114 protein-coding genes, 1 tRNA gene and 1 pseudogene (1 of these 116 only partly in view) are annotated in these 109,888 nt (G+C 63.8%); 56 read left to right on the forward strand and 60 right to left on the reverse strand.

The window, feature by feature from the left end; genetic code table 11:
* Positions 1-1,119: the 3' portion of a PHA/PHB synthase family protein gene (locus ACVNHC_RS13565; protein WP_050472773.1), read on the forward strand. It extends 705 nt beyond the left edge of the window; only the last 1,119 of its 1,824 coding nucleotides appear in the window; the start codon falls outside the window, past its left edge; its stop codon occupies positions 1,117-1,119.
* 27 nt (positions 1,120-1,146) lie between these two features.
* Positions 1,147-1,815: a DUF6653 family protein gene (locus tag ACVNHC_RS13570; RefSeq protein ID WP_457167569.1), complete on the forward strand. Its 669-nt coding sequence runs from the start codon at positions 1,147-1,149 to the stop codon at positions 1,813-1,815.
* 415 nt (positions 1,816-2,230) lie between these two features.
* On the opposite strand, the gene speB is transcribed toward ACVNHC_RS13570, so the two are convergent.
* The 3 genes from speB to ACVNHC_RS13585 form a co-directional block, all read right to left on the reverse strand.
* Complete coding sequence (gene speB, locus ACVNHC_RS13575) at positions 2,231-3,190, reverse strand: agmatinase (RefSeq protein ID WP_457167570.1); 960 nt, start codon at positions 3,188-3,190, stop codon at positions 2,231-2,233.
* A gap of 123 nt (positions 3,191-3,313) precedes the next feature.
* Positions 3,314-3,622, reverse strand: a complete 309-nt coding sequence (locus ACVNHC_RS13580) for an addiction module antidote protein (protein ID WP_094461907.1) — start codon at positions 3,620-3,622, stop codon at positions 3,314-3,316.
* Positions 3,597-3,920: a type II toxin-antitoxin system RelE/ParE family toxin gene (locus tag ACVNHC_RS13585; protein WP_457167571.1), complete on the reverse strand. Its 324-nt coding sequence runs from the start codon at positions 3,918-3,920 to the stop codon at positions 3,597-3,599. The genes ACVNHC_RS13580 and ACVNHC_RS13585 overlap by 26 nt, the downstream gene beginning before the upstream one ends.
* Before the next feature lie 159 nt (positions 3,921-4,079).
* Here ACVNHC_RS13585 and guaD point away from each other — a divergent pair, with 159 nt between their 5' ends.
* Positions 4,080-5,387, forward strand: a complete 1,308-nt coding sequence (gene guaD, locus ACVNHC_RS13590) for a guanine deaminase (protein WP_457167572.1) — start codon at positions 4,080-4,082, stop codon at positions 5,385-5,387.
* A gap of 2 nt (positions 5,388-5,389) precedes the next feature.
* On the opposite strand, the gene ACVNHC_RS13595 is transcribed toward guaD, so the two are convergent.
* The 6 genes and pseudogenes from ACVNHC_RS13595 to ACVNHC_RS13620 form a co-directional block, all read right to left on the reverse strand.
* Positions 5,390-6,325, reverse strand: a complete 936-nt coding sequence (locus tag ACVNHC_RS13595; RefSeq protein ID WP_457167726.1) for a hypothetical protein — start codon at positions 6,323-6,325, stop codon at positions 5,390-5,392.
* A gap of 81 nt (positions 6,326-6,406) precedes the next feature.
* Positions 6,407-6,571 (reverse strand): annotated as a pseudogene (locus ACVNHC_RS13600) (DUF4236 domain-containing protein); the annotation flags it as partial.
* Positions 6,552-7,436, reverse strand: coding sequence for an ion transporter (locus ACVNHC_RS13605; RefSeq protein ID WP_457167573.1), 885 nt, complete (start codon positions 7,434-7,436; stop codon positions 6,552-6,554). The gene ACVNHC_RS13605 and the pseudogene ACVNHC_RS13600, both read right to left, overlap by 20 nt.
* Positions 7,437-8,101: 665 nt before the next feature.
* The gene (rpsI, locus tag ACVNHC_RS13610; RefSeq protein ID WP_019966502.1) at positions 8,102-8,575 is read right to left on the reverse strand and encodes a 30S ribosomal protein S9; all 474 of its coding nucleotides are present in this window, start codon (positions 8,573-8,575) and stop codon (positions 8,102-8,104) included.
* Positions 8,576-8,577: 2 nt separating this feature from the next.
* The gene (gene rplM / locus ACVNHC_RS13615) at positions 8,578-9,042 is read right to left on the reverse strand and encodes a 50S ribosomal protein L13 (protein ID WP_019966501.1); all 465 of its coding nucleotides are present in this window, start codon (positions 9,040-9,042) and stop codon (positions 8,578-8,580) included.
* A gap of 205 nt (positions 9,043-9,247) precedes the next feature.
* Positions 9,248-9,682, reverse strand: a complete 435-nt coding sequence (locus ACVNHC_RS13620; RefSeq protein ID WP_457167574.1) for a PaaI family thioesterase — start codon at positions 9,680-9,682, stop codon at positions 9,248-9,250.
* Between the two features lie 123 nt (positions 9,683-9,805).
* On the opposite strand from ACVNHC_RS13620, the gene ACVNHC_RS13625 reads away from it, so the two are divergent.
* The 3 genes from ACVNHC_RS13625 to ACVNHC_RS13635 all read left to right on the forward strand — a co-directional run bounded on the left by ACVNHC_RS13625 (position 9,806) and on the right by ACVNHC_RS13635 (position 11,490).
* A complete protein-coding gene (locus ACVNHC_RS13625) occupies positions 9,806-10,135 on the forward strand; it encodes a DUF3088 domain-containing protein (RefSeq protein ID WP_457167575.1) in 330 nt (109 codons plus the stop codon).
* Positions 10,136-10,228: 93 nt separating this feature from the next.
* Positions 10,229-11,053 carry an enoyl-CoA hydratase gene (locus ACVNHC_RS13630; RefSeq protein WP_457167576.1) on the forward strand — a complete coding sequence of 275 codons (825 nt, stop codon included), beginning with the start codon at positions 10,229-10,231 and terminating at the stop codon, positions 11,051-11,053.
* The gene (locus tag ACVNHC_RS13635; RefSeq protein ID WP_094461913.1) at positions 11,050-11,490 is read left to right on the forward strand and encodes a CoA-binding protein; all 441 of its coding nucleotides are present in this window, start codon (positions 11,050-11,052) and stop codon (positions 11,488-11,490) included. The genes ACVNHC_RS13630 and ACVNHC_RS13635 overlap by 4 nt, the downstream gene beginning before the upstream one ends.
* A 54-nt stretch (positions 11,491-11,544) precedes the next feature.
* On the opposite strand, the gene ACVNHC_RS13640 is transcribed toward ACVNHC_RS13635, so the two are convergent.
* Both ACVNHC_RS13640 and ACVNHC_RS13645 read right to left on the reverse strand, forming a co-directional pair.
* Positions 11,545-11,976, reverse strand: a complete 432-nt coding sequence (locus ACVNHC_RS13640) for a CBS domain-containing protein (RefSeq protein ID WP_050472764.1) — start codon at positions 11,974-11,976, stop codon at positions 11,545-11,547.
* Between the two features lie 135 nt (positions 11,977-12,111).
* Positions 12,112-12,888 (reverse strand): rhomboid family intramembrane serine protease, encoded by a 777-nt coding sequence (locus ACVNHC_RS13645; protein WP_208982653.1) that lies wholly within the window; start codon positions 12,886-12,888, stop codon positions 12,112-12,114.
* 454 nt (positions 12,889-13,342) lie between these two features.
* Between ACVNHC_RS13645 and ACVNHC_RS13650 the strand changes: the two genes are divergently transcribed.
* From ACVNHC_RS13650 to ACVNHC_RS13660, 3 genes are all read left to right on the forward strand, one after another.
* Complete coding sequence (locus ACVNHC_RS13650) at positions 13,343-13,987, forward strand: PAS domain-containing protein (RefSeq protein ID WP_050472762.1); 645 nt, start codon at positions 13,343-13,345, stop codon at positions 13,985-13,987.
* A gap of 97 nt (positions 13,988-14,084) precedes the next feature.
* A complete protein-coding gene (locus ACVNHC_RS13655) occupies positions 14,085-14,741 on the forward strand; it encodes a PilZ domain-containing protein (RefSeq protein ID WP_050472761.1) in 657 nt (218 codons plus the stop codon).
* A gap of 534 nt (positions 14,742-15,275) precedes the next feature.
* The gene (locus ACVNHC_RS13660; RefSeq protein ID WP_058899545.1) at positions 15,276-15,890 is read left to right on the forward strand and encodes a transglutaminase-like cysteine peptidase; all 615 of its coding nucleotides are present in this window, start codon (positions 15,276-15,278) and stop codon (positions 15,888-15,890) included.
* A gap of 175 nt (positions 15,891-16,065) precedes the next feature.
* On the opposite strand, the gene ACVNHC_RS13665 is transcribed toward ACVNHC_RS13660, so the two are convergent.
* The 3 genes from ACVNHC_RS13665 to ACVNHC_RS13675 all read right to left on the reverse strand — a co-directional run bounded on the left by ACVNHC_RS13665 (position 16,066) and on the right by ACVNHC_RS13675 (position 17,175).
* Positions 16,066-16,593 carry a gamma carbonic anhydrase family protein gene (locus ACVNHC_RS13665; RefSeq protein ID WP_457167577.1) on the reverse strand — a complete coding sequence of 176 codons (528 nt, stop codon included), beginning with the start codon at positions 16,591-16,593 and terminating at the stop codon, positions 16,066-16,068.
* A gap of 28 nt (positions 16,594-16,621) precedes the next feature.
* Positions 16,622-16,951, reverse strand: coding sequence for a DUF6949 family protein (locus tag ACVNHC_RS13670; RefSeq protein WP_082205917.1), 330 nt, complete (start codon positions 16,949-16,951; stop codon positions 16,622-16,624).
* An 89-nt stretch (positions 16,952-17,040) separates the two neighbouring features.
* A complete protein-coding gene (locus ACVNHC_RS13675) occupies positions 17,041-17,175 on the reverse strand; it encodes a hypothetical protein (RefSeq protein WP_282097384.1) in 135 nt (44 codons plus the stop codon).
* On the opposite strand from ACVNHC_RS13675, the gene ACVNHC_RS13680 reads away from it, so the two are divergent.
* Complete coding sequence (locus ACVNHC_RS13680; RefSeq protein WP_094461917.1) at positions 17,174-17,887, forward strand: hypothetical protein; 714 nt, start codon at positions 17,174-17,176, stop codon at positions 17,885-17,887. The two genes, ACVNHC_RS13675 and ACVNHC_RS13680, sit on opposite strands and share 2 nt — an antisense overlap.
* Positions 17,888-18,029: 142 nt before the next feature.
* Here ACVNHC_RS13680 and ACVNHC_RS13685 read toward each other — a convergent pair whose 3' ends face one another.
* Together ACVNHC_RS13685 and cysE are read right to left on the reverse strand one after the other, a co-directional pair.
* Positions 18,030-18,254 (reverse strand): DUF3126 family protein, encoded by a 225-nt coding sequence (locus tag ACVNHC_RS13685; RefSeq protein WP_050472757.1) that lies wholly within the window; start codon positions 18,252-18,254, stop codon positions 18,030-18,032.
* A 117-nt stretch (positions 18,255-18,371) separates the two neighbouring features.
* Entirely contained in the window at positions 18,372-19,205 is an 834-nt protein-coding gene (gene cysE, locus ACVNHC_RS13690; RefSeq protein ID WP_050472756.1) for a serine O-acetyltransferase, read from the reverse strand.
* Positions 19,206-19,368: 163 nt separating this feature from the next.
* Here cysE and ACVNHC_RS13695 point away from each other — a divergent pair, with 163 nt between their 5' ends.
* Entirely contained in the window at positions 19,369-20,172 is an 804-nt protein-coding gene (locus tag ACVNHC_RS13695) for an enoyl-CoA hydratase (RefSeq protein WP_457167578.1), read from the forward strand.
* Positions 20,173-20,278: 106 nt separating this feature from the next.
* Here ACVNHC_RS13695 and ACVNHC_RS13700 read toward each other — a convergent pair whose 3' ends face one another.
* Together ACVNHC_RS13700 and ACVNHC_RS13705 are read right to left on the reverse strand one after the other, a co-directional pair.
* A complete protein-coding gene (locus ACVNHC_RS13700) occupies positions 20,279-21,166 on the reverse strand; it encodes an alpha/beta fold hydrolase (RefSeq protein ID WP_457167579.1) in 888 nt (295 codons plus the stop codon).
* A complete protein-coding gene (locus ACVNHC_RS13705) occupies positions 21,163-21,915 on the reverse strand; it encodes an alpha/beta fold hydrolase (RefSeq protein WP_457167580.1) in 753 nt (250 codons plus the stop codon). Before ACVNHC_RS13705 ends, ACVNHC_RS13700 begins: the two co-directional genes overlap by 4 nt.
* Before the next feature lie 228 nt (positions 21,916-22,143).
* Between ACVNHC_RS13705 and ACVNHC_RS13710 the strand changes: the two genes are divergently transcribed.
* From ACVNHC_RS13710 to ACVNHC_RS13735, 6 genes are all read left to right on the forward strand, one after another.
* Positions 22,144-22,389 carry a zinc-finger domain-containing protein gene (locus ACVNHC_RS13710; protein ID WP_122520328.1) on the forward strand — a complete coding sequence of 82 codons (246 nt, stop codon included), beginning with the start codon at positions 22,144-22,146 and terminating at the stop codon, positions 22,387-22,389.
* Between the two features lie 81 nt (positions 22,390-22,470).
* On the forward strand, positions 22,471-23,661 hold the full coding sequence (locus ACVNHC_RS13715) for an FAD-dependent monooxygenase (RefSeq protein WP_457167581.1): 1,191 nt from the start codon (positions 22,471-22,473) through the stop codon (positions 23,659-23,661).
* Between the two features lie 98 nt (positions 23,662-23,759).
* Complete coding sequence (locus ACVNHC_RS13720) at positions 23,760-24,509, forward strand: competence/damage-inducible protein A (protein WP_094461921.1); 750 nt, start codon at positions 23,760-23,762, stop codon at positions 24,507-24,509.
* A 16-nt stretch (positions 24,510-24,525) separates the two neighbouring features.
* A complete protein-coding gene (gene gpt, locus ACVNHC_RS13725; RefSeq protein ID WP_019966479.1) occupies positions 24,526-25,035 on the forward strand; it encodes a xanthine phosphoribosyltransferase in 510 nt (169 codons plus the stop codon).
* A 167-nt stretch (positions 25,036-25,202) separates the two neighbouring features.
* Positions 25,203-25,610: a hypothetical protein gene (locus ACVNHC_RS13730; protein WP_457167582.1), complete on the forward strand. Its 408-nt coding sequence runs from the start codon at positions 25,203-25,205 to the stop codon at positions 25,608-25,610.
* A 108-nt stretch (positions 25,611-25,718) separates the two neighbouring features.
* Positions 25,719-26,465, forward strand: coding sequence for a L,D-transpeptidase (locus ACVNHC_RS13735; protein ID WP_457167583.1), 747 nt, complete (start codon positions 25,719-25,721; stop codon positions 26,463-26,465).
* Between the two features lie 128 nt (positions 26,466-26,593).
* On the opposite strand, the gene sfsA is transcribed toward ACVNHC_RS13735, so the two are convergent.
* From sfsA to ACVNHC_RS13750, 3 genes are all read right to left on the reverse strand, one after another.
* The gene (gene sfsA / locus ACVNHC_RS13740) at positions 26,594-27,295 is read right to left on the reverse strand and encodes a DNA/RNA nuclease SfsA (protein ID WP_457167584.1); all 702 of its coding nucleotides are present in this window, start codon (positions 27,293-27,295) and stop codon (positions 26,594-26,596) included.
* Between the two features lie 10 nt (positions 27,296-27,305).
* Complete coding sequence (locus ACVNHC_RS13745) at positions 27,306-28,754, reverse strand: TrkH family potassium uptake protein (protein ID WP_247647826.1); 1,449 nt, start codon at positions 28,752-28,754, stop codon at positions 27,306-27,308.
* 204 nt (positions 28,755-28,958) lie between these two features.
* Positions 28,959-30,176, reverse strand: coding sequence for a pilus assembly protein TadG-related protein (locus ACVNHC_RS13750; RefSeq protein WP_457167585.1), 1,218 nt, complete (start codon positions 30,174-30,176; stop codon positions 28,959-28,961).
* A 635-nt stretch (positions 30,177-30,811) separates the two neighbouring features.
* On the opposite strand from ACVNHC_RS13750, the gene ACVNHC_RS13755 reads away from it, so the two are divergent.
* The 6 genes from ACVNHC_RS13755 (at position 30,812) to ACVNHC_RS13780 (ending at position 35,066) form a co-directional block, all read left to right on the forward strand.
* Positions 30,812-31,918 (forward strand): methionine ABC transporter ATP-binding protein, encoded by a 1,107-nt coding sequence (locus tag ACVNHC_RS13755; protein WP_457167712.1) that lies wholly within the window; start codon positions 30,812-30,814, stop codon positions 31,916-31,918.
* Positions 31,908-32,585 carry a methionine ABC transporter permease gene (locus ACVNHC_RS13760; protein WP_019966460.1) on the forward strand — a complete coding sequence of 226 codons (678 nt, stop codon included), beginning with the start codon at positions 31,908-31,910 and terminating at the stop codon, positions 32,583-32,585. Before ACVNHC_RS13755 ends, ACVNHC_RS13760 begins: the two co-directional genes overlap by 11 nt.
* Positions 32,586-32,623: 38 nt before the next feature.
* Complete coding sequence (locus tag ACVNHC_RS13765) at positions 32,624-33,421, forward strand: MetQ/NlpA family ABC transporter substrate-binding protein (protein WP_050472735.1); 798 nt, start codon at positions 32,624-32,626, stop codon at positions 33,419-33,421.
* A gap of 926 nt (positions 33,422-34,347) precedes the next feature.
* Positions 34,348-34,518 carry a hypothetical protein gene (locus tag ACVNHC_RS13770; RefSeq protein ID WP_457167586.1) on the forward strand — a complete coding sequence of 57 codons (171 nt, stop codon included), beginning with the start codon at positions 34,348-34,350 and terminating at the stop codon, positions 34,516-34,518.
* A gap of 127 nt (positions 34,519-34,645) precedes the next feature.
* Complete coding sequence (locus ACVNHC_RS13775) at positions 34,646-34,792, forward strand: hypothetical protein (protein ID WP_457167587.1); 147 nt, start codon at positions 34,646-34,648, stop codon at positions 34,790-34,792.
* Between the two features lie 127 nt (positions 34,793-34,919).
* Positions 34,920-35,066 carry a hypothetical protein gene (locus ACVNHC_RS13780; RefSeq protein WP_457167587.1) on the forward strand — a complete coding sequence of 49 codons (147 nt, stop codon included), beginning with the start codon at positions 34,920-34,922 and terminating at the stop codon, positions 35,064-35,066.
* A 180-nt stretch (positions 35,067-35,246) separates the two neighbouring features.
* On the opposite strand, the gene ACVNHC_RS13785 is transcribed toward ACVNHC_RS13780, so the two are convergent.
* The 7 genes from ACVNHC_RS13785 to ACVNHC_RS13815 all read right to left on the reverse strand — a co-directional run bounded on the left by ACVNHC_RS13785 (position 35,247) and on the right by ACVNHC_RS13815 (position 42,729).
* The gene (locus ACVNHC_RS13785) at positions 35,247-36,356 is read right to left on the reverse strand and encodes an NAD(P)/FAD-dependent oxidoreductase (protein WP_457167588.1); all 1,110 of its coding nucleotides are present in this window, start codon (positions 36,354-36,356) and stop codon (positions 35,247-35,249) included.
* Between the two features lie 90 nt (positions 36,357-36,446).
* The gene (locus ACVNHC_RS13790) at positions 36,447-38,183 is read right to left on the reverse strand and encodes an SLC13 family permease (protein ID WP_457167589.1); all 1,737 of its coding nucleotides are present in this window, start codon (positions 38,181-38,183) and stop codon (positions 36,447-36,449) included.
* A gap of 126 nt (positions 38,184-38,309) precedes the next feature.
* The gene (locus tag ACVNHC_RS13795) at positions 38,310-39,422 is read right to left on the reverse strand and encodes a sulfate/molybdate ABC transporter ATP-binding protein (RefSeq protein ID WP_457167590.1); all 1,113 of its coding nucleotides are present in this window, start codon (positions 39,420-39,422) and stop codon (positions 38,310-38,312) included.
* 13 nt (positions 39,423-39,435) lie between these two features.
* A complete protein-coding gene (gene cysW, locus ACVNHC_RS13800; RefSeq protein WP_050472731.1) occupies positions 39,436-40,305 on the reverse strand; it encodes a sulfate ABC transporter permease subunit CysW in 870 nt (289 codons plus the stop codon).
* Complete coding sequence (cysT, locus tag ACVNHC_RS13805; RefSeq protein ID WP_058899530.1) at positions 40,292-41,149, reverse strand: sulfate ABC transporter permease subunit CysT; 858 nt, start codon at positions 41,147-41,149, stop codon at positions 40,292-40,294. The genes cysW and cysT overlap by 14 nt, the downstream gene beginning before the upstream one ends.
* Positions 41,150-41,155: 6 nt before the next feature.
* Positions 41,156-42,178, reverse strand: a complete 1,023-nt coding sequence (locus tag ACVNHC_RS13810) for a sulfate ABC transporter substrate-binding protein (protein WP_457167591.1) — start codon at positions 42,176-42,178, stop codon at positions 41,156-41,158.
* A gap of 98 nt (positions 42,179-42,276) precedes the next feature.
* The gene (locus ACVNHC_RS13815) at positions 42,277-42,729 is read right to left on the reverse strand and encodes an RrF2 family transcriptional regulator (RefSeq protein ID WP_058900761.1); all 453 of its coding nucleotides are present in this window, start codon (positions 42,727-42,729) and stop codon (positions 42,277-42,279) included.
* Between the two features lie 251 nt (positions 42,730-42,980).
* Between ACVNHC_RS13815 and ACVNHC_RS13820 the strand changes: the two genes are divergently transcribed.
* The 10 genes from ACVNHC_RS13820 to ACVNHC_RS13865 all read left to right on the forward strand — a co-directional run bounded on the left by ACVNHC_RS13820 (position 42,981) and on the right by ACVNHC_RS13865 (position 51,447).
* Entirely contained in the window at positions 42,981-43,451 is a 471-nt protein-coding gene (locus ACVNHC_RS13820; RefSeq protein ID WP_019966450.1) for an Lrp/AsnC family transcriptional regulator, read from the forward strand.
* A 127-nt stretch (positions 43,452-43,578) separates the two neighbouring features.
* On the forward strand, positions 43,579-44,199 hold the full coding sequence (locus tag ACVNHC_RS13825; protein ID WP_457167592.1) for an RBBP9/YdeN family alpha/beta hydrolase: 621 nt from the start codon (positions 43,579-43,581) through the stop codon (positions 44,197-44,199).
* On the forward strand, positions 44,196-44,480 hold the full coding sequence (locus tag ACVNHC_RS13830; protein ID WP_457167593.1) for a hypothetical protein: 285 nt from the start codon (positions 44,196-44,198) through the stop codon (positions 44,478-44,480). The genes ACVNHC_RS13825 and ACVNHC_RS13830 overlap by 4 nt, the downstream gene beginning before the upstream one ends.
* Positions 44,481-44,647: 167 nt before the next feature.
* On the forward strand, positions 44,648-45,106 hold the full coding sequence (locus ACVNHC_RS13835; protein WP_019966447.1) for an RrF2 family transcriptional regulator: 459 nt from the start codon (positions 44,648-44,650) through the stop codon (positions 45,104-45,106).
* A gap of 49 nt (positions 45,107-45,155) precedes the next feature.
* A complete protein-coding gene (locus ACVNHC_RS13840; RefSeq protein ID WP_457167594.1) occupies positions 45,156-46,538 on the forward strand; it encodes an FAD/NAD(P)-binding protein in 1,383 nt (460 codons plus the stop codon).
* Positions 46,539-46,642: 104 nt separating this feature from the next.
* Positions 46,643-47,206 carry an NAD(P)H-dependent oxidoreductase gene (locus tag ACVNHC_RS13845; RefSeq protein ID WP_457167595.1) on the forward strand — a complete coding sequence of 188 codons (564 nt, stop codon included), beginning with the start codon at positions 46,643-46,645 and terminating at the stop codon, positions 47,204-47,206.
* Positions 47,207-47,271: 65 nt separating this feature from the next.
* Positions 47,272-48,249, forward strand: coding sequence for an aliphatic sulfonate ABC transporter substrate-binding protein (locus ACVNHC_RS13850; protein WP_058899523.1), 978 nt, complete (start codon positions 47,272-47,274; stop codon positions 48,247-48,249).
* A gap of 32 nt (positions 48,250-48,281) precedes the next feature.
* Positions 48,282-49,457 carry an FMNH2-dependent alkanesulfonate monooxygenase gene (ssuD, locus tag ACVNHC_RS13855; RefSeq protein WP_457167596.1) on the forward strand — a complete coding sequence of 392 codons (1,176 nt, stop codon included), beginning with the start codon at positions 48,282-48,284 and terminating at the stop codon, positions 49,455-49,457.
* Positions 49,458-49,646: 189 nt separating this feature from the next.
* On the forward strand, positions 49,647-50,501 hold the full coding sequence (locus ACVNHC_RS13860; protein WP_457167597.1) for an ABC transporter permease subunit: 855 nt from the start codon (positions 49,647-49,649) through the stop codon (positions 50,499-50,501).
* Positions 50,488-51,447: an ABC transporter ATP-binding protein gene (locus ACVNHC_RS13865; RefSeq protein ID WP_457167598.1), complete on the forward strand. Its 960-nt coding sequence runs from the start codon at positions 50,488-50,490 to the stop codon at positions 51,445-51,447. The genes ACVNHC_RS13860 and ACVNHC_RS13865 overlap by 14 nt, the downstream gene beginning before the upstream one ends.
* A 118-nt stretch (positions 51,448-51,565) precedes the next feature.
* Here ACVNHC_RS13865 and ACVNHC_RS13870 read toward each other — a convergent pair whose 3' ends face one another.
* The 7 genes from ACVNHC_RS13870 to ACVNHC_RS13900 all read right to left on the reverse strand — a co-directional run bounded on the left by ACVNHC_RS13870 (position 51,566) and on the right by ACVNHC_RS13900 (position 58,042).
* Positions 51,566-52,630, reverse strand: a complete 1,065-nt coding sequence (locus tag ACVNHC_RS13870; RefSeq protein ID WP_457167599.1) for an ABC transporter ATP-binding protein — start codon at positions 52,628-52,630, stop codon at positions 51,566-51,568.
* 11 nt (positions 52,631-52,641) lie between these two features.
* On the reverse strand, positions 52,642-53,475 hold the full coding sequence (locus tag ACVNHC_RS13875) for a carbohydrate ABC transporter permease (RefSeq protein ID WP_019966439.1): 834 nt from the start codon (positions 53,473-53,475) through the stop codon (positions 52,642-52,644).
* A 3-nt stretch (positions 53,476-53,478) separates the two neighbouring features.
* On the reverse strand, positions 53,479-54,402 hold the full coding sequence (locus ACVNHC_RS13880) for a carbohydrate ABC transporter permease (RefSeq protein WP_026356113.1): 924 nt from the start codon (positions 54,400-54,402) through the stop codon (positions 53,479-53,481).
* 86 nt (positions 54,403-54,488) lie between these two features.
* Complete coding sequence (locus tag ACVNHC_RS13885) at positions 54,489-55,748, reverse strand: ABC transporter substrate-binding protein (RefSeq protein WP_457167714.1); 1,260 nt, start codon at positions 55,746-55,748, stop codon at positions 54,489-54,491.
* A 36-nt stretch (positions 55,749-55,784) separates the two neighbouring features.
* Complete coding sequence (locus tag ACVNHC_RS13890) at positions 55,785-56,957, reverse strand: PLP-dependent transferase (RefSeq protein WP_457167600.1); 1,173 nt, start codon at positions 56,955-56,957, stop codon at positions 55,785-55,787.
* On the reverse strand, positions 56,954-57,679 hold the full coding sequence (locus ACVNHC_RS13895; protein WP_457167601.1) for a FadR/GntR family transcriptional regulator: 726 nt from the start codon (positions 57,677-57,679) through the stop codon (positions 56,954-56,956). Before ACVNHC_RS13895 ends, ACVNHC_RS13890 begins: the two co-directional genes overlap by 4 nt.
* A gap of 275 nt (positions 57,680-57,954) precedes the next feature.
* Positions 57,955-58,042: transfer RNA gene (locus ACVNHC_RS13900), tRNA-Leu, on the reverse strand.
* Positions 58,043-58,535: 493 nt separating this feature from the next.
* Here ACVNHC_RS13900 and map point away from each other — a divergent pair.
* Together map and radC are read left to right on the forward strand one after the other, a co-directional pair.
* Positions 58,536-59,369, forward strand: a complete 834-nt coding sequence (gene map, locus ACVNHC_RS13905) for a type I methionyl aminopeptidase (protein ID WP_058899516.1) — start codon at positions 58,536-58,538, stop codon at positions 59,367-59,369.
* Between the two features lie 73 nt (positions 59,370-59,442).
* The gene (gene radC, locus ACVNHC_RS13910) at positions 59,443-60,180 is read left to right on the forward strand and encodes a RadC family protein (RefSeq protein WP_050472708.1); all 738 of its coding nucleotides are present in this window, start codon (positions 59,443-59,445) and stop codon (positions 60,178-60,180) included.
* 6 nt (positions 60,181-60,186) lie between these two features.
* Here radC and ACVNHC_RS13915 read toward each other — a convergent pair whose 3' ends face one another.
* Positions 60,187-61,059 (reverse strand): hypothetical protein, encoded by an 873-nt coding sequence (locus ACVNHC_RS13915; protein WP_457167602.1) that lies wholly within the window; start codon positions 61,057-61,059, stop codon positions 60,187-60,189.
* 376 nt (positions 61,060-61,435) lie between these two features.
* Here ACVNHC_RS13915 and ACVNHC_RS13920 point away from each other — a divergent pair, with 376 nt between their 5' ends.
* The gene (locus ACVNHC_RS13920; RefSeq protein WP_457167716.1) at positions 61,436-63,637 is read left to right on the forward strand and encodes a putative bifunctional diguanylate cyclase/phosphodiesterase; all 2,202 of its coding nucleotides are present in this window, start codon (positions 61,436-61,438) and stop codon (positions 63,635-63,637) included.
* 12 nt (positions 63,638-63,649) lie between these two features.
* On the opposite strand, the gene cueR is transcribed toward ACVNHC_RS13920, so the two are convergent.
* The 3 genes from cueR to ppdK are packed head-to-tail and all read right to left on the reverse strand — an operon-like array spanning position 63,650 to position 67,682.
* Positions 63,650-64,051 (reverse strand): Cu(I)-responsive transcriptional regulator, encoded by a 402-nt coding sequence (gene cueR / locus ACVNHC_RS13925; protein WP_457167603.1) that lies wholly within the window; start codon positions 64,049-64,051, stop codon positions 63,650-63,652.
* 1 nt (position 64,052) lies between these two features.
* A complete protein-coding gene (locus ACVNHC_RS13930) occupies positions 64,053-65,015 on the reverse strand; it encodes an ArgK/MeaB family GTPase (protein ID WP_457167604.1) in 963 nt (320 codons plus the stop codon).
* Between the two features lie 3 nt (positions 65,016-65,018).
* The gene (gene ppdK, locus ACVNHC_RS13935) at positions 65,019-67,682 is read right to left on the reverse strand and encodes a pyruvate, phosphate dikinase (protein ID WP_058899504.1); all 2,664 of its coding nucleotides are present in this window, start codon (positions 67,680-67,682) and stop codon (positions 65,019-65,021) included.
* A gap of 355 nt (positions 67,683-68,037) precedes the next feature.
* Between ppdK and ACVNHC_RS13940 the strand changes: the two genes are divergently transcribed.
* The 7 genes from ACVNHC_RS13940 (at position 68,038) to ACVNHC_RS13970 (ending at position 75,667) form a co-directional block, all read left to right on the forward strand.
* Entirely contained in the window at positions 68,038-69,831 is a 1,794-nt protein-coding gene (locus ACVNHC_RS13940; RefSeq protein WP_457167605.1) for a tetratricopeptide repeat protein, read from the forward strand.
* A gap of 7 nt (positions 69,832-69,838) precedes the next feature.
* Positions 69,839-70,750 (forward strand): 4-(cytidine 5'-diphospho)-2-C-methyl-D-erythritol kinase, encoded by a 912-nt coding sequence (locus ACVNHC_RS13945; RefSeq protein ID WP_457167606.1) that lies wholly within the window; start codon positions 69,839-69,841, stop codon positions 70,748-70,750.
* 210 nt (positions 70,751-70,960) lie between these two features.
* The gene (locus ACVNHC_RS13950; RefSeq protein ID WP_457167607.1) at positions 70,961-72,046 is read left to right on the forward strand and encodes an ABC transporter substrate-binding protein; all 1,086 of its coding nucleotides are present in this window, start codon (positions 70,961-70,963) and stop codon (positions 72,044-72,046) included.
* 1 nt (position 72,047) lies between these two features.
* A complete protein-coding gene (locus tag ACVNHC_RS13955) occupies positions 72,048-73,100 on the forward strand; it encodes a FecCD family ABC transporter permease (RefSeq protein ID WP_050472699.1) in 1,053 nt (350 codons plus the stop codon).
* Positions 73,097-73,855, forward strand: a complete 759-nt coding sequence (locus ACVNHC_RS13960) for an ABC transporter ATP-binding protein (protein ID WP_186415001.1) — start codon at positions 73,097-73,099, stop codon at positions 73,853-73,855. The genes ACVNHC_RS13955 and ACVNHC_RS13960 overlap by 4 nt, the downstream gene beginning before the upstream one ends.
* On the forward strand, positions 73,852-75,165 hold the full coding sequence (locus ACVNHC_RS13965) for a hypothetical protein (RefSeq protein ID WP_457167608.1): 1,314 nt from the start codon (positions 73,852-73,854) through the stop codon (positions 75,163-75,165). The genes ACVNHC_RS13960 and ACVNHC_RS13965 overlap by 4 nt, the downstream gene beginning before the upstream one ends.
* Positions 75,158-75,667, forward strand: coding sequence for a hypothetical protein (locus tag ACVNHC_RS13970; RefSeq protein ID WP_050472697.1), 510 nt, complete (start codon positions 75,158-75,160; stop codon positions 75,665-75,667). Before ACVNHC_RS13965 ends, ACVNHC_RS13970 begins: the two co-directional genes overlap by 8 nt.
* Positions 75,668-75,761: 94 nt before the next feature.
* Here ACVNHC_RS13970 and ACVNHC_RS13975 read toward each other — a convergent pair whose 3' ends face one another.
* Positions 75,762-76,697, reverse strand: a complete 936-nt coding sequence (locus ACVNHC_RS13975; RefSeq protein ID WP_457167718.1) for a polyprenyl synthetase family protein — start codon at positions 76,695-76,697, stop codon at positions 75,762-75,764.
* A 247-nt stretch (positions 76,698-76,944) separates the two neighbouring features.
* On the opposite strand from ACVNHC_RS13975, the gene ACVNHC_RS13980 reads away from it, so the two are divergent.
* From ACVNHC_RS13980 to ACVNHC_RS13990, 3 genes are all read left to right on the forward strand, one after another.
* On the forward strand, positions 76,945-77,178 hold the full coding sequence (locus ACVNHC_RS13980; RefSeq protein ID WP_050472695.1) for a putative signal transducing protein: 234 nt from the start codon (positions 76,945-76,947) through the stop codon (positions 77,176-77,178).
* Position 77,179: 1 nt separating this feature from the next.
* Entirely contained in the window at positions 77,180-78,028 is an 849-nt protein-coding gene (locus tag ACVNHC_RS13985; RefSeq protein ID WP_457167609.1) for a tRNA1(Val) (adenine(37)-N6)-methyltransferase, read from the forward strand.
* 145 nt (positions 78,029-78,173) lie between these two features.
* The gene (locus ACVNHC_RS13990; RefSeq protein WP_122520359.1) at positions 78,174-78,506 is read left to right on the forward strand and encodes an NHLP leader peptide family natural product precursor; all 333 of its coding nucleotides are present in this window, start codon (positions 78,174-78,176) and stop codon (positions 78,504-78,506) included.
* 86 nt (positions 78,507-78,592) lie between these two features.
* Here ACVNHC_RS13990 and ACVNHC_RS13995 read toward each other — a convergent pair whose 3' ends face one another.
* Positions 78,593-78,865: an usg protein gene (locus tag ACVNHC_RS13995; protein ID WP_019966612.1), complete on the reverse strand. Its 273-nt coding sequence runs from the start codon at positions 78,863-78,865 to the stop codon at positions 78,593-78,595.
* A gap of 111 nt (positions 78,866-78,976) precedes the next feature.
* On the reverse strand, positions 78,977-79,360 hold the full coding sequence (locus tag ACVNHC_RS14000; RefSeq protein ID WP_457167610.1) for a c-type cytochrome: 384 nt from the start codon (positions 79,358-79,360) through the stop codon (positions 78,977-78,979).
* Positions 79,361-79,625: 265 nt separating this feature from the next.
* On the opposite strand from ACVNHC_RS14000, the gene ACVNHC_RS14005 reads away from it, so the two are divergent.
* From ACVNHC_RS14005 to ACVNHC_RS14020, 4 genes are all read left to right on the forward strand, one after another.
* Entirely contained in the window at positions 79,626-80,573 is a 948-nt protein-coding gene (locus tag ACVNHC_RS14005) for an AAA family ATPase (RefSeq protein ID WP_457167611.1), read from the forward strand.
* A 10-nt stretch (positions 80,574-80,583) separates the two neighbouring features.
* Positions 80,584-81,837, forward strand: coding sequence for a vWA domain-containing protein (locus tag ACVNHC_RS14010; protein ID WP_457167612.1), 1,254 nt, complete (start codon positions 80,584-80,586; stop codon positions 81,835-81,837).
* Positions 81,837-82,643 (forward strand): AraC family transcriptional regulator, encoded by an 807-nt coding sequence (locus ACVNHC_RS14015; RefSeq protein WP_457167613.1) that lies wholly within the window; start codon positions 81,837-81,839, stop codon positions 82,641-82,643. Before ACVNHC_RS14010 ends, ACVNHC_RS14015 begins: the two co-directional genes overlap by 1 nt.
* Positions 82,644-82,735: 92 nt before the next feature.
* Positions 82,736-83,137, forward strand: a complete 402-nt coding sequence (locus ACVNHC_RS14020; RefSeq protein WP_058899492.1) for a DUF2000 domain-containing protein — start codon at positions 82,736-82,738, stop codon at positions 83,135-83,137.
* A gap of 7 nt (positions 83,138-83,144) precedes the next feature.
* Here the strand turns inward: ACVNHC_RS14020 and ACVNHC_RS14025 are convergent, their stop codons facing one another.
* Both ACVNHC_RS14025 and ACVNHC_RS14030 read right to left on the reverse strand, forming a co-directional pair.
* A complete protein-coding gene (locus ACVNHC_RS14025) occupies positions 83,145-83,678 on the reverse strand; it encodes a L,D-transpeptidase (RefSeq protein ID WP_457167614.1) in 534 nt (177 codons plus the stop codon).
* 127 nt (positions 83,679-83,805) lie between these two features.
* On the reverse strand, positions 83,806-84,900 hold the full coding sequence (locus ACVNHC_RS14030; protein ID WP_457167615.1) for a branched-chain amino acid ABC transporter substrate-binding protein: 1,095 nt from the start codon (positions 84,898-84,900) through the stop codon (positions 83,806-83,808).
* Between the two features lie 233 nt (positions 84,901-85,133).
* Between ACVNHC_RS14030 and ACVNHC_RS14035 the strand changes: the two genes are divergently transcribed.
* Positions 85,134-85,766, forward strand: coding sequence for a glutathione S-transferase family protein (locus ACVNHC_RS14035; protein ID WP_457167616.1), 633 nt, complete (start codon positions 85,134-85,136; stop codon positions 85,764-85,766).
* Positions 85,767-85,782: 16 nt separating this feature from the next.
* Positions 85,783-86,784, forward strand: a complete 1,002-nt coding sequence (locus ACVNHC_RS14040) for a P1 family peptidase (protein ID WP_457167617.1) — start codon at positions 85,783-85,785, stop codon at positions 86,782-86,784.
* A gap of 21 nt (positions 86,785-86,805) precedes the next feature.
* Here ACVNHC_RS14040 and ACVNHC_RS14045 read toward each other — a convergent pair whose 3' ends face one another.
* From ACVNHC_RS14045 to ACVNHC_RS14115, 15 genes are all read right to left on the reverse strand, one after another.
* Positions 86,806-88,899 carry a putative bifunctional diguanylate cyclase/phosphodiesterase gene (locus tag ACVNHC_RS14045; RefSeq protein WP_457167618.1) on the reverse strand — a complete coding sequence of 698 codons (2,094 nt, stop codon included), beginning with the start codon at positions 88,897-88,899 and terminating at the stop codon, positions 86,806-86,808.
* 180 nt (positions 88,900-89,079) lie between these two features.
* Positions 89,080-90,732: a Na/Pi cotransporter family protein gene (locus ACVNHC_RS14050; RefSeq protein WP_457167619.1), complete on the reverse strand. Its 1,653-nt coding sequence runs from the start codon at positions 90,730-90,732 to the stop codon at positions 89,080-89,082.
* Between the two features lie 192 nt (positions 90,733-90,924).
* A complete protein-coding gene (gene phnE, locus ACVNHC_RS14055) occupies positions 90,925-91,725 on the reverse strand; it encodes a phosphonate ABC transporter, permease protein PhnE (protein ID WP_050472682.1) in 801 nt (266 codons plus the stop codon).
* Complete coding sequence (phnE, locus tag ACVNHC_RS14060; protein ID WP_050472681.1) at positions 91,722-92,522, reverse strand: phosphonate ABC transporter, permease protein PhnE; 801 nt, start codon at positions 92,520-92,522, stop codon at positions 91,722-91,724. The genes phnE (ACVNHC_RS14055) and phnE (ACVNHC_RS14060) overlap by 4 nt, the downstream gene beginning before the upstream one ends.
* A 17-nt stretch (positions 92,523-92,539) precedes the next feature.
* Entirely contained in the window at positions 92,540-93,367 is an 828-nt protein-coding gene (gene phnC / locus ACVNHC_RS14065; protein ID WP_050472680.1) for a phosphonate ABC transporter ATP-binding protein, read from the reverse strand.
* Positions 93,368-93,431: 64 nt separating this feature from the next.
* Positions 93,432-94,376 (reverse strand): phosphate/phosphite/phosphonate ABC transporter substrate-binding protein, encoded by a 945-nt coding sequence (phnD, locus tag ACVNHC_RS14070; RefSeq protein ID WP_050472679.1) that lies wholly within the window; start codon positions 94,374-94,376, stop codon positions 93,432-93,434.
* Between the two features lie 243 nt (positions 94,377-94,619).
* The gene (locus ACVNHC_RS14075) at positions 94,620-95,531 is read right to left on the reverse strand and encodes a Pnap_2097 family protein (protein WP_457167620.1); all 912 of its coding nucleotides are present in this window, start codon (positions 95,529-95,531) and stop codon (positions 94,620-94,622) included.
* On the reverse strand, positions 95,528-96,823 hold the full coding sequence (locus ACVNHC_RS14080; protein WP_457167621.1) for an MSMEG_0569 family flavin-dependent oxidoreductase: 1,296 nt from the start codon (positions 96,821-96,823) through the stop codon (positions 95,528-95,530). The genes ACVNHC_RS14075 and ACVNHC_RS14080 overlap by 4 nt, the downstream gene beginning before the upstream one ends.
* 11 nt (positions 96,824-96,834) lie before the next feature.
* A complete protein-coding gene (locus tag ACVNHC_RS14085; RefSeq protein ID WP_058899485.1) occupies positions 96,835-97,119 on the reverse strand; it encodes an MSMEG_0570 family nitrogen starvation response protein in 285 nt (94 codons plus the stop codon).
* A complete protein-coding gene (locus ACVNHC_RS14090) occupies positions 97,112-98,281 on the reverse strand; it encodes an MSMEG_0565 family glycosyltransferase (protein ID WP_457167622.1) in 1,170 nt (389 codons plus the stop codon). Before ACVNHC_RS14090 ends, ACVNHC_RS14085 begins: the two co-directional genes overlap by 8 nt.
* The gene (locus tag ACVNHC_RS14095; RefSeq protein ID WP_457167719.1) at positions 98,278-99,252 is read right to left on the reverse strand and encodes a sll0787 family AIR synthase-like protein; all 975 of its coding nucleotides are present in this window, start codon (positions 99,250-99,252) and stop codon (positions 98,278-98,280) included. The genes ACVNHC_RS14090 and ACVNHC_RS14095 overlap by 4 nt, the downstream gene beginning before the upstream one ends.
* Before the next feature lie 2 nt (positions 99,253-99,254).
* Entirely contained in the window at positions 99,255-99,797 is a 543-nt protein-coding gene (locus ACVNHC_RS14100; RefSeq protein WP_457167623.1) for an MSMEG_0567/Sll0786 family nitrogen starvation N-acetyltransferase, read from the reverse strand.
* Complete coding sequence (locus ACVNHC_RS14105; RefSeq protein WP_457167720.1) at positions 99,794-100,909, reverse strand: MSMEG_0568 family radical SAM protein; 1,116 nt, start codon at positions 100,907-100,909, stop codon at positions 99,794-99,796. The genes ACVNHC_RS14100 and ACVNHC_RS14105 overlap by 4 nt, the downstream gene beginning before the upstream one ends.
* Positions 100,839-101,903 carry a Nit6803 family nitrilase gene (locus ACVNHC_RS14110; RefSeq protein WP_457167624.1) on the reverse strand — a complete coding sequence of 355 codons (1,065 nt, stop codon included), beginning with the start codon at positions 101,901-101,903 and terminating at the stop codon, positions 100,839-100,841. The genes ACVNHC_RS14105 and ACVNHC_RS14110 overlap by 71 nt, the downstream gene beginning before the upstream one ends.
* A gap of 112 nt (positions 101,904-102,015) precedes the next feature.
* Positions 102,016-102,498, reverse strand: a complete 483-nt coding sequence (locus tag ACVNHC_RS14115; protein WP_050472672.1) for an MSMEG_0572/Sll0783 family nitrogen starvation response protein — start codon at positions 102,496-102,498, stop codon at positions 102,016-102,018.
* An 11-nt stretch (positions 102,499-102,509) separates the two neighbouring features.
* On the opposite strand from ACVNHC_RS14115, the gene ACVNHC_RS14120 reads away from it, so the two are divergent.
* Positions 102,510-102,914 carry a hypothetical protein gene (locus ACVNHC_RS14120; RefSeq protein WP_457167625.1) on the forward strand — a complete coding sequence of 135 codons (405 nt, stop codon included), beginning with the start codon at positions 102,510-102,512 and terminating at the stop codon, positions 102,912-102,914.
* Positions 102,911-104,314 carry an aminotransferase-like domain-containing protein gene (locus tag ACVNHC_RS14125; protein WP_050472876.1) on the forward strand — a complete coding sequence of 468 codons (1,404 nt, stop codon included), beginning with the start codon at positions 102,911-102,913 and terminating at the stop codon, positions 104,312-104,314. Before ACVNHC_RS14120 ends, ACVNHC_RS14125 begins: the two co-directional genes overlap by 4 nt.
* A 68-nt stretch (positions 104,315-104,382) precedes the next feature.
* Here ACVNHC_RS14125 and ACVNHC_RS14130 read toward each other — a convergent pair whose 3' ends face one another.
* Positions 104,383-107,859 carry an indolepyruvate ferredoxin oxidoreductase family protein gene (locus ACVNHC_RS14130; RefSeq protein WP_457167626.1) on the reverse strand — a complete coding sequence of 1,159 codons (3,477 nt, stop codon included), beginning with the start codon at positions 107,857-107,859 and terminating at the stop codon, positions 104,383-104,385.
* A 152-nt stretch (positions 107,860-108,011) separates the two neighbouring features.
* Between ACVNHC_RS14130 and ACVNHC_RS14135 the strand changes: the two genes are divergently transcribed.
* Together ACVNHC_RS14135 and ACVNHC_RS14140 are read left to right on the forward strand one after the other, a co-directional pair.
* Positions 108,012-108,491, forward strand: a complete 480-nt coding sequence (locus ACVNHC_RS14135) for an Lrp/AsnC family transcriptional regulator (RefSeq protein ID WP_019966625.1) — start codon at positions 108,012-108,014, stop codon at positions 108,489-108,491.
* Between the two features lie 421 nt (positions 108,492-108,912).
* Positions 108,913-109,743, forward strand: coding sequence for a phage tail protein (locus ACVNHC_RS14140; RefSeq protein ID WP_058899480.1), 831 nt, complete (start codon positions 108,913-108,915; stop codon positions 109,741-109,743).
* Positions 109,744-109,888 lie beyond the last annotated feature (145 nt).

Raw genomic sequence — 109,888 nt, forward strand, 5'->3', positions numbered from 1 at the left:
CTCACGCCGGGCAAGGTCATCGCCCGCAATGACGTATGCGAGGTGATCCAGTACGATCCAGCCACGGAAACCGTGCTGAAGCGCCCGCTGCTGATCGTGCCGCCCTGGATCAACAAGTTCTACATTCTCGATCTGACGCCGGAGAAGTCCTACATCAAATGGGCGGTGGATCAGGGCCACACGGTCTTTGTCATCTCCTGGATCAACCCGGATGAGCATCAGGCGCAGAAGAGCTTCGAGCATTACATGCGCGAAGGCATTCTGAGCACGCTGGACGTGATCGCCAAGACCACGAAGGAAACCAAGGTCAACGCCATCGGCTATTGCGTCGGCGGCACGCTGCTGGCCGTGACGCTGGCCTATATGGCCGCCACCGGTGATGACCGTATCGCTTCGGCCACCTTCTTCACCACGCAGGTGGATTTCACCTATGCCGGCGATCTGAAGGTCTTCGTGGACGAGGAGCAGATCGCCATTCTGGAAAAGCGGATGGCCGAGCGCGGCTATCTGGACGGCTCGAAGATGGCGTCCGCCTTCAACATGCTGCGCTCCAACGATCTGATCTGGCCCTACGTGGTCAACAACTACCTGCGCGGCAAGGAGCCCTTCCCCTTCGACCTGTTGTTCTGGAACTCCGACTCCACCCGCATGCCGGCGGCGAACCACTCCTTCTACCTGCGCAACTGCTATCTGGAGAACAACCTCTCCAAGGGCAAGATGGAGATCGGCGGCCAGAAGCTGGACCTGAAGAAGGTCACCATTCCGGTCTATAATCTGGCGACGAAGGAAGACCACATCGCCCCGCCGCATTCGGTGTTCAAGGGCTCGTCCTGCTTCGGCGGGCCGGTGGACTACATCCTTTCCGGCTCCGGGCACATCGCCGGTGTGGTCAATCCGCCCGCACGCGGCAAGTACCAGTACTGGACCGGCGGCAAGCCGGAAGGTGCCTACGAGGACTGGCTGAAGACGGCGGTGGAACACCCCGGCTCCTGGTGGCCGCATTGGGATGCCTGGCTGCGCCAGCAGGACGGCAGCACGGTGAAGGCCCGCAAGCCGGGCGCGCACCGGGTGAAAATCCTGGGTGACGCACCGGGAACTTACGTTAAGATAAAGGCCTGATCCGGAGGATCGGATTGCTGCCGCGCAATGGGCGCGGCAGATGCTCAGGGAGCGGTTTCGGGGCACGCCGTCAAGACGATGGAAAACGCAAGGCAATTGAGGCCGCAGGCGGGGAACACCCGCATCCGTCCCGCCGTCATGCCGGCCGGACAGATCCGCTGGCTCGGCATGAATGCGAAGGTCTGGCAGCGCCACGCCAGCGGCTGGAGCGTGTGGACCCGCTTTGCCACCCTGCCGGTGCTGCTGCTGGCCGTGTGGAGCCACAGCATGATCGGCCTGCCCGGCGCACTGGCGGCCACCGGCCTCGTGCTGATCTGGCTCTGGCTCAATCCGCGCCTGTTTCCACCGCCCCGCCGCACGGACCGCTGGCACGTGCGCGCCACCTTTGGCGAGCGGATCTGGCTGAACCGCATGTTCGTGCCGATCCCGCAGGAAATGTCCCGCACCGCGCTCGCCCTGTCTCTGCTGGCCGGCGCCGGTTTCATTCTGGCGCTGTGGGGCGCTGCGGAAAACATGCTGGCTCTGACGCTTGGCGGCGCTGCCCTCACCTATGCCGGCAAGATGGCCTTCCTGCATCAGATGACAAAGCTCTACGCGCGGATGAAGGACAGCCACCCGCTCTACAAGGCCTGGTCCCTGACCCCGCAAAACGACAACAGCAGCCCCTCCGGCTTGTTCAACCGCAAGCACGGATAAGAGCTGCGCGGTCAGCGGCTGTCCGCACGGCATTACCCCTTACCGCAGCGTCGCCCCGGCCTTTTGAGCCGGGGCCTACTCGCTCGCAGAGAGATGCCACCCCCTCGGGAGCTGACGCTCATACCAAGGCGCCGAGACGCTGACTCATCACGGCTTGAAATTGCGCAGGCGCCGCACGGGCTTGACCAGCTCTCGATGAGGCAAACTCATCGAGAGCTGGTCTTAGCAGATCTCATGTGCCCGTGGTGCCTGCTGCCGTTCACCTCACCACTCTGCAAACGAGTGGTCCCCGGGTCTGCGCTTCGCTCCGCCCTGGGCGACGCCGGATATGCGGCACGCTGGTGCTTCCATCTGCGCAGATGCATTCTCCGCCCCGTCCCAGCCTTGTGAACCGCCGCCAGGCCACAGCATCACCTCACCCCTGCCGCTTCTTTTCAGCCAGCAGCCCGAGGTAATGCTGGGCCACACTGGCGCCGGCGATGGAGGTGATGTCGGCGTGGTCATAGGCCGGCGCCACTTCCACCACGTCGCCGCCAACGAAATTGAGCGGCCCGAGGCGGCGCAGGATCATCAGCGCTTCGCGCGAGGTGAGCCCGCCCGCCACCGGTGTGCCCGTGCCCGGCGCAAAGGCCGGGTCGAGGCAGTCGATGTCGAAGGTCATGTAGGCCTTGGCATCGCCCACCCGGTCGCGGATCATCTCCACGACGCCATTGACGCCGAGCAGCTCGACCTCTTCGCCATAGAGGATCTCAAGGCCGCAGGTTTCAGGCGCATGGGTGCGGATGCCGATCTGGATCGACTTTTCGGGGTCAATCAGCCCCTCGCGCACGGCGCGGCCCGTAATCGTGCCATGGTCGATGCGCCCGCCATCATCCGGCCAGGTGTCCTGATGGGCATCGAACTGCACCAGCGCCAGAGGCCCGTGCTTGGCCACATGCGCCCGCAGCAGCGGCAGCGTAACGAAGTGGTCACCGCCGATGGAGAAGAGATGCACGTCCTGATCCAGAATCTCGCGCGCCTGCGCCTCGATGCAGCCCGGGATTTCGGCGTTGCGGCCATAATCGAACGCGCAGTCGCCGTAATCCACCACGGCCAGCCCCTCGAACGGATCGGCATGGAACGGATACTGCGGGTCGCCATCAAAGATCGCCGAAGCGCGGCGCACGCCCTGCGGGCCAAAGCGCGCGCCGGGACGGTTGGACACCGAGGCATCAAAGGGAATGCCCAGCACCGCCGCATCCACGCCCGTGAGATCGCGGCTGTAACGCCGGCGCATGAAGGACAGCACGCCGCCATACGTGGGCTCATGCGAGCCGCCGGTCACGCTGTTGCCGAACACCGCATTGTCGGTCGGACGGGGACGCTTGAAAGACATGGGAACTCCGGAAAAGTCAGACGCACGGGGCCGCCTGCCCCGCGCCGCGACCCTAGCCCAGCCATTCGGGAAAACAAGAGGCCTTGCCGGAACATCAAGACATCTTCGTGCGTCAGCCAGCTTTCACGCGCTCTGGCGTTCCGCCGGATCCTGGGGTTCGGCTGTCAGCCGCACGCCGAGCGCCTTCATCACCGCCAGAGTTGTCCGCAATGTCGGATTGCCGCTGGCACTGAACGACCGGTAGAGCTGCTGCCGGGAAAGGCCCGTCTCCGCCGCAATCTGGCTCATGCCCTTGGCCCGTGCCACGACACCCAGCGCATGAGCGATATAGGCGGGATCCTCCGATGCGAAGGCTTCTGCCATGAAAGCAGCAATTGCCTCGCCGGAGCCAAGGGCTTCCGCTGGATCAAATGTGCTGATCGGGTGAACCATCTCCAGCCTTCCACTCTGCAAGCAGCCGTTTGGCTGCCTTGATGTCCCGGTCCTGGGATCCCTTGTCGCCGCCGCAAATCAGAAGAACGAACTCATCGCCATTGCGGATGAAGTAGATCCTGTAACCGGGGCCATGATGAATGCGCAGCTCGCTGATGCCATCGCCCACGGCACGCACATCACCGGCATGCCCGAACGAAAGCCGGTCCAGCCGGGAGGCTATTACACCTCGGGCATGCTCATCCTTCAGCCGCGACCACCATTTGCGAAATGTCTCGGTTTGCTTCAGGACAAGCATGATGAAATGTAGTCTTTAAACGACAGCAAAGCAATCCCCCACCCTTGTGCCGCCCCCTCCCCCTCATTAAAAGGGAAGGGTTTGGCGGCTGGCTGCCCAATCCCAAATGCCCTATTCCGGCTGCCCCGCCCATCTGCCCGCACACAGGAGATCAGACCCTTGCCTCACGCCCCCACAAAGCTGCTGCGCGGCCGGACCGTTTCGTTTCTGCGCCGTCCCATGGGCGCGGGCGATGAGGGGGCGCTGGCGGTGCATGAGGATGGCGGGCTCCTGATCGAAAACGGGCTGATCACCGCTGCGGGTGATTTCGCCGCTGTGGCCGCAAAGGCGCCGGAAGGGACGCCCGTCACCGACCACCGCCCGCACTTGATCCTGCCAGGCTTCATCGACACGCATCTGCATTTCCCGCAGGCGCAGGTGATCGCCTCCTGGGCGGACCAGCTGCTGGACTGGCTGAACGACCACACCTTCCCCGCCGAACAGCGCTTTGCGGACAAGGCCCATGGCGCGCGCATCGCCAGCACCTTCTACGACACGCTCATCGCCCACGGCACCACCACGGCGGTGGCCTATTGCTCCAGCCACCCCAATTCGGTCGAGGCCTATTTCGAGGAGGCGGAGCGGCGCGGCATGCGCATGCTGGGCGGCAAGACCATGATGGACCGCAACGCCCCCGCCGCCCTGTGCGACACGGCCCAGAGCGCCTATGACGACAGCCGTGCCCTGCTTGAAAAATGGCACGGACGGGGCCGCGCGCTCTACGTCATCACCCCGCGCTTTGCCATCACCTCCACGCCGGAACAGCTGGAGGCGGCCGGCACGCTGCTGCGCGAGTTTCCGGACTGCCACCTGCAGACCCACATCAACGAAAACCTCAACGAAATCAGCTACACGCTGGAGCTCTACCCGCAGGATGCGGATTATCTCGCCATCTATGAGCGCTACGGCCTTCTGGGCCGCAAGACCCTGCTCGGCCACTGCATCCACATGAACGGCCGGGAGCTTTCCGTGATGCGGGAGACGGGTTCGGTGGCCGTGTTCTGCCCCACGTCAAACCTCTTCCTCGGCAGCGGACTGTTCGACAAGGCACGCATGGACAGCGCGGGCGTGCGCAGCGCCATCGCCACGGATATCGGCGGCGGCACGTCCTATTCCATGCTGCGCACGCTGGACGAAGGCTACAAGGTGCTGCAACTCCAGCGCCAGCGCCTCCACCCCTATGAGACCTTCTACTGGGCCACCCGAGGCAATGCCGAAAGCCTGTCCCTCGCAGACAGGATCGGCACGCTGGAGCCCGGCACGGAAGCCGACATCATCATCCTCAACCCCGCCGCCACCCGCGAAATGGCCCTGCGCGCCGAGACCGCCCGCTCCCTGGCGGATGAACTCTTCATCCTGCAGACGCTGGGCGATGACCGGGCGGTGGTGGAGACTTATGTGGGGGGCGTGGGGATGAAGGGGGGATGAGGTCAGGGAAGAGGCGTGATCGCCCGCAACTCATTTCCCCGGGTCATATCACGGATCAAATGAAAGCACTCAAGTGCTGCCTGCACATCGATCACGTCAAGATTGCTGAAGTTGATCGTTTCCCAACCGCTTCTCTCAATCCTGGCTGAGAGGATGTAGAATTCGCTGACCCGCCCCTTCGATGGATCCAACTGTTGCGTAAATCCCGAAACAGTCACTTGGCGAACTCGAGGTAACGCTGCGAACACCTCCCCAGCAACCCGAAATAGGGTAGCATGTGCGAGGTAACAAAAGTCACGTCTCATTTGGGCACTGCTTCGCTGCCTCCAACGGATGTTCACCCCGCGGGCAGGAGGTAGCGCTTCGCGCGCGGGCAATTCCTCCAAAGATGGAAGATCTATGTCCAGACTGATTGTCGTAGCATCATCACCGAAGTCGAATAGTATGTCGGTCGGCTTCGCCCAAACAACATCGCCAAAGCGGCTCTCAAGGGCTTTTGATTGTGCGTCCACGTCGCCAGCTTGGACACGTATGTTCAGCTCTTTGACTTCTGCCGCAAATGTATCGAAGGCGCGGACAGCGTCGCGCCATTCCTCCATCGCGTCATCGTAACGCTGAAGCAGCAGTGCATTCTCCTCCCCATTTTTTCGGGTACGCAAGAACAGTCTGTCCCAGAAACCGGGCACATTCAGGATAGGTTTCGCAGGCTCCTCCGGCAACTCAGACAACACCTCAAGCGGTTGGTAAACCGGTGCCGGAGTACTGAGATGCACCGCAAGGCAGGCTTGGAGCTCCTGATTGAGCTTTTCGACCGCATTTGAGATCAGTTGGTCAATAAGTTGAGGTTCGCTCTCCCGGACACGCCTGATCAGCGCTTGCGGCGCAGGCGCCCCGTCCGGCAGCCTGAATTGCATCTGTCCATCGCTATCGATCTCCACCGAAACCTGCACCGTGGATTCTGATCTCTGCCGATCAGAACGGCTTCGCCGGCCGCCGCCGATTTTCTCACGGTGAGATAGGCCGGTACCAGGAAGGCCTATGTTCCTGTATACCCCTCCAGGACCAGCACTGAACGAAAACCCCCGTGGACCGACTGACAGACCAAGACCACTTCTTGAAAAATTCACGTTCACACCCGGCGCGATGCGGATACGGCGCTGAAACCTAATTGCCATTCGGATCATCTCCTTCTCCGGATTCAGCCGCTCTGCGGTCGCGCTTTTGCACAACTTCGCTGAATGCAGAGGCGAGGATGCCCGCAGGCATCGCAATCAAACCAATCCCCATAACTGCCGTAAACGTCGCAAAGAACCGCCCCAGAGGGGTTATGGGGACGATATCTCCATAACCAACAGTGGTGAGAGTTGCCATGGACCACCACATAGCGCGCGGAATGCTTCCAAACGCTTCGGGTTGCCCCTCGGCCTCCGTCACATAAAGCAGCGAGGCTGAAACCAGCATGAGCACGCCCGCAATGATAAGGCTGACGCATAACTCGTAACGGCGCTTTATGACAGCAGACGAAATATCCCTGAAAGCCTGTGAAAACCTGCCAAGCTTTGCGAGTCTCAGGAGACGGAACAGCCGCAACAGACGAAGCAAGACCCCCTCCACGCCAATCAACGTGAATGCCATTGTGGCAATGACAAGCAAGTCGATGACTGCAAGTGGCCTGATCACATAAGCCAGACGATTTCGGTATGAGGGGTTTTCCGGGGCGCACCACAACCTAAGAAGGTATTCCAAACTGAAGAAAACAAGGAGCACCCACTCAAAGCCATAAAAGAACGACGAAAATCGACTTATGATCGTCGATTCAGTCTCAAGAATAACCAAGATGACTGAAAACAAGATCACCCAGACAACAACCGTGTTCAGGATTGACAGGCCACGGCCTTGATAAAGGTCAACATCCAGTTGCCGGGCCAGTCTTGCTCTAAGACGGATCTCAGGGGCCGCAATATTCTCAGACTTTTCCATCTTCGGCCCCGCCTTCCCCATCATATGATCACGCAGTCGAGTGCCTGTTTCCCTGGATTGGGTGATCATAGTGTCTCAAGCGTATCGGCTGCTCCTGAACAGGGTCAATACTTCTTCGTATTTAACGCAGAACTTGCAAGCGGGTTTGAACATCAAGCTCACAGCCTCCCCAACAGGTCCCGGCTCAAGGCCGGGACGGCGCGGTGGAGGGGCTTGGACCGGACGTCCCCAACATGGGGGCATCCGGCACTTTGCCGTGGCGAACGCGCCGCGTTTCGTTACGTAGTAGCGACGGTGATAACGGGTGCAAATCGCAGGCTGTGAGATGGGTTTCCCAGCGCCTGCCCGCTCTCCGCGCCGCCCCGGCCTTGTGCCGGGGTCTGGTCCGTTTCCTGAGCCTTTCCGCCCGGCTCCCGTCACGTTCCACCAGCACAGGCGGCAGAAGCCTGCAGGCGCCGGGCTTCAGGAAAAGCTGTAAGGGGTACAAAGGCACCGCCCCAAGAAAACCAGCAAACCCGCCGTTCACACCAGATCAGGCTTCTCGCAAACGTCCAGCTTCTCCATCATCATCCCCGGCCTTGTGCCGAGGACCTCTACAAATCAACGGCTTGCAGATGGCCGGGACAAGCCCGGCCATGACGATCGGGAGGAATGCATGCTTGCCCCCCAAAACAAAAAAACCCGCCGGTTCGCACCAGCGGGTTCTTTCTTGTGTCTGACAAGCAGCTGAAGGATCAGCGCTTGGAGAACTGGAAGGAACGGCGGGCCTTGGCGCGGCCGTACTTCTTGCGCTCGACCACGCGGCTGTCGCGGGTGATGAAGCCTTCCTTCTTGAGGATGCCGCGCAGTTCCGGCTCGTAATGGGTCAGGGCCTTGGAGATGCCATGACGCAGAGCGCCGGCCTGGCCGGACAGGCCGCCACCGGTGACGGTGGCAACGATGTCATACTGGCCATCGCGGTTGGTCAGCAGGATCGGCTGACGCAGGATCATCTGCAGGACCGGACGGGCGAAGTATGCCGTGTAGTCCTTGCCGTTGACGGTGATCTTGCCGGTGCCCGGCTTGACCCAGACGCGGGCAATCGCGTCCTTGCGCTTGCCGGTGGCATAGGCGCGGCCATGGGCGTCCAGCTTCTGGACATGAACCGGAGCTTCGACGGCTGCCGAAACGGCGCCCTTCAGCTGGTCCAGGGATTGCAGCTCAGCCATGCTCAAGCCCTCTTCGCGTTCTTTTCGTTGAGGCTCTTGACGTCGACGGTGACCGGCGTCTGAGCTTCATGCGGGTGGGTCGGGCCAGCGTAAACCTTGAGGTTCTTGAGCTGGCGGCGGGACAGCGGGCCGCCCGGCATCATGCGCTCGACAGCCTTCTCGAGCACGCGCTCGGGGAAACGGCCTTCGATGATGGCGCGTGCAGTACGCTCCTTGATGCCGCCCGGGTGGCCGGTGTGCCAGTAGTACTTCTTGTTTTCGTACTTGCGGCCCGTCAGCACCACCTTGTCAGCGTTGACGACAATGATGTTGTCGCCACAGTCAACGTGCGGAGTAAAGGTCGGCAGATGCTTGCCACGCAGATGGCTGGCGATGTAGGCAGCCAGACGGCCTACGACCATGCCTTCAGCGTCGATCAAGATCCACTTTTTCTCGACCTCAGCCGGCTTGGCAGAGAAGGTCTTCATGTGTCTGATCCGTGAATCGTCGGTGAAACCAGAACGGCGGCTTGGCAGGACACAGATCCCGCACGGCACACCGTGTGTTCGGGCAGGGTGATACGCGTTCGCCAGCAAACCGTCAAGGCGAAACATTTGCGCCATGCCGTAAATTACATATATAAATCAAAGACTTGAAAAAACGGTATCTGAATACCGCATAAATCTTGCCGTTTTAACCCTGCCGGCGCGGCGGAATCGAGTAGGTGGCGGTGGCGTGAGCGGCCATTTCGCCCTCCCCGTCCCCGCAGATGGCGCAATCCACCACGGCGAGCCGCTGGCCGAGCTTGAGAATCCGGCAGGTGGCGATGAGACCGCCCGGCGCGGGCTTCCTCAGGAAGTTGATGTTGAGATTCGTTGTCACCGCCAGCGCCACCGGGCCGATATGGGCAAGGATCACCACATAGGCGGCAAGATCAGCCAGCGCCATCATCGAAGGGCCGGACACCGTGCCGCCGGGCCGCAGGTGCCGCTCGCTGGCGGTAAAGCGCAGGGCGGCGAGCCCCGGCGCGATCTCCTCCACTTGGGTGAGCGGCCCATCCAGATAGACCTGCGGAAATTCGGTCCGCAGAAACGCCTCCACCTCGTCCACGCTCATCACCGGCTGCATCGCGTTCCCCTTCCCGTTCCAAGATCACTCTTGCCGGAAACGCGGCCCTTGCCAACCGGGAGGGGCATCGGCCAAATGACGGAGGCCCGCGCCTGCCGCTGCGGGCAAGGCACAGGAGCTTTCATGAAGGACATTCTTTTCCTGCTGCGTCCCGGCTTCACGGACCCGGCCTATCCGGGTGACGTGTTCTACTGCTGGCACTGCGCCCTGATGGAGGGCATCCTCGCCTCCTTTCCTGATCTGGCACAGAAACTCGATGTGCGCCGCATCGCCTGGCCGCGCCCGCGGGCAGACGTGGCGGAGCTGATCGGCGCTGAAAACCAGAGCCTGCCGGTGCTGGTTCTGACGAGCGAACCGGTGGACCCAAGCGGCGCGCCGCAGTTCATCAATGACAAGGATGAAATCCTGAAAGCCCTCAGCGACCGCTACGGCTTCCCCCTGCCCCATCCCTGACACATCGCCACCTGGCTGCCCCTTTTGCCTGCTTCCCCGCTGGCCCGGCTGCTGTATGCTCCGGCCACATCGTGACCATGCCGGGAAAGCAGAATGCAGAAGACAGAAGACACCGCCGCAGCCGAAACCCGCCCGCTGATCGGCAAGCTGCTGCACAATGGCGTGCTGCGCCTTGTGCTGCAGCAGCCGGAGCAGATGAATGCCCTGTCGCGGGCGATGATGACCGCGCTGTCCGCCGAGCTGGAGCTGGCGGCCATTGACCCGGCGGTGCACGTCATCCTGCTGGGGGCCGAGGGCAAGGTGTTCTGCGCCGGGCATGACCTGAAAGAGCTGACGGCGGCCCGCGCCGAGGCAGACCGGGGCCGCGCCACCTATGAAGCCATCATGCGCCAGTGCTCGGACCTGATGCAGCAGATCGTGCGCCTGCCCAAGCCGGTGATTGCGGTGGTGACGGGCGTTGCAACGGCGGCCGGCTGCCAGCTTGTCGCCTCCTGCGATCTGGCGATTGCCACGGACACGGCCACCTTCTGCACGCCGGGCGTCAACATCGGTCTGTTCTGCTCCACGCCCATGGTGGCGGTGAGCCGCAATGCCAGCCCCAAGCAGGCGATGGAGATGCTGCTGACGGGGGAAAGCATCGATGCCTCCACCGCCAAGTCCTTCGGCCTCATTAACCGCATAGTTCCCGGCGACTATCTGGAACAGGTCGTGCAGAAATATGCCGAGGTCATCGCCTCCAAGTCGCCGCTGACGCTGAAGATTGGCAAGGAGGCGTTCTACCGCCAGCTCGAAATGCCGCTGGGCGAAGCCTATGACTATGCCGCGTCGGTGATGGTGGAGAACATGATGGCCCGCGACGCGGAAGAAGGCATCAATGCCTTCCTGCAGAAGCGCAAACCCGAATGGACCGGAGAATGACCATGACGCCCGCCTATCCCGACAGCCTGATCCGGCAGATCCTTGAAGAGACGAAGACCATCGCCATCATCGGCGCCAGCGCCAATGCAGACCGGCCGGTGCATCACGTGATGGAATTCCTGATTGATCAGGGCTACGAGGTCTATCCGGTCAACCCGGGGCTTGCCGGCAAGGAGCTGCTGGGCCGAACGGTCTATGCCAGCCTCACGGACATTCCCGTGCCGGTGGATATGGTGGATATCTTCCGCGCATCCGATGCGGTGCCTGGCATCGTTGCCGAGGCGCTGGCGCTGGCCAGCCTTCCGAAGGTGATCTGGATGCAGATCGGCGTCGAGCACGCGGAAGCAGCCGCCAAGGCGGAAGCTGCCGGGCTGACGGTGATCATGAACCGCTGCCCCAAGATCGAGTATCCGCGCCTGTTTCCTGCAGGCAGATAAACAGCCTGCCGGCACTCGCAGCCCCGGCAGGCGTGCCGGGGCCACGCAAGGCCTTTACGCCATGGCGATGTAATTGCGCATCTGCTCGGCTTCCTCTTCCACCTGTGCGATGCGGTGCTTGACCACGTCGCCGATGGAGATGAGGCCGGTCAGCTTGCCGCCGGACACCACAGGCATGTGGCGGAAGCGGCCGGATGTCATCCGGGACATGATGCTGTTGAGCGTATCGCCTTCAGATGCGCTGATCACGGTGCGGGTCATGACGGCCGTCACCGGCTTGTTCAGGGCTTCCGGCCCCTCCGCCCCGATGACACGCACGATATCACGTTCCGAAACGATGCCTTCGATGTGCCGCTTCGCATCAGTGATCACCACCGCGCCAATCCGCTTTTCCGCAAGAAGCTTGCAGATGTCGCCGGCCGTGGCCGACGAACTTGCCGTGATCACGTCACGGCCTTTGGTATTGAGAATCGAAGCTACTGTCATGCTGCTCTCCCGATAGCTGACGTGGCACCGGCTACCTCCCAGTTCCTCCCGGCGGTAACCTGACGTTCATCATGCCCCCAAAAGCGCAAAGGATGCAAATCCTGCATTGGGCGGAGAGCTTCACTTCACGTCACATTATCGAAACCGCCGGACAGGGTCGAAATAGGGGAACAGGAGAAACCCGGCCAGAAAGCCGCCCACATGCGCTTCCCAGGCGATATCCCCGGAGGCACCGAGAAGCTCCCCGCCCGCCACGCCGAACAGCAGGTTGATGCCGAACCACAGGATCAGGAGATTGCGGACGCGGGCATTCAGCAGGGCATCGCGCAAGGGCGCAACCGGCAGCTCATAGGCCCGCGGATCATTGCGGTTTCCGCCGGCCATCGGCCCGCCCGGCTGAAAGGCGAAACGGAACACCGCCGCCATCTGTCCGGACACGGCGGCGGAGGCGCCAATCACCGGCACAGCCTCGCCGAAATGCAGCGCCAGATGCACCAGAACGCCGGCGATGGCCGCCACCGCGCTCAGGGCGAGAAAACGGACGGTGCCGAGGCGGACCGCCAAAGGCGGCGCAAAGGCAATCATCCAGGCCATGTTCATGCCCACATGCGCCCAGCTGCCATGAAGGAAGGCATAGGTCAGAAACGACCAGACGTCCGCCGCATATCCGCCCGGCACGAGCCCGGCGCCGAAAAGCTCCGCGCTGTAACGGGCAGGCCAGAAGCCGAACAGCACCAGAATCTCGTAATTGGCATCCGCGCTCAGAAACTCCGTGCGGATCAGGTGGACCACCAGCATGAGACCGGCCAGAACGGCCACCACGGCAGGAATGTTGAAGGCCTTCTGGCTTGGCGGGAGCGGGCCTTGCGGCGGCAGGCCACTGGAGGGACCAATCGGCTGGGGCTGGTTCATTTTGACCGGTTCAATCCTGACATCTGTTTCACTTGCGGACATTGAGGATGCCCGGTTCATGTCCAGACACTTAAGGATCTGCCCCGGAAAGACAAGACAAAGACAAGGCGCCCGCCGCCTTGCCGGCAACGGGCGCCTCATAACCTGTTCCGAACCCCGCACCTGCCGCAAGGCCCGGATAAATGCGCCGCAGTGTGACCGGTCCGGCCGTCCGGATCTCTTGCACCTGGCTGCAATCAGCCTGTGCCAAAGCAATTTCCGGAGCAAGCGCAAGCTTGGAGTAACCTTAAAAATCCGTTCAAACTTTAGGAAAGCCGGTGATTTTTTCACCCACCGGCGCATTTGGCATAGTAAATGCTCTGTAACCGGCAGAACCAGCGCAGGCGCGGAGAAATGTCCCAGATAAGGACACGCATGCCGCAGCGGCGCACAAGTGGCAGAAGGACCGGTCAAAATGAAGCATGGCGTCAACCGTACCCTTTATCAGTATTGGGACGAACTGCGCGGCACCCGCACCGCCCCGAACCGGTCGGAGATCGACCCGGGCCGGATTCGCGGTCTGCTCGGCGACACCTTCATCCTGGAAGCCGTCGATCAGGACACCTACCGCTACCGCCTCGCAGGAACCCGTCTTTGCTCCACCCATTGCCGCGAGCTGAAAGGCCGCAACTTCCTGCGCGGCTGGGGAAATGAGGACCGCGAAGCCCTCGCCTCCGTCATGGCCGCCATCACTGAAGATGCGGCGGCGGCGGTTATCGGCGTCGACGGGCACACCGAGCGCAATCAGGTTCTGAAGATGGAAATGCTGCTGCTTCCCCTGCACATGCCGGGCGAAGGCCGCAGCCGCATCCTTGGCGCCAGCGCCAGCTTCGAGCGTCCCTACTGGCTGGGCCTGCATCCCATTTTGAACCAGTCCATCTCCAGCCTGCGGCTGATCTGGCCTGATGAGCGCCCGTCCTTCCTGACAGGCACCCCTGCCCCGCGCCGCACGGCTGTTCCGCAGATCATCAATGGCGGACAGGCCCATCTTGCCGCGCCGTCGATGGAAGGGACGAGACGGGTCGGGCATCTGACTGTCTATGACGGCGGCAAGATCTGAAAAGTCTTGGGCTGATCTTACGCAATGTTAATAGTCCCCGCCTATCGTGTCCGTGGAGAACAAGATTCCTCCCGCATAAGATAGGGAAACAAGATCCATGACAGCAGCAGAAGCTGCCAGGCCCGCGCCCGGTCTGCCCGCCAAGGGCACGGACCGGCGCCGTCACCAGCGCGTGAAGGTGAACGTCCTCGGCCGCTTCATGCTGGAAAACCGGCAGGAATATCCTTGTCAGGTCGTCAACATGTCGCCCGGCGGCATGGCACTCATTGCCCCTGTGGCAGGACGTGTGGGCGAAAAGGTGGTGGCCTACCTGGACCATATCGGCCGGGTGGAAGGAACGATCACACGCGAGATCGACGGCGGCTTTGCCGTGGCGCTGGCCAACACGCCGCGCAAGCGTGACAAGATCGCCAGCGTGCTGACCTGGCTGGCCAACCGCAACGAGCTGAACCTGCCGGAAGACCGGCGCCACGAGCGTTTCGTGCCGAAGAACCCGATCACCCGGATCGTTCTGCCCGATGGCACCGCCTATACCTGCCGCATCATCGACGTATCACTGTCCGGCGCTGCGCTCTCCTGCCCGGCACGTCCGCCGATCGGCACCGAGATCGCCCTTGGCCGGATGCGGGCGCGTGTTGTCCGCCATCTGGAAGAAGGCATCGCCCTGGAATTCGCCGTGATCCAGAATCAGGCCCTGCTCGAACAGCATATGGTGCCGGATGATCCGCAGGATGGCAGCACGCCGCCGGCATAGCGCCAGCGTGGCCCCTATCGCCCTTCCGGTGCAGTCACCGGAAACCGGCATTGCCTTTCAGAATGACACCGCAAAGAGATCCCGGCCCAAAGCCGGGATTTTTTTGTGCGGAAGGCCTCTCAACCATTCCTTCCTCTCAAGGCTCATGCCCCCGCCTTGCCGCAGAGTGAGGCCGCCTCCCGGGGAAGGAATTCGGCAGGGCAAATACGCCTGGCAACACAGAAAATCCCCGTATGGTTTCGGCTTCCTTTCCTCGCCCGCGCGAGGCGGAAACGGCTTCCGGACAGGTTCCCGGTGAGCCAGCCTTCAACCCCGGCCGCCCGATTTCTGAAAATCCATTTTGAAATCATTGACTTGCGCAAGATCCGTAAAACTTTATTCAAATCAAGATAAAACTCAATTCAAAATCAAATAAAATAAAGAAAAAACTCAAGTAAAATTCAGATAAACATCATGGAAAAAGCGATGACCTGACTTAGACGCAAATAAAATTGCAGATGCAATGGTGTCGTCAGCCTTGGGGAGGGCGACGACATGAAGATAAAGATCTGGAAGCCAATCATCGCATGCGCTGCCTTTGCGGCAGCCATCTATGCCACAGCAGCAAGCGCCAATCCCGGCCGCTATATGGCCATGGCCGGAGCTGCGGCAGCGCCGCAGGGACATCTCGTCTTCTGCAAGGAACATCCGGCGGCCTGCGCGGCCCGCACCGACAAGCCAGTTGTCGTGAAGCTCTCGGAAGAGCGCTTCGAGGAACTGCTTTCGGTCAATGCCACCGTCAACCGGGAAATCCGTCCCGTGACGGACATGGAACAGTTCGGCGTGCCCGAGTACTGGACCTTTCCGGACAATGGCATTGGCGACTGCGAGGAATATGTGATCGAAAAGCAGCGCCGTCTGCTGAAGGCCGGCTGGCCCGCAAGCGCGCTGCTGATCACGGTGGTGAAGGACATCAACAACGAAGGCCATGCGGTCCTGACGGTCCGCACGGATCAGGGCGACCTGATCCTCGACAACCAGATCGAGGCCGTGCTGCCCTGGTACTCGACGCCCTACCGCTACGTGAAGCGGCAGGCCACGACATCGGCAGCCGCCTGGACCAGCATTTCCGATACCCGCGTCACCACCGTGGCCAGCATCGGAAACTGAGACCCGCATACGGAAGCGTTCCGGGACGTCCCGGAGCCCGACAGAACAGCCCGGCCGCGTCCCCACCCTCCCCATCCCAACCACGGCCGGGTTCAGGGAGCCGGTCCGCCCCCGCGAGACCGGCTCCCGCCTTTTCAGGCGTATAGCGGCGGACCATCATCATTCAGTCGTGAGTTCAAAGGGGCGCCAGCCCGGCCTTGAACCTCTGCCAGTTGCGCACGTAGCCTGCGGCCGATTTGCGCAGGCCTTCTTCGGCCGCGGCATCCAGCGTCCGCGCAACACGGCCCGGCATGCCCACCACCAGCGAATTGTCCGGAATTTCCTTGCCCTCGGGGATCAGCGCATTGGCGCCCACGATGCAGTTGCGGCCGATCTTGGCGCCGTTCAGCACCGTCGCGCCCATACCGATGAGGGAATTGCTGCCGATGGTGCAGCCGTGCAGGATGGCCTTGTGGCCGATGGTGCAGCCCTCGCCGATCGTCAGAGGATAGCCCATGTCCGTGTGCAGCACGCAGCCGTCCTGGACATTGCTGTTCTTGCCGACGAGGATCAGTTCATTATCGCCGCGCAGCACGGCGCCGAACCAGACGCTCGCCCCCTCCTCCACCCGCACCGACCCGATCAGCACCGCCGTCGGCGCCACCCAGCAGGCTCCGTCAGCAGCAAGTTCCGGCGTCCGGTCTTCAAGGCGGTAGAGCGTCATGTTTTCCTCCCGGTCTGTCACACCGGGATCACGACCACGAGTTGGCAAGCCCCAGCGCAAAATGCATTACGAGGACACCAGAGCACAGGCTCCACATGCCTGCAATGGTGGAGGAGGCCACCAGCCAGCCGACCGGGCGCCCTTCCAGCCGCCGTCCACGGATGGCATTGCGCATGATGATGAAGGGTCCGGCGAAGACACAGACCAGAACAACCCCCAGAATTCCTGCGATACTGTGCGCCGGGATCTGGAAACTGGGTGGCGAGTCGGTAACAAGTTGATAAGCGCTTCCAACCAGGCCCGCTGCAACGAAGCCGGCGCAGCCCATGTAAACGGCAAGCAGCAGTTCAAGAAGCACGGCATTAACCTCTTGTTAACCATCGGGGCGTGAGTCTGTCCTCACGGAGACAGGAGGGGAAGTGCAAACCGCATGCCGGTTTCCGGCGGTCACGAACGGAACAGAAACCAAGCGAATGCAGCAACCATCACAGGTCTGCCCATACCGTTCTGGAACATCTGTCCTGCTTTGGCACGGAAATGCTGACGGCTGCTTTGCGCGCAGAGCCGAAAGGTGGCGGCCATGATGCCGGTCACCCTACCCAAGGCAACAGGTTACCGGCCGTTCCATTCCGCCCTGATTCTGACGCTGCTGGTGCTGCTGACCCTTGCCTATATTGCAAAGATGATTGGCGGCTGGATTGAACAGGCCTCCACCCGAATGGAGCTGCGCACGGCCGAGGCCAGCCTTGTCACGCTCTGGCTTGGCGACCGCAGGGTGACGGTTCCCATGAACATGCTGCCCAAGCCGGAGCAGCGCAAGGAAGGCTCGTTCCATGAGCGGCTGACCCTGGAAGTCAACTGGCCCTCCATGACGGGCTATGCCGGCACCAGCGGGAACAGGGGCAGCCGGGCCGCTGCGGAACTGCCGGTCACCGTGGAACTGATGGCATCCCGCAAGGTCGAAACGGTCATGGAGCGGATGGACACCACGCTGCGGCGCCTTGCCGCCGGAAAGCCGCAGGTGGGACAGGCCGGTCTCTACATGCTCGACATGTCCGGCAAGGCGGGCGCCAGCGAAGACGTCCTGTTCTACGAGGACGACGGCACAGGGCTTGAAACCGGATTTGCCGCCCGCTGCAGACTGCCGAAAGATGCTCCGGCAAGCTGCCTGCGCGACATGCGCCTCGCCCCGGATCTCGTGGCCAGCTACCGCTTCGACATGAAGCTGCTCAGCAGCTGGGGCCGGCTGGACCGGCAGATGGGCGCCCTTTTCGAGAGTTTCCTGCCGCATTGATAGCTGGGCGGCCCCGAACCGGTTGCGCCGAACCGGAAAACAGAAGGGACGCGCCTTGCAGCTTTGCGCAGGGCACGTCCCTTTCAGATCAGTTCCGGCAGCCGGCGCCGCTTGCCCATGGCTCCAGCGGCGGCTTGCCGGATCAATCCTCGTCGTCTTCCTCGAGGTCCATCTCCAGGATGGCCATCTGGAAGCTCCAGCTCAGGTCCTCGTCCTCATCATCACGGAAGACAACGCCGATGAACTCGTCGCCGATATAAACCTCGGCGGAATCGTCCTTCTTCGGACGGGCCTTCACCTTCATGGACGGCAGGTTGAACTTGCGCTGCAGATAGGCTTCCAGCTTCTTGATTTCGTCGGCTTTCACGTCTTTCGCTCCTTTCGGGTCCCCGTATTTCACGGGTGCGGAACCTACACGAACAGCGCCGTGAGCCAACCGCCGGAACCGTCTTTCCCCGGAATCATGGGCTTTCCCACAGGGGGATCACGCGTCAGGCTGTTTATCCGCCAGCAGCTGGTCCATGGACCGGGCCGGTTCTGCGCATCCCGCCTGCCCCACGACCCGCGCCGGAACCCCGGCCACGGTGGTGTTGCAAGGCACGTCCTGAAGCACAACCGAGCCTGCGGCAATGCGCGAGCAGCGGCCAATCTCAAGATTGCCGAGGATCTTGGCGCCCGCGCCGATGAGCACGCCCTTGCGGATCTTCGGATGCCGGTCGCCCTGCTCCTTGCCGGTGCCGCCCAGCGTCACGCCCTGCAGGATCGAGACATCATCCTCGATGACGGCCGTGGAGCCAACGACAAGCCCCGTGGCGTGATCCATGAAGATGCCCCGGCCGACAGGAACCGCCGGATGGATATCCACCTGGAAGATCTCGGAGGACCGGCTCTGCAGATACAGCGCAAAGTCGGAGCGCCCGCGCCGCCACAGCCAGTGAGCAAGGCGGTGCGTCTGCAGCGCATGGAAGCCCTTGAAATAGAGCAGCGGCTCCAGCAGCCTTTCGCAGGCCGGATCGCGGTCGAACACGGCCATCATGTCGACGCGGAAGATCTCGCCCAGTTCCGGCTCGTCGCTGAGGGCTTCGGAATAGGTCTGGCGGATGAGGGAGGCGGACACCACGTCGCGGCCCAGCCTGTCGCCAAGCCGGTGGATCACCGCATCCTCAAGGCGCCCATGGTTGAGAATGGTCTCATAAACGAAGGACGACAGGGCCGGTTCGCCGATGACCATCTTTTCGGCCTCTTCCCGAAGCTGATGCCATACGGGATCATGCAAGCTCACGGTTGGCTTGGCCGTCTTGAAAGTGGTGTTCACCATGGCGCGTCTCCTGTCGCAGGCCCTGTGCGCAGCCTCTGCCGCGCCGGACCTGTCATGCCGTCCTCATATAGGCCGGAGCGAGCCATAACAAAGCCCGGCCAAAAGGAAAAGAACTCATCACCGGACGCCATGCCCTCAAGGCGCCAGACAGGGAAGATATCACGTGACAGGACAATCGCACACTCCCCCGCCGGAACTTGAGATCCGGATTGAAGGCAGCACCGGCTGGCTGGTGATCGCCAATGAAAAGCGCCGCAACGCCATGACGCTGGAGATGTGGCGCGCCCTGCCCGCTGCCGTGTCCGCGCTTGAAGCCGATGGCGGGGTCCGGGTCATCATCCTGCGCGGTGCGGGCAGCGAAACCTTCTGCGCCGGGGCGGACATTTCCGAGTTCGAGGAAACCCGCAAGAACGCGAAAGCCGCCCGCGCCTATGAGGACATCAACCTCGCCGCCTTCGAGGCGCTGAAGGCCTGCCGCAAGCCGGTGATTGCCATGATCCGCGGCCATTGCCTCGGCGGCGGCTTCGGTCTTGCCGCATCTTGCGACCTGCGCCTTGCCAGCCACGGCAGCAGCTTCGGCATCCCCGCCGCCCGGCTCGGCATCGCCTATCCCCCGGCTGCGCTGGTGGATGTGGCCGCGCTCATCGGCCCGGCGCGGACACGGGAACTGATCTTCACCGCCCGGCGCATCGAAGCCGGCGAGGCCCTGCACTGGGGCTTTCTCAACCAGCTTCTGGAAGACAGTGCACTGGAGGCCGAGACACGGAAACTGGCGGCCACGATTGCGCAAAACGCACCGCTAACCCATGCCGCCGCCAAGGCAGCACTCACCATCCCGGCAGGCCACTCCGCACCCGATCATGATAAGGCGGAAGCCGCTGCCATCGCCTGCTTTGACAGCGCGGATTTCGCAGAGGGAAGAACCGCCTTCCTCGAAAAGCGGACTCCGGATTTCAAGGGCGCGTGAGAAGCGCCTCAACCGCACGGGCCAGAGACTGAAACGACTCAGCTTTCGGGCCCCAGTTGAATCAGAATCAGAACTTGAGCCAAACGGCTCAAGACCCTGATCCGACTCAGGCTTTGACGTCCGCCGCCAGATCCTGCAGAAACTCCAGCAGCGCGCCGGTGAAGACGTCATTGCGGTCTCCGGCCACCATGTGCCCGGCCCCGGCCACATCGGCCAGCCGGGCGTGGGGCACGAGCTGGCGGAATTCGTCGAGATGCTCCTGGCTGACCAGTTCCGACTGGCCGCCGCGTACCAGCAGCACCGGCAGGGTCAGGCGGGCTGCGGCCGCGACGAGTTCGGCTTCCACCTTTGCCCGCAGATCTTCGCCCCCTGCATGGCGTGCGGCGATAAAGGCCGGGTCCCAGTGCCAGCGGTAGCGGCCATCGGGATGGAGGCGCAGGTTCTTCGCAAGCCCGTCCAGCGAGCGCGGGCGCGGCCGGTGCGGCAGATAGGCGGCAATGGCATCCGCCGCGTCCTCCACCGTGGCAAAGCCCTCGTCCACCTTCTCGGCCATGAAGTCGAGAATGCGCGAAACGCCGCCCGCATCGACGCGCGGGGTGATATCGACCAGCACCATGGCTTCGAGCCGCCCCGGCGTCTGCGCGCCCTCAGACAGCAGTCCGGCCAACCCGCCGAGCGACGCACCGACCAGCACGGGCCGGCGGCCATGGCTCTCCGTCACCTGTGCAGCCACGGCGGAGAGATCCCGGCCGAAGTCGGCAAAATCATAAGCGCCGGAGGCCACCCACTCGCTGTCCCCATGGCCGCGCTGGTCCATGGCGTAGGCGGTGAAGCCAGCCTTGGCGAGGCGGACACCCGCCCCCGCCCAGGCGTGGCGCGTCTGCCCGCCGCCATGCAGCAGCAGCACCGGCTGGCCTGTCCCGCTGCCGAAACGGTCAACCGCAAGCCGGTTGCCCTCGGCACCGGTAAAGCTGGTGGCGGCGGGGGCGCTCATGCGGTCTGCGCCAGGAAGTCGAGGACGCCCTGCTTGTAGACCTTGTCGCCCACGGCGATCATGTGATCGCGGTTGGGGATCTCCAGCAGCCTTGCGCCCGGAATGAGGTCCGCCAGCGCCTGCGGCGATCCGGCAATGTCGTCCTTGGTGCCGACGGCCACCAGCACCGGGCGGGCGATGCGGGCGACGTCCTCTTCGGAAATCTTCTGCCGGGACGAGCGGATGCAGGCCGCCAGCGCCCGCTTGTCGGCGCCGGTCTGTTCGGCAAAGGCGCGGAAGGCCCGGCCCGTGCGATCGGGAATGTCCTGCAGGCTTTCGGCTTCCAGCGCCCGGGCAATCGGCTCGCCATCCCCGATGCCGGTGATCATGCCGTAGCCCATGCCGCCGAAGATTGCCCGGCGCACCCGGTCCGGATGATTGAGCGCAAGAAAGGCGGTGATGCGGGCGCCCATGGAATAGCCCATCACATCAACACTGGAGAGGCCGAGATGATCCAGCAGCCGCCGGGCATCCTCGGCCATCATCGGCGCGCCGTAGTCCGCCGGATCATAGAACTTGCCACTCTCGCCGTGGCCCCGGTTGTCGAGGGCGATCACCCGGCGGCCATCCTTGACCAGAAGATCCACCCAGCCCGGATTGACCCAGTTGACGGCCTTGTTCGAGGCAAAGCCGTGAATCAGCAGGATCGGCTCGCCCTCCCCCTCATCGATGTAGGCAATGTCGGCGATATCGGATTTGAAGACGGGCATGCAGGACCTGACGTTTACGTTAAAGGCAGAGACAATTTGTCCAATACCTTAGGCGCAAGATCCGCCGCTTGGAAGTCCCCCGGAATGGCTGATCTGCCTTATGCAGGGACAGGGAACCTGCAGGCCGCCGCTGCGCACGGGAAATCCGCCAAGCCCCCTACACTTTCCGGCGCGGGGGCGGTATGTTCGCGCATCTTTTGACCCGGACAGTAATCTTGGACAGGTGCCATGGCGGATCACGTAGTCCCGCATTTCCAGAACAGCAGCGGCCACGAAAGCGTTGAGATCGGCGCGCATGAATTCATGTGCATCGGCGCGAATCCGCCGTTCGATCACCCGCATGTGTTCCTCGACATGGGCGATGAAGACCAGATCGTCTGCCCCTATTGCTCGACGCTCTACAAGTTCAACCCGGCCCTGAAGTCCGCCGAAGCCAATCCGGCGGATTGCGTCTGGGTTCCGGCAGCCGCCTGAAGCCTGACCGGCTGATGTATCTTTCTGCGGTGCCCGCCGGGCGCCGCTGATCCGGCGTCCCCTTTCGGGTCAGGAGCGGCCATGACGCATCCCGTCATCATAGCCGGAGCGGGCATCGGCGGGCTGACCGCCGCCCTCGCGCTGGCACAAAAAGGTTTTTCCGTCATCCTGGCCGAAAAGGCCGCCTGGCTTGAGGAAGTGGGTGCAGGCATCCAGCTTTCCCCCAATGCCACGCATGTGCTCGCCGCCCTTGGCGTGCTGGATGCGGTGCGCAGCCATGCCTTCGAACCGCAGGAACTGACGATCCGCAGCGCAAGGCACGGCGGCACTCTTGCCCATGTGCCGCTTGGCCCCACCGCCGCTGACCGCTACGGCGCGCCCTATCTGCTGGTCCACCGCGCCGATATCCAGCGTGCCTTGCTGGACGCGGTCCATGCCATGCCGGCCATTTCCCTGCGTCTGGGCACCCGCGTGTCCTCGGTCTCCAAGGAAGGCGGCAAGCTGCAGGTGACACTGGCACAAGGGGCCACTCCCCCCGAAACGCTGGAAGCCCACGCCCTGATCGGCGCCGATGGCGTGCGTTCCGCAATACGCCAGACGATCCTCAACGGCCCTGCTCCCGTCTTCTCCGGCCGCACCGCCTACCGGGCAACCGTGCCGGCCAGCCTGATCCCGCCGCAGTTTCTGGCCGGATCCGGCATCTGGTTCGGCCGGAAGGCGCATCTTGTTCACTATCCGCTGCGGCAGGGACGGGAGTTCAATCTGGTCGCGCTGGTGGAAGAAGACTGGGATGCACCGGGCTGGTCGGAACCGGCCAGCAAGGAAAACCTGCTGCAGCGCTTTGCCGGATGGCCTGAACCCGCCCAGAACCTGCTGCGGCTGCCGGATGAATGGCTCCGCTGGGCCTTGCGGGCCGTCGATGCAGGCGGCATCTGGCAGAAAGGCCGCATCGCCCTGCTGGGGGATGCCTGCCATGCCATGCTGCCCTTCGCGGCGCAGGGCGCGGCCATGGCCATCGAGGATGGCATCGTTCTCGCGCAGCATCTGGCCGCCCGGCCGGATCAGCCCGCCGCCGCGCTTCAGGCCTATGTGCGCGAGCGCCAGCCCCGCTCGGCCAAGGTGCAGCAGACTGCGGCCACCAATTCCACCATCTACCACCTTGGTCTGCCCGCCGCGCTGGCCCGCGACACGGTGCTGCGCCTGTCCTCGCCGCAGTCGCTGCTGCAGCGGATGGACTGGATCTATGGCTGGCGCCCGCCTGCACATGCTTGAGCGCGCCGTAAACCTGAGATAAAGCGTTTTTCCCGGCATGGATGCTGCCAGCAGCCGGGCAATCCCTGAAGGTAAAAGGCCCGGAAAGGCAACAGGCCATGCAGAGCGACAAGCCCAATGACATCGTGACCGCCGCCTTTCTCGTCATCGGCGACGAGATCCTCTCCGGGCGGACCAAGGACAAGAACATCGGCCATGTGGCGGATGTGCTGACCATGACCGGCATCGATCTGCGCGAAGTGCGCGTCGTGCCGGACGACGAGGAGCGGATCGTCGAGGCGGTCAATGCCCTGCGCAGCCGCTACGACTACGTCTTCACCTCCGGCGGCATCGGCCCGACCCACGACGACATCACGGCCGATTCCATCGCCAAGGCCTTCGGCGTCAGCATTGACTACGATCCGCGCGCCATGGCCATTCTCGAGGCCCATTACGCGCCCGGCCAGTTCACCGATGCGCGCAAGCGCATGGCCCGCATCCCGGCCGGCGCAGACCTCATCGAAAACCCGGTGTCCAAGGCCCCCGGCTTCCGCATCGGCAATGTGCATGTGATGGCCGGCGTGCCCAACATCATGCAGGCCATGCTGGACGCGGTGGTGCCCACCCTGCGCGCCGGCCGCAAGATCCTGTCGCGCAGTGTCGATGCCCCCCTGCCCGAAAGCCGCATCGCCGATGCCCTGCGCCAGATCCAGAAGGACCATCCCGAAACGGTGATCGGTTCCTATCCCCGCAATCAGGACGGCCGCTACTCGACCCAGCTCGTGATCCGCGCCCGTGATGAAGACCCCTTGAACCGCGCAACCGAGGCCGTGGAAGCTGCCGTCGCTGCCGCCCTCAGCAATGCCTGAACAGGAAAAGACCTCCATGGAAAACCCGGACCAGCCGAAAGCCTTCCCCGTCTCATGGGACCAGTTCCACCGCGACGCCCGCGCCCTTGCCTGGCGCCTGTCCGGTCAGGGCGAATGGAAGGCCATTGTCTGCATCACCCGCGGCGGCCTTGTGCCGGCCGCCATCGTGGCCCGTGAGCTCGGCATCCGCACCATCGAAACGGTGTGTGTCGCCAGCTATCACGACTACGAAAACCAGGGCTCGCTGCAGGTGATCAAACCGATCGACCCGCGCGTCATCGGCCTTGATGAGGGCGAAGGCAGCGGCGTGCTGGTGATCGACGATCTGGTCGACACCGGCAAGACCGCCCGCGTCGTGCGCGAAATGCTGCCGAAGGCGCATTTTGCCACCGTCTATGCCAAGCCGATGGGCCGCCCGCTGGTCGACACCTTCGTGACGGAAGTGTCGCAGGACACCTGGATCTATTTCCCCTGGGACATGGGCTGGCAGTTCCAGCCGCCGCTGGCCAAGACGACCGCCGGCTGACCGGGCACCAGTTGAAAGCATGGGGGCGCAGGCACGTGTCTGCGCCCCAAGTGTATCTGCGCCCTTTTTGCCACAGTGATGCGATCGTGCTGCGCCTCCTCCGCCGGTCACGGTGATTTGGCTTCACCCGCCCCCTCGCTGCCACATTCCCCCTTAATGAGGGGACCATGATGACGGCCCTGAGAGGAAATCTGGCGATTCTGGCGCTCGCTCCGGCACTTGTGATGCTGGTGCTGGCTCTTGCCGTAATGCGCCCGACGCAAGCCCATTCCGCCTTTGTGAGGGCGGGACTGGTGAGTCTTGAGGCTCTCCAGCCTGCGCCCTACAGGGTCATCGCCAGCGTCACCCCCAAGGCTAGCACCCCGGACGACGGGGCGCCGGTTCTGCCCGGTCAGGGCGCGCCCTGCAAGATCATGCTGTGCACCGGCATCATGGGCTTTCCCCTGCAGGAGCAGCCGCAACGGGTGAGCGTGCCCGCCGGAACGCTGTTTCTGGGAGCGCCGGAGCCTTATGGCGATCCTCCCGCCCGCCAGGACGACCCGCCCCCCAAACCCCGTTCATCAAACTTTTCGTGAAAATGGAACGGATTAAGCCCCCGGAAAGTTGAATCGGGGAGCTTGTCGCCAGGAGCCGCGCCCGTGCAGCACAATGCCGCCGGCTCCAGATCAGAATTGAGGTTTTAAATGCTGCTTTCCCGTCGCCGGTTTCTGGTTGCCGCCTCGGCAACACTTCTTGCCGGCTGTAACACCCGTTATGTCCAGCCGGTCCCCTCGCCCGGCCTCGCCCGTGATGGCTACGAGGGCGCAGCTCCCTCCTACAGCCACATTCCGCCGGAATATCTGCAGATGTACGGCCCGATGCCGAACGAGCAGTTCCCGATCCCGGCGGCGGATCTGCGTCGCGTCAAGCCGCAGTACTTCCGTCAGATCGTGCCCTATCAGAGCCCTGAGCCGACCGGCACCATCATTGTCGACACGCCCAACCGCTACCTCTATCTGACCATGGAAGGCGGACAGGCCATGCGTTATGGCGTCGGCATCGGCCGCGCCGGCTTCACCTGGGGCGGTTCGGCCCGCATTGCCTATAAGCGCGAATGGCCGCGCTGGACGCCGCCGTCGGAGATGATCGCCCGTCAGCCGGAGCTGGAAGAGTTCCGCAACGGCATGGCACCGGGCCTCGACAATCCGCTGGGCGCCCGCGCGCTCTATATCTTCGAAGGCGGCCGCGACACGCTCTACCGCATTCACGGCACGGCAGAATACTGGACGATCGGCACCGCCGTTTCCTCCGGCTGCGTGCGCATGATCAACCAGGACGTGATCGACCTGTACAACCGCGTGCCCAACGGCACGAAGATCGTTGTGCTGCAGGCCCCTGCCAATGCCCCGGTCGCCGGCGGCGCGCAGCAGGACTTCGCCCTGCCGAGCTGACGCCATTTGCCCCGGTCCGCTTCGTCATACCAAGGCTCTGAGATGCTGACGCATCACGCCTTGCAGATGCGCAAGCGCCGCACGGGCTTGACCAACTCCCGATGAGCCGGGCTCATCGAGAGTTGGTATCAGGCACGGATTGCAACCTTGCGGGTGGCGCGGATGAACTCCGGCGTCACCTCGCAGCCGATGGCATGAGCCTCGACACCGCCTGCCATGGCCAGTCTGAGGGCCGCCGCATAGGCCGGATCGATGTCGGCAGCAAAATCCAGCTCGCTGCAATCGGGCCGCTGCACCAGATAGACCATCACCGCCCGGTGCCCGGCGCGCACCATATCCTCCAGTTCCACCAGATGCTTGGCCCCGCGCGCCGTCACTGAATCGGGAAATTCGGCAAGACCGGGCTGACGCATCAGATGGACGTTCTTCACCTCCACATAGGTGAGCCCGCCGTCCGCCCCTTCCAGCAGGATGTCGATCCGCGAATTCTTGCCGTATTTGACCTCCCGCCGCAGGCCGGCAAAGCCGGAAAGCTCCGGGATGAGCCCGGCCAGCAGCGCCTCTTCCACCAAGCGGTTGGGATGGGCCGTGCTGATGCCGACCAGCGCTCCGTCCGCCTCGATGATCTCCCAGGACCAGGCGAGCTTGCGGGCCGGATTGTCCGAGCGGGACAGATAGACCAGCGAGCCGGGCGCATTGAGGCCGAGCATCGAGCCGGGGTTGGCGCAATGGGCGGTGATCTCCTCGCCGCTGTCCAGCACCACATCCGCCAGAAACCGCTTGTAGCGCTTGACCAGACGCCCGCGAACGAGTGGCTTTTCGAAGTCCATTTTCTGCCTTTCAGTTTGCCCAGAAATCGCGGTCGAGCAGCACCAGCACGGTGAGAAGCTCCAGACGCCCCAGCAGCATGGCAACGCTCAGCACCCATTTGGCCCCGTCCGGCACCGACGCATAGCTGCCGCCGGGCCCGACAACCGGGCCGAGCCCCGGGCCAATATTGGCAATCGCACTGGCCGCTGCGGAGAAGGACGTCATGGCGCCCAGATCAAACACGGACAGCGCCAGAGTGACCGCGCCGACTGCGCCAATATAGACGATGAGATAGGACAGAACCGAGAAGGAGAGCTCGGGTGTCAGCCGGGTGCGGCCGAAATATTCCGGCGTCACCCGGTTGGGCCGCACCATCTTGCGCAGATGCGAGCGCACCGTGCCGAAGAACACCTGATAGCGGAAGATCTTGATGCTGCCGCAGGTCGAGCCCGTACAGCCGCCGACAAAGCACAGCATCAAGACGAGACCGGCCACCGCGCTGCCCCAGGCCTGATAATCGGTCAGCACAAAGCCGGTGGTGGAGGTGATCGACACCACCGTGAAGGCCGCTTTTCTGAAGGCTTCGTGGAAAACCAGATCCTGCGTGCCGCCCAGATGCACGGTCAGGCCCAGCGTCACCACGGCCATGAACAAAAGGAAGGCACGCACCTGCGGATCGGTCCAGAGCCGCAGCGGCCGCCCGCGCAGCGCCTGGACGATCAGCACGAAGGGCAGCGCGCCAAGGATCATGAAGAAAACGGACGTCCAGACCACCGCCGGCATGTCCGCAAAGGCCGCAAAGGAGGCATCGCGCGTTGAAAAGCCCCCGGTCGCCACCGTGGCCATGGCGTGGTTCACCGCGTCGAAGGTCTCCATGCCGGCCGCCGCATAGGCGAGCGCGCAGGCGAAGGTGAGCAGCAGATAGCAGCCGGCGATCAGCCGGATATGCTGCACCGAGCGCGCCACGATCTTTTCGGTGCGGTCCGCCACTTCCGTCTGGAACAGCTGCATGCCGCCGACCCTCAGGAAAGGCAGCAGCACCACGGCCATGATGGCAATCCCGGCGCCGCCCATCCACTGCAGCATGGAGCGCCAGACGAGCAGCCCCGGCGGCAGGGAATCCAGCCCCTCCAGAATGGTGGCCCCCGTGGTGGTGAAGCCGGAGACAGCCTCGAACATGGCATCGGCATAGCCGATGCCGAGCCACAGGAACGGCAGCGAGCCGAAGGCGGGCAGCGTCACCCAGGCCATCACCGTCAGCACGAAGGTCTGGCGCATGTTCAGCCCCCGGCGCAGCGTGCCGCGCATGGCGAGAGCCAGCAAGGTGCCCGCAAGGCTGGTCAGAAAGGCCGAAAAGACAAAGGCCTGCCAGTCGGCATTCTTGCTGGCCACATCCACCATGGCCGGCACCAGCATGGCCGTCGCAAGAGCGGCGTAGAGAAAGCCGAGAACACTCAGGATTGGGCGCAGAGCAATCAAGTCAGGACTTTCCGCCGGAACAACGTCACCACCGCCGCATCAGGCATCACCCCGCCGGCACATGCGCCAGACATTGCCGCGCCGCACCCGCCCTGTCGAGCCCGGATTACGCCCCATCCCCGGCTGAGGGCAAAATGAGGATAAGGCTCAGGCGTTTGCGCGGGCTGGAGCTGCTCCCGGTGCGGGTCTCACCGGGAGCAGGCATTACCGGCTTATGTAGCCGCCGCTGCCGCCACCGCCTGACTGAAGGGGCTTCAGCACCCAGTTGATCGAGTTCAGCACCAGCGTGTTGGCGACCAGCAGGAACTGTTCGCCCTGCACATCTGAACTGGCATTGAAGGTGACATCCCGGCTGGGCAGGTGGATCACGCCCTTGAAGTTTTCTCTGACGGTCGAGTTGAATATGAACTGCGAGGATGACAGGCCCGGCTTCTCGCTGAACAGAATATCGGCGTAAGGCCCGCTCTTCGGCGCGCTCAGGACGATATCCATGCCGGAGTTGAACTGAATTTTCGAGGTGTCGGCAAAATAAAAGGTAACACCATCCCCGCGCCAGACGCCGCCATTGACGTTCCATCCTCCGTCCTTGATGACGTAGAGGCCCGGCTGAAAGGTCACCGAAGGCGAGCCATTGAAGTTGAACCAGCCGCAATAGACACCGGGCGACAGGCTGACACTGGGGCCATTGAAGTTGCCGTGCCACTGCGTGCATTGCGTGCTGGCCGGAGCGCTGATCCGGCCCTCATAAGGATCGGCAAGAGGGGAACAGTTCCGCTCGAGATTGCTGTAAGTCCCGCCATTATGAATGATCCGGTCCCCGCGCAGACAGATCCGCGCGGCGTTTATGCTTGACCCACCATTGAGAATGGCGGCAGGAGACGCAGTAGACCAGACGTGTATCTCGCATTCTTTTGCCGCAATATTCACGCCCCCATTGACAACGAAGGCTTGGGAGGCGGACGGAGACTTGACGATGATACAGGGGTTGGCGCCGCCCAGCCCCGCTTCGGCAAGCACACTCACTTCCAGAGTGTTGCGCCCGAGAACGCGCAAAAAATGGGTCTCGACACGAGCGGAGACGGTCACCTGGACAGAGCCGGATTCAAAGTGGACCGCATGAACGGCAGCATCGCTGCTGATGAGCCAATTCTCCTGATTGGCCTGAAGCACCGTGGCCCCCAGCTCCGCTGCCTTGGACTGATCCCTGGTCTGCGAAACTTCCCTTGCCACCGCCATCACAGCCGCATCTGCCGCAGCCTGCAACTGCGTCCGCACCGTGACGGCATAGCCATAATCAACAGCAACACCGATGGCAGCAATCAAGGGCAATGCAAGCAAGGCGAATATGACGACGACATTCCCTCTGCGATCACCTCGTAATCGCATGATCCTGCCGACAATAGATCTTACGGCACTGTTCACGGTTATCTCTTCTCCCCCAACGGAATAAAGACAGCCATATCAGGATATTTTGAACAATCAATATCGATATTGAAACCGCAACAAGCATCAACTCAAATAAAAAATCAAAAGAACGCGAATAAAGGCCAATTACTTGAAATCCACAACGCTACATATACAAGGAAAAAATTTTCATAAATTGAAATACGTCGGAAAAATCAAGAAATGTACAGATTAAAAAAATTAATCAGAATTATTTCGCTTGGGAAAATAAACCGCTCCGCAACTGTATGCCACAGACGGGGCAGGATTGCAGCTGCCGGCGCGCCGAAACCAGAGAATTAATCATATAAATCTTCATGCATGAATCCCACCGCCGCTTCTGCCGGGAGTGCGGCATATCATACACGTTAGAACACCCGGCCGCGCCCCGGGGAGTTTCCCCCGTGCCTGAACGAAGCCCCCGGGGACCGTTCTGAAAATTTTTTCCCCGTATTTTCCAAATTGGGCCAAGCCGATCCGGAATTGAGGCGATATAGATGACCCGGTCCCTCGCGCTGCTGGCCCGGCTCTGGGATATTAGCGTCACAATCCGTCCTCACGCCCCTTCCAAGGCGTTGCGGGCGGCCCTCCCAACAGGTTCTGACCCCGTGAACATGCAATCCAATCCGCCCGATCCGCACAGTCTTGCCTCCGCGCCGGCGGATGGCAGCCCGGCGCCTCTGGTGCAGATCAAGGGTGTGGCAAAGATCTATCCGGCCCGCAGTGGCCATGCTGCCGTCGAGGCGCTGAAGGACATTGACCTGTCCGTCGGGCGCGGTCGCATTCTGGGCGTCATCGGGCGTTCGGGCGCCGGCAAATCCACCCTGATCCGCCTCGTCAACGGGCTGGAGCGTCCCAGCCGGGGCGCGGTGATCGTCGATGGCACCGATCTGACGCAGCTGAGCGAAGCCGCGCTGCGCGCCGAGCGCCGCTCCATCGGCATGATCTTCCAGCACTTCAACCTGCTGGCCCGGCGCACCGTGTTCGACAACGCCGCCCTGCCGCTGGAAATCATCGGCGCCAGCCGGTCCGAGATCGAACGGCGGGTGCGCCCGCTGCTGGATCTTGTCGGCCTCGACGGCAAGGCAGACCGGTATCCGGGCGAACTCTCCGGCGGCCAGAAGCAGCGCGTCGGCATCGCCCGGGCTCTCGCCACAGATCCCAAGGTGCTGCTCTCCGACGAGGCGACCTCGGCGCTGGACCCGGAGACGACAGACCAGATTCTTGACCTGCTGCGCCAGGTGAACCGGGAGCTAGGTCTCACCATCCTGCTCATCACCCACGAGATGAGCGTGATCAACGCCATCACCGATGAAGTCGCGGTGATCGACGGCGGCCAGATCGTTGAACATGGCCGCACCTTCGATGTCTTCACCGAACCGCAGCACCCCACCACCCGCAGCTTCGTCTCCGCCGTGACCGGCGCCGTGCTGCCGGAACATCTGCGCGCGAAGTTGCAGAGCGCGCCCCAGCCCGGCGGGCAGGCGCTGGTGCGCCTCATTTTCAAGGGTGAAGGCAGCCAGAGCCCGTTCATCAGCCACTTCTCGCGCACGCTGGGGCTCGACCTGTCCATCGTGCAGGGCAAGATCGACCAGATCGCAGGCCAAACCTATGGCCAGCTGGTCGTCAGCGTCGATGCCGCACCTGAAACCCTTGCCGCCGTTGAGGCGGGTGCCCGCTCCCACGGCCTGACCAGCGAGGTGCTTGGCTATGTTGCCTGATTTCCTGCCGCCGCACATTCTCAAGCTGATCTTCGACAGCCTGCTGCAAACCCTTCACATGGTTGCCGTTTCCGGCCTTCTGGCAACGGCCATCGGCCTGCCGCTGGGCGTGTTTCTGGCCACCAGCCGCAAGGGCGAGCTCTTCGCCGCCCCTGCCCTCAATGCGGTGCTGGGCCTCATCGTCAACGCGGCGCGCTCCACGCCCTTCATCATTCTGGTGGTGGCCATCGTGCCGCTGACCCGGCTGATCGCGGGCACCTCCATCGGAACCACGGCGGCCATCGTGCCGCTGACGATCGGCGCGACGCCCTTCGTTGCCCGCGTCATCGAAGGCGCCATCCGGGGCGTGGATCAGGGCCTGATCGAGGCGGCCCGCGCCATGGGGGCAACGCCACTGCAGATCGTGCGCAAGGTGCTGCTGCCCGAAGCGCTGCCTGCCATCACCCATGCCCTCACCTTCACCGCCGTCAGCCTCATCGGCTATTCGGCCATGGTCGGCGCCGTTGGTGGCGGCGGCCTGGGTGATCTCGGCATCCGCTTCGGCTACCAGCGCTTCATGCCCGACGTGATGCTGGCGGTCGTGCTGGTGCTCATCCTTCTCGTACAAGGCGTGCAAAGCCTTGGCGACAGCCTTGCCCGGCGCTTCGACAAGCGCGCCCGGCATTGAAGTTTCCGCTTGTCCTTTCCCAGAACCGGAGTGCTCACATGCTCTTCAAGTCCATTGCCGCGTCCCTGACCGGCGCCGTTGCTGCCCTCACCCTCTTCGCTGCCGCCCCGGCTTTTGCCGAGACGATCAAGGTCGGCGTCACCCCCGGCCCCCATGCCCAGATCATGGAAGAAGTGAAGCGCCTTGCTGCGCCCAAGGGCCTCGACATCGAGATCCTCGAATTCTCCGACTATGTGGTGCCGAACGAGGCGCTGAACGCCGGTGATCTGCAGGCCAACTCCTTCCAGCACAAGCCTTATCTCGACAACCAGGTGGCCGACCGCGGCTATCAGCTGACGGATGTGGCCTTCACGGTCAACTTCCCCATCGGCGTCTATTCGCAGAAGCACAAGGCGATCACCGACCTGCCGGAAGGCGCGACGGTTGCCATCCCGAACGATCCGACCAACGGCGGCCGCGTGCTGCTGCTGCTGGATGACGCGGGCGTGCTGAAGCTGCGTGAAGATGCAGGCGTCAAGGCCTCCATCGCCGACATCGTCGAGAACCCGAAGAAGCTGAAGATCGTCGAGATCGACGCCGCCCAGCTGCCGCGCTCGCTGCCGGATGTGGATGCCGCCGGCATCAACACCAACTATGCCAAGGAAGCCGGTCTTGATCCGGTCAAGGACCCGATCCTGCGCGAAAGCCCGAAGGGCCCCTACGTGAACCTCATCGCCGTGCGCACGCAGGACAAGGACGCCGCCTGGGTGAAGACCCTCGTGGAAACCTACAATTCCGACGAAGTGCGCAAGTTCGTCGAAGACACGTTCCACGGCGCGGTTCTCGCCGGCTGGTAATCAGCCCGGAATTTTGACCGAAGCAAACGGCAGCGCCCCTTTCCAGCGATGGAACGGGGCGCTGTTGTTTTTGGGAGGTTGCGGCGAATGAATTGAGCACAGTGCCGGTTCTGACGCCCCGCCCCTCCCCTCACTCCGTCATGCCATGGCTTGACGGAAACGGAGGGGTTTTCGCGTGATGGTGGCGTGGTCATTGGCAAGGCGGCAGGACGGCGCAAGACGGCAGGACGGCGCAAGGCCGCAGCACCGGTTCTGACGCCCCGCCCCTCCCCTCTCTCCGTCATGCCATGGCTCGACCATGGCACCCATGCCGCTCCCCATCCGCACGGGCAGCACCTCGAAGGGTCTCATCGTCACAGGGGCCCAATCCCGCACACAACTCGCTGAGACGCATCGGGGTGGATGCCATGGTCAAGCCATGGCATGACGAAAGCGGAGGGGTTTTCGCGTGATGGTGGCGTGGTCATTGGCAAGGCGGCAGGACGGCGCAAGACGGCAGGACGGCGCAAGGCCGCAGCACCGGTTCTGACGCCCCGCCCCTCCCCTCTCTCCGTCATGCCATGGCTCGACCATGGCACCCATGCCGCTCCCCATCCGCACGGGCAGCACCTCGAAGGGTCTCATCGTCACAGGGGCCCAATCCCGCACACAACTCGCTGAGACGCATCGGGGTGGATGCCATGGTCAAGCCATGGCATGACGAAAGCGGAGGGGTTTTCGCGTGATGGTGGCGTGGTCATTGGCAAGGCGGCAGGACGGCGCAAGACGGCAGGACGGCGCAAGGCCGCAGCACCGGTTCTGACACTCCGACCCTCCCTTCTCTCCGTCATGCCATGGCTTGACCATGGCACCCATGCCGTTCCCCATCCGCACGGCCAGCATCTCGAAGGGTCTCATCGTCACAGAGCCCCGATCCAGCGCACAACATGCCGGGACGCAACGGGGTGGATGCCATGGTCGAGCCATGGCATGACGGAAACGGAGGTTTTTTGCGCGAAGGCGGCGTGGTCATTGGCGAGGCGGCGGGACTGCGCAAGGCCGCAGCGCCGGTTCTGACACTCCGGGCCACCCAAACACTCCGTCATGCCATGGCTTGACCATGGCACCCATGCCGTTCCCCATCCGCACGGACAGCACCTCGAAGGGTCTCATCGTCACAGGGGCCCAATCCCGCGCACAATGTGCAGGGACGCATCGGGGTGGATGCCATGGTCGAGCCATGGCATGACGAAAGCGGAGGGGTTTTCGCGTGATGACGGCGTGGTCATTGGCAAGGCGGCAGGACGGCGCAAGACGGCAGGACGGCGCAAGGCCGCAGCGCCGGTTCTGACACTCCGGGCCACCCAAACACTCCGTCATGCCATGGCTTGACCATGGCACCCATGCCGTTCCCCATCCGCACGGACAGCACCTCGAAGGGTCTCATCGTCACAGGGGCCCAATCCCGCGCACAATGTGCAGGGACGCATCGGGGTGGATGCCATGGTCGAGCCATGGCATGACGAAAGCGGAGGGGTTTTCGCGTGATGACGGCGTGGTCATTGGCAAGGCGGCAGGACGGCGCAAGACGGCAGGACGGCGCAAGGCCGCAGCGCCGGTTCTGACACTCCGGGCCACCCAAACACTCCGTCATGCCATGGCTTGACCATGGCACCCATGCCGTTTCCCATCCGCACGGGCAGCACCTCGAAGGGTCTCATCGTCACAGGGGCCCGATCCCGTGCACAACGCGCTGAGACGCATCGGGGTGGATGCCATGGTCGAGCCATGGCAGGACGGATGATGGGGGATGCGGGCGGCGGACGGGGGCTAGCAGCCCCCTCCCTCACACCCCGCCTAATCCAGCGGCCCAGCGGGAGACGTCCGCTGCGGCACGTTTGCCGGTGAGGGCATCAGCCACGCCGAGGCCCATCAGCGGACCGAGCTTGAAGCCGTGGCCGGAGCAGGCGCTGAGCAGCCAGCCGGACTTGCCCAGCGGCTCGCTGACGAAACGCTCGTCTGCCGAGACGGTGTAATAGCAGATCTTTTCCTCGATGATCCGGTAACGCTCGGAGCCGCGCAGCGTGCCGGTCAGGGCCTCGCGCACGGGGGCGATGTCGGCTGCCGTGGGCGTGCGGTCATCACTGCCGTGGCCGATGCGGGTGAAGCGGTGATCGCCGATCTTGAGCCGTGTGCCGTTGCAGGGCGGCAGGACATAGGCGCCATAGCTGCCGCTGCCCATGTCGATGATGATGGGGGTGTCCGCCCAGGCGGCGGCGAGATCCTGCGGCGGCTCCAGATAGAGCACCAGCTGGCGCGACGGAACGAGGCGTTGAGCGGCCTGAGGCACCAGATCACTCACCCAGGCACCGGCGGCCACAATGACTGCATCGAAGCTCTCACGGTTGCCATCCACCGTCACCGTAGCGCTGTCCGGGTCCACATCCGTCACGCGGGAGTGGGGCCTCAGATCCGCGCCGTTTTCCGCCAGCCAGGCGGCAAGCGCCGAGATGATGCGGGCGGCGAAGAGCACGCCGGTTCCGCCCACCTCGAAGGCCTCGCGGATGCCGGAGGTTTCCAGCACCGGGATCATGGCCGCAAGCCCGTCCAGCGGCAGGCGGCGGATGGGGATGCCGAGCGCGTTCATTTCCGCTTCGGCGGCGGGAAAATAGCTCACCTCGCCGCGCGAGACATGCACCATCGGGCGCGGCTCGAAATGGCGCTGCCCCAGATCCTGCCAGAGCGCGTCATAGGCCCGGAAGGCCTCGGGCATCAGCTGGCCATAGCCATCCAGCCCCGGATAGATGTGGCGGGTGATGCGGTGCTCGTCGTGAGAGGTGGCCAGCGGATTGGGGATAGGGCCCTGATCAAAAACCGTCACCGCCACACCGGCCTTGCGCAAGGCCCATGCTGCCGGCAACCCGCCAATACCAGCGCCAACAATCGCAACTTTCACCGTCTCGTCTCCTGTGCCTGTCAGACCCAATCTAGACAGGAAGCGTCAGCTGCAACAGCGGCGCGCGGCCTTCCCCACAGCCTAAAAGCCTCAAGTCCAGAACAGGGCGAGCCCGGCAATGGCACCGGCACAGGCGGCCAGCGTCACCGGCCAGCCTGCCTTGAGGAAGTCGGCAAAGCGGTAACCGCCGAGCCCATAGGCCAGCGTGTTGTTGTGGTGGCCAACGGGAGTGAGGAAGTCGAGCGAGGCGCCGAAGGCAACGGCCGCCAGCAGCGGCGCAGGCGGCAGGCCAAGGCTCGCTGCCGTCTGCAGGGCAACGGGCGCAAGGATCGCCGCCGTTGCGGCATTGTTGACGAGCGGCGTCATGACGAGGGCAATCACCAGCATGGCGATGGCAGCGGGCAGCAACTGGCCCGGCACCAGATGCACGGCCAGCGCTTCGGCCAGCATGGCAGCCGTTCCCGTCGTCTCCATGGCATCACCAAGCGGCAGCATGGCGGCCAGCAGCAGAATGATGGGCCAGTTGAGAGATTTCAGCGCCACCCGCAGATCGAGATGGCCGAGCAGTGCCAGAACCAGCACCGTGCCGCCAAGGGCTGCCTCCGGTGTCACATAGCCGGTGGCGGCCACCACAAGCCCGGCCACGAACAGCACCAGCGGCACCGGCGAGGCCTGCGGCACGGACTCCGGAGCGCTGGCGGATGCGGCCTCCACCACGATCAGGCCGTGATCCTCGGCCAGCTGCCGTGCGGCGCCAGCTGCGCCGCAGAGCGTCAGCACATCGCCGGTCAGAAGCTGCAGGTCCGCCAGCCGCCCTTCGTGCCGCCGCCCGTGGGTGGTGACGGCAGCAGGGCGCAGGTCCAGCTCCTCCAGGTCTGCAATGGCCGCGATGCGCGATCCGGCAAGGCTGCTGTGCGGCATCACGGCAAGCCGTGTCAGGGCTTCACCGGGCTCGGGCTTGACCGCGGGCGCAAGGCGGCCTTCCGCGATGAGCGGCGTGAACAGCCGGGCCCGGGCTTCGGCAAAGACGAGATCACCGGGCAGAAGCTCCGTCTGCGGACGCAGCGGAAACACATGCGCCTCCTGCCGGATGACGGAGATGATGCGGCCCTGCAGCCGTGCAGCAAGACCTTCCAGCGTTTCCCCGCCCTGCGTTACGGCAAGCTCACGCACGTCGAACAGATCGTCTTCCGGACCGTCACCGGCAGCACCAGCGGGAACCAGCGGAAAGATACGCGGGCACCAGAAGAGGAGGACGGCCAATCCGGCTGCAGCAATCACGGCGCCGGCGGGAAACAGCGAAAGGAACGGCAGCCCCTGCCCCGTCGCCGCTTTCAGCGTGTTGCTGACGATGAGGTTGGCGGGCGTGCCGATGAGCGTGCAGACACCGCCGAGCAGCGTTGCGAAAGCCAGCGGCATCAGCATGGCGCGGCTGTCGTATCCGCCGGTCTGCGACAGGGAGAACACCAATGGCAGCAGCAGGGCCATGGCGCCGATGTTGTTCATGACGGTGGAGAGCACCGCGCCCGTGATGCACAGGCAGGCGAGAAGCCCGGCGGGGCGCAGGCCCAGCCCGGACAGCCACTGCCCGAAGCGGATGATGATCTGGCTGCCGTGCAGTGCTTCGACGATCAGAAGCACTGCTATAACGGTGATGACCGCCGGATGGGCAAAACCAGCAAAGGCAGCGCTGGCGGGAACAAGGCCAGACACGCAGGCAAGGCCAAGCCCGGCAAGCGCAACGGTTTCGATGCGCCAACGGTCAAGCACGAACACGGCCAGCATGCCGCCGAGAAGCGCCAGAAGAAGTCCCTGATCAAACGTCACGCCGCCCCTGCCGCCATCCTGTCCGGCTGTTCCACTGCCGCAACTCTAGCCGGGCCAGGGCAAAAGCCCAAGCCCGGCGAAAGGAACTGACGAAAAGGACTGGCGAAAGAACCCGGCAACCAGCCCTCAGCGTGATGCGGCCCGCGCGGAGGCGGGGGAGCCTGCCTCCTCCCCGGCCGCACCGGAGACGGCGGCCCCGCCATTGGACGGAAACACCTTCCAGGCAAGCGGGCGGAAGGAAATCTGGCTGCGCAGCGAGGCCGGATGGCCGACGGGAACGTCGATCTCCACCTTATGGCGCGAGCCGCCGAGTTCCAGTTCGAGACGCCGGGAGCCGGCATGGCGGCGGCTGGCGGAAACCGTGCCGGCAAAGCAGCCGCCGCAGCCCTGCGTGATGTCCACCTGATCCGGGCGGAAAAACAGTGTGCCATCCCCCTCAGCAGCGCCCTGTGCGGCGAGGCCGGTGGGCCGGTCATCGAGCCACACCTGCCCGCCTTCGATCCGCACCGGCACTTCCGACGCTTCGCCGATGAAACGGTGCACGAAGGGCGAGCCGGGATTGTCATAGACATCATCGGCCGAGCCCACCTGCTCGATCCGGCCCCGGCTCATCACCACGACCCGGTCGGCAAGCTCCAGCGCCTCTTCCTGATCATGGGTGACGAAGACCGTGGTATGGCCGGTGGTGTCGTGGATCTCGCGCAGCCAGCGGCGCAGATCCTTGCGCACCTGCGCATCCAGCGCACCGAAAGGCTCGTCCAGCAGCAGCACGCGCGGCTCGATGGCGAGCGCCCTTGCAAGAGCCACACGCTGGCGCTGGCCGCCGGAAAGCTGCGCCGGATAGCGCTTCTCAAGGCCGGAGAGCTGCACCAGATCCAGAAGCTCCAGCGCCCGCCTGCGGATATCCTCCTTCAGCGGGCGGAAGGCGCGCGGGCGGACGGAGAGGCCGAAGCCGATGTTCTCCAGCACGGTCATGTGCCGGAACAGGGCATAATGCTGGAAGACGAAGCCGATCTGCCGCTCCTGCACGCTGCGGCGCGAGGCATCCTCCTTGCCGAAGAAGATCTGGCCGCTGCTGGGCGTCTCAAGCCCGGCAATCAGCCGCAGCAGCGTGGTCTTGCCGGAGCCGGACGGCCCCAGAAGGGCGATGAGTTCGCCGGAATGAATGTCCAGAGACACATCCTCCAGCGCATTGGCGGCACCGAAATCCTTGCGGATGTTGCGGATGGAAAGCTCCATGGGTCAGGCTCCATCAATGGCCGCGCGAGGCGGACAACTGTCCGGCATAGCGCAGCTCGATTGCGGTCTTGAGGATGAGGGTCAGCAGCGCCAGACCGGCCAGCAGCGAGGCAACGGCAAAGGCAGCGGCAAAATTGTATTCGTTGTAGAGGATCTCGATGTGCAGCGGCATGGTGTTGGTCACGCCGCGAATGTGGCCGGAGACCACCGACACAGCCCCGAACTCGCCCATGGCACGGGCATTACACAGCAGCACACCATAGAGCAGGCCCCAGCGGATGTTCGGCAGCGTCACCCGCCAGAAGGTCTGCCAGCCGCTGGCCCCGAGGCTGAGCGCAGCTTCCTCATCGCCCGTGCCCTGCTCCTGCATCAGCGGGATCAGCTCCCGCGCCACGAAAGGAAAGGTGACGAAGACCGTCGCCAGCACGATGCCCGGCACGGCAAAGAGGATCTCGATGCCATAGCCCTTCAGCCAGGGCCCGAGCACGCTGCCGGAGCCGAACAGCAGCACGTAAACCAGCCCCGAGATGACCGGAGACACGGAGAACGGCAGATCGATCAGCGTGATCAGGAATGCCTTGCCCTTGAACTCGAACTTGGCGATGGCCCAGGCCGCCGCGACGCCGAAGACCAGATTGAGCGGCACGGCAATGGCCGCAACCAGCAAAGTCAGGCGGATGGCGGACAGAGCATCCGGGTCCTGCAAGGCAGACACCCAGGCGCCCGGCCCGTTGCGGAAGGCTTCGCTGAAGACCGCAAGCACCGGCAGAGCCAGAAACACCGTCAGGAACAGCAGGGACAGAAGCACCAGCAGCAGCTTGGCCAGGGGGCTTTCGCTGATGGGTGAGGAGCGGGTCAGAAAGGCAAGATCAGCCATGGCCATATCTCCGGCGGCTCCAGGCCTGCGTCAGGTTGATCACCAGCAGCATGACGAAGGAGATGATCAGCATCAGCGCGCCAATGGCCGTCGCTGCGCCATAGTTGAATTCCTCAAGCCGGATCACGATCAGCAGCGGCGCGATTTCCGTGACATAGGGAATGTTGCCCGCGATGAAGATCACCGAGCCGTATTCCCCTGCCCCGCGGGCAAAGGCGAGCGCGAAGCCGGTGAGGCTGGCTGGCAGCAAAGCGGGCAGCAGCACGCGGAAGATGGTCTTGAACCGGCCTGCCCCAAGGGTCGCCGCCGCTTCCTCAACTTCCCGGTCCAGATCCTCCAGCACCGGCTGCACCGTACGCACCACGAATGGCAGCCCGATGAAGACCAGAGCAATGACCACGCCCGGAAAAGCATAGGCGATCTTGATGCCATAGGGCGCCAGCAGCGCGCCAATGGGGCCGTTGGGGGCATAGATGGCCGTCAGCGCGATGCCCGCCACAGCCGTCGGCAGGGCAAAGGGCAGATCGACGATCGCATCGATCACCCCGCGCCCCGGAAAGCGGTAGCGCACCAGCACCCAGGCAGTGATCAGGCCGAAGACCAGATTGATCAGGGCGGCGATGAAAGCCGCCTCGAAGCTGACCCGCAAGGCCCCGGCCGTGCGCCGGTCGGTGGCGATGCGGATGAATTCGTCAAGCCCCAGCCCGGCGGCGCGCCATGCAAGCGCCGCAAGTGGAATGAGGATGATCAGCGTCAGGTAGGTCACCGTGTAGCCGAGCGTGAGCCCGAAACCGGGAAGCACGCTCGGCTGACGGAACCGCCACCGCGCCTGTGGAGTGATGGCTGCCATCTGTTCTTACTGCGCCGGCTTGTAGATCTGGTCGAAGATGCCGCCGTCACCGAAGAACTCGGGCTGCACCTTGGTCCAGCCGCCGAAGTCCTCGATGGTGACGAGTTCAACTTCGGGGAAACGCTTCAGATCCTCCGGATCGGCCAGCTCAGGGCTTGCCGGACGGTAGTAATGCTTGGCTGCAAGGGCCTGCCCCGCCGGGGAATAGAGATAGTCGAGATAGGCCTTTGCCACCTCTTCCGTGCCCTTTGCCTTGGCATTGCCATCAACCAGCGCCACCGGCGGCTCCGCCTTGATCGAGATGGACGGAACGATGATCTCGAACTGATCCGGACCCAGCTCTGCCAGAGCCAGGAAAGCCTCGTTCTCCCAGGCCAGCAGCACGTCGCCGATGCCGCGCTGGACGAAGGTGGTGGTGGAGCCGCGGGCCCCGGTGTCAAGCACCGGCACATGGCGCAGCAGCTCGGTCACATAGTCGCGCGTCTTGGCTTCATCGCCGCCATAGGTCTTCTGCGCCCAGCCCCAGGCGGCCAGGAAGTTCCAGCGCGCGCCGCCGGAGGTCTTCGGGTTCGGGGTGATCACCTCAATGCCATCGCGGACCAGATCCGGCCAGTCCTTGATCTCCTTCGGGTTGCCCTTGCGGACAAGGAAGACGATCGTGGAAACGTAAGGCGCGCTGTTGTTCGGCAGCAGGCTGCGCCAGTTTTCGGGGATCTTGCCGGTGGCCGAGGCGATCTCGTTGATGTCGGCCTCAAGCGCCAGCGTCACCACATCGGCTTCCAGCCCGTCGATGACCGAGCGGGCCTGCTTGCCCGAGCCGCCATGTGACATCTGCACGGTCACGTTGTCTCCCGTCTTCTCCTTCCAGAAGGCGGCGAAGGCGGGGTTGAATTCCTTGTAGAGCTCGCGGGTCGGATCGTAGCTGACATTCAGCAGCGTCACGTCTGCGGCAAAGGCCGGGGCCGGCGCTGCAAAGGCAAGCGCGAGGGCAACGGCGGCGGCGGATTTCAGAAACCGGATGCGTGTCATTTGGGGAACCTCCCTGCTATCAACGCATTTAATCTCTATCGATTTTGTCGAGTTTAAAAACAAACCGCCACTGCAATAAAGCCGAAATCGTAGAAAATTTATCCAACAAGACGGGCTGGATTGGATTCCGGCAGCCCCTGCCCCTTCAGGCAGTCGGCAATCGTGGTGTTGTCGAGGATGGCGCGGTTGGCTTCGGCAACCTTTGCAAAGACCCGGCGGATCTCGCAGGCAGCCTCGTCCCGGCAGGTGTCGCAGCGCCGGTAGGCCGTGCGGCTGAGGCAGGGAAGCGGCGCCAGCGGCCCCTCCACGATGCGCAGGATTTCGCCGAAGGTGATGAGGTCGGGCGACTTGCGCAGCATATAGCCGCCCGCCTTGCCGCGCCGGCTGACGACCACCCCGTTGTGCTTGAGATCCAGCAGGATCTGCTCAAGGAATTTCTTCGGAATCGCCTGGGTTTCGGCAATATCCGCCGTCAGCTGCACCTCGTCCGTCCCGTTGCGGGCGAGCGCGATGACGGCCTTCAATGCATATTGTGCCTTGAGAGATAACACGTGCGTCTCTGTTCCCCGGTCAGGGCTGCAAGGCAACCGGCCGCCGGACCATCCGGCGGGAACCACGAAGGGGCTGCCCGCATTGTAGGGCATCCGGCTGCGGAGGGAAACAGGAACACTTTTCTCCCGCACAGCCCTTTCGGGGAATTTGCAATGCTCCGCAGCGCAAGCGCGCAGAACGGAGCCAGCTTGACAGGAGCAGCTTCCCGGCGAAATATATCTACTAATTCGATATACATATTGGAGAAGGCATGTCTCTGGACCTCATCGACCGCAAGATCATCGCCGCATTGCAGGCGGATGCCACCTTGTCGATTGCCCAGCTCGCCGACCGGGCAGGCCTCTCCCCCACGCCTTGCTGGAAGCGCATCCAGAAGCTGGAGCAGACCGGCATCATCCTTGGGCGCGTCGCGCTCGTCGCGCCGGAGCGGATCGGGCTGGGTCTCACCGTCTTCGTCGAGATCGAAGCAGCGGACCACACGCCGGAATGGCGCGACAGCTTTGCCCGCATCACCGGCGCCATGCCCGAAGTCATGGAGATCCACCGCATGGCGGGGGACGCCGACTATCTGCTCAGGGTCGCCGTGGAAGACATGGCCGCCTTCGACGCCTTCTACAAGCGGCTGACGGAAAGCGTGCCGCTGAAGAATGTCACCTCCCGTTTTGCGATGGAGCGGATCAAGGCCACCACCGCCTATCCGGTCGACGTGTCGCGGAGATGAGTTTGTGCGCCGGACGGGACCGGCAGAGAACATCCATGCTCTTCGGAGCCCTGCCTTTGGAATTCAAAAGTACAGCGAACCAGTAGATGATCAACACAGTGTCAACAGCAGCCATATGGAGATGGCAATGACTGTCACCCTGATCATTCCGGGCCTTGGCGGCTCCTGCAGCAATCACTGGCAGACCTGGTGGCTGAAGACGGATCCGTCGGCCATCTGGGTGGGCCAGGACGACTGGAGCGCGGCTGATCCCTATCAATGGGACGTGACCATCGTGCGGCATCTGCGCGAGCATCCCGGCGCAAACATCGTGGCGCACAGCCTTGGTGCCACGGCCATTGCCCGGGTGGCGGCACGCTGGCCTTCGGTGGAAATCGGCACCGCGCTGCTGGTCGCCCCTGCTGATGTGGAACGCGGCATCGGCGCCCAGCGCCTCGGTCACTTCGGCCCGCTGCCGCGCGAGCGGTTCGAGTTCAATGCCGCCGTTGTGGCAAGCCGCAACGATCCCTGGATGACCTTCGACCGGGCCGGCCGGCTTGCCGATGACTGGGGTGCACGGCTGATTGACCTTGGGCCTTCGGGTCACATCAATCCTGACGCCGGCTTCGGCCCCTGGCCGGTTGGCAAGACGCTGCTGACCGACCTGTCGCTGATCTCACGCTATCCCGCCGGCCGCAGCGCGAGCCTGCGCCGCCGCACAGATGACGGACACACCGTCACATCCAACCAGAGGAGGCACGGAACATGACCGGACCACGCATCACGGCCACCAGCCCGGCCAGCAACACCACGGCGCGCAAGGACATCATGCGCCTCGCCGCCTGGATTGCCTTCGTTGCGGCCTATGCACTTGTCGTTGCCGTGCTTGCCTCCCCGCGCGGGGCCATGGCGGGCAGCAGCAGCGGGGTGCAGACAGCCCCAGCCAGCGTTCCCGCGCAGGCAGCCGCCACCCGGACAGATGGCAACCTGCCGCGCACACTGGCGCTGGCCGGTTTTGCCGCTGGTTCCGCCCATGGCCCCCGGTACTGAACCTCACCGGGTAGTGCTATTCCTCCCCGCGCCGCCGGTTCCCCGGCCGCGCAGCCTTCCGCCGTGGCGGAAAGCCTTTGGTTCTGGCCAGAAAGAACAAACCGGTCTATATGGACGATCAATAAAATGGATGAATAGGGTCCATTGTCCTGCGGAGTCCGGTTTCCATGCTGTCCATGAAAGGCAAATACGGGTTGAAGGCCATGTGCCATCTGGCAGGCCTGCCCGAGGGACAGGTTGTCCAGTCGTCGGAAATTGCCGACGCCAATTCGATTTCCAAGAAGTTTCTCGATGCCATTCTGGCGGACCTGCGCCATGCAGGCTTCGTCCATGCCCGCAAGGGGCGCGGCGGCGGCTACTGCCTGACACGCCCGGCGGAAGACATCATGGTGGGGCATGTGCTGCGCGTCCTCGACGGACCGCTCGCCCCCATCCACTGCGCCAGCCGCACCGCCTATCACCGCTGTCACGACTGCCCGGACGAGAACGCCTGTTCCGTGCGGCTGACCATGCTGGATGTCCGCGAGGCAATCGCCTCGGTTCTGGACACCAGATCCATCGCATCCATGCGACAGATGGCCGAGGCCGAGGAGAGCGAGAAGATCGCAGCCCTCCACGTGTCCTGATGCGAGGCACATGCCGCGCCCCGGCCGCCAGAAACCGGGAGAACGCAGCATGACGCATCACATCGCCATCATCGGGGCAGGTGCCAGTGGAACGCTGCTGGCAGCCAATCTGGACAGACTGACCGCGGGCCGCATCCGCATCTCGCTGATCGAACAGGCAGACCGCATCGCCCGCGGCATCGCCTATGCGCCCGTTGACCGGGGCCATCTTCTCAACACCCGCGTGCGCAACATGAGCGCCTATGCCGACGCGCCGGATCATTTCGGTGAATGGCTGGCCACCCGGCCCGGGGATGCAACGCCGGCCTGCTTCGTCACCCGCGCCATCTACGGCGACTATCTGGAGGCGCAGCTGCGCCCCGGACTGGAGCGGGGCAGCATCCGCCTGCATGCGGCCTCCTGCACCGCCATCGAAACCCTGGCCCGCAGCGTTGCCCTGACCCTCGACGATGGCTCCACCGTCATGGCCCATGCCGCCGTGCTGGCCACCGGCCATCCCTCAGGGGCACCGGCGGGCTCTGCCCTGTCCAACCCCTGGCATGCTCTGCCGGATATTGCCCCCGATGCCCCGGTGATCTTCATCGGCAGCGGGCTGACCATGGTGGACTGGGCACTTTCCCTGCTCGACCGGGGTCACACGGGGCCAATGACCGCCCTGTCCCGCCACGGCCTTCTGCCGCAGGCCCACAGCAGCGCCCATCCGCTGCGGCTGTCGGCGGCCGATATTCCGCTTGGCACAAGCACGCAGTTTCTCACCCGCTGGCTGCGCAAGTTTGCCGCTGAGCATCAGGCGCGGGGCGGCGACTGGCGCGAGGTGCTGGACGGCATCCGGCCGCATATCCGCACGCTCTGGCATCATCTGACGGCGGAGAACCGCAAGATCTTCCTGCGCCATCTGGCGTCCTTTTGGGAGGTGCACCGCCACCGCATGCCGCCCCAGTCTGCCGCAAGGATTGCGCAGGCCCTTGCCAGTGGCCAGCTGAAGGTGGTCAAGGGCCGTTATCTCTCGGCCCAAAGAGCCGCAGACGGCACGGTCGAGGTGTCCTATCAGCCGCGCAGCGGCTTGGTGCGGGAGCCGCAAATCCTGACGGCCGCCGCAGCCCTCGATTGCCGGGGCATCCGCCGCTCGCCGGAAACACCTTCCACGCCGCTGTTGCAGGACATCCTGGAGAATGGGACAGGCCGCATCGATCCGCTTGGCCTCGGCCTTGATTTCGACAGCGAGTCCCGCCTGCTCACCGCCAGCGGCCAGCCGCATCCCCGCCTGTTCGGCATCGGTCCAGTGACACGCGCCGCCTTCTGGGAGATCACGGCGTTTCCGGAGATCCGCGAACAGGCGGCCCTTCTGGCCCGGCGCCTCAGCCAGCCGCTGGCAAGCGGCCAGACGGCAGCGGCACCGGCAAGGGGAAAGCTTCTGCTGCCGCCGGTGTGAGGGAGAACGGAGTTCTTCTCTTTGCGGCTCTGACTATGGAATGGACCGGAGGCATGAAAGTTACTTAGTCTATCTACATTATAGACCAATAACGGACATGCCTCATGACACAGCCGTCCATCGTCAGCCTCTCCGGCAGTTCGGGATCCGGGTCCAAAACCCGGGTCCTCGCCGCCACCGCCGCCCGCCTTGCCGCCGAACGTTTCGGCCGCACCACCCGGGTATATGACATCTCGGACTTCCAGCCCTTTCTCGGCAACGCCCAGCGTGCCGAGGATCTTGGCCCCGATGCCCAGACGGCTCTTGCCAGCCTGAAGGCCGCAGAGGCGGTGATCATCGCCGTGCCGGTCTACAAGGGCAGCTATCCGGGCCTCTTCAAGCACCTCATCGACCTGCTGCCGGTGGACTTCTTCGCCGGAAAGCCGGTGCTGCTGACCGCCACCGGCGGCGGTGACAGGCATGCGCTGGCCATCGAGCATCAGCTGCGCCCGCTGTTCTCCTTCTTCAGCGCGCAGACGCTGGGCACCGGCGTCTATGCCAGCGAACGGGACTATCTCGACGGGCGCCTTGTCAACGAGGCGGTGCTTGCCCGTCTTGACCAGGCCGCCGGGGAGCTTGCCCCCTTCCTTGGCCGCCCGCAGCTCAACGCCGCCGCCGTGGGCCACTAGGCCCCGCCCGATCCGCCCGCCGGAGCGGTTCTCCGGTCTTTCCCAGATGAAATGGAGCGAAATCCATGACCTTGACATTCGACCGCCGCAACGCCCTGCTTCTCGGCTTCGGCGCCTCCGCCCTCGGCCTTTTCGGCCCCTCGTTCAATGTCCGCGCACAGACCGTCAAGGAAGTGCGCATCGGCTGGCAGAAGGGCGGCGTCGTGGCGCTGCTCAAGGGGCGCGGGTTGCTGGAAGAGCGCCTTGCCCCACGCGGCATAACCGTCTCCTGGGCGGAATTCACCTCCGGCCCGCCGCTGCTGGAAGCGCTGAGCGCGGGCGCATTGGACTTCGGCACCACAGGCGATGTGCCGCCGCTGTTTGCCCATGCGGCCCGTGGCAATCTGGTCTTCGCCGGCGCCTATACCGGATCGGACACCGGCTCGGCCATTCTGGTGCGCAAGAACTCCGGCATCACTTCGCTCAAAGATCTGAAGGGGCGCAAGCTCGCCTTCAAGCGCGGCTCCAGCGCTCATAACGTCGCCCTGCAGCTGCTGCGCACCGCCGGCCTTTCGCTGGACGACGTGGAGCAGGTGGACCTTTCCCCGCCGGACGCTGCCCCCGCCTTCGCCAATGGCTCCATCGACGCCTGGTCGATCTGGGACCCCTACACCGCCAGCGCCGAAAAATCGCCGGAGACGCAGGTTCTGGCCACCGCCGACGGGGTTGTCCCGGCCTATGGCTTCCTCTCCGCCAACGGCAAGTTCGCCGAACAGAACGGCGAGCTGCTGGCTGAACTGATCCTCGCCCTGCGCGAAGTTGGCGAGGCGGCCCAGAACGACCTGCCCGGCACCGTCAAGGCCTTTGCCGCCGCCACGGGCCTGCCGGAAGACGTGCTGACCACGGTGGCCACCCGCAAGGGCCAGAACTACGGCGCCATCGGCTTCGTCGAGGAAAAGCACATCGTCTACGAGCAGGCGCTCGCCGACGACTTCCACGCCCTCGGCATCATCCCGCGCAAGCTCGACATCCGTTCGGCCGTCTGGACGCCGAAATCCGCCTGATCCGGCGCAACACGCTTTCAGGAGCCTGACCCATGTCACAGGACAAACTCGACTTCCTCTGGTTCATTCCCACCTCCGGCGACGGGCCCTATCTCGGCTCGTCCGAAGGCCACCGCCCGCCGGAGCCGCAGTATCTGCGGCAGGTGGCGCAGGCAGCCGATACGCTGGGCTACGACGGTGTGCTGCTGCCCACTGGCATCTTCTGCGAGGAAAGTTTCATCACGGCTGCCGATCTCGCCGCCCATACGGAAAGGCTGCGCTTCCTCGTCGCCATCCGCCCCGGCACCGCGTCGCCGGCCTATTATGCGCGCCTGTCCACGGCGCTCGACCGGGTGTCGAACGGACGCCTGCTGCTGAACATCGTGGTTGGCGGCAACCCGGCGGAACTGGCCGGTGACGGCATCTTCCAGGCCCATGACGAGCGCTATGACTTTGCCGAAGAGTTCTTCACAGTCTGGGAGGATCTTCTGGCCAAGGGCGAAGCGCATCTGGATGGCAAGCATGTGCGCGCGCTCAACGCCCGCCTGCCCTTCCGCCCGGTGCAGAGCCCGCGCCCGCCGCTCTATTTCGGCGGGTCCTCGGATGCCGCCATCGAATTCGCGTCCGGCCGGGTGGACAAGTACCTGACCTGGGGCGAGCCGCCCGCTCAGGTGGCCGAAAAGCTGGACCGGGTGCGGGAAGCCGCCGCCCGCAAGGGCCGCGAAGTCTCCTTCGGCATCCGCCTGCATTTCATCGTGCGGGAAACCGACGAGGAAGCATGGGCAGCCGCAGACCGGCTGATCTCGAAGCTGACGGACGAGGACATTGCCAAGGCGCAGGCCTGGCTGAACAGCCAGTCGGACAGTGTCGGCCAGCAGCGCATGACCGCCCTGCATGGCGGGCGGCGGGACCGGCTGGAAGTCTCGCCCAACCTGTGGGCCGGTGTCGGCCTTGTGCGCGGCGGTGCAGGCACTGCCCTTGTCGGCTCGCCGGAAACGGTGGCGGAGCGCATCCGCGAATATCAGGCGCTTGGCATCGATACGATCGTCGGCTCCGGCTATCCGCATCTGGAAGAGGCCTACCGGGTGGCCGAGCTGCTCTTCCCCGTCCTCAAGGGCACGGCCAAGCCGCAGCAGCACGCCGCGCGCTTTGAAAACATCAGCCCGCAGCGCGGCGGCACGGAGACGGCCCGGCCGGAATTCCGCCCGAAGGTGGCCAGCGCAAGCTGACACTGAGGCCCATTGGCCGCACCGGTTCATCTGAGCCGGATCCGGGGCGCGGCGGGACGGTTCTCCTCCCGCCCCACCGCCGCGCCCCGCTCCTTCCTCAAGTGTCAGAGAGAGAGACCAGGACCACACGCCCGAAGCCCCTCAGACGTGAGTGAAGCAACCGCCGGACAGAGAAAAGGACATCGTCTCATGAGCACCAGTGATCTCATCTACGCCGGAGATCTGCCCTCCCGCCCGCAGCTGCGGCCCGGCGCCTTGCGGCAAAGCCTCAAGTCCCTGAAGCGCCCGCTGGCCGCCCTTGTGCCCTATATCTTCCCCATGGGCGTGCTGCTTCTGTGGGAGGCAGCTGCCGCCGCCGGGCTGCTGCCGGACACCTTGATGCCGCGCCCCAGCGCCGTTGCCGTCTCGGCCTGGGAAACTCTCATCAGCGGCGAACTCTTCACCCATCTCGGCGTTTCGGCCCTGCGCGCCCTGTCCGGCCTTGCCATCGGCGGCAGCATCGGCTTCCTGCTCGGCCTTGCCAACGGGGTGAGCCCGCTGTTCCGCGAGGCGACGGACACCACCTTGCAGATGATCCGCAACATCCCCAATCTCGCCCTGCTGCCGCTGGTCATCGTCTGGTTCGGCATTGGCGAAGGGGCGAAGCTGTTCCTCGTCGCCATCGGTGTGTTCTTCCCGATCTATCTCAACACGCTGCACGGCATCCGCAACGTCGACCCGCAGCTTATCGAGATGGGCAGTGCCTATGGCATGAAGCGCACGGAGCTGTTCCGCAAGATCCTACTGCCCGGCGCATTGCCTTCCGTCTTCGTCGGCCTGCGCTATGCGCTCGGCATCATGTGGCTGACGCTGATCGTCGCCGAAACGCTCTCCGCCTCATCCGGCCTTGGCTACATGGCGATGAAGGCGCGCGAATTCATGATCCTCGAAACCGTGGTTCTGTCGATCATCCTCTATGCCCTGCTCGGCAAGCTTGCCGATGTCATCACCCGTGCGCTGGAACGCCGCGCCCTTGCCTGGAGCCCCGCCTATGCCGCATCCTGATGGACATTTCCCGGCCTTCCTCGACGGCCACCCGGCAGCCGCACTCGCCGCTGCAGCCCTTCCCGAAGGCTACCTGCATCTGTCCGGCCACAAGGCGCAGGATGAAGACCGCGCGCAACTGAACCACAAGACCGGGAACGGCACAGAGAGACAGGACGAAAGCCGGCCCGCAGGCGGCGCCGCCATCCGCGTGCGCGGTATCTCCAAACTCTTCGGCGGGCTGACGGTGCTCGACAGGCTGGATCTGGACGTTGCCCCCGGCGAATTCCTCGCCATCGTCGGCAAGAGCGGCTGCGGCAAGAGCACCCTGCTGCGGCTTCTGACCGGCCTCGACACCGCCACCAGCGGCAACATTGCCATTGACGGCAAGGCCCCGCAGAAGGGCTCGGACGACATCCGCCTCATGTTCCAGGAGCCGCGCCTCCTGCCTTGGGAGAAGGTGGCCGGAAACGTTGCCATCGGCCTCAGGCACGGCCTCGAGATCGGAAGCACCGGCCGGTCCGCCGCAACAGGCGCAGCCGCAACGCGCACCGCCGCCCTGCCCCATCCCGTGGCCGAAGCACTGGAGGCCGTGCAGCTTTCGGACAAGGCCCATGTCTGGCCTTCCACCCTGTCCGGCGGCCAGAAGCAGCGTGCAGCCCTGGCCCGTGCCCTCGTCAGCCACCCGCGCCTGCTCGCCTTCGACGAGCCCCTGGGCGCCCTCGACGCGCTGACGCGGCTGGTGATGCAGGAGCTGATCCTCAAGGTGAAACAGCAGACCGGCTTCACCGCCATCCTCGTCACCCATGACGTGGCCGAAGCCGTGGCCCTCGCCGACCGGGTGATCGTGCTCGACGAAGGCCGCATCAAGGCCGAATTCCCCGTCCCCCTCCCCCACCCGCGCCCCAAGGCCGGCACCGAAGCCGCCCGGATCGAGGCGCAGATCCTGGCGGCGATTTTCGGGTGATGGCGTAAAGGAGCACGAAGCCCTTTCCTTCAGCCCGCCCGGACACCAACCTCTCTGCAGCGCAGTCCGTGGCGGCGCTGGCGGCAGACGGCAACAGCCTGATGACGCCATGGCGCCTTCAGACGCGGTTGCCGTCTTCGTCGAACAGATGCAGATGTTCGGCCGGAAAGCTGACCCGCAAGCCTGCTGCAGGTGTGAGGACGGAGCGGTCCAGGGTGAAGGCCTTGAACGCCTGGCCATGCAAGGCCAGATGCAGGATGATGCCGAAGCCCGTGGGTTCCACCAGATCGACACCGGCCTCCCAGCGCCCCTCGTCAGAGAGGCTGACATGCTCGGGCCGGATGCCAAGCGTCGCCGGGGCGCCATCCGCCAGACCGCCGCGCGGGGACAGGGGAATGGCTGTTCCATCGGCAAGGCGGAACTCCGCACCGCCACTGCCGGTATGGTACCGGCCTTCGAGAAAATTCATGCCCGGCGACCCGATGAAGCCGGCGACGAAGAGGTTGGCCGGCCGGTCATAAAGATCGAGCGGTGTCCCGACCTGCTGCACAACGCCGCCATGCATGGCAACGATCCGGTCGGCCAGGGTCATGGCCTCGATCTGGTCGTGGGTGACATAGATCGAGGTGGCGCCCAGGCCCGCGTGCATTTTCTTGATTTCGGCGCGCATCTGTTCGCGCAGGCGGGCATCCAGATTGGACAAGGGTTCATCGAACAGAAAGGCTTTCGGCTTGCGGACAATGGCCCGGCCCATGGCAACCCGCTGGCGCTGGCCACCGGAAAGAGCCTTCGGCCGCCGTTCCATCAGAGGCTCGAGGCCAAGTTTGCCGGCAGCCTCCCCGATCATTTCAGCGATCAGTTCCTTCGGCGTTTTGCGCAGGCGCAGGCTGTAGCTCATGTTTCCGGCGACGGTCATATGCGGGTAAAGCGCATAGGACTGGAACACCATGGCGATGTCCCGGTCCTTCGGCGGCAGATCGTTGACCCGCTTTCCGGCGATATGAATGCCGCCCGAACTGACGTCCTCCAGCCCGGCAATCATGCGCAGAAGCGTGGACTTGCCGCAGCCGGACGGACCGACGAGAACGATGAATTCACCGTCCTGGATGTCGAGATCAACACCGTGCAGAACCTCGACCACGCCGTAGTTTTTCCGGACGTCCTGAATTTTGATTGAGGCCATGAGAAAACCTTTCAGCCTTTGACCGCGCCGGCCGTCAGACCCTGCACGAGATAGCGCTGGATCATCAGGAAGAAGAGGCAGGCCGGGATCAGCGCAAGCACGCCAGCAGCCATCATCTGTCCGAAATCAACGGAGAATTTGGAAACGAAGGTCAGCAGTCCGACCGGGAATGTCGCTGCGTCCGTGCCGGAGATCAGCATCAGGGCGAACAGGAGTTCACTCCAGGCCGCAGTGAAGACGAAGCCAAGGGTCGCCGCGATCCCCGGCAGGGTGAGCGGCAGGATGATCTGGCGGAACGCCTTGAACTGGGTCGCGCCGTCGATCATCGCCGCCTCCTCCAGATCCTTCGGAATACCATCGAAGAACGACTGCATCAGGAAGGTCGCGAAGGGCACGTTGAAGGCGGAGTAAACGATCACCAGCCCGGTCAGGCTGTTGGTCAGGCCGAGCGGCGAGAGGATCTTGAAGATCGGGGCGACCAGCATCACCAGCGGAAACATCTGGGTGATCAGCATCAGGGCGATCAGCCAGTATTTCGCCCGGAACGAAAACCGCGACAGGGCATAGCCGGACAGCGAGGCGATCAGCGTTACCACCAGCGCGGTCGAACCGGCGACAATCACCGAGTTGCGGAAGAAGGTCGGGAAGGCGCTGTGCCGGAGCACGAAGTCGAAATGCTCGTAGGTCGTCCTCGACGGCCACATCCGCACCCCTTCGCTGTAGAGCAGATCGTTGGGTGTAACGGCGACCTTGAGCAGCCAGTACAGCGGAAACAGGGCGAAGACCACGTAGCAGAGAATTGCCAGGCGATGGGCCGCGACGAGAGAGAATTTGCGGACATGCATGTTTCAATCCTCCTTCAGAAGCGTCTGGCGGAGGAAGACGATCAGCATCGAATAGACCAGCAACAGGATCAGCAGCACCAGCGCGATGGCCGAGGCATAGCCAAAATCAAGGCGCTTGAAGGCCTGGGTGAAAATATAGCTGGCGACGATCTGGGTCCGGTCCGCCGGCCCGCCATTGGTCATCACCACGATCAGATCAGCAAAATTGGCGATCCATACAGTGCGCAGCAGCACGGTAATGGCGATGGTCGGGGCAAGGAAAGGCAGTGTGATGGAGAGGAACCGCTTGATGGGACCGGCGCCGTCGATGGCCGCAGCCTCATAGAGATCACGCGGAATGGACTGAAGCGCGGCAAGCAGGGTGATGGCAAAGAACGGAATGCCCCACCAGACATTGGCGGTGATCGGCCCCCACATGGCCAGGTGCGGATCGGACAGGATATTGTTCGCCTCACTGCGCAGGCCGAGGGCGAAAAGCCAGTGCGGCAAAGGGCCTATGACCGGGTTGAACAGCCAGGCCCAGTTCAGGCCGGCAAGGAATGTCGGCACCGCCCAGGGCAGAAAGACGAGCGCCTGCACGAGACCGCGCCCGCGGAAAGGCTTGTTGAGCAGCAATGCCAGGATCAGCCCGAGGCCGAACTGCAAAAAGACGGAAGCACCGGTCCACCACAGCGTGTTCGAAAGCGCCCGGTAGAAGGCCCTGTCGCGGGCGAGAGTCTGGAAATGCTCCAGCCCGACGAAGCCGCCGGAAAAGGGGTTGAGCAGCTGAATATCACGGAAGGCATAGGAGATGCCGAGAACCAGCGGCACCAGCATGACCGCGGCGATCAGGAACAGCGCCGGGGCGCTGTAGAGATAGGGTTCCGCATCAAGGGCAATGCGCCGCAGCAAGGGCGGCCTGCCCCGGGACTGAACAAGGCGTGTCATCGTTCTGCGCTTCTCTCGCGTCGGGATGGCGTGAGGCCCTGGCGGCGCAGAACGCCGCCAGGGTAAGGCTGCACGGGAAAGGGCAGTTATTTCTTGGCGAGAAATTTCTGCTGCGCCTTGGTCATGTAGTCGGCCCACTTGGCGGCCAGCTCTTCCGGCGTGATGTCGCCGAGCAAGGCTTCCTGCGATGTCTGGATCGCCAGGGAATCCTTGAAATAGGCGAATTCTTCCAGATAGGTCGGCATGGTGGTCGGGATCGCGTCCGGATCCTCCAGAACCTTGAACCAGCCCTTGAACTGCTCGCTGGCATAGAACGGATCATCGGACGCAGATTTCAGGGCAGGCAGCGCCCCGGTGCGCTTGTTCCAGGTCAGGTTGCCTTCCGGTCCTTCAAGCGTCGCGATCAGCTTCCACGCGAGATCCTTGTTCTGGCTCTTGGCCATCATCGACCAGCCGGCATAGCCGATGGTCGGGAAGGTCTTGCCCGAGGGTCCCTTCGGCATGGTCGTGACGCCGAAATCCTCGGCCTTCATGCGCTCGGCAATGGCAATCAGCGCATCGGGGTCCTGGTCCAGGAACGCGCAGGTGCCGCTGTAGAAGCCGGCGACGATCTCGTTGAAGCCCCAGTTGATGGAATCCTTCGGCGCATAGCCATTCTTGTAGAGGTCGATCAGCCAGCTGATGCCCTTCTGCCAGCCCTCGCTGTCGAATGTCGACGTGCCGTCTTCATTGAAGAAGGTATTGGACCCGGCCATTGTCGCGCCGAACATCACCCAGCCGTTCAGGCCACCCGGACCGCCGCGCAGGCAGTAGCCGTATTTGCCCGGCAGGGCGGAGACCTTGCGGGCGGCTTCGGCAAACTCGTCCATGGTCACGGGTGGTTCGGAAACGCCGGCTTCGGCCAGCAGCTTCTTGTTGTAGAACATGGCCCGCAGATAGAAGCCATAGGGCAGCATATAGGCCGTGTTGTCGATGTCGCGGCCAAGCTCCAGAGCGCGGTCGGACAGATCTGCGGTGACTTCCCAGTCGCTCAGATAGGGCTCCAGGCTCTCCAGCATGCCGTTGTTGGCATAGAGCGAGAGCCAGGTGTCCGGCATTTCCATCACATCGGGAATCTCGCCGGCGGAAACCATTGTGGCGAACTTCTGGAACGCCTCGCCCCACGGCAGGGAGATGATCTCGACCTTTGTTCCCGGATTTGCTTCCTCGAATTGCGCGACGATGGATTTCAACGTCTCCGTCCGGGCCGGGCTGGTAATGACTTCAACCAGCTTCAGCGTCGTATCGGCCAGTGCCGTACCGGACATCATCGAGGCCAGCAGGCCCGCTGTCAGCATTCTTTTCATCATTGTACTTCCCCTCTTTTTGAAGACATTGATTTTTTATTGGTTTTGGGAGGCAGCGAACGCAGCCTCCAGATCGCGCCACAGGGCCGTGGTTCCCTCCAGGCCCACATGGATGCGCACGGATCGGGGGTCGATGCCGAAGGCCTGTGCCGAATTGGGCTGCGCCTTCTGCTGCAGGACGACCTCGCCGGGGACGATCAGGCTTTCGTGGCCGCCCCAGCTGACCCCGAGCTGAAACAGCTTCAGGTGATTGCAGAAACCGGCGATGTCCGTGCCCTCGCGCAAAGTGAAGGAGAACAGTCCGGAGGTTCCCTCAAGGCCCGGCGGCAGCCGGTTCGCAAGCGCGGGATGGAACACCTCGCCGACCTTTTCATGGGCTTGCAGACGCCGCGCGATTTCCAGCGCCGAAGCTTCATGCGCCTTCATGCGGACCGGAAGCGTGCGCAGGCCGCGGATGAGCAGCCAGGCATCGAAGGGCGACAGCTTGCCGCCGAGATAAGGCAGAGCTTCGCTGCGGATGCGGCCGATCAGCTCTGCCGAGCCTGCAACAACCCCGGCCACAACGTCGCTGTGCCCGCCCAGATATTTGGAGGCCGAATGCAGCACCAGATCGGTGCCCAGCGCCAGGGGGCGCTGAAAGACCGGTGTCGCCCAGCTGTTGTCGATGATCGAGATGACGCCTTCCTTGCGCGCCAGTGCCGCCAGCGCCCCGACATCATGGGCTTCCATGACCCAGCTCACCGGGCTTTCGAGATAAAGGATCCTGGCACCGGGAAGAGCCCTGGCGACCGCATCCTCATCGTGGCCGTCCACATAGGTCACCTCGACACGCATGCGCTTCAGGATCGTGCCGAACAGGCGGAAGGCATCGGGATAGACATGCCGCACGGCGACGATCCGGTCTCCCGGCTCAACGAAAGTCAGGATGGAAGAGGCAATGGCGGCCATGCCGCTCGCGAACCCGAGTGCATCCTCGCCGCCCTCAAGCTTTGCCAGCATTTCCTCGAAGTGGCGGACGGTGGGGTTGAGGCCGCGCGAATAAACCGGGCGGACTTTCTCGCCGCGGTAGGTCTCCAGCATTTCCTCATAGCTTGAGAATGTAAAAAGCGACGTCTGCACGATGGGCGGCACCACGGCACCATAAGCATGGGCCTCATCGTGAGCCGCGATCAGGGAAAAGGGATCCAACGGGCTGGAACCGTCATTCATTTGGACATTTCCTTAATATCTTCCTCGACCACATCGAGAATTTTCAAGGTTTCGCGCCGCGCCGCTTCCGTGTCCTGTGCGGCAATGGCGTTGAACAGGGTGCGGTGATAGGGAAAGGAGCGGCGGGCAAAATCCGCCCGGTTGAAAGGCCGCTCCCAGAAGCGCTCGAAAGCCTCGCGCATCTGCTCCAGAAGCTGCCGGAACAGCGGATTGTGCGTGGCATCGTAGATGGACAGGTGAAAGGCCAGGTCCTCCGGACCGGAGGTGCCCTGCTCGAGATGCACCCGTTCCATCTCCATGAGCTTCAGCTCGATAATGGTAAGGTCTTCGCTGGTCCGCTGCCGCGCCGCGACAATGCTGGCTTCCACTTCGAGGCCGCGCCGGACCTCCAGCGTCTTCAGCAGCACATCGCGCAGGTTCGCCGTGTCCAGCGACAGCGGCATATGGATCGTGGCGGAAGTCACCGGCTTGATCAGATAAGTGCCGCTGCCCTTGCGGGTTTCCAGCACGCCGAGCGCCTGAAAGTGACGGATGACCTCGCGGATGGTCGAGCGGCCGACCGCCAGCGCATCCATCAGCTCCCGCTCGGCCGGCAGCCGGTCACCGGCCTTCAGTCCGGCCTGCGAGACATAAGCTGCCAGCGCTTCCGTCACCTGGCGCACCCGGTCCATGGGCGCCAGCGGCGCGATCACCGGTCTGCTGCTCTCCCCGCTACCCCTCATGCCGCCCCCGTTCCATAGATCAAAATTGGTCTGACATCTTACCAAAACGGCTGCATGAAAGTTTGTCAAGGGGCGTTCAGGCCAAGGCTCCGGACGGCCCGCACCTTCCAGCCCCCAAAGGCCCAAGCACCGCAGCGCCTTAACCGGCATCCACGGTTTCAGGTCCCTTTGCAGCAGATATGCAGTCAGCCCCAGTCAGCGGCCCGCCGGGCAGGCAAACGGATCGGGGTGGAGTACTGGGGGACGATTTGGAAGTTATGGGGGCTGATGCAGCCTGGTGCGGACGACGGGACTCGAACCCGTAAGCCGTTTGAGGGCGGCGGATTTTAAGTCCGCTGTGGCTACCAGTTTCACCACGTCCGCATGTCTGGGCCGGAGCAAAGGCGCGCCCTTTGGCGGGTCCTGTCCGGTCGGCGTCAGGCCCCGATAAAAGGGCATTGGCCGGTGGCCGGGGAGGCTGTCTCCGGCGCGGGTATGAGGTAGCGGCAGAGGCGTCCGTCTGCAAGTGCAAATTGGTGCGGACGGGCAGGCCCTTGCCGGGCCGGCGGCAGGCCGTTGCCGGCCAGCAGCCGGCCCGGTAACGGCCTGCCACTCCCCTTTTCCCCCGCCTCCCCCAGCCTGCGGCAGGAAAATTCTTCTGCGGGGGCTGACACATCTTTCCTTGCAAGCCGGGGCCGCTCATATTAGGCGACAGAACAGACAGGCGAGCCCCATGACAACAGGCAGCATGCCGCCCCGGTCTGGTGCCCCGCGCCAGAGCACCACGGCCTTGCGCGCCAAGTCCTCCAAGTCCCATGCGCAGCGGGTCCTTGACCTGCGGCACAGGGCGGAGACGAATCGGATCAGAACGGAACCTATGGTCACCTATATCGACGCAGCCACCGCCCCGCTCAAGAACACCGGCCAGGTGCGGCTCTATACGCCGGAAGATTTTAAGGCCATGCACAAGGCCGGCCAGGTGACGGCCGAATGCCTCGACGGCCTTGCGGATCTGGTGAAGCCCGGCGTGACCACGCAGGAGCTGGATGACTTCGTCTACCGCTTCGGCCGCGACAAGGGCGTGCTGCCCGCAACGCTCTATTACCGGGGCTACACCAAGGCGAGTTGCACCTCGATCAACCATGTGGTCTGCCACGGCATCCCCAATGACAAGCCGCTGCGCGAGGGCGATATCGTCAACATCGACGTGACCTTCGTCGTCGATGGCTGGTATGGCGACAGCAGCCGCATGTATCCGGTGGGCGAGCTGAAGCGCTCGGCCGAACGGCTGATCGAAGTGACCTACGAGTCGCTGCTGCTGGGCATCGAGGCTGCCCGCCCCGGCAACACCACGGGCGATATCGGCTATGCCATCCAGACCTTCGTGGAAAAGGAGCGCTGCTCCGTGGTGCGCGATTTCTGCGGCCATGGCGTCGGCCGCCTGTTCCACGACACGCCCAACATCCTGCACTATGGCCGCAAGGGTGAAGGCATCGAGCTGAAGCCGGGCATGATCTTCACCATCGAGCCGATGGTGAACCTCGGCAAACCGCAGGTGAAGGTGCTGAGCGACGGCTGGACCGCCGTCACCCGCGACCGCTCGCTCTCGGCCCAGTTCGAGCATGCAATCGGCATCACCGACACGGGCTGCGAGATCTTCACGCTCTCGCCCAGGGGCCTGCACCGGCCCGGCTTCGACAAGGCCGCCTGAGCAGGATAGACTGACCGGAGCAGCCACACCTCCCGCATACCCCTCTTCAGCTCTTCTGACCACGGAACGCGGCATGCCGAAGGACGACACGGGCGACAAGACGGACGAGGCGCAGGGCGGCTTTTCGGAGCGCGCGCCCGCACCGCATTATACCGGCCACCGGGAGCGGCTGCGCGACCGGTTCCGCCAGCACGGAGCGGATGGCTTTGCCGATTACGAGCTGCTGGAACTGTGCCTGTTTCTCGCCATTCCGCGCGGCGACACCAAGCCGCTGGCGAAAGCCCTGCTGCAGCGTTTCGGCTCCTTCACCAATGTGCTGGCTGCCTCACCGGCCCGCATTCAGGAGGTCAAGGGCGCCGGGGAGAAGGTGGCCGATGCGCTGAAACTGCTGCAGGCCTGTGCCACCCGCTATGCAAGAGGCGAGATCGTCGACCGCGAACCGCTGTCCTCCTGGTCCAAGGTCGTTACCTATGTACGCGCCGCCAGCGGCCATGCGGACCGGGAAGAGTTCCGCATCCTGTTCCTCGACAAGAAGAACGGCCTCATCGCCGACGAGGTGCAGCAGCGCGGCACGGTGGACCATACGCCGGTCTATCCGCGCGAGGTGATCCGCCGGGCGCTGGAGCTTTCGGCCACGGCCATCATTCTGGTCCACAATCACCCGAGCGGCGACCCGACGCCGTCGCGCGCCGATATTCAGATGACGAAGCAGATCATCGATATCGCCAAGCCTCTGGGCATCGAGGTGCATGACCACATCATCGTGGCGCGCGGCGCGGAAATCAGCTTCCGGGGCCTGCAGCTGATCTGAGGGCTGTCACATTGAGGCTGGACCGGCTCCACGTTCATGCGCCCGGTGCGCGGCTTCGCACAACCAGCCCCAGAACATCAGATACCAATCGCGCACGCCGGTGAGGAAGGCAGGCGAGAGCTGCAGCTCCCCCTGATCGCGGCGCTGCACCAGCCACCCGGCTGCCTCCGCCTTGTTGATGACATTGCGCACATGGGAATGGGAGATGCCCAGCTGTGCGGCAACCTGCCGTGCGGCGAAGGGCAGCCAGGGCGCTTGTTCCGGCGCGCCGTAATGGGCCTTCAGCAGGATCAGCGCCAGCCGGTCGCCGCAGTCGAACCGGTCGAACCAGGGCCAGGCACCTTCCCCCGCCAGCGATTCCCGGGTCAGGCGCACCATGTCATGGGTCTCGGCCACAAGGCGCAGGCCATAGACGGGATCGGTCTGCAGACGCTGATGAAGGTCCGGCCCCGGCAGCGGCAGCCCGGCCACTTCGGCACAGGCCAGATGATGGGACAGCCAGGTCTTGAGACCGTCCAGCATCAGCTCCGTCGGCTCCAGCCGCTTTTCGCGCCGGTTGCCGGAGGCCTCAACCGCCCGCACATAACCGGCCAGCTTCAGCAGGCCAATGAAGCTCGCCAGCGTGCGGCTGCGGCCCATCTGCTGCTGCAGGATGGACAGCGTGGCGGCCTCCCCTTCCCCAAGCTGCGCCCGGCAATGAAGGATCGCCAGCAAGCCCGCCGCATGGGACTGCAGGCTCTTGCCGAAGATCTTGTTGATCAGCCGCTCGCCCATGTGCATGGGCAGGATGTTGTCCGCGCAGCGCAAGATTGCGGCCGCATAGGCATCTTCATCCATATGCTGCGGCCAGCCGCCGCGTGTTCGCGCAATCTGATCCATGCGATCTCCCGTTTCAACGGCACAATACCAGTTCCAGCTTCCAGAAAAAGGTCCCGAATGCATCTGCGGCGGCCCGGCCGTGCCTGAGACTGTCTGAATCTTCAAACGCTTAGACGCCAAACATGACGTTACGTAATCATTGCTTCACGCCGGTATAACAAAACAGCCGGGGAACCTCTCCAACAGGCCCATTCTTCAATGCAGCATTACAATTTGTCTCTTCATGAACTGACCTTAACCAAGTCCATCCGCCATTCTTTAAGTCTTTTCCCGGAGACTAAATTTCAGAAGCCGGGGACGGGTCAACATGGATCAGGGAATAGGGACGCAGGGAGGAAAGATAGCAAACACAATCATCATTCCGGTGATTGGCGTGATGCTGCTTGCCGTCGTGTTTGTTTTCGCAATTCTCATCTGGTCTTCGGCCCTGACCGATACTGCCGCAGAGGACAGCGAGCGCAACCTGATCGAAGGATCGCTGGCGCTGCAGCTGGACCAGCTGAGCAACCAGCAGGAAGCCGCCGCGGTCTGGGACGATGCCTATTTCCGGGCAAAGCGCGGCTCGGAAGAAGCCGCCTGGCTGCTGCACCGGGTTGCGATTTCGCTGTCTCAAATGCACGGCCACACCAGGACAGCCATTCTAGACCGCAATCTGTCAGCCATTGTCGCCTATGATGACGATGGTGCAGCCAACTGGCTTGACGAGACGCTGCTCACCGCCCTTAGCGGACCGGTGACCCGGGTCAGGGCCAGCTACATTGCAAGCTTCAAAAAGACGCCCTCCGGCACCTACAGGTTTCAGCCGGACTACCGGGCCAATCACCGGACCATCTTCGAAAACGGTGTTGTCCTGGCGGGCGGGCGTCCGCATTACTTCAGTGTGACGGCAATCTCTCCGCAGACCCACAACATCGGCGCAGATCGGGATGCGCCGGCCGTGCTGCTGAGTTTCGTCGCCATGACCCCTTCGGTGCTCGGCCGCCTCTCCGGAATGGCAGGTATTGCCGGGATTGAAGCAGGGCCGGTCCAACAGAGCCGCAGCGATGTGGCCTCAATCCTCGTCATGGATCCGTCCGGCCAGCCGGTGACGCGCCTCAACTGGCGCTCATCCCGTCCCGGTTCGCTGATGCTCATGCGCATCCTGCCGGTGCTTGTTCTGCTCGTGCTGGCCATCGCCGCCATGACCGCCCTTCTGCTGAACTATGCAAGGCAATCGACCCGCAAGCTCGCCAACAGCGAGGCCCGCGCCATCTACGCAGCTCAACATGACAGCCTGTCCGGTCTGCCGAACCGTGACTACTTCAGCCGCATGCTGGTGGAGGCCCTGGCGGACTATCAGGACGAGCGCAGCGCCAAGGGGCTGACGGCTGTCATCTACATCGATCTGGATCACTTCAAGGACATCAATGACACGCTGGGCCATGCGGCCGGCGATGAAGTCATCAAGGCGGTGACGGCGCGCCTGCGCACCATCGTGCCGCCCACGGGCATGCTGGCGCGCATCTCGGGCGATGAATTCGCCATGATCCTGTCGGGCTGCCGCTCGCGCTCCCTCATCGAATATCAGCTCAGCCACATCCAGGACGAGCTGAGCCGCCCGCTGCGGGTTGCCGGTAGCGAGCTCTACGTCAGCCTGTCCATGGGCGCAGCCATTGCCCCGCAGGACGGCACCACCGCAGGAGAACTGCTGCGCAAGGCGGACATCGCACTCTACGATGCCAAGGCCAATGGCCGCCGCCGCTGGTCCTTCTTCGATCCGGCCATGGAAGAGCATGTCCACACCCGCGACAAGATCGCCCGCGACCTGCGCCGTGCCATCGACAATGACCTGCTTTCGGTCGCCTATCAGCCGCAGCTGGACAGCCGCACCGGCCGCGTTGCCGCTGTGGAAACGCTGGTGCGGTGGACCCAGCCGGACCATGGGCCGATCAGCCCGGCCATCTTCGTGCCCATTGCCGAAGAGACGGGCCTGATCAACGACCTGGGGCTTTGGGTGCTGCGCCGCGCCTGCCGGGATGCCCATAACTGGCCGGACATCACCGTTTCGGTCAATATTTCACCGACCCAGTTCCGCCATCCGCGCTTCATCGATCAGGTGATCGAGACCCTCTCCGCCTTTGACGTTGCGCCCTCGCGCCTTGAAATCGAGGTAACGGAGTCCGTCTTCGCCGGCAAGGACGACACCGTTCTGACGGCCATGAAGCGGCTGAAGGAACTGGGCCTCAAGATCGCGCTGGATGACTTCGGCTCGGGCTATTCCAGCCTCAGCTACCTGCGCCGCTTCCCCTTCGACATCCTGAAGATCGACCGGGACTTCATCTCCCCGGTGGATGAGAGCCCGCAGGCGCAGGCAATCGTGCGCACCATCATCGATCTGGGCGCGGCCCTTGGCATGACCGTGGTGGCCGAAGGCATCGAAACCGCGCCGCAGGTGCAGTTCCTCACCAGCGCCGGCTGCGAGCGCATGCAGGGCTATTACATCGGCCGCCCTGCCCCGGTGGAAACCGTTTCCGCTCTCATCCAGAGCATCAGCCTTGATCCGATGATCCTGCGCCCCGCGAGCCGTCTCGCCGGTTGAAGATTGCGTGGCTCAATGTCCTGACAGCCCTTCGATGATGGCGCAGTCCGGGCAGCTGTCCCCCCGGCAGGCCTCGACCATGCCGGTGAGATCGTCACGCAGATCCATGAGCTGACGGATCTTGGTTTCCAGGTCCGCTAGATGCGCCTCGGCCACAGCCTTCACACGGGCGCTGCTCCGGTGCGGGTTCTGGCGCAGCTCCAGCAGGCTGCGGCAATCCTCGATAGAAAAGCCGAGGCTGCGGGCCCGCTTGAGAAACTGCAGCCGCTCCACATCCGCCGGCGAATAGGCACGGTAGCCGTTGTCCTGCCGCAGCGGGCGCACCAGCCCGATGTCCTCGTAATAGCGCAGTGTCTTGGCCGGAAATCCCGTCAGTTCCGAGACTTCGCCAATGCTGCTGCCGGCCTCTGTCATGTCAGGTCTCCGTTGCAGCCTCGTCCGGCACCACCTTGACCACCAGACGGCGGTCCGCCAGCCGCATGGCCACGAAGGGGCCACCCGCCGCGCGGATCAGCGCCGCCGGGGCGAGAAGATGGCTTCCGGCCTGACCATAGCGGGTCTTCAGATAGTCCGCCACCCAGGCCTCCTGACGCTGGGCAAAGCGCCGCGCCGCAAGCCCGCCAGCCTCCAGAAACACCCGGTGCGCTTCAATCGCCTCGTGCAGTGCCTCAAGGCCGCTGCCGTCCTGCGCACTCACCGGCAGCACCGGCACCTGCCAGCCCTCGCGCTCCCGGTCGCTCAGGGACAGGGCGCCCTTCACATCCGCCACGGCACGGGCCGCATAGGCGCCCATGTCGGCTTTGGTCACCACGATGATGTCGGGCAGTTCCATGACGCCGGCCTTCATGAACTGCAGGCTGTCGCCGGAGCCCGGCTGGATGCACAGAACGAGCGTATCGACCGCGATCGCCACATCCGCTTCCGACTGGCCGATGCCGACGGATTCCACGATCACCGCCTCACGCGCCGCCCGCATCACGGCAATGGCCGCCAGCGCATGATCCGAAAGCCCGCCCAGCCGGTCCCGCGCCGCCATGGAGCGGATGAAGATGCCCGCATCCTCAGGGTCTGCCGTCAGCCGTGTCCGGTCGCCCAGCAGCGCCCCACCCGAGCGGCGGGAGGAAGGGTCCACGGCAATGACACCGGTGGTCTTGCCCGCGCCCCGCAGCGCCTTCAGCAGGCTGTTGGTGAGCGTCGATTTGCCCGCACCGGGCGGGCCGGTGAGGCCTAGAACGTGGCCCGAGCCCTCCCGGCAGGCCGCATCCAGAAAGGCATCCACCTCCGCCTGCCCGTGGCCGGTCTCGATCCGGGTCAGCGCCCGGGCAAGGGCGAGCTTGCCCCCGGCCCTGAGCGCAGCGATGGCCTCACTGCCCGCCATGCCTCATGTCCGGCGCAGATAGGACTGCGCCGCCGCAAGCCGGGCAATGGGCACGCGGAAGGGCGAGCAGGACACATAGTCGAGGCCGACGCTTTCGCAGAAGGCAATCGAGGCCGGGTCACCGCCATGCTCGCCGCAAATGCCGAGCTTGATGTCCGGCCGCACCGCCCTGCCCCGTTCGGCTGCGATGGAGATCAGTTCGCCGACACCATCCCTGTCAATGGAAACGAACGGATCCTGCTCGATGATGCCCTTGAGCTGATAGGTGCCGAGGAAGGACGCCGCATCATCACGGGAAATGCCGAAGGTGGTTTGCGTCAGGTCATTGGTGCCGAAGGAGAAAAACTCCGCCGTGGCGGCAATGTCGCCAGCGCGCAGGGCAGCGCGCGGCAGCTCCACCATGGTGCCGACCTGATAGGACACGGCAACGCCGGTTTCCTTCGCCACGGCCTCCGCCATGGCGTCGATGCGCCCGCGCACGAGGTCCAGCTCCGCCTTCAGGCCCACGAGCGGCACCATGATCTCCGGCACCACCGGTGCGCCGGTCTGCCTGCCTGCCTCGACAGCTGCCTCGAAGATGGCGCGGGCCTGCATCTCAGCGATCTCCGGATAGGAGACCAGCAGACGGCAGCCGCGATGGCCCAGCATCGGGTTGAACTCTTCGAGGTCCAGCGCCCGTTCGCGCAGCTTCTCCGCGTCAATGCCCATGGCAGCGGCGACTTCTGCAATCTCTTCATCGGACTTCGGCAGGAACTCGTGCAGCGGCGGATCCAGCAGGCGGATCGTCACCGGCAGGCCATGCATGATCTCGAACAGCTGCACGAAGTCATCCCGCTGCATTGGCAGCAGTTTGCCCAGCGCCGCGCGGCGGCCCTCCTCCGTGGAGGCAAGGATCATCTCGCGCACGGCAATGATCCGGTCGCCATCGAAGAACATGTGCTCGGTGCGGCAAAGGCCGATGCCTTCGGCGCCGAACTGCCGGGCGGCCCGTGCATCCGCCGGCGTTTCGGCATTGGTGCGCACCTTCATGCGCCGCACCTCGTCGGCCCAGCCCATCAGCGTGGCGAAATCACCGGACAGCGCGGGCTGCAGCATCGCCACCTCGCCCACCAGAACCTGGCCGGTTGATCCGTCGATGGTGATCACATCGCCCTTGGCAAGCGACCGCCCGCCCGCCGTGAGGGTGCCATTGCGGTAATCGATGCGGAGCGCACCGGCGCCGGAGACGCAGGGCTTGCCCATGCCGCGCGCCACCACCGCGGCGTGGCTTGTCATGCCGCCACGGCTGGTCAGAATGCCTTCCGCCGCATGCATGCCGTGGATGTCTTCCGGGCTGGTCTCAACGCGCACCAGAATGACCTTGCGGCCGGCAGCCTTGGCCTCTTCGGCCTCTTCCGAGGTAAAGACAATGGCCCCGCTGGCCGCCCCCGGGGATGCCGGAAGACCGGTAACGAGGATGTCGCGCTTTGCCGCCGGATCGATCGCCGGATGCAGCAGCTGGTCCAGCGCCTGCGGCTCGACGCGCAGCACCGCTTCCTCGCGGCTCAGCAGCCCTTCGTCCGCCATGTCGACGGCAATCTTCAGCGCCGCCTTGGCCGTGCGCTTGCCCGAACGGGTCTGCAGCATCCACAGCTTGCCGCGCTCGATGGTGAATTCCAGATCCTGCATGTCCCGGTAATGGGCTTCCAGCCGGTCGCAGATGGTCTGGAATTCGGCAAAGGCCTCCGGCATCAGCACCTCCAGGGAGGGCCGTTCGGACCCTGCCTCAAGCCTTGCCTTCTCGGTGATGTCCTGGGGCGTGCGGATGCCGGCCACCACGTCCTCACCCTGCGCATTGACGAGGAACTCGCCATAAAGCGCCTTCTCGCCCGTGGACGGGTTGCGGGTGAAGGCAACGCCCGTGGCGGAGGTTTCACCCATGTTGCCGAAAACCATGGCCTGCACATTCACCGCCGTGCCCCAGTCGGCCGGAATGTCATGCAGGCGGCGGTAGGTCTGGGCGCGGGCGGTCATCCAGGACTCGAACACAGCCCCGATCGCCCCCCACAGCTGATCCATCGGATCCTGCGGGAATGGCCGCTCCAGCTCGTCTTCCACCAGCGCCTTGTAGCGCTCGACAATGCTGATCAGTTCTTCGGTGGACAGATCCGTATCCAGCGAGTGCCCGGCCTCATCCTTCACCTCATCAAGGATTTCCTCGAAGGCGTGGTGATCAAGGCCCATCACCACATCGCCATACATCTGGATGAAGCGGCGGTAGCTGTCATAGGCAAAGCGGCGGTCACCTGCGGCCCGCCCGATGGCTTCGACCGTCACATCGTTGAGACCGAGGTTGAGCACCGTGTCCATCATGCCGGGCATGGACACTCTTGCACCGGAGCGGACGGACACCAGCAGCGGGTTCTGCGCATCGCCGAAGCGGCGGCCGGTCAGTTCCCCGGCTGCGGCAAGGGCCAGCTCCACCTGCTGCGCCAGATCGTCCGGATAGGTCTTGCCCTTGTCGTAATACCAGGTGCAGACCTCTGTGGTGATGGTAAAGCCAGGCGGCACGGGAAGGCCCAGATTGCTCATTTCGGCAAGATTGGCCCCCTTGCCGCCGAGCAGGGTCTTCAGACCCGCATTTCCTTCCGCAGTTCCATTGCCGAAGCCATACACCCACTTGGTCATGCTGCATCTCCCGTTACGCGTCCCGCCACCGGGCTGCCTCCTCCGGCGGAAAGCTGAACGCTGACCTCGCGCCCGTTATTCCTGCAATGCCGGACCGGAGCGCACAAGGCTTTTTTGCACCGCAACGCAAAGCACCAGTTGAACAGGGCTTGGCAATTGGCCGAAGGTCGAATGCGGCAAGACGTCTGACAATCATCAGGCTGGCATCGCGAAGCTTTGTGATAAATGTGATCAGGTGATACCACCAAAGGCGGGGCTCCGGCTTGCCCCGGCGCCACAAAGCCGCCATCGTATCATGAAGATGTGGGTTCACATGGAATCACGATGGCGCATACCATCGGTCCTGAGAGGTAAGATGACGACGTTGACCGACGCTCCGGCGCAGAAGCGCAAGATTTCCGCGGGCCGCTGCAGCCGCCTGCTGCTTGGCGTGGCGCTTCTGATGGTCCCGGTGCAGGTGCAGGCCTCTTCTGGCGAGCCGGTAGCAACACTGCCGCAATATGGCACCCCTCAGGATCTTCCCGTCACCCAGGCCGGCAGCTATCTGGCAGCGCGCCTTGCCGCCCGCTGGAACGATTTTCCCTCGGCCGCCGCCTTTTTTGAAGAGGCGCTCGGCACCGATCCGGAAAACGGCCTCCTGGTGGAACGCGCTTTCATGCTGCGCATGGCCAGTGGCGACTTTGAGGATGCACGCATTCTTGCCGAGGACATGCAGGCCCTGAAGATCCGCAACTTCATGGCAAGCCTCCTGAAAAGCCTTGATCTGGCGCGCGACGGCAGCTTCCGCGAAGCCTCCCAGACGCTCGAAAGCGATGGCGGCGGTCCGCTTGCAGATCTCACCGTCGGTGTTTCCAAAGCCTGGTTCGACCTTGGAGCGGGCGACCTGAAAAAGGCGCTTGCAGGTCTTGATGCGCTGAAGGGCCCTGACTGGTTCAATGTGTTCAAGCACAACCATGCCGCCCTGATGGCCCAGCAGGCCGGGCGTATGGACATTGCCCTGACGCGGATCAAGCAAGCCTATGAGGCGGACCGCGGAGCGCTGAAAGTTGCCGATACCTATGCCATTCTGCTTGCCTCTGCCGGCAAGAAGAAAGAAGCCCTCGCCGTCCTCAACCAGTATGATCAGCTGATCCCAAGCCATCCCATCCTCTCCACAACCCGCGCGCGGATCGAGAAGGGGGAGACGTTTGGCCCGGTTGTCGCGGACCCGCTGACGGGAATAGCTGAACTTCTGAGCGGCCTCGGCTCGGCCATCGGCAATGACGGCGCAGAAGAACTGGGCGCTGCCCTGCTCAACCTGTCGCTGGATCTCAACGGAGATGGCGATTTTGCAGCTCTCGCCCTTGGCGGGCTGTATAACCGGCTGAATGCACCGGACCGGGCCATCACCGCTCTGGAGCGTGTGCCCGAGAGTTCACCGCTGAAGCGGGACGCGGAGATCCAGATCGGCCTCAACTTCAACGCCCTCGACAAGGTGGATGAGTCCCGCCAGCATCTTCAGGCCCTCATCGACAAGGACCCGGCTGATCTTGAGGCGATCATTGCGCTTGGCAATGTGCTGCGCTCCCGCGAGATGTTTGCAGAGGCCGAGGTGGTCTACACCAAAGGCATCGACACGGTGGACAAGCCTCAGCCGGAGCATTGGGGGCTTTATTACAACCGCGGCATTTGCCGCGAGCGGCTGAAGAAGTGGAACGAGGCGGAGGTCGATCTGCGCACGGCGCTGGAGCTTTACCCGGATCAGCCGCAAGTGCTCAATTATCTGGGTTATTCGCTCGTCGATCAGGGCATGAAGCTCGATGAAGCGATGCAGATGATCCAGACGGCCGTCCGCCTGCGCCCCAGCGACGGCTATATCGTCGACAGCCTGGGCTGGGCCTATTACAGGCTTGGCCGCTACGAGGAAGCGACGCGGGAACTGGAGCGTGCGGTCCAGCTGCGCCCGGCCGATCCGGTGATCAACGACCATCTGGGCGATGCCTACTGGAAGGTAGGACGCCGTCTCGAGGCCCGGTTCCAGTGGAACCATGCCCGCGACCTCAACCCGACTCCGGAAGATCTTGTGAAGATCCTCGACAAGATCGAAAACGGCCTGCCCGATACGCCTGCGGCCGTCGAAGCCAGCGCCCCGCCGAAGAACGGCGGCTGATCCGGCCATGAGGGGGAACGGAACATCATCCGGCGCGGACACCGCGCCGGTTTTTTCCTGCCTTGCCAGAGCCAAGATCAATCTGGCCCTGCACATTACGGGGCGGCGGGAGGATGGCTATCACCTGCTGGACAGCTTCACCATCTTCGCTGAAACGGGCGACCAGCTGAGCCTGCGGGCCGCGGCAAGCTCCTCCTTCACCGTTTCCGGCCCCTTTGCCGCCGCGCTGGAAGGCGGCGGCCCGGCGGACAGCAATCTCGTATTGCGCGCCATCGCCGCGCTGCAGAACGCGTCCGGCCAGTCTCTGCCACCCTTTGCCGTGCATCTGGAAAAGAACCTGCCGGTCGCCTCCGGCATCGGCGGCGGGTCGGCAGATGCGGCAGCGGCTCTGAGACTGGTCCTGGAGGCCACAGGCCTTGCGGTGCCTGCGGATGCGTTGCAGTCCATCGCGCTGGACCTCGGGGCGGACGTGCCTGTCTGCCTGGCCGGTCGGCCGGCCCGCATGTCCGGCATCGGCGAAACCCTTGCTCCGCTGCCCCCCCTGCCCCGCTGCGGCCTGATGCTGGTCAATCCGGGCGTGGCGGTCAGCACGCCTGCCGTGTTCCGCGCGCTTCAACGCCGCAACAATCCGCCCCTGCCCGCACTGCCTGAGGAATTCTCCAGCCGCGAAGATCTCATCCGCTGGCTGGACGGCACCCGCAACGACATGCAGGCCGCAGCCATCATCCTGTCACCGGTCATTGCGGAAGTGCTGGCTGCGCTGGAAGCTCACCCGGCAGCGGAGTTCTGCCGCATGTCCGGCTCCGGCGCCACCTGCTTTGCCCTCTGCGCGCCGGAGGCAGCGGGCGCACTGGCAGATGACCTGCGCCAGCGGCACCCCGGCTGGTGGATTGCAGCCAGCGAAGTGAGCGCCGGATAAGGGTCCCGCCAGCGGACAACGGGTAAGCCATTCCCGCATTCTTTGCACCCGGAACAATCGTGACACTGGGCATGCAGCCGGCGTCATGTGATCAACCCCGGCCATCGCATGACGTTTGGGCATCCTAATTTATGACAGGGATATTAAAAATCTTGACATTTATATTCATATTTAGGATGTGATTCCTGAGAAAACTTTCAGGGGATCTTCATGTTTTCCAGATGGAACAAGCTGCCGGTCGCACTCGCGCTCGTTCTGGCCCAGCCGGCCAGCTCGATGGCGGATCAGATCACGATCACCGACCACGAAAACCGTGAGGTTGTGCTGGCAAAACCTGCCGAAAGGATCGCATCCATCCCGATCCCGATGGCATCGACGATCATCGCCATGGATGGCGGAACCTCGAAGCTGGTCGGGATGAACCCGACCGCAAAGTCGGCGATCGTCGAGGGTGTGCTCGGCAGGATATTCCCCGAAGCCAAGGACATCCCCTCCGGCATCACTGCGCCGAACTTCATTCCGAACGTCGAGGAACTGGCGGCCACCAATCCCGATCTGGTCATCCAGTGGGCAGACCGTGGCCCGGATCTGGTCGATCCGATCGTCAATGCCGGACTGACCGCGCTTCTGATCTCCTACGGAACCGAGGAAAAGACCAAGCAGTATCAGGCCATGGTGGCAACCGCGATGGGCAAGCCCGAACGGGCGGAGCTGATCAACGGCTGGCGCGATCAGGTGGCCGCCGAAATGGCAGCCAAGTCGAAGGACATCCCGGACGGGAAACGGCCGAAAGTGCTCTATCTCGGCCGTGCGCTCGAAACGCTGACCGCTTCCGGCGACAAGGGCAACTACAACGCCTTCTATATCAATCTGACCGGCGCGGCCTCGGCATCGGCCAATCTCGAAGGCCAGGGCACGACGATTAGCCCGGAGCAGATTGCCGAGTGGAACCCCGATGTCATTCTCCTGAACAGCTTCGAGGCAAGGCTTGGCGTCGACCGGGTCTATGAGGATCCGATCCTGTCGCTGACAAAAGCCGCTCAGGAAAAGCGCGTCTACAAGATGCCGCTTGGCGGCTACCGCTGGGATCCGCCAAACCAGGAAAGCCCGCTGACCTGGATGTGGCTCGGCAATCTGATGCATCCGGACATCTTCCAGTATGACCTGCGCAGCGAAATGAAGAAGGCTTACAGGACGCTCTACAGCTACGATCTGACCGAAGAGGACATCGACGGCATCCTGTGGATCGGCATGCAGGGCGATGCTGCCGGTTACGCCCAGTTCAGGGCGAAGTAAGATGACGATCGCCGCAGCTGAAAACCGGCGCGGAAGGCCGGCCGGCCTGCGGATCGGGGCGTTCGGGCTCATGGTTCTGGCGCTGTGCGCCAGCATGCTGTTCTCGATCGGCGCCGGACGCTTTTCCGTCGATCTGACGCGCATTGCCGAGATACTGGCGGCGGCGGCGCTCAACCCCGGCGCGGCACCGGCCGAGATGGACGAGCGCATCGTCCTGCTCGTGCGTCTGCCGCGCGTGCTGCTGGCGGCGTTGTCAGGTGCCGCACTTGCCGTTGGCGGTGCGGCACTGCAAGGCGTGTTCCGCAATCCTCTGGTCTCGCCGCAGGTGCTCGGCATCAGCCAGGGCGCGGCCTTCGGCGGCGCCCTTGCCATTCTGTTCGGCTATTCCGGCATGGTGCTGCTCGGCATGGCCTTCGTTCTGGGCCTGTCGGCGCTGGTTCTGGTCGGGCTTCTGGCCCGTATCAACGGCCGTACCGAGGTGATCACGGTGATCCTCGCCGGCATGATCATCGGGGCGCTGTTTGCAGCGCTGGTGTCTATCGTGCAGTTCGTTGCCGACCCCAATACTTCTCTGCCTGCCATCGTGTACTGGCTGATGGGGTCGTTCTCGACCGCCACCTGGCCGAGACTGTGGCTTGCCGTTCCGGGCATGGGCCTTGGCCTTGCCGCCGTCTGGCTGCTGCGCTACCGGCTCAATCTTCTGGCGCTTGAAGAGCAGGAGGCCCGCTCGCTCGGCGTCAATCCCGACCGGGAACGCTGGTACATCTTCATCGCCATTTCGCTGATGACCGGCACCTCGGTGGCGGTGGCTGGCATCATCGGCTGGATCGGCCTCGTCGTGCCGCATGCAGCGCGCATCCTGGTCGGCGAAGACCATCGCGCGCTGATCCCGGCCTCGGCGCTGCTTGGTGCCGCCTATCTGACGCTGATTGACACCATGGCGCGCACGCTGACTGCAGCCGAGATCCCGCTTGGCGTCCTGACCGCTCTGGTGGGTGCCCCGGTGTTCGGCTACCTGCTGCGGCGCCATTTCAGGGAGACGAACCGCGCATGATCGGGCTTCACGATGCGTCCGTATCCTTCGGCGCCCGCACGCTGTTTTCCGGCATCACCTTCAACGTGCCCGTTGGCCGCTCCATGGCCGTCCTCGGCCCCAATGGCCGCGGCAAGACCACGCTTTTACGCGCCATGCTCGGCTTTCAGCCGTTGGCAAAAGGCAGCCGCAGCGCACCGAAAATTGCAGGCTACGTGCCGCAGCACGGCGCCTCGCAGGCAAAGCTGTCCGGCCTTGACGTGGTGATCATGGGCCGGGCCGCCCGGCTGGGCCTGTTCGGCCAGCCCTCCGCGGAGGATCACGCAGCAGCGGAAGAAGCACTAGCCGAGGTTGGTGCGTCCCATCTGGCCGGGCTTCGCTACGACCGCATGTCCGGCGGCCAGCGGCAGATGGTGCTGATCGCCCGCGCCATCGCCACCGGATCGGCCGCACTGATTTTCGATGAGCCGACCTCGGCCCTCGACCTCGGCAACCAGTCGCGCACGCTGGAGCTTCTCAACACGCTGCGGCTCCGCCGCGACAAGGCAATCCTCTTTACCACCCACGACCCGAACCATGCCCTTGCCGCAGCCGACGACGTTCTCCTGATGATGCCGGGCGGCCGCGAGATTCATGGCACCGTCGATGAGATGATCGAGCCCGGCAATCTCTCCGAACTCTACGGTGTCGCGATGCGATGGGTGGACATCACTGGACCTGCAGGCGAGATGCGCCGGGCAATCCTGCCGGCCTTTGCCGGAATAGAGGCCGCATGAGCACGATCTATCTGAAATCCGCCTATGACGCCCCCTCGGAGGCGGTGCTGGCGGCCGCAGCCGAAGGCCTGGTGACAATCGTCGGGCAGCCGGAGCTGACTGCGGACATGCTTCTGGCGCACGAGGGCCTGATCACCGGCAATCAGCTCGACCAGAATGCCATGCTGGCGTTGAAGGACGGGCTCGCCGCCTTTCTCAATGCCGGCGGCCGCTGGTTCTTCAACGGCCATATGCTCCGCCCGCTGGTGGATGGCATGGCGCAGTACCGGCCAATCGAGGCGCCGAAACGAGCCGATTTCAACCTGTCGTCCGTCAACCAGCATCCGCTGTTTTCCGGTATCGAGCTCTCGAAGCTTGAGACCAACAAGGGTGTGGCGGGCTTTTACGGCAGAGGCTGCAATCCGATGCCCGAGGGCGCGGTCGCGGTTAACGGGCTGGGCCCGGCAAACGTGCCGGTCGACTGGGTCTGGGCGCGGCCGGAAGGCGGGCGGATCTTCTCCCATGCCGGAAATGACCTCGGCTCCATAGGGCTGGAATGGGACCTCGCGGGCGAGTTGATGCGGCGGATCATCGGCTGGACCCAGGGCGGCGCCTGCTTTGACCCCTGGCCCGCCGCACCGTCCGCACCGGCAGCCGATCTGCCGCTGGCAGAACCTGAGACCTACACCGGCATGCGCAATCAGCGCCGGACCGGACGGCGGCGCGTCGTCGCGCCCTCCTGTGGCACCTATTACCATATCCGCAGTCTGGAGGGCGCGCGCTACACTGATGTCTTCGATGTGATCTGCGCGCCCGAGCAGCTCGGTGACGTCCTGCAGCCCAGCGATATTCTCTGGGTTCCGTGCCGCACGCCAGCGCAGCGGATGACCGCCCAGAAGCCCGTGCTTGCCCGCCACCTGGAGGCCGGCGGCACGGTGATTGCGCTTGGCGAGAGCCGGTCCGACCTGTGGCTGCCGGATGTCAGCTTCACCGGAACCCCGACGAACTGGTGGTGGTGGCTCGATCCGGCCGCCGATCTCGGCGTGCGCGTCACCGGGGCTGCTGCCGGCCATCCGCTGATGGCCGGGATCGGCAGCAAGGACGTGACATGGCATCTGCATGGCTGGTTCACGCCGCCGGATGGGGCCACTGTTCTTGCCCGCGACGGTGATGGCCGCACCATTTTCTACGAGGACAAGGTCTCGACGCCCGGAACGATGATCCTTTCCTCACTCGACCCGATGTTTCACCATGGCTCGCATTTCATGCCCGCGACGACAAGCTTCCTCGACCGTTTCGTTCCCAACCTGAAAGCCCTTGCAGATGCCTGATTTCATTACTGTTCTGGACAACGGCCGTCCGCTTGGCTTCACCTTCGATGCCATCAACGCCTATCACGGCGGCGGCTTCCCCGGCGGCGTCGCCCACGCCCTGAAGGCGATGCAGGCAGCGTTTCCCCTACTCTCCGATACACCGCTGGAGCGGCGCGAAGTCACGATCGTGACAGCCTTCTCCGGCCCTGGCGGGCACGACGCGCTGGAAATGGTGACCCGTGCACTGACCGGTGGACGGCTGACCGTCGACAAGGCGATTGGCGGCAAGGATGTGATCACCGATCATCCGGGACCCTACGTCTTCCGCTTCAGCTATCGCGGGCGGACGGCAGAGGCCGTGATCAGGCCGGGGCATGTGAGGGAAGAATTCGTCACCCTGGGCGCCAAGAAAGACAAGACACCCGGCGAGATTGCCCGGCACGAGGAATTGAAGGCCGAAATGGCCAGCCGCCTGCTGCCGCTTGCTGCGGAAGACGTCTACGCCGTCAGCGTATCGTAAGGCCCTGCCCGCCCACCGGTATCAATCTGCGGGCGGGCGGGGCTTCAAAGTTCACCAGCATATTGCTGAAATGACGGCCTTTGCCGGGTGAGCCTCAGCTCACCCGGGCGATGCAGAATTCGACGGCTTCGCGCAGGGCGTCCGTCAGCGGGCCCTGCGGCAGTTCATCGAGGGCGGCCATGGCACTGGCGCCATACTGGCGGGCGCGGACAATGGTTTCCTCGATGGCGCAATGGCGGCGCATCAGGGCAATGGCTTCCTCAAGGTCGCCGTCGCGGATATCGCCCTCTTCCAGGCAGCGCTTCCAGAAGGCGCGCTCACTGTCCGTGCCGCGCTCCAGAGACACGACGACCGGCAGGGTGATCTTGCCCTCGCGGAAATCATCGCCAACCTGCTTGCCGAGATCCGCGCTCGATCCGCCGTAGTCCAGCGCATCATCCACGAGCTGGAAGGCAAGACCGAGATCCATGCCATAGCGGCGGGCGGCCGCACGCTGGGCACCCTCGACACCGGCGATCACAGGCCCGACTTCGGCAGCAGCCGCAAACAGCGCAGCGGTCTTCGCCTCGATCACCTTGAGATACTGCGCCTCACTGGTGGAAATGTCCTTGGCCGCACCCAGCTGCATCACCTCGCCTTCGGCGATGATGGCAGAGGCTTCGGCGAGAATGCGCAAGGCCTCCAGCGAGCCCACGTCCACCATCATCTTGAAGGCCTGGCCGAGCAGATAATCGCCGACGAGAACGCTGGCCTGATTGCCCCAGAGCTTGCGCGCCGCCAGCTTGCCCCGGCGCATGTCGCTCTCGTCCACCACGTCGTCATGCAGCAGCGTCGCCGTGTGCATGAACTCGACGCTGGCCGCGAGGATGACATGGCCCGTGCCGCGGTAGCCGAACATGTCCGCCATGGCGAGGGTCAGCATGGGCCGCAGGCGCTTGCCGCCCGAGTCGATCAGGTGCTTGGCAATCTCGGGGATAAGCTCGACATTCGAGCCCGCCTTGGACAGGATCAGATCGTTGACCTGCCCCATGCCGCCTGCCGTCAGGTCGACGAGCGGCTGGATTGCGGGCTTGGCTTTCTTCAATTCGGGTGCGGAAGCGGCGACGGCTGCCAAAACACTCTCCCAAGGCTGGTTTTGGCGGACAATAGGTCGCCGAGCGTCCCCCCGCAAGGGATCAATCGTTTGACAAGGCAGTGAACAGTGTTGTTCACCACCGGAAAAGACGCATAAACCATATGTCTGCACTGCGCTCTATTCAGAGAGGGAAACCGGGATCATGGAAGAACTGCTGAAGACCAATGATCTGGTTCTCATTTCAGCTGTGGGAGCGATGTTTGACGAAGCCGGGATCGCGCATTTTGTCGCGGATGCCAACATGAGCATTCTGGAAGGCTCGCTCGCCATGATTCCCCGGCGAATCCTTGTCCCTGCCGATCAGATCACCGCCGCCCGCCGCCTGATGCGCGACGCGGGCCTTGGCCATGAGCTGACACCGGAAGAAGGACGCTGACGTGACGCGCCAGATCCCTCCTGCCCCCGTCCCTCCTGCCCCTGAGCTTGCCGCCCTTGCGCTGCCGGAAGGCGTTGCCACCACACGCGATGCCTTTCTGGGCGGGCTTGTCACCGTCGAGCAACCCGCAAAGGGTTTTCACCGTGCCGGGCTCGACGCGGTCTATCTTGCCGCAGCCCTGCCCGATGGCACAAAGGGCCATGTGGTGGATCTGGGCGCAGGTGTTGGCACAGCGGGCTTCTGTGCGGCAGCGCGCCTGCCGGATATTCGCGTCACTCTGGTGGAGATCGATCCGCTGGCCGCGCTTCTGGCCCGGCGCGCACTGGCTGATTCCCTCAATAACGCTTTTGCACCCCGCGTGAGCGTGCTGGAGGCCGATATCACCGCCAAGGGCTCCCAGCGCCATGCGGCGGGACTCACCCCTTGCATGGCCGATCACGTGATCATGAACCCGCCCTATTATCAGCCCGGCCAGTTCCGTGCCTCTCCCTCGGGCGAGCGGGCGAGCGCCCATGTGCTGGACGAGCGCGGACTGGAGCCATGGGCGAAGACCGCAACCGACATCCTGCGCGAAGGCGGCACGCTCACCGTCATCTTCCGTGCCGATGGCCTGCAGGAACTGCTGGATGTGTTTCAGGGCCGGTTCGGTGCCATCGACATCATTCCCCTGCGCCCGCGCGCCGATGCTGCCGCAACCCGCATCCTGCTGCGCGCCATCCGCGCCAGCAAGGCGCCGCTGCGGCTGATGCCGGGCTTCGTGCTTCATGAGGGCGATGGCTCGGACTTTCTGCCCGAAGCGCGCGCCGTCATGCGCGACGGCAAGGGGCTCGGGATACAGCCAAGGCCCTGAAACGCCCTGACCGGCAGATTTGGGGTCAAGTTCTCCGTCCGCCGGAAACTCCCGGTAGATCTTGTGACAAGGATGCTTCACCAGCACCCGGCAGGGATGGCGGAGCAGACCGGAGTTCATGAGAAATACCAGGGAGTAGAAGCTCATGTCTGAACTTGATCCGCTTACCCAGGCCCGCCAGCACATCGAGAAGCACCTCATCCTGAGGGCCTCGTCCGATGCCGCCTTCCGCGAGCTGCTGAAGAGCAACCCGCATGCGGCCATCAAGGAGCTGATCGGCAATGACCCGATCCCCTCCTACAAGATCACCGTGGTTGAAGAGGCCCCGGGCGAAGTCGTCCTCGTGCTGCCGCGCTCCATCGGGCAGGATGAACTTCCCGACGAGCTGCTGGACTTTGCCTCGGGCGGCACCAGTTTCTCGGCCTTCATTCTCTACGGCCCCCCGTATTCGGATGGCGGCGGCTGCAAGAAGAAGTGATGAAGCCCCGACAGGGTTAGGCTCCACCTTCAAGAAGGTCCACGGCAGGGGAGAGGCCTGCCGTGGAAAGTGCCGGGGCGGCGGTCCTAATGGATCAGGAACTCGCCCTTGGCATAGCGCACATCGCGCGGGCCGATCAGATCCTGATGCGCCAGACGCACCGAGTGGATGAAGGCCTGAATTTCCCGCTCCCAGAATGCCAGAAACCGGCGCAGTTCCGGAAAGTTCGGGGCCTTGTCCTCGGTTTGCCAGAGGAAACTCTGCAGAAGGGCGGGATGATCCGGCATCCTGTAGAGGATTTCAGCCGTCAGCAGCCCGTAGCCAGCCATCTGCTTGCGGAAGTCTTCGCTTGTGCCCATGGAACACCTCATGCCTTGACATCACCACGGCAAAAGTGTCGCGCCAGCGAAGTAAACGCGCAATTAAAAAACGAGTCTTCCTCATATTTTTCAATATGTTAGCAGCAGACTTCAGTGAGTGCTGCCAGCACCATCTGGGCTCTGGATGCTCTTCAGATAGGCGATGAAGGATGTCACATCCTGCGCTTCCAGCGCCACTTCCGGCATGTCCGGATGGCCTGTGACGATGCCCTCGGCCAGGCTTTCCGCCAGATCCTCGACCGGATAGCGCTGCCCGAGATCGCGGAAGGCCGGAGCATCCGCATTGGGCGAGGCATCATCCACACCAACGGCATGGCAGGCCGCGCAAGCCTCTTTGGCGATCAGCTTGCCGCGCTCCACCTGCGCCGCCTCTGCGAGTGTCCCCTGCGCCTGCACCGCACCAGCGCTAGGTGCAGCGAACAGAATCACCGCCACGGCCGCAGCGCGCAGCCCTCGCGTGAAAAGCTTTGTCATGTCCCTCTCCCTCAAGGTTTCTGCGGGTCCGCAGCCGCATGCCCCGCAGATCGTCCACCCTCAGCGTCTCTTTGCGTGCCAGCCCCCCTTCAGCTTCGCAAGTCCGTCAAAACCCTCAGCCTCCGGTGCCAATGGCCAGCCGCAATACGTCAGCACGGAAATACGGCAAAAGGGGCTGTCGCTTGCCCGCAGCGCCTATATGTTAAGGACAACGACAAGACCTCCGGCCTTCAGGCCGGGCCGCACGTTCCGGGAGCCCTTCCGCATGACCACCGCCCGCACGCCCCTTCCCGATAGCATCGACGGCACCCTGGCGCTGCTGGATCAGGGCGGCTATGTCGCCGGCCGTGATCTGGCAACCGTGCTGCATCTGGCGCTGCGCATGAAGCGGCCGCTGTTTCTGGAAGGCGAGGCCGGCGTTGGCAAAACGGAGATCGCCAAGGTGCTGGCAGCAACCCTGGGCCGCAACCTCATCCGTCTGCAATGCTACGAAGGCCTCGACATCGCCTCTGCCGTTTATGAATGGAACTACGCGGCACAGATGGTGGAGATCCGCATTGCGGAAGCTGCCGGAGACACGGATCATGCAGACCTCTCCCGCTCCATTTTCAGCGAACGCTTTCTGATCAAGCGCCCGGTGCTGCAGGCGCTGGAGCCCTCGCTCTCCGGCCCGCCCGTGTTCCTGATCGACGAGTTGGACCGCGCTGACGAAGCCTTCGAGGCCTTCCTGCTGGAGGTGCTGGCCGACAATCAGGTGACCGTGCCGGAGCTCGGCACCATCAGGGCCGAGGAGCCGCCCGTGGTGATCATCACCACCAACCGCACCCGCGAAATCCACGACGCCCTCAAACGCCGCTGCCTCTACCACTGGGTCGATTATCCGGATGCAGAGCGGGAACTGGCCATCGTGCGGCGCAAGGTGCCGGGCGCACCCGAACGGCTGACGGCGGAAATCGTCGCCTTCGTCCAGCGCCTGCGGGCAACGGAAGACCTGTTCAAGCAGCCGGGCGTTGCCGAAACCCTCGACTGGGCCACCGCTCTGACCGAGCTGAACGAACTGGCACTGGACCCGGACATGGCCAGTGACACGCTGGGCGTTCTGCTGAAGTATCAGGACGATATCGAACGGGTGCGCGGCTCCAGGCTGCGGCAGATGGTGGAAGAGATCCGCAATACCCTGCCCTCCGCCCCTGCCGCCATGCCGAACGTGTGAACCCCGCGCGATGACCATCCCCGCCGCCCCGCAAGCAGAACAGGCGTCCAGCCTCGATGGCCGCATGGTGGCGAATATCGTGCATTTCGCCCGTACCCTGCGCAAGGCGGGCCTTCCGGCTGGCCCGGCTTCGATTATTGACGCTGTGCGGGCAGTGGAGGTGAGCGGCATTGCCAGCCGCGAGGACTTCTACTGGACGCTTCACGCCGTCTTCGTTCACAAACGCGAGCAGCGGGTGCTGTTTGACGAGGCTTTCCGCATCTACTGGCAGAGCCGCGGGCTCATTGAAAAGATGCTGGCCATCCTCTCCCCCGTCGCCCCGCCGCGGGGCACGCCGGAAAAGCCCAAGGCCGGGCAGACCCGCGTCTCCCAGGCCTTCAAGGCTGCCCGCGAGCGCGAGCCGCGCGAGGAGCAGCCCGAGGTGGAGGTGGATGCCCGCTTCACCGTCTCCGGCCGCGAACTGCTGCAATCGCGGGACTTTGCCCAGATGACGGCTGACGAGATCGAAACGGCCAAGGCAGCGCTCCGCGCCATGGCCATGCCGAAGGACACGATCCGCCGCCGCCGTCTCGCCCCTGCCCCGCGCGGCCGCATTGATCCGCACCGCACGCTGGGTGCGACCTTGCGGACAGGCGGGGCGATCATTGACCTGAAGCACCGCAAGCCGCAGGAAAAACGCCCGCCGCTCATCGCCCTGTGCGATATCTCCGGCTCCATGAGCCAGTATTCCCGTCTGCTCCTGCATTTCATGCATGCGCTGACGGAAACGCGGCCCGCCGTGCACACCTTCCTGTTCGGCACGAGGCTCACCAACGTTACCCGGCAGCTGCGCATGAAGGACCCGGACGAAGCGCTGGCGGCCTGTTCCGCTGGTGTGGCCGACTGGTCCGGCGGCACCCGCATTGCCACTGCCCTGCACGAGTTCAACCGCCTCTGGTCCCGCCGCGTGCTGTCGGGCGGGCCAACGGTGCTGCTGATCACCGACGGGCTGGAGCGGGACACGGACGAGGATCTGGCGCGGGAAATCTCCCGCCTGCACCGCTCCTGCCGGCGGCTGATCTGGCTCAATCCGCTGCTGCGGTTTGACGGGTTCGAAGCCAAGGCCAAGGGCATCCGGGCCATGCTGCCGCATGTGGACGAGTTCCGCGCCGCGCATTCGCTGGATGCCGTCGCTGACCTCGTGCGCACGCTGTCAGGCGAAAGCGCCGGGCCATCAGCTGCCTCCACTGATCCGCGCCACTGGCTGCGCAAGGCGGGCGTTTGATGCGCGCCAACCGCTATCATCATCTCGGCTGGCTGCAGGGCATCGAGCTTTACGAAGCCGATTTCAGCACCCAGACCTTCAGCCGCCACGCCCATGAAGGCTTTGCCATCGGCGCGATTGCCGAAGGGGTGGGCGGCTATCTCTGCCGGGGCGAACAGATGCTGCTGCCCGCCGGTTCCCTGTCGCTGATGAACCCGGAAGAGCCCCACACTGGCCACGCGGCGGCCGGCAGCGTGCGCTACAACATGGTCTATGCCAGCGAGGCCGCCGTGCGGACCTTGCTGGATCTCAAGGATCTGCGCGGCTTTGCCACCGTCGCCCCGAGGGACGAAGGCCTTCACCTGACGCAGGCGCTGAGGCGCCTTGCCCAGCGCGTCAATGCTCCCGCTGCCCCCGGCTGGCGGCTGGCCGTGGAAGAGGCCATGCAGGCCGTGCTCGGCCTTGCCTTCACCCGCCATGGCCGGGCAGTGCTCAGACCTGCCGGTCAGGAACCGGCAGCCGTGAAACTTGTCCGGGAGCGGATTGTGGAAGGCGTTGCCTCAGGCGACGATCTTTCGCTTGAGGGGCTTGCCGCCCTTGCCGGGCTCACCCCTTCCTACCTGATCCGCAGCTTCGCCCGCGCCACCGGCCTGACGCCCCATGCTATGGTTCTGCGCATGCGGACCAGGCAGGCTCAGGCGCTGATCCTTGACGGCATGGCACCGGCAGATGCAGCGCTGGCGGCGGGGTTCTGCGACCAGAGCCACATGATCCGCCAGTTCCGCCGCCAGCTTGGCATCACGCCCGGCAGTCTCATCCGCCACTGATCCTTGCTCTTCACAGGCAGGCGGAAAGGTCAATTTCGTCCAAGACCATGGCTCCGCATGCATGGCATGGCTGCCGCAAAAGGAGCCCTGCCATGACTTTGAAACCCGTCATCATCCTGTCCACCAGCCTACCGAAAGGATTGCAGGCCAATTTTGCTGCCATTCTGGGCATGAGCCTCGGACGGCTGCATCCGGAGCTGATTGGTCCCGTCACGCCGGACAGCGAAGGCCATCTGCTGGAAGGCATCACCCAGGTGGCCGTGCCCATTCTGGGAGCCCCTGCCGAAGATCTTCAAAGTCTCTTTGCCGCCGCAGAGAGCATGCCCGTCCGCCTTGCCTATATGCGTGCCGCCTTCGAGGCGCGGAACTATACGGATTACACGGCGCGTATCGCCGCAGCCCCCCTGAAGGATCACGAGCCGCAGGCGATCCTTGTCGCCGGGCCGCGCAAGGCCGTTGACCGCCTGTGCGGCGCCCTGCCCCTGCTGAAATGAGCCAGCCTCACGGCAGCGCGATCACCGGGGTGTTTTCACGCACGCGCTGGATCAGGTCGGCGATATGTTCGTTGTGCATGCGGATGCAGCCATAGGACACCGGGCGGCCGATGCTGCCGGGGCGGTTGGTGCCATGGATGGCGAACTCACCGCCTGCCAGCGTCATGGCGGCCACGCCCATCGGGTTGTTGAGCGCACCGCCCTCGATCCGGTCCGGCATATCCGGGAAATCGCGCTTCACCACCGCGGGCGGAATCCAGGCCGGGCGCAGATAGCGGCCCGTCACATAGGTGCGGCCGGTCCAGGCCTTGCCCTTCTTGCCGACCGCCACCGGATAGGCCAGCGCCTGCCCCTCACCCAGCACCAGATACAGCCGCCGCTCGCTATTGCGGATGACGATCGTGCCCGGAGCAAGCCCCTGCGATGCAAAGGCCACGCGCTCTGCACGGGCCTGCACCGGCGCGGCAAGAGCAAGACCCAGCAGGCCGCCACAGGCCGCCACAAGCAAAAGCGAACGCATGATCACGGCAATAGGGCGCATGAGTTCCCCCGGCACACCAGACTGGCACAAACGTTGGTGAGGCCGGACGCCGCACGGTCTCACCCGGCCAATCTAGCGCAGGTGCCGGTCAGAGGGCATTGCCCGGAGGCGCATTCTTAAAAGAGCGTTAACGCGGCAGGTCCGAGGGACGGAACCGGCCATCCTGCCAGCGGTACCAGGAAAGGCCCGCGCCTTCCCGGTCCCCATCGGGCAAGAACGAGACTGTGCCGCTGACCGTGTCAAAGCTGCCGGATTGAAGCGCTGCGGCCACGGGCGCAAAGTCGAAGCTGCCGGAGGCGTCCACAGCGGCGGCGAAGAGCTGGACGGCGGCGTAGCCATCCGTGGCATAAGGAGAAGGCACCATGCCCGCAGCCCGCATGCGGCTGGCAATCTCCCGGGCCGGGCTGTCCGGAACGGCGGCCGGATCGGCCATGAAGGTGACCTCGACACGGCTTGCCGCCTCGCCAGCGGCAGCGCCGAACTCCATCCCCATGGCCGCATCGCCAGCCAGAAGGGGCACCTGCATGTCCAGGGCACTGAGGGCGGCAGCAAGATGCCCCGCATCCGTGGCATAGGCGCCCAGCACCACCACATCCAGCCGCTCCCCCTTGAGCGCCGAGGCCAGAGGCGTCAGGTCCCGTGCACCTGCGTCAAACTCCCGCTCCAGCGCAGGAGAGAGCCCCTTTGCCTGCATCGCAGCCTTCACACGGGCAGCAAAATCCTTGCCATAGGCGCTGCGGTCGGTGACGAGGCCGATGCGCTTGCCGGCAAACTCCTGAGCAAGACGCTCCGCGATGAAAGGCGCGGTGGCATCTTCGCGCGGCCCAAGCCGGAAGAAACCCGGCCCCGGCCGTGCTTCGGTCAGTTGCGGCAGCGCGGAAGCCACCGTGATCTGGATGCGCCCCGCCTCCGCATAAACGGGCGCTGCCGCCAGTGTGGCGCTGGAGCACAGATGCCCGATGACGAGCTGCACGCCTTTACCGGTGAGCTGATTGGCCAGCGCCGTGGCCCGCTCCGGGTCGCAGCGGTCATCGGCTTCCTCCAGCACCAGCTTTTCCCCACGCAGACCGCCGCTGGCGTTGATGTCTTCAACCGCCAGCCGCGCCCCGGCCAGGATCTGATCCCCCAATGGCGCAAACTGGCCGGAAAAGGCAGCGGCAACGGCAATGCGAATGTCCGCCTGTGCGGGAGCGGCCAGCACGCCGGTCAGCATACCGGCCATCACCAGTCCCGCAGCAAATGGCGCCAAGCTCTTGAACTGCCGCATAAATCCGTGCCTCATCACATACCGGCTTCCGTTTCTGCCCGCATCCTAGCCAAGGCAGCAGCCGGATGCCACCTTGAACCGCGCCACAGGCATGCCCCTTTTCAACCGGCAGAAAAGGCCCCTAAACTAAATGCGGTGGGAGAAACAGATCCGCAACACAAGGCGGATGAATTCAGGGATGAAATAACGTGAAAATCTGGGGCCGGATCAATTCCACCAATGTCCGCAAGGTTTTGTGGTGCGCAGAAGAACTCGGGATCGCCTATGACAGGATTGACGCCGGCGGCGCCTTTGGCCTCAACAAGGAACCGGCTTATCTGGCCATGAACCCCAACGGACTGGTGCCTTGCATCGAAGACGAAGGTCTGGTGCTGTGGGAGTCGAATGCCATCGTGCGTTACATGGCCCGCATCTATGGCAAGGCACCTTTCGCGCCTGAGTTAGGCACGCCAGCAGGCGAAAAGGCCTTTGCAGCCGCGGACAAGTGGCTGGACTGGACCTCGACCACACTGACGGGCCCCTTCCGTGGCATCTTCCTCAACATCGTGCGCCGCAAACCGGAAGAGCGGGTTCAGGCCGAGATTGATCAGAGCCTTGCTGCCTGCACGGACCTGCTGAAGGTCCCCGATGCAGCCCTCGCAAAGGCGCCGTATCTCTCCGGCGAGAACCTTGGCATCGGCGACATGGCGCTCGGCTGCATCGCCTATGCCTGGTTCACCATGTCCTTCGACCGGCCGGATCTGCCGCATCTGGAAGCCTGGTACCAGCGCCTCACCACACGCCCCGCCTATCAGAAGGCGGTCATGACCCCGCTGACATAACAGGAAAGGCTCCAGCTTGCGCAATCTCATCACGGATGTTCCGGGCCTCAGCGTTGGATCGGCAGAAGATCCCGTCCTGAAGTCCGGCGTGACGGTGCTGCTGCCGGATGAACCGGCGGTGGCCTCCGTTGCCATTCACGGCGGTGCGCCCGGAACCCGTGATACGGCCCTGCTGGAGCCGGACCAGACGGTGGAGAAGGTTGATGCGCTGGTGCTCTCCGGCGGGTCGGCCTTCGGGCTTGATGCAGGCGCCGGTGTGCAGGCCGGGCTTGCCGCCATGGGCCGCGGCTTTCAGGTCGGCCCCGTGCGCGTGCCGATCGTGCCCGGCGCCATCCTGTTTGACCTGATGAATGGCGGGGACAAGAACTGGGGAGACTACGCCCCCTACCGGGAGCTTGGCCGCGCCGCCCTTACGGCAGCGGGGCTGGACTTTGCGCTCGGCAGCCATGGCGCCGGATGCGGTGCCACCACCGCCAATCTCAAGGGCGGGCTCGGCTCCGCCTCCCTGCGCCTGTCCGGCGGCGCCACCGTCGGCGCGCTGGTGGCCGTCAATGCGCTTGGCCGGGCCACCATGGGCGATGGCCCGCATTTCTGGGCAGCGCCTTTCGAGCGGGGCGATGAATTCGGCGGCCTCGGACTGCCGTCCCCCCTCCCCGCAGATACAGCCGTGCCGCGCACCAAGTTCGATGCCCTGCGCGCCGGTGCCAACACGACGATTGCCATTGTGGCCACCGATGCCATCCTGACCAAGGCAGAAGCCAAGCGGCTGGCTGTCATGGCGCACGACGGCCTTGCCCGCGCCCTCTGGCCTGCACACACGCCGATGGACGGGGATCTCGTCTTTGCGCTCTCCACGGGCCGCCACAGGCTGGCAGAGCCATTGGCGGACATGATCGAACTGGGCGCCGCCGCTGCTTCCAGCCTCGCCCGTGCCATTGCCCGCGGCGTCTATCACGCCACCCCGGCCAAGGGCGACACGCTGCCCGCCTGGCGGGAGCTTTACGGCAAGGGAAAATGACGCCCGGGAGGCTGGCCAGGCTCAGGCCACGGCCAGTCCGCACATGATGCCGGAGGTTTCCTCTGCCGCAGCGGGGCGGTGCCAGAGATAGCCCTGACCGAAGCGGCAGTTCATGGAAGCGAGCTTGCGGGCCACGTCCTCGGTCTCGATGCCTTCGGCCGTGGTCTCCAGGCCAAGACCATGGGCCATGGCCAGAATGGTCCGCACCAGGATTTCCTGCTGCGGGTCACTGCAAATGCCGTTCATGAAGGAGCGGTCGATCTTGAGGGCCGTGATCGGGAAGCGGTGCAGATAGCTGAGTGCGGAATAGCCCGTGCCGAAATCGTCAATGGCAATGCCGATGCCCATGGCCGCGATCAGCTCCAGTGTCTCATGCACACCGCCGCCCTCCCCCAGCAGCAGGCTTTCGGTGATCTCCAGTTCCAGCCATTCCGGCTGGCAGCCGGTGGCGGCAAGGCAGTCACGCAGCCGGATCAGAAAGTCGCCATTCATCAGCTGGCGCGGCGACACGTTGACTGCGATGACCATGGCCCGCGCAGACGCATGATTGACCTGAACCGCGAACTTGCAGGCCTCGCGCAGCATCATGTTACCGATGGCAATGATCTGGCCGGTTTCCTCAGCCACCGGAATGAACTCAGCCGGGTTGATGTTGCCAAAACACGGATGAACCCATCGGCACAGCGCCTCTGCCCCTGCCGGATAACCGGTGGCCAAATCCATCTTCAATTGGAAGGCAGCTTTGAACTCGCCGCGCTTGAGCGCGCCATTCATCATGGTCTCAAGCTTGAACCGCTTCTCGATGGTTTCGCCCATCTGTGTCCTGTAAGCGCGCGCGCAATTGCCGCCAGCCTGCTTCGCATCGTAAAGGGCAAGATCGGCAAAGCGGAACAGCGCCGGAGCACTGGCACTGTCGCCGGGACCGGCGGCCACGCCGGTGCTGACAGACACCTGAAGCACCGCGTCCTCAACCATCATGGGCTGGCGCATGGCCTCAACAAGCCGATGTGCCTGAGCCATTGCCTCGTCAACGTCCGGCAGGTCAGGCAGAACCACGAAGAACTCATCGCCGGCGAGCCGTCCGATGAAGGCGCGCGCGCAGACCGCACTCTCGATCCGCCGCGCTGTCTGGATCAGGACCGCATCTCCTGCGGCATGGCCCATGGTGTCGTTGATCGTCTTGAACCGGTCAAGATCCACCACGATCAGGGCACAATGGGTGCCATCTGCCGCTGCGCGGTCCAGCTCGCACTGCAGCCGGTCCTGAAAGGAGGCGCGATTGGCAAGGCCGGTCAGACTGTCGGAGAAGGCCAGTTCCTGCAGCTTTCCGTGCAGCGCGTGGCGCTCCTGCTCATAGGACACGAAGGTGCGCATGGCCGCCGCCATCTGGCCGATTTCGTCGGCGCGTCCGGTGTCCTCAACGGTCACATGCGTGTCGCCGTCCGCCAGCTGCTTCATGTTGGCCGTCAATCGCAGCACCGGGCCGGTGATACTGCCGACGATGGCATTCACCCAGAGCAGCAGGAGCACTCCAACCGCCCCGAAAATCAAGGCGAAGCGCAGCAGATGGTTCCAGAAGGAGGTGTTCACGTCATCCAGATAGACCGCAGAGGAAATGACCCATCCCCACGGGGCAAAATGCTCAGACCACGCGGCCTTCGGCCTGCCGCGGGTGGTGACCCCATCCAGTGTTCTTGCGCCCTTGTAATAGGTGACGCCGCCCCCGTTCAGGCCGTTGCGGATCATATCCTGGGTGTGGCGGGAGCCCCAGGCGCTGGTGCCTTCTTCAGCCACCGTATTGCTGACCACCCGGTTTCCGGTCTCATCAAAGACGAAGACGCGCGCACCGCCATTGAAGATCATCGCCCGGATGGCATCGCGTGCCTTGTCCTTGGCAGCATCCTCGCTCAGCGTCCCATCCTGCGCCAGCCGGTAGCTTTCTTCCGTAATGGAGCGGGCGGACTCGACGAGAGCGCGCACCTTTTCCACGTGGCCGCGCTCCAACTCACCCCGCAGGATGACCAGATTGATGGTCACCACGAGAACGACGAAGGCTGCCATGATCCAGACAGGCAGAAGAACCTTGTTCCTGACACTCCACTGGCCGAGGTTCATTTAACAACCCTACGAAAACCTTTAAAGGCACACTGAAGCAAAGGCATTAAACTCAAATTAATACAGGAAAAATCATACAAGGAACGCATGAAGCAATATCAAACCGGAGAAATTCATTAAAATTGAACGTTAGGTCACCCAAAAGAAAACAATCAAGAATTGCAACATCAAATACCTTATTTAATCTACTGGTTTTCCCGTATCCTGCTGAACACCATCCCGATTTAACGTCAGAAGCCAGCGGTCCAGACGCCGGTGCGCCTTCCAGGAGGCCCGGACGCAACGGCGCATGTGCTGGATCTGCAGGAGACTGCGTTCGATCGTCTCGACATGTTCGCCTGCCAGGCTTGCGCGGGACAGGAGAGAAGCCTTCGTCAACTGGTAAAGTGTCTCGGTTTCAGTCATCGCCGCTTCAACCATGTCGGGCGGGAGCGGGTTCTCCCGGGAAGGCTGTCCTGCGGTCAGGGCTTTCAGTGCAGACTGGCGCATGCGCTCCACGTCCTGACGGGCCTCTCCCTCCGGCTCCAACGCGGCGACGGAGACGGCTGCCGCCGAGAACTGCGCAACTTCCTCCAGATGCTGCACCCCGCGGATGACATCGGGAATGGCCTCGGAGACTGCTTGCGGCATCGCCTCCTTGTTCATGTGCTCGATAAAGCTGCGGATGGCCCGGCCAAGCGCGAGACTGCCGGTCAGGCGTGCGTCAAGCTCGCCGGTGGCCACGCGCGGTTCAGCCAGACAATCGCGTGCGAAGGCATGCGTGATGCCGGACAGCCTGTCCGTCGCCAGCAGCAGTCCGCGCAAGGCCAGTTGGGGAACCGGACGCAAGGTCAGGTCGAGAAACTCCGGACGGCCGATCTTCTCCTGCGCATTGACGAAACGGTGCTCCAGCCAGTTCACCAGTTTGCCGGTCAGGGGCCAGATCAGGATCAGGCCCATGCAATTGAACAGGGTATGAAAGACAGCCAGCACCAGGGCGATATCGGCAGCACCTGAATCACTTCCTGACACATCTGCCGCAAGCCATTGAGCCAGCTGCAATAATGGATAAAGCAGAACAAGCGCGGCGCAGGCCGTCAGGCCGTTGAAGGCAATATGGGCGGCAGCCACCCGGCGGGCGGGCGGCGTTGCCGAGAGGGCTGCAAATCCGGCCGTGGATGTGGTGCCGATATTGGTGCCGATGACGGCGGCAGCGCCGAGGAACACCGGCAGTCCCGCGCCCGCACTCGACGTCAGCACAAGCGCCATGGCGGCACTGGAGGACTGGGTCAGAAGCGTGAGGCCAATGCCCACGGCCACAAACACGGGAATACCGAGCAGCGGCGACTGGGCAAGGCTGGACAGGGCCGCAGGCACGGCCACGTCACCAAAGGCTTGCTGCAGGAAACCGATACCGAGGAAAAAGGCCCCGAACCCGGCCACCGCCTGACCAAGCCCGGAGAGCCGGCCGCGTGAGCCGGCCGCAACCCGGATGATCATCCCCGCCCCCAGCAGCGGCAGGGCCAGACTGACGATATCCAGCTTGAAGCCAAGGGTTGCCACCAGCCAGCCGGTCATGGTGGTGCCGATGTTGGTGCCGAAGATGACCCAGACAGACTGGGCCAGCGACAGAAGACCGGCGTTGACGAAGCCGATGGTCGCAACGGTGACAGCAGTGGACGACTGAACGATCGCCGTTACGGCAATGCCGGCAAGAACGCCCCGCCAGGGTGCGCCGGTGGCGCTGCGCAACAGCCCCTCAAGCGCCTTTCCGGCCGCCAGCTTGAGGCCGTCGGTCATCATCCACATACCGGCGAGAAACAGGCCGGTTCCGCCAAGCAGCAGCGCGATCATGATGGGGAACCGCCATGAAAACAGCCCGCGTGAGCACGCCCCCCGGCCGCAGGGAAGAGCCTTTGATTACGGATGATGACGGTCCTCCTGTCATGCTTCTGTATGACGAAGCATGACATTGCCATATCCGGAGATTGGACGCACGTGCAGCCGGAAAGACACCTATGCCGCTGCGTGACAGGGGCAACTGCATCAGATGATCGCGTGCCTCACCCTGGCAGAGACCCATTCGGAGACCACAACGGTCGCCAGGATCACGAGAATGATGAGCATGACCTGAGGCCAGGCGAGAACATTCAGGCTGGCCTGAAGCTGAGCACCGATACCCCCCGCCCCGACCAGGCCGAGGATCGCACTTTCTCGGATGTTGATGTCCCAGCGGAAGACGGAAATGCCATAGAAAGCCGGCAGGACCTGCGGCACGATCCCGTAATTGAGGATTTGTGCCTGGCTGGCGCCGGTGGCGGTGATGGCCTCGATCTGCGCCTGATCCGTTTCCTCAATCGCTTCATAAAGCAGCTTGCCAATGAAGCCGACCGAGCGGAAGGCGATGGCGAGGATCCCGGCCAGCAGGCCCGGTCCGAGGATGGAGACCAGCAGAAGTGCCCAGATCAGGGAGTTGATCGAGCGGGACGCTACAATGCAGAACAAAGCGAAAGGCCTGAGCAGCAGGCGCGACGGGGTGGTGTTATGCGCCGCCAGAAAGGCAAGCGGCACGGCAATCAAGATGCCCAGAAGCGTGCCCAGCGTCGCAATGTTGATCGTGTCCCAGAGCGGTGCCCACAACTTCTCCATATAGGACCAGCGCGGCGGCAGGGCGCGGCCGATCAGGTCCCCGGCCGCATTGGGCGCATCATAGACAAACAGCCACATGGTGCGCGCTGTCATGGTGTTCCAGCACCAGACAAACAGCGCCACGACGAAAACCCAGAACACCCATAGGGCGAGTTGGGTCTTTGGCGTGCGGTGACGCCAGATCTGCGTGCCGGTCATTTCAGCAGCCTCCGCAGATGGCCGGAGCCATATTCAGCCACCATCACAATGGCAATGATAATGAGCAGGATCGCGCCGGCGCTGTCATATTCATAGCGGTTGAGCGCCGTGTTCAGCGTTCCGCCGATCCCCCCTGCCCCGACAATCCCGATCACGGCGCTTTCGCGGAAATTGATATCGAAGCGGTAAAGGCTGAGCCCAATGAGGCGCGGCATCACCTGCGGCTGGATCGCGTAATTGATCAGTTGCAACCAGCTTGCACCGGTCGCGCGGATGGCTTCGGCCTGCGCCTCATCGATATCCTCGATGTCCTCGGCGAGAAGCTTGGCGATGAAGCCGATCGTCGCAAAGGTCAGCGTCAGAAAACCGGCAAAGGCGCCGAACCCGAACAGGGCGACGAAGAAGATCGCCACGATGATTTCCTGCAAGGCGCGGCTTGCAGCAATGATGCTGCGGCAGATCGCATAGATCCAGGCAGGCGAGACATTGCGCGCGGCCCCAATCCCGATGGGAACGGAAATGAGAATGCCCACCACCGTCGAGGTGAAGGTCATCGTCAGGCTTTCCATCAGCCCGGCCGATATATCGCGCCAGCGGGAGGTGAAATCCGGCTGCAGGAAGCCGCCGATGAACCGCAGGCCGCGCTCCCAGCCTTCGGCCATGCGGGTCCAGTTCACATCGACGCTGCCGATGGCAAGCACCAGATAGGCAACTGCCCCAACCGCCAGCAACACACGCCAGTGGCGCGACTTGATCATCTGGGGCGGGCGCCGCCAGCTCGTGGGATAGCTGGTCATATCACTGGCACCGGACACTAGAGCGCCCCCAGCATTTTTTCGGTTTGCACACGCTCGTCAGCCTCGGCCTGAGCATCCTCGGCCGCGCCCTTGCGCATGGCTGTCCAGTCTTCGGCGCCGTAAATCCGCGTCAGAACCTCTTCTGTCAGACCGGCCGGAGGGCCATCAAACACCACGCGCCCAGCCTGCAGGCCGATGATGCGGTCCGTAAACTGCTGCGCCAGCACCACGTCGTGGATGTTGATGATGGCCGGAAGGCCGCTCTCGCGGCAAATCTCGACGATCAGGCGCATGATCTGGCGGCTTGTCTTGGGGTCGAGGCTCGCCGTCGGCTCATCGATCAGCAGCAGTTCAGGCTCTTGTTCAAGCGCCCGGGCAATGCCGACGCGCTGGCGCTGGCCGCCCGACAGGGCATCGGCACGCTTGTTCACATGGGCGGAAAGGCCGACCCGGTCCAGCAGCCGGAAGGCGCGCTGGATGTCCTCGGGCGGAAAGCGGCGCGTGAAGGAGCGCCAGAACGGCACATAGCCCAGCCGCCCCGACAGCACGTTTTCCATCACCGTCAGGCGCTCCACCAGCGCGTATTCCTGAAAGATCATACCGATCCGCCGCCGCGCCCGGCGCAAATCACCCGCCCCAAGGGCCGTAATATCGAGCCCGTTCAGCAGCACCTTGCCCGAAGTCGGCTGGACCAGCCGGTTGATGCAGCGGATCAAGGTGGACTTTCCAGCCCCTGATGGTCCGATCAACCCGGCAACCTGTCCCTTTGGCAAATCGAAGGAGACATCCGTCAGGGCCTTGTCGCCGGTCTTGTAGGTTTTGGTCAGCGACTGGATGTGCAGCATGGGTGGCCTTCTCAAAACGGACAGGCGGGGTCATCCCCGCCTGTCTTGTGCATTTCAGGAAAGATCAGTTGCAGGTGTACTGAACGCCCATGGCCGCATCGATTTCACGCACCACCGACCAGTATTCCTTGAAGGTGATGGGGATGAACTGTGCTTCGCCAGACTTGGAGAATTCCTTTTCCAGCGAGGAGCCGGCCCAGTTGAAGCTGAAGAAGGCTTCGCGGATCTTTTCCTGCAGCTCCGGCGTCAGGTTATGCGCCGTGCCGTAACCGGTGGTCGGGAACGTGTCGGACTTGTAGATCGTGACAATCTGCTCGGGTTTGATCACTTCGCGCTGGATCATGCGGGACATGACCGAGTTTGCGATCGCAGCAGCGTCGTAGTCCTTGTTCGCCACACCGAGGATCGAGTTGTCATGGGCGCCGGAGAAGGCGGGCGTGAAGTCACGGCCAGCTTCCATGCCATATTGCGCCTTCATCAGGGCGGAAGGCGCCTTGAAGCCGGAGTTCGAGGTTTCAGACGTGAAAGCCATCGTGCGGCCCTTGATGTCTTCCACCTTCTCGATACCCGAACCCGGATAGGTGATGAATTCCATCTCGTAGCCGAAGGAGCCATCGGCCTTGGCCATCATGGCAAAGGGACGGAAGCCTGCGCAGGCAATCGCCAGCGGGTTGGAGCCGGTGTTGAAGCCTGCGACATGCAGGCGGCCGGCGCGCATTGCCTCGATCTGGGCTGCATTGGACTGTACCGGGAAGAACTGCACCGGCTTGCCGGTGACCGCTTCCATGTGCGCCAGGAAATCCGACCAGGCTTCGGCGTAGACAGCCGGATCCTCGACAGGGGTATAGGCGAAGATCAGCTGGGCCGGATCGACAAGCTGAGCAGGGTCAGACGGAACATCTGCAACCATGTCACCATCAGCGTCGGTGTAGCGAGCGTCCAGCTTGAACTCGGCCTGAGCAGCCGTGGCAGCAAGGATCATTGCGGCGGAGAGCAGAAGATGTTTCATGGATCATCCTTTCCTGACGTTTGGTCACCTGTACGTTCGGGGTATTGCAAGTTTGTGACACGTACATTTCAGGCAGATGACATTGCTCCGGCACCGGCTTATCCGGAGCCAAAACTGACCGAATTCAGGATGGACTTTCGGGATACACTTACCGGCTTATACCAAGGCTCTGAGATGCTGGCGCATCACGCCTCGAAATGCTCAAACATCGCACGGGCTTGACTAAATCCCGATGAGGCAGGCTCATCGGGGATTGGGTATTGCGGCTTTATCGGCCTCATCCTCCCCAAGACCGAACAGGACGGATGCGATCACGGAGCCATCCATGCGTCCGACCGTGCAAAGGCCCACCGGCTCAGTGTCTTGCCGCGAACACAGACGGATACGCAGGGTTTCGCCCTGGTCGATATTGCCCGTGAACAGCACCACATGCGGCCTCTCAAAGCGCAAAGCTGCGGCCTCTGCCCCTTCCCACTGCCAGAAGGCCCGCGCTGCCGCTGCCAGAAACTCGGCAAAATAGAACAGCCCCGCTCCGTTGAATTCCTCCAGGGGGCATGGCTGAAACAGGGTTTCATTCCAGCAAGGCAGCGCGGCGGTATCGAGTGTCCGCAACAGACCGGCGGCCCCGGCAAGGCGGCTCGGCCTGACAGACCCGCTGACATTGGCGTTGCGGATCAGGGACCGCCGGACCGAGCGGTTTGTCCCGGAAGTGCGCGCAACGAATGCCGACTGCAGAACCACGGCTCCTGCAGGCACCCCGTCTACACACAAGGTGAAGAGGCTTTCGCATCTGGCATGCGAGACCGGATAAAGGTTTGCCGCAATCGACAGGACCGCATTGGCCCTTGCCTGCGAAAACCGGACATTGCAGCTCAGGGCCGAAATGGCCGCATAGGCCTCCTGCCCGTCCGGTGTGCGGAAGTCGGCATTGTCCATACCGAGATCGCGCCCAAGCATCAGCCAGTGGCGGTGCGCCAGCTCCTTCAAAAGCCAGGTGCGCGAAAGACCGAAGGGCGTGAGATGCGGCATGCCCAGAAGGATCTCCGGGCACAGCCCTCTGTCCAGCAGGGAGGACTGAGGCAGGCTGGAAGCAGCACTGCCATCACTCATACCGGGCAATGCAGCCCGCACCGTCTGCAAGGAAAAGACTGTCAAAGGCCCCGGCCTCCAGCCTGTGCGGCACGCGGTGCAGCTTCATGCAGCCCCCTGTTCCTCAGGAAGCCCGTGAGCTGCCCGGCGACATAGTCGGCATCCTGCGCGATGCTGAGGAAACGGCCTGATCCCCAGGTCCACAGCCAGGGCAGTCCCAGCACATAAACCCCCGGCACCCCGGTGACACCGCGCCGCTGGACCGGATAGCCGGTGCCGTCGAAGATGGGAACCGCGGCATAGGACCAGTCCGGTGTGAAGCCCGTGGCCCAGATGATGCTGGTGATGCCTGCGCCATCCAGATCAAGCTCCGCCACCTCCTGCGCCGGCTCCCACAGCGGCACATAGACACTGGTCGGCGGGGCGGTGATGTTGTTCCGGGCAATATGCTGATCGATGAGGGCATTGATGCCGTTATAGACCCGGTCTGCCTCATCGAGGTTCCGGCGCAGGTTCTGCCGGAACTGCATCGTTGCACCCTTCGCCGTTTCGAAGCGGCCATAGAGCTTCATGCCTTCCAGGGCAAATTTCCGCAGATCGATATCGCGCCCGCCATCGCGGCCAGTCAGGTAATGGTTGGTGTCATGCTTCTTCTTCGTCATTCCGTCATCTTCGACGGTAATGCCGTATTGTCCGATGTCTGTCAGCCAGTCGACCACATCGCGCCCCCGGTAGAACCGGGCACAGCGCGGCGCATTACCGGTCACCAGATGCACCTGGCGGCCGGCCAGATGCAGATCCTCCGCAATCTGGCAGCCCGACTGGCCCGAGCCAACCACCATGACGCCGCCATCCGGCAGGCTCTCCGGGTTACGGTAATCAGCGGTATGGATCTGCAGGATGTGATCCGGCAGGCGTTCCGCCGCGCGCGGGATGAAACGGTTCGCATAAAGGCTGGTCGCAAGGATCACGGCATCGGCCGTGACCACCCCCTTGCTCGTCTCAACGCGGAAGCCGGAAGGCATCTGCTCGACCAGAGACACCGCGGTATGCTCGAAGATAGGGGCATTCACCTTGGCCTTGAAGCGTTCCAGATAGTCGAGGATCTCCTCCTTGACCATGAAGCCGCCCGGATTTGGCCCGTCGTAAGGGTGGTCCGGCAACTGGCACTGATAGTTGGGGGTCACCAGACAGAAGGCATCCCAGCGCTCGTCCTGCCACTTGTGGGCGGCCGTTTTCCGCTCAAAGACGGCGTGATCGACGCCGGCGCGGGACAGGTAGTAGCTGGCGGACAGGCCCGCCTGCCCCCCTCCGACGATCACGGCGCTGTAGTGGCTTTGCAGGGATGGGGTGCTCATGGCTGGACCTCTCAAAGGATGAATTGCCTGACCGCGACACAGGCGGCCGGGGTGTTGAAGAGAGCGGCGCGCTGTTCGATGCGGGCGATCTGCCCCAGCGCCAGCGAACAGGGAAAGCCGTAGCGAAGCTTGACCCTGTCGCTGGCAAGGGTCAGCGCCTCACGGCTGCGGGACAGAAACTCATCGAGCGGATAGGTCTGCCCCTCCTCGAAAAAATCGCGGATGACAAGGGACGGCGAATAGCACTCCTCCTGCGAGCCATCCGGCCAGACGACGACGAAACGCATTTCAGGCATTTGCGGGCTCCCTCTCTGCAAGTGAGGCCAGATAGACCGGCAGATGGGCAACAGCCGCCCTGTGCCAGTCATGCGCTGCGGCAACGGTGAAGCCCGCAGCGGTGCAATGCGCCGCCACTTCCGGGCGCAGGGCCGTGAGCATGGCCCCGGCAATGGAGGACGGGCTGTGCGGGTCGCACCAGAGTGCGGCGGCCTCCGGCACGTATTCGGTGAAAGGGGAAATGGCAGACAGAACCACCGGCAATCCGCTGGCCATCGCTTCCAGCACGGCAAGGCCGAAGCCCTCCTTGATCGAGGCAAAAACCAGGGCATCGGCCATCCGGTAAAGCTGCGGCATATCCTCGTCCGCAACGGCGCCAATCATGTGGACCGCGCCCGAAAGCTCAGGCCGGGCTGCCAGTGCGGCCTTGAAGGCGGCCTGGTAATCATGGTGGTCGAGCAGGGAAACGCCGCCGGCGATCACCAGCCGGGCCGATGGCAGAACCGCCCGCGTTTCGGCAAATGCCAGCAGGATGTTGAGCGTGTTCTTGCGCGCTTCCACTCCGCCGATGGCAAGAAAGACCGGGCCGCCCCCGGATACTCCGAGCCTTGCAGCAAGCCTGTCGCCATCATCAGCCGCCCTGCCCGGCCTGAAGCGCTGGCAATCGACGCCATTGCCGGTGCAGGTGGCGCTGAGCCCCCGGCGGGCCAGATCATCCATCCAGTGCCGGCTGACAGTGAAAAGCGCATCGGCCGCCGCAATGGAGCGGGCCTGCAGCGCCATCAGCCTCGGATCGGTAAATTCGTCAAGGTGATGCACCGTGCGCAGGAACCCGGCAATCTGGCCGCAGGCAGCCATATCCGCCAGAGCATTGCCGGAAATACCGTCATGGGCATGAAACAGGTCAAAACCATCCGTGCCGCGCTGCCGGAAGAAAGCGGTGTAGTCGCGGATGCGCTGTTCCACCATATCCGCCATGCCCGCAGGCACCTGCGGCACCGCAAAGGCCTCGGCGCGGACCTTCGGCTGGCGGAAGAAGCCTTTTCCGGAAGCATCGGGAGCAAACAGCGTGACCTGATGACCCAGAGCGGCCAGGGCCTCGGACACCTGCATGGCATGAACCACCCCGCCGCGCGGGTTGGTTGAATGGGTCAGCATGGCAATGCGCAGGCTGCGGCTCATACGGCGGCCTCCGCTTGCCTGAACTGCATCAACGGCTCGGTGGCATAATCGCGGATGATGGCCGAGTCCGCAGACGAATGAACGCTCACGTCTGTTCCGTGCCTGACCTCGCCGATCACCGCAGCAGTGAGATCACGGCTTGCGAAGAGGCCCAGAACGTCCGTCACATGCTGGCCGGGAACCGACAGCAGAAAACCGAAACTCGGGAAGGTGGCGAGCCAGCGCTCCAGGGCAACGCCCGGAGGAACCGGAATGGCCTCAAGATCAAGGCTGATGCCAACGCCGGAACATTCCGCCAGCATGATCGCCGTGCCGGCAATGCCGCCCTGGCTGATGTCCTTGGCCGCCCGCGACCAGCCCGCCTCCGCGATCTGTGGTAGCAGATCGAGATCGGCCCGCAGCCGCTGTGCAGGGGCACCGGTTGCCGCCTCCCAGTTGTTGAACGGTTCCCGGTAGCGGCCCCGGTGGTCCACAACGGCTACCAGATGCTCTCCCGGCCTTGCATCAAAGCTGGTGAGCAGGCAGCTGGCCCGGCCGAGGACGGCTGCCGCGAGCTGCGTGCGGTCCGCCGTCAGATTGGTATGGCCACCGGCAACCGGCACGCCATAGACCTCCGAGGCCGCCTTCATGCCCGCCAGAACCTGACTGGCCCCGGCCTCATTCTGTGCCCAGAGCGCATCCACCACGGCAACCGGCCGTCCGCCCATGGCCGCAATGTCGGACAGGTTCACCATGATGCTGCACCAGCCGGCAAACCAGGGATCCCCGGCGACGAACTCATTCATGAAGCCTTCGATGGCGAGGAGCAGATAGCCGCTGCCATCGGCAATGGCCGCGCAGTCATCGCCCACGGCAACGGGGCCGCCTGCAAGGTTCAGTTGCTGCGCCGCAACGGCAATATCCCGCTTGGCAGCAATCCCGCGGCTGGAGCGCAAGGCCTTGACGATCTGGTCAAACTCTTCTGCCCTCATCATCAGGCTGCCTTTCTCGGCAGCGCCGTAAAGCCAGCCTGAGGCGTGTAGCAGGGCGGATAATGCGCAAGATCCGCCTGCATGCGCAGGTGCGGCTTGCCATGAATTTCCACCTCCTCCAGCACCGTCCAGCGCATGCGGCGGAAGAGAAGCCCGTTCTGTTCCTGCACATGGGCAAGAAACGTATGCGCGCCCATGGCATGGGCGGAGGAGACCGCAAGCCGGATCAGGGAAGCCCCCAGGGCGCCAACCTTGCGGTAATCCGGATGGACCGCCAGCCGCGAGCCCCACCACACGCCGGGCTGCTCCTCATGGATGCGCACGGTGCCCGCAACCGCATCAGCCACCACGCCCAGCATCGCCAGCGCCACGATGGGAATTGCGGTCTCGTCGATCGCGTCACGGTCACTGCCGCGAAAGATCCGCTGCTCCTTGCAGAACACCGCCTGACGCAGCGCATGGGCTTGCTCCCGCTCCCAGGAACAGGTGGCAAACTTCACCTGATATTCAGCGGCCCGGAAGGCCTGAACCGGCTCGATCATCATGCCGTCAGCCTCCGCTCATAAGTGGACAGCGCCGAGCAGGCCCCGCATTTGCCGCAGCCGGCCTTGATGTCCACGGCCTTCAGCCCGCTCGTCACCAGCATCTCCGCCAGAGGTTGGAGAATTGCATGCATGAACGCCGCAGACGGCGCCGGATGGCTCTCGAGCGGGGTGCCGGAGATCGGCACGAAGGGCACAACGAAGGGATAGACACCGAGCGCAGTCAGTTTCCCGCACATGTCCAGAATGGCCTCCACACTGTCGCCGAGACCGGCGAGGATGTAGGTCGAGACCTGCCCGCGCCCGAACACCTTCACAGCCGCCTCGAAAGAGCTCATGTATTTGGAAACCGGCACCTGCGCCTTGCCGGGCATGATGCGGGCCCGCACCTCGGGCGTGACCGCTTCCAGATGCATGCCGAGCGTATCGATGCCGGCCTCACGCATGCGTTCGAACCAGACATCGTCCTCCGGCGGCTCGCACTGGCCCTGAATTGGCAGATCGACCGCAGCCTTGATGGCCCTTGCACTCTCCGCCAGCACCGCCGCGCCCCGGTCACTGCCTTTCGGCGTGCCCGTCGTCATCACCATATGCTTCACACCGTCCAGCTCGACGGCAGCCTTCGCAACTTCGGCCAGTTGCTGCGGCGTTTTATGGGCAATGGTCCGCCCGGCGGCCAGCGACTGCCCGATGGAGCAGAACTGGCAGGTCTTGGTGCGGCTCTGATAGCGGATACAGGTCTGCAGCACGGTGGTTGCCAGAACATCACGGCCATGCAGAACGGCGATCTTGGAATAGGGGATGCCGTCCGCCGTGCTCAGCTCATAGAAGCGCGGCCGTAGCGGAAAGCTGACCTCCGCCAGAACCTTGCCGTCACGGCTGATCCGGCTGCGGCCCTGCTCATCCGGCTTTTCCACCATATACGGGCTTTCAAAAGCCGCTGCCGTGTGGACCGGCACCATCACCGTCATGCCATCAACAGTCATGGCCTTGTGGTCGGAAGGCCCGGCACCGCCCCGGCGGCTTTCGTGCCCGGCTTTCGGGTCAACCAGCCTCACTCCGCAGGACTGCAATTCGTTGATCAGGGTTTCTGTCGCTTGCGGGCGCTGCAGCATGTCCATCGGTGTTGCTCCCTGTACCGGCGGCTGCCGGGTCGGTGGAAAATCGGGAAAAGGCGGGTTGGGTGACCGTCAAAGGCGCGGCTGGCCGGTTGTCGAGCGAGAGCGACAGCAGTTCGGGCCGCGCGTAATGGCCAACCGAATCCATCATCCGCTTGCGCTTGAGAATGAGGCTCATGTCGAGGTCGGCGATGGCCAGCCCCTCGCCTTCGGTTACCGGAGTGGTGAGATGCTTGCCTTCCGGCGAAATGACCGCCGTCATGCAGCCACCGCGAAGCGCCTTCTGCAGCCGCTCGTCAGGGGTGATCGAGCGGATCTGCTCATCCGTCAGCCAGCCGGTCGCATTGACGGCGAAACAACCGCTTTCCAGCGCGTGGTGGCGGATCGTCACTTCCATCTGATCGGCGAAAACCGGCCCCACCAAAGAGCCCGGGAACTGGGCTACATGAATTTCCTCATGCTGGGCCATCAGGGCGTAGCGGGCGAGCGGGTTGTAATGCTCCCAGCAGGCGAGCGCCCCGACGCGGCCCGCCGCGGTTTCAACCACCGTGAGGCCCGCCCCGTCGCCCTGCCCCCAGATCATCCTTTCATGAAAGGTCGGGGTGATCTTGCGGCGTTTCAGAACGAGGCTGCCATCGGCATCAAAGATCAGCTGCGCATTGTAGAGCGAGCCATGGTCCCGCTCGTTGACGCCCAGCACCACGACCATGCCCGCCTCGCAGGCGGCCGCCGCGACGGCCTGGGTCGCACCGGAGGGAACCGTGACGGCCTCCTCATAGAGGCGCAGATGCTCCTGACCCGACAGAACGGGCGGCAGAACGAAGGAAAAATAGGGGTACCAGGGGACGAATGTTTCCGGAAAGACGATCAGCTCGACGCCTTTCCCGGCGGCCTCACGGATCGTCTCCAGCACCCGGGCGAGTGTCTTCTCGCGCGAGGTCAGATCGGGCGCTATCTGGGCGGCGGCCACCTTGACTGATTTCCTGGCCACGGGCGAACTCCTTGGCTTCTCGGTTGGATTTCCGGCGGGCTGCAGTGTCTCATGGCATGCTGCAGACCGGCCGCAGACCGGGGTGCAGGCTGGCCCGCACCCCGCAGCAGGCTCAGAGCGTCCAGGTGTCGAGGATGAAGGCGCCGTCGCGGCGGTGGATGAGGATCAGGTCCAGCACATCCAGCGGATTGATCGGCTTGATGCCCGGGATCAGCGAAGGCTCGCCGTGGCCATACAGCGCCTGCAGGGCAAAACGGCAGGCATAGACCTTGCCACCCTCCTCCATGAAGCCCTTGATCTGGTTGTTGAAATTGAGATGACCCGGAAAGGCTTCATCACCCAGCTTCGGGAAGCCGCGCTGCACCCCGAGCGTGACGCCGGGTCCATACAGCAGAACGGAGGTCTCGAACCCCTTGCGCTTCAGGCGCTTGGCCTGGAGAAGGTTGACGAGGCCGATCGATCCCTCAAAGGCCACCGTATGGAAGGTGATCAGGGCTTTTTCGCCTTCCTTCGCCTGAACGTCCTCAAAGACCTTCTCTTCATAGTCGACAAAAAAATCACCGGCTTCGTGGGCGGGTTTGGTTACTGCAGGCATCGAAGGCTCCTGTGACTGAATATCTGCCCTCCTCTTCGGGGCAGCACTCATTTTGCAAGCCGCATGCCAAATTGAATCCGCTCATAAAGCAGTCATTTTCATATCGTATGCATTCAATTATGCATTCAATTTCTCACATCTCGCAATCTGGAGCCCAAAATTCAGACAATATCCTGCCTTCTCTTCCGGCAGAATGCCATACTCTTGATCCAGTCAATATACAGTCTTTGGGCAGCTTTACTGCCATTACAGATCTCATTGCGGCGTTTTGGGCAGAATGCGACGCCAGCCATGGCAGCCACTCGCGCTGCCGCACCTGCGGCAACTTGCGCGCCCCAAGTAGCCACGAAACAGAGGTGACAGGGATTGAATGCATGAATATACAGTCATTCGGCGAATTGAAGGGATCACCATGACCGAGTGGACGCCGGATCTGCGGCGCAGCAGCAGCCCGCGCTATATGGCAATTGCAGATCTGATCGAGATGGACCTGCGCAGCGGCATTCTGGTGGTAGGGGACCGCCTGCCCGCGCAGCGGGAACTGGCGAAACGGCTCGGCGTGGATTTCACCACCGTGGCCCGGGGCTATGTGGAAGCCAAGAAGCGGGGCCTCATCGGCACCCATGTGGGACGCGGCACCTTCGTGACGGGCGGTCAGGACAGAGAGCGCCGCGGCTTTGCCCTGGACGCGGCACCAGACGCCAGACGGCTGTCTGCCGCCGACTATTCGATGAACATGCCGCCCGACCCGGATGATCCGGAATTGGTCGAGCGCATGCGCGAGGGGCTTTGCGCCGTCGCCTCCTCCATGGTGCCACTGCTGCGCTATCAGGGTTTTGGCGGCTCGGAGATAGACAAGGACGCTGCCGCCGCCTGGCTGGGCCGCCGGGCTCTGGTGCCGTCACAGGAACGCATCTTCGTAACCCCCGGCGCCCATCCCGCCTTGCTGACCATCCTGACCCTGCTGGCCAAGCCAGGTCAGGTGATCCTGTCCGAGAACATCACCTATCCCGGCATCCGCTCGATTGCCGCCCAGCTGCGGCTGAGCATGTGCGGCCTGCCGATGGATGAGCACGGCATCCTGCCGGATGCACTGGCCCATGCCTGCGCCACCCGCTCGCCCAAGGCCCTCTATCTGAACCCGACCCTGCACAACCCGACAACGCTGACCATTCCCGTGCAGCGCCGGGAGGAGATCTGTGCGGTTGCCCGCAAGTTCCGCCTTCCCATCATTGAAGACGACGCTTATGGCTTCATCCCGCTGCATGCGCCGCCGCCGCTGGCCTCGATGGCCCCTGACCTGACATGGCACATTGGCGGGCTGGCAAAATGCATTGGCGCAGGCCTGCGCCTTGCCTTCGTCGCCGCCCCCGACACGAAGTCCGCCTGGCCCTTTGCCGCCGCCATGCGCGCCAACTCGGTCATGGCCTCACCGCTCAACATGGCGCTGGCGACCCGCTGGATCGAGGACGGCACGGCCGACATGATCCTGCGCTTCATCCGCAGCGAAACCAGCGCACGCCAGAAGATTGTCGCAGCGCATCTGCCGGCCGGCAGTTACAGCGCCGATCCGATCAGCTTCAACATCTGGCTACCGCTGACCGAAGGATGGACCCGGTCCAGTTTTGCCGCCCACATGCGCCACTCCGGCCTCGGCATTGTCGCAAGTGATGCCTTCACCGTGGACAGCCAGCCTGGCGAAACCGTGCGTGTGTGCATCTGCGGCCCCATCACCCGTGAAAAACTGCGCCACAGCATCGAGTTCATGGCCCATGCACTGGAGGGCACGCCCGAGATGGCCGGTTCCTTCTTCTGAAATCTGGCAGGGCAAACCGGAAACAAGGAAATCCGGCAGATTGCCGCTTGGCTCACCAGGAGCCGGTATTACTCCGCTGCCGCTGCAAACTCCGGCGTGTCTCCCTTGAGCCGGTCGAGCAGTTGGGTGCGTTTCGCCTCTGCCTTCTTCAGGTTCTCCTCCTTCACCGGGCCATAGCCGCGCACCAGATCCGGCACGCGGGCCAGTTCCACCAGCAGGCCGTAACTGGCCTTGGGGAGCGCCGCGATGATGGTTTGGAGATCAGCCGAATAGCTTGCCACCAGCGCCCGCTCGGCACGGCGTTCCGCCGTGCGGCCGAAGGGGTCGAAGGCGGTGCCGCGCAGGCCCTTCATCTTCGACATCAGGCGGAAGGCACTGAACACCCAGGGGCCGAAACCCATCTTGGCCGGGCGCCCGGTCTTCGGGTCCTTGCCCCGCGACAGCAGCGGCGGGGCGAGCATCACCTTCACCTTCTTCGGATCCTCGAACTGCGCCTTCAGCTTCTGGGCAAAAGCCGGATCGGCATAAAGCCGCGCCACCTCATACTCGTCCTTGTAGGCCATGACCTTGTAGAGCATGTCCGCCGCCGTCTCTGTGAGGCGGAAGGTGCCGGGGCCATGAGCTGCATCGGCTGCCCGCACTGCATCGACCAGCTTGCGGAACCGGGCTGCATAGGCGGCGTCCTGATAGAGCAGCAGCTCGCGCTCCTGACGGGCGATGCGCTCATCCAGCGTTTCCGGCTCCAGCTTTTCCGGCTGCGGCAGGGCGGCGAGGATCTTTTCAGGAGCCGCCGCCAGCACGCGGCCAGCGCGGAAGGCCTTCACATTGGCCTTCACCTGCGCACCATTGAGATGCAGCGCCGTTTCAATGGCTTCCGCACTCACCGGCAGCGCGCCGCTCTGGAAGGCCATGCCCACCAGCATCATGTTGGCATAGATAGCATCGCCCAGCAGCTGCTCGGCAATCGTCGCCGCATCCGCCGCCTTGCACAGGATGGAGGCCGCCTCCAGCGACTTCAGCATCCGCGCCTCGTCGAAGGAAAGCGTCTGCTTCAGCACGAATTCCGCCGTCGGCGCCACGCGGGTGTTGGCAAAGACGCGGGTGGCGGAGCGGTTGGTCAGGGCCAGCTGCTCGGCATTGGTGGCCACCACCATGTCGGAGGCGATCAGCACGTCGAGGCTGGCGGTCGGCACGCGCGGTCCCTCGATGGAGCGGGCCAGCGAGGCAAAGCGCACATGCGAGGTCACCGGACCGCCCTTCTGGGCAAGGCCCGTCATGTCCAGCGTCGAGGCCTGCTTGCCATCCAGATGCGCAGCCATGGCCAGCACGGCGGAGATTGTCGTCACGCCCATGCCGCCGATACCGGCGATGAGCAGGTTCAGCGTCCGCTCCAGACCGGGCATCTCCACCGGCGGCAGTCCGGCCAGCAGGCCGTCCACGTCCACGCCATGGGTTTCCGCCTTGCGCAGTGCCGCGCCCTCGATTTCCACGAAAGAGGGGCAGAAACCCTTCACGCAGGAGAAATCCTTGTTGCAGCTGGACTGGTTGATCTGGCGCTTCTCGCCGTAGCGGGTCTTCACCGGCTCCACCGACAGGCAGTTGGACTGGACCGAGCAATCGCCGCAGCCCTCGCACACCCGGTCGTTGATGAAGAGCCGCAGATCCGGGTCCGGATAGGCGCCCTTCTTGCGGCGGCGGCGCTTTTCGGCGGCGCAGGTCTGATCATAGATGATGACAGTGACGCCATCGACTTTCTGGAACTCGCGCTGCACCTCCATCAGATGATCCCGGTGCAGCACCTCCACCAGCGGCGCCAGATCCTTGCGGCCGGTGTAGGTTTCCGGCCGCTCACTGACAACGGCAATGCGCTCCACCCCTTCGGCTTCCAGCTGGCGCGTCATCTGCGGCACGGTGAGCGGGCCGTCATGCGGCTGGCCGCCGGTCATGGCGACCGCGTCGTTGTAGAGGATCTTGTAGGTGATCGGCACCTTGGAGGACACCGCCTGGCGGATCGCCAGAATGCCGGAGTGGAAATAGGTGCCGTCGCCCAGATTGGCGAAGACGTGGGTGTCGCGGGCAAAGTCCTTCTGCCCCACCCACAGCACGCCCTCGCCGCCCATAGCGATCTGCCCGTCGGTGGTACGGCCCGCCTGTTCGGTCATCGCATGGCAGCCGATGCCGGGCAGCGAGCGGGCGCCTTCCGGCACAACGGTGGAGGAGGAATGCGGGCAGCCGGAGCAGAAATAGGGAATGCGCGCCGCACGCTCCGCATGCCCTTGCGCCCACATCACCTGCGTGTTCATGCGGGCGCTCACCTCCCGCATCTCGTCGGTCACCACATCTTCCGGCAGATAGCCCAGCAGCGCGCGGATGATTTCGGCGACAGAAAGCTCCAGCACGTCGGAGAGCATCGGCTCGCCTTCCGGCGTGCGCTTGCCCCAGATGCGCGGGCGGGCATCCGCCGGCCAGTGATAGGAAATTTCCTTGATCTGCGGCTCCAGGAAGGCGCGCTTGTGTTCCACCACCATCAGCTTGTTGAGGCCGCGCGCAAATTCGGCCAGCCCCGAAGGCTCCAGCGGCCAGGCCAGCGCCACCTTGTAGACCGCAAGGCCGATTTCTTTCGCCCGCTGCTCGTTGATGCCGATGAGATCCAGCGCCTGCAGCAGATCCCGGTAGGCCTTGCCGGTGGCGACAAGGCCAAGGCGCGGACGGCTGGCGCCGAAGGCCACCCGGTCCAGCCGGTTGGCCCGCGCATAGGCCTGAACGGCCGGAAGCCGCACGTCGCGCAGGAGGCGCTCTGTTTCCAGCCGGTTGCCGAGGAGCAGCACACGGTTGAGGTCATGCAGCAGCCAGGGGTCCTGCTCGGGGCGCACGAAACGAAGCCGGTCCGCGTTGACCGAAATGGTCGCAGAAGCATCCATCGTATCGGCAAGGCAGATCAGCGCCGACCACAGCCCGGCAAAGCGCGACATTTCGAAGCCATGCAGGCCGAAGTCGAGCACATCCTGAATATCGGAAGGATTGAGCACCGGGATTTCCGCATGCTCGAAAAAGAACTCGCTCTGGCCAGGAAGGATGGAGGACTTGGCCAGATGGTCATCGCCCGCCAGCGCCAGCACCCCGCCGTTGCGGTCCACGCCCGAGGCATTGGCCTGTTTCAGCACGTCACCGGCCCGGTCCACGCCCGGCGCCTTGCCGTACCAGATGCCGAACACGCCGTCGAAATCGGAGCCCTTGCCATGCAGCCGCAGCTTCTGCGAGCCCCAGACCGCCGTCGCGCCCAGTTCCTCGTTGATCCCGGGCTTGAACACCACGTCATGGGCTGCAATATGCTTGCGGGCACGGGTCAGTTCCGTGTCATAGCCAGCCAGAGGCGAGCCGCGGTAGCCGGAGATGAACCCGCCGGTCTTCAGGCCCGCCATCCTGTCCAGCCGCTGCCGGTCGAGGGCGAGGCGCACCAGCGCCTGAATGCCGGTCAGGTAGATCCGGCCGCCTGTTGCGGTATATTTGTCGTCCAGCGACACCACGGGCGCGTAAGCGTTCATCGGTTCCCTCCTCGGCCGCCTGACGCCCGCCTTCTACTCCCGGGTGCCAGTGCGGTTTCTCAAACACCAATATCCTCCTTTTCGCGGGTGATTTCTGTGCTATTGTGCCGCCAGCCAAGCCCTTGGCCGTGATTTTCTTCCCCGACAGGCCCATGACAGAGAATTTTCTTCTTGATCCCTCCGATATCCGCGTCCTGCGTGTTCTCCAGAGGGACGCTTCCCAATCCATCGCCGAGATTGCCCGCGCGGCCGGCATGAGCCAGACGCCCTGCTGGCGCCGCATCAAGAAGCTGAAGGAGATGGGCGTCATCCGGCAGGTGGCGGCCATTGTCGACCGGGAAGCCGTCGGCCTCGGCTTTGTCGCCTATGCCTTCGTCAAGCTGACCGTGCCCAGCCGCGAGAACATGGAAACCTTCGACAAGCTGGTGCATCACTGGCAGGAAGTCGTCACCTGCGAACGCATCACCGGCGCCGTCGACTATCTGATCAAGGTGGTCACTGAGGACATCAAGGCCTACGACAACTTCCTGCGGCTGAAGCTGCTCGACAACACGCTGGTCTCCGACGTGCAGTCCCGCATTGTCGTCAACACGGTCAAGGACACCGTCGCCCTGCCCTTGCGCGAGCGGTAACACCGGCCCTGATGCCGCCTGCCTTCTCCGGATTTGATCAAGCCCGCGCGGCCAGCAGTCAGGCCCAGCAGTCAGGCCCAGCAGTCAGGTATTTCCCGCAACGCAATTCGCCCCCTTTCACGCCGTCCCTGCACACCGGAACACCCGGCGGGCCAGCAGAAAGCTGGCCACTTTGCCAGGCGGGCCCAACTCAACCTGCACATGCAGGTCAAACGACTCACAAAAAATTTCGCGACGGCAAGCCCAAGCCACAGCAGAAATCCAAGAGAAACAAAGTTAAATCAATAATAATAATCTATATCAAGAAAAATACAGCAACGGCACTTCACAATAACTCCACTCATCCATCCCCATCAATGGGCGGCAGGCACACACGTAGGCCGTGCGCGCCTGACCGCATGAAACCAAATTGGAGTTCAGGATGAGAAAGCAGCTCAAACCCGCTCGCATCTTCGGCCAAGGACTGTCCACCCTCGGCGCCCTCGCCATGCTGGGTGCAGGCAGCACCGCCCTCGTGATCGGCACATCAGCTCCGGCACAGGCCTGCAACATGGAGTCCTACATCGGCAGCGTCTGCGCCTTTGCGTTCAACTGGTGCCCGCGGAACTGGCTGCCGGCAGACGGGCGGCAGATTGCGATCAACGGCAATCAGGCGCTCTACAGCCTGATCGGCAACCAGTATGGCGGCTCCGTGCAGAGCGGCCAGTTCGCACTGCCGGACCTGCGCGGCCGGGCGATTCTGAACTACGGCACAGGCCCGGGATTGCCCAATCAGGTCTTCGCCACCCAATCCGGCGTGGCGACCACCACCCTCACCGTGGCCAATCTGCCGCCGCATAATCATGGCGCCACATTTACCGGCACGGGCGGCGGACAGCAGACAGTGAATGTCCCTGCCTCCGCCGGCACCCTGGGCGTTTCAGCCAAACTCAATGCGAAGGATGAATTCGCCGTCCCCCTCATTACCCCCAACGCTTATCTGGGCAAGCCACCCACGTCAGGCATCCAGGCTGCGAATGTCTATGTGCCGTCCACGAGCACTGGCGCAGACGTGGAACTGAGCGGCCTCGACGTGCAATTGACAGGTACCGCCGGCAATGGCCCCATCAGCTTCACCTACCAGTCCGGCATTACTGGCGGCGCAGTGACAATCGGTAATACTGGCAATGGCCTCGCCTTCTCCAATCAGTCACCGTCGCTGGCGATGAGCTATTGCATCATGATCAATGGCCTTTACCCGGACAGGCCGTAACGGAAACTCCCCCATAAATTGTGCGGGCAGCGTTGCAAAAGCGTTGCCCGCACACGCGAAGCATGGCAAGAAAACCAAGGAAAAGCACTCTATGATTGCGTGACCTGCTGCAGTGATTCACGCAAAAACCAGATTGTTCTTGCGT

The organism is Pannonibacter sp. Q-1, assembly GCF_054073275.1.

What these genes read in the sequence shown, in the direction of transcription:
- ACVNHC_RS13570 (WP_457167569.1), top strand. Translation starts at nt 1,147, where the DNA reads ATGGGCGCGGCAGATGCTCAGGGAGCGGTTTCGGGGCACGCCGTCAAG.
- speB (WP_457167570.1), bottom strand. Translation starts at nt 3,190, where the DNA reads ATGTCTTTCAAGCGTCCCCGTCCGACCGACAATGCGGTGTTCGGCAAC.
- ACVNHC_RS13580 (WP_094461907.1), bottom strand. Translation starts at nt 3,622, where the DNA reads ATGGTTCACCCGATCAGCACATTTGATCCAGCGGAAGCCCTTGGCTCC.
- ACVNHC_RS13585 (WP_457167571.1), bottom strand. Translation starts at nt 3,920, where the DNA reads ATGCTTGTCCTGAAGCAAACCGAGACATTTCGCAAATGGTGGTCGCGG.
- ACVNHC_RS13605 (WP_457167573.1), bottom strand. Translation starts at nt 7,436, where the DNA reads ATGATCACCCAATCCAGGGAAACAGGCACTCGACTGCGTGATCATATG.
- rpsI (WP_019966502.1), bottom strand. Translation starts at nt 8,575, where the DNA reads ATGGCTGAGCTGCAATCCCTGGACCAGCTGAAGGGCGCCGTTTCGGCA.
- rplM (WP_019966501.1), bottom strand. Translation starts at nt 9,042, where the DNA reads ATGAAGACCTTCTCTGCCAAGCCGGCTGAGGTCGAGAAAAAGTGGATC.
- ACVNHC_RS13620 (WP_457167574.1), bottom strand. Translation starts at nt 9,682, where the DNA reads ATGCAGCCGGTGATGAGCGTGGACGAGGTGGAGGCGTTTCTGCGGACC.
- ACVNHC_RS13625 (WP_457167575.1), top strand. Translation starts at nt 9,806, where the DNA reads ATGAAGGACATTCTTTTCCTGCTGCGTCCCGGCTTCACGGACCCGGCC.
- ACVNHC_RS13630 (WP_457167576.1), top strand. Translation starts at nt 10,229, where the DNA reads ATGCAGAAGACAGAAGACACCGCCGCAGCCGAAACCCGCCCGCTGATC.
- ACVNHC_RS13635 (WP_094461913.1), top strand. Translation starts at nt 11,050, where the DNA reads ATGACCATGACGCCCGCCTATCCCGACAGCCTGATCCGGCAGATCCTT.
- ACVNHC_RS13640 (WP_050472764.1), bottom strand. Translation starts at nt 11,976, where the DNA reads ATGACAGTAGCTTCGATTCTCAATACCAAAGGCCGTGACGTGATCACG.
- ACVNHC_RS13645 (WP_208982653.1), bottom strand. Translation starts at nt 12,888, where the DNA reads ATGAACCAGCCCCAGCCGATTGGTCCCTCCAGTGGCCTGCCGCCGCAA.
- ACVNHC_RS13650 (WP_050472762.1), top strand. Translation starts at nt 13,343, where the DNA reads ATGAAGCATGGCGTCAACCGTACCCTTTATCAGTATTGGGACGAACTG.
- ACVNHC_RS13655 (WP_050472761.1), top strand. Translation starts at nt 14,085, where the DNA reads ATGACAGCAGCAGAAGCTGCCAGGCCCGCGCCCGGTCTGCCCGCCAAG.
- ACVNHC_RS13660 (WP_058899545.1), top strand. Translation starts at nt 15,276, where the DNA reads ATGAAGATAAAGATCTGGAAGCCAATCATCGCATGCGCTGCCTTTGCG.
- ACVNHC_RS13665 (WP_457167577.1), bottom strand. Translation starts at nt 16,593, where the DNA reads ATGACGCTCTACCGCCTTGAAGACCGGACGCCGGAACTTGCTGCTGAC.
- ACVNHC_RS13680 (WP_094461917.1), top strand. Translation starts at nt 17,174, where the DNA reads ATGATGCCGGTCACCCTACCCAAGGCAACAGGTTACCGGCCGTTCCAT.
- ACVNHC_RS13675 (WP_282097384.1), bottom strand. Translation starts at nt 17,175, where the DNA reads ATGGCCGCCACCTTTCGGCTCTGCGCGCAAAGCAGCCGTCAGCATTTC.
- cysE (WP_050472756.1), bottom strand. Translation starts at nt 19,205, where the DNA reads ATGGTGAACACCACTTTCAAGACGGCCAAGCCAACCGTGAGCTTGCAT.
- ACVNHC_RS13700 (WP_457167579.1), bottom strand. Translation starts at nt 21,166, where the DNA reads ATGAGCGCCCCCGCCGCCACCAGCTTTACCGGTGCCGAGGGCAACCGG.
- ACVNHC_RS13705 (WP_457167580.1), bottom strand. Translation starts at nt 21,915, where the DNA reads ATGCCCGTCTTCAAATCCGATATCGCCGACATTGCCTACATCGATGAG.
- ACVNHC_RS13710 (WP_122520328.1), top strand. Translation starts at nt 22,144, where the DNA reads ATGGCGGATCACGTAGTCCCGCATTTCCAGAACAGCAGCGGCCACGAA.
- ACVNHC_RS13715 (WP_457167581.1), top strand. Translation starts at nt 22,471, where the DNA reads ATGACGCATCCCGTCATCATAGCCGGAGCGGGCATCGGCGGGCTGACC.
- ACVNHC_RS13720 (WP_094461921.1), top strand. Translation starts at nt 23,760, where the DNA reads ATGCAGAGCGACAAGCCCAATGACATCGTGACCGCCGCCTTTCTCGTC.
- gpt (WP_019966479.1), top strand. Translation starts at nt 24,526, where the DNA reads ATGGAAAACCCGGACCAGCCGAAAGCCTTCCCCGTCTCATGGGACCAG.
- ACVNHC_RS13730 (WP_457167582.1), top strand. Translation starts at nt 25,203, where the DNA reads ATGATGACGGCCCTGAGAGGAAATCTGGCGATTCTGGCGCTCGCTCCG.
- ACVNHC_RS13735 (WP_457167583.1), top strand. Translation starts at nt 25,719, where the DNA reads ATGCTGCTTTCCCGTCGCCGGTTTCTGGTTGCCGCCTCGGCAACACTT.
- sfsA (WP_457167584.1), bottom strand. Translation starts at nt 27,295, where the DNA reads ATGGACTTCGAAAAGCCACTCGTTCGCGGGCGTCTGGTCAAGCGCTAC.
- ACVNHC_RS13755 (WP_457167712.1), top strand. Translation starts at nt 30,812, where the DNA reads ATGCAATCCAATCCGCCCGATCCGCACAGTCTTGCCTCCGCGCCGGCG.
- ACVNHC_RS13760 (WP_019966460.1), top strand. Translation starts at nt 31,908, where the DNA reads ATGTTGCCTGATTTCCTGCCGCCGCACATTCTCAAGCTGATCTTCGAC.
- ACVNHC_RS13765 (WP_050472735.1), top strand. Translation starts at nt 32,624, where the DNA reads ATGCTCTTCAAGTCCATTGCCGCGTCCCTGACCGGCGCCGTTGCTGCC.
- ACVNHC_RS13770 (WP_457167586.1), top strand. Translation starts at nt 34,348, where the DNA reads ATGCCGGGACGCAACGGGGTGGATGCCATGGTCGAGCCATGGCATGAC.
- ACVNHC_RS13775 (WP_457167587.1), top strand. Translation starts at nt 34,646, where the DNA reads ATGACGAAAGCGGAGGGGTTTTCGCGTGATGACGGCGTGGTCATTGGC.
- ACVNHC_RS13780 (WP_457167587.1), top strand. Translation starts at nt 34,920, where the DNA reads ATGACGAAAGCGGAGGGGTTTTCGCGTGATGACGGCGTGGTCATTGGC.
- ACVNHC_RS13795 (WP_457167590.1), bottom strand. Translation starts at nt 39,422, where the DNA reads ATGGAGCTTTCCATCCGCAACATCCGCAAGGATTTCGGTGCCGCCAAT.
- cysW (WP_050472731.1), bottom strand. Translation starts at nt 40,305, where the DNA reads ATGGCCATGGCTGATCTTGCCTTTCTGACCCGCTCCTCACCCATCAGC.
- cysT (WP_058899530.1), bottom strand. Translation starts at nt 41,149, where the DNA reads ATGGCAGCCATCACTCCACAGGCGCGGTGGCGGTTCCGTCAGCCGAGC.
- ACVNHC_RS13810 (WP_457167591.1), bottom strand. Translation starts at nt 42,178, where the DNA reads ATGACACGCATCCGGTTTCTGAAATCCGCCGCCGCCGTTGCCCTCGCG.
- ACVNHC_RS13820 (WP_019966450.1), top strand. Translation starts at nt 42,981, where the DNA reads ATGTCTCTGGACCTCATCGACCGCAAGATCATCGCCGCATTGCAGGCG.
- ACVNHC_RS13825 (WP_457167592.1), top strand. Translation starts at nt 43,579, where the DNA reads ATGACTGTCACCCTGATCATTCCGGGCCTTGGCGGCTCCTGCAGCAAT.
- ACVNHC_RS13830 (WP_457167593.1), top strand. Translation starts at nt 44,196, where the DNA reads ATGACCGGACCACGCATCACGGCCACCAGCCCGGCCAGCAACACCACG.
- ACVNHC_RS13835 (WP_019966447.1), top strand. Translation starts at nt 44,648, where the DNA reads ATGCTGTCCATGAAAGGCAAATACGGGTTGAAGGCCATGTGCCATCTG.
- ACVNHC_RS13840 (WP_457167594.1), top strand. Translation starts at nt 45,156, where the DNA reads ATGACGCATCACATCGCCATCATCGGGGCAGGTGCCAGTGGAACGCTG.
- ACVNHC_RS13845 (WP_457167595.1), top strand. Translation starts at nt 46,643, where the DNA reads ATGACACAGCCGTCCATCGTCAGCCTCTCCGGCAGTTCGGGATCCGGG.
- ACVNHC_RS13850 (WP_058899523.1), top strand. Translation starts at nt 47,272, where the DNA reads ATGACCTTGACATTCGACCGCCGCAACGCCCTGCTTCTCGGCTTCGGC.
- ssuD (WP_457167596.1), top strand. Translation starts at nt 48,282, where the DNA reads ATGTCACAGGACAAACTCGACTTCCTCTGGTTCATTCCCACCTCCGGC.
- ACVNHC_RS13860 (WP_457167597.1), top strand. Translation starts at nt 49,647, where the DNA reads ATGAGCACCAGTGATCTCATCTACGCCGGAGATCTGCCCTCCCGCCCG.
- ACVNHC_RS13865 (WP_457167598.1), top strand. Translation starts at nt 50,488, where the DNA reads ATGCCGCATCCTGATGGACATTTCCCGGCCTTCCTCGACGGCCACCCG.
- ACVNHC_RS13870 (WP_457167599.1), bottom strand. Translation starts at nt 52,630, where the DNA reads ATGGCCTCAATCAAAATTCAGGACGTCCGGAAAAACTACGGCGTGGTC.
- ACVNHC_RS13875 (WP_019966439.1), bottom strand. Translation starts at nt 53,475, where the DNA reads ATGCATGTCCGCAAATTCTCTCTCGTCGCGGCCCATCGCCTGGCAATT.
- ACVNHC_RS13880 (WP_026356113.1), bottom strand. Translation starts at nt 54,402, where the DNA reads ATGACACGCCTTGTTCAGTCCCGGGGCAGGCCGCCCTTGCTGCGGCGC.
- ACVNHC_RS13885 (WP_457167714.1), bottom strand. Translation starts at nt 55,748, where the DNA reads ATGAAAAGAATGCTGACAGCGGGCCTGCTGGCCTCGATGATGTCCGGT.
- ACVNHC_RS13890 (WP_457167600.1), bottom strand. Translation starts at nt 56,957, where the DNA reads ATGAATGACGGTTCCAGCCCGTTGGATCCCTTTTCCCTGATCGCGGCT.
- ACVNHC_RS13895 (WP_457167601.1), bottom strand. Translation starts at nt 57,679, where the DNA reads ATGAGGGGTAGCGGGGAGAGCAGCAGACCGGTGATCGCGCCGCTGGCG.
- map (WP_058899516.1), top strand. Translation starts at nt 58,536, where the DNA reads ATGGTCACCTATATCGACGCAGCCACCGCCCCGCTCAAGAACACCGGC.
- radC (WP_050472708.1), top strand. Translation starts at nt 59,443, where the DNA reads ATGCCGAAGGACGACACGGGCGACAAGACGGACGAGGCGCAGGGCGGC.
- ACVNHC_RS13915 (WP_457167602.1), bottom strand. Translation starts at nt 61,059, where the DNA reads ATGGATCAGATTGCGCGAACACGCGGCGGCTGGCCGCAGCATATGGAT.
- ACVNHC_RS13920 (WP_457167716.1), top strand. Translation starts at nt 61,436, where the DNA reads ATGCTGCTTGCCGTCGTGTTTGTTTTCGCAATTCTCATCTGGTCTTCG.
- cueR (WP_457167603.1), bottom strand. Translation starts at nt 64,051, where the DNA reads ATGACAGAGGCCGGCAGCAGCATTGGCGAAGTCTCGGAACTGACGGGA.
- ACVNHC_RS13930 (WP_457167604.1), bottom strand. Translation starts at nt 65,015, where the DNA reads ATGGCGGGCAGTGAGGCCATCGCTGCGCTCAGGGCCGGGGGCAAGCTC.
- ppdK (WP_058899504.1), bottom strand. Translation starts at nt 67,682, where the DNA reads ATGACCAAGTGGGTGTATGGCTTCGGCAATGGAACTGCGGAAGGAAAT.
- ACVNHC_RS13940 (WP_457167605.1), top strand. Translation starts at nt 68,038, where the DNA reads ATGACGACGTTGACCGACGCTCCGGCGCAGAAGCGCAAGATTTCCGCG.
- ACVNHC_RS13945 (WP_457167606.1), top strand. Translation starts at nt 69,839, where the DNA reads ATGAGGGGGAACGGAACATCATCCGGCGCGGACACCGCGCCGGTTTTT.
- ACVNHC_RS13950 (WP_457167607.1), top strand. Translation starts at nt 70,961, where the DNA reads ATGTTTTCCAGATGGAACAAGCTGCCGGTCGCACTCGCGCTCGTTCTG.
- ACVNHC_RS13955 (WP_050472699.1), top strand. Translation starts at nt 72,048, where the DNA reads ATGACGATCGCCGCAGCTGAAAACCGGCGCGGAAGGCCGGCCGGCCTG.
- ACVNHC_RS13960 (WP_186415001.1), top strand. Translation starts at nt 73,097, where the DNA reads ATGATCGGGCTTCACGATGCGTCCGTATCCTTCGGCGCCCGCACGCTG.
- ACVNHC_RS13965 (WP_457167608.1), top strand. Translation starts at nt 73,852, where the DNA reads ATGAGCACGATCTATCTGAAATCCGCCTATGACGCCCCCTCGGAGGCG.
- ACVNHC_RS13970 (WP_050472697.1), top strand. Translation starts at nt 75,158, where the DNA reads ATGCCTGATTTCATTACTGTTCTGGACAACGGCCGTCCGCTTGGCTTC.
- ACVNHC_RS13975 (WP_457167718.1), bottom strand. Translation starts at nt 76,697, where the DNA reads ATGGGGCAGGTCAACGATCTGATCCTGTCCAAGGCGGGCTCGAATGTC.
- ACVNHC_RS13980 (WP_050472695.1), top strand. Translation starts at nt 76,945, where the DNA reads ATGGAAGAACTGCTGAAGACCAATGATCTGGTTCTCATTTCAGCTGTG.
- ACVNHC_RS13990 (WP_122520359.1), top strand. Translation starts at nt 78,174, where the DNA reads ATGTCTGAACTTGATCCGCTTACCCAGGCCCGCCAGCACATCGAGAAG.
- ACVNHC_RS13995 (WP_019966612.1), bottom strand. Translation starts at nt 78,865, where the DNA reads ATGGGCACAAGCGAAGACTTCCGCAAGCAGATGGCTGGCTACGGGCTG.
- ACVNHC_RS14000 (WP_457167610.1), bottom strand. Translation starts at nt 79,360, where the DNA reads ATGACAAAGCTTTTCACGCGAGGGCTGCGCGCTGCGGCCGTGGCGGTG.
- ACVNHC_RS14005 (WP_457167611.1), top strand. Translation starts at nt 79,626, where the DNA reads ATGACCACCGCCCGCACGCCCCTTCCCGATAGCATCGACGGCACCCTG.
- ACVNHC_RS14010 (WP_457167612.1), top strand. Translation starts at nt 80,584, where the DNA reads ATGACCATCCCCGCCGCCCCGCAAGCAGAACAGGCGTCCAGCCTCGAT.
- ACVNHC_RS14015 (WP_457167613.1), top strand. Translation starts at nt 81,837, where the DNA reads ATGCGCGCCAACCGCTATCATCATCTCGGCTGGCTGCAGGGCATCGAG.
- ACVNHC_RS14020 (WP_058899492.1), top strand. Translation starts at nt 82,736, where the DNA reads ATGACTTTGAAACCCGTCATCATCCTGTCCACCAGCCTACCGAAAGGA.
- ACVNHC_RS14025 (WP_457167614.1), bottom strand. Translation starts at nt 83,678, where the DNA reads ATGCGCCCTATTGCCGTGATCATGCGTTCGCTTTTGCTTGTGGCGGCC.
- ACVNHC_RS14030 (WP_457167615.1), bottom strand. Translation starts at nt 84,900, where the DNA reads ATGGCCGGTATGCTGACCGGCGTGCTGGCCGCTCCCGCACAGGCGGAC.
- ACVNHC_RS14045 (WP_457167618.1), bottom strand. Translation starts at nt 88,899, where the DNA reads ATGAACCTCGGCCAGTGGAGTGTCAGGAACAAGGTTCTTCTGCCTGTC.
- ACVNHC_RS14050 (WP_457167619.1), bottom strand. Translation starts at nt 90,732, where the DNA reads ATGATCGCGCTGCTGCTTGGCGGAACCGGCCTGTTTCTCGCCGGTATG.
- phnE (WP_050472682.1), bottom strand. Translation starts at nt 91,725, where the DNA reads ATGACCGGCACGCAGATCTGGCGTCACCGCACGCCAAAGACCCAACTC.
- phnE (WP_050472681.1), bottom strand. Translation starts at nt 92,522, where the DNA reads ATGACCAGCTATCCCACGAGCTGGCGGCGCCCGCCCCAGATGATCAAG.
- phnC (WP_050472680.1), bottom strand. Translation starts at nt 93,367, where the DNA reads ATGCTGCACATCCAGTCGCTGACCAAAACCTACAAGACCGGCGACAAG.
- phnD (WP_050472679.1), bottom strand. Translation starts at nt 94,376, where the DNA reads ATGAAACATCTTCTGCTCTCCGCCGCAATGATCCTTGCTGCCACGGCT.
- ACVNHC_RS14080 (WP_457167621.1), bottom strand. Translation starts at nt 96,823, where the DNA reads ATGAGCACCCCATCCCTGCAAAGCCACTACAGCGCCGTGATCGTCGGA.
- ACVNHC_RS14085 (WP_058899485.1), bottom strand. Translation starts at nt 97,119, where the DNA reads ATGCCTGAAATGCGTTTCGTCGTCGTCTGGCCGGATGGCTCGCAGGAG.
- ACVNHC_RS14090 (WP_457167622.1), bottom strand. Translation starts at nt 98,281, where the DNA reads ATGAGCCGCAGCCTGCGCATTGCCATGCTGACCCATTCAACCAACCCG.
- ACVNHC_RS14095 (WP_457167719.1), bottom strand. Translation starts at nt 99,252, where the DNA reads ATGAGGGCAGAAGAGTTTGACCAGATCGTCAAGGCCTTGCGCTCCAGC.
- ACVNHC_RS14100 (WP_457167623.1), bottom strand. Translation starts at nt 99,797, where the DNA reads ATGATGATCGAGCCGGTTCAGGCCTTCCGGGCCGCTGAATATCAGGTG.
- ACVNHC_RS14105 (WP_457167720.1), bottom strand. Translation starts at nt 100,909, where the DNA reads ATGCTGCAGCGCCCGCAAGCGACAGAAACCCTGATCAACGAATTGCAG.
- ACVNHC_RS14115 (WP_050472672.1), bottom strand. Translation starts at nt 102,498, where the DNA reads ATGCCTGCAGTAACCAAACCCGCCCACGAAGCCGGTGATTTTTTTGTC.
- ACVNHC_RS14125 (WP_050472876.1), top strand. Translation starts at nt 102,911, where the DNA reads ATGACCGAGTGGACGCCGGATCTGCGGCGCAGCAGCAGCCCGCGCTAT.
- ACVNHC_RS14130 (WP_457167626.1), bottom strand. Translation starts at nt 107,859, where the DNA reads ATGAACGCTTACGCGCCCGTGGTGTCGCTGGACGACAAATATACCGCA.
- ACVNHC_RS14135 (WP_019966625.1), top strand. Translation starts at nt 108,012, where the DNA reads ATGACAGAGAATTTTCTTCTTGATCCCTCCGATATCCGCGTCCTGCGT.
- ACVNHC_RS14140 (WP_058899480.1), top strand. Translation starts at nt 108,913, where the DNA reads ATGAGAAAGCAGCTCAAACCCGCTCGCATCTTCGGCCAAGGACTGTCC.